Source organism: Agrobacterium sp. 16-172Ci, from assembly GCF_053522725.1.
Genome location: NZ_JBNWBW010000018.1, coordinates 1 through 114,285 on the forward strand (window position 1 = coordinate 1; position 114,285 = coordinate 114,285).

Annotated in this window: 103 protein-coding genes and 11 pseudogenes; 68 read left to right on the top strand and 46 right to left on the bottom strand. The window is 58.2% G+C overall.

Annotated features, from left to right (window positions below; genetic code table 11):
* The 5 genes and pseudogenes from istA to ACQZ40_RS16310 form a co-directional block, all read right to left on the bottom strand.
* Positions 1–1,237: pseudogene (istA, locus tag ACQZ40_RS16290) on the bottom strand (IS21 family transposase); the annotation flags it as partial.
* A 466-nt stretch (positions 1,238–1,703) separates the two neighbouring features.
* The gene (locus ACQZ40_RS16295; RefSeq protein WP_142914335.1) at positions 1,704–1,988 is read right to left on the bottom strand and encodes a MurR/RpiR family transcriptional regulator; all 285 of its coding nucleotides are present in this window, start codon (positions 1,986–1,988) and stop codon (positions 1,704–1,706) included.
* 97 nt (positions 1,989–2,085) lie between these two features.
* The gene (locus ACQZ40_RS16300; RefSeq protein ID WP_448748289.1) at positions 2,086–3,105 is read right to left on the bottom strand and encodes a Gfo/Idh/MocA family oxidoreductase; all 1,020 of its coding nucleotides are present in this window, start codon (positions 3,103–3,105) and stop codon (positions 2,086–2,088) included.
* Positions 3,106–3,128: 23 nt separating this feature from the next.
* Positions 3,129–3,923 (bottom strand): TIM barrel protein, encoded by a 795-nt coding sequence (locus tag ACQZ40_RS16305; protein WP_448748290.1) that lies wholly within the window; start codon positions 3,921–3,923, stop codon positions 3,129–3,131.
* Between the two features lie 84 nt (positions 3,924–4,007).
* The gene (locus ACQZ40_RS16310) at positions 4,008–4,736 is read right to left on the bottom strand and encodes an ATP-binding cassette domain-containing protein (RefSeq protein ID WP_142913994.1); all 729 of its coding nucleotides are present in this window, start codon (positions 4,734–4,736) and stop codon (positions 4,008–4,010) included.
* Positions 4,737–4,745: 9 nt separating this feature from the next.
* On the opposite strand from ACQZ40_RS16310, the pseudogene ACQZ40_RS16315 reads away from it, so the two are divergent.
* Positions 4,746–4,880, top strand: a pseudogene (locus tag ACQZ40_RS16315) (ABC transporter permease); the annotation flags it as partial.
* A 574-nt stretch (positions 4,881–5,454) separates the two neighbouring features.
* On the opposite strand, the pseudogene ACQZ40_RS16320 reads toward ACQZ40_RS16315, so the two are convergent.
* From ACQZ40_RS16320 to ACQZ40_RS16335, 4 genes and pseudogenes are all read right to left on the bottom strand, one after another.
* Positions 5,455–6,348, bottom strand: a pseudogene (locus tag ACQZ40_RS16320) (IS3 family transposase); the annotation flags it as partial.
* Positions 6,349–7,710 carry an IS110 family RNA-guided transposase gene (locus ACQZ40_RS16325; protein ID WP_142913995.1) on the bottom strand — a complete coding sequence of 454 codons (1,362 nt, stop codon included), beginning with the start codon at positions 7,708–7,710 and terminating at the stop codon, positions 6,349–6,351.
* 230 nt (positions 7,711–7,940) lie between these two features.
* Positions 7,941–8,174 (bottom strand): annotated as a pseudogene (locus tag ACQZ40_RS16330) (transposase); the annotation flags it as partial.
* Positions 8,175–8,345: 171 nt separating this feature from the next.
* Positions 8,346–9,254, bottom strand: a complete 909-nt coding sequence (locus ACQZ40_RS16335; protein ID WP_142913996.1) for a LysR substrate-binding domain-containing protein — start codon at positions 9,252–9,254, stop codon at positions 8,346–8,348.
* A 204-nt stretch (positions 9,255–9,458) separates the two neighbouring features.
* Here ACQZ40_RS16335 and ACQZ40_RS16340 point away from each other — a divergent pair, with 204 nt between their 5' ends.
* From ACQZ40_RS16340 to ACQZ40_RS16365, 6 genes are all read left to right on the top strand, one after another.
* Positions 9,459–10,304 carry a transporter substrate-binding domain-containing protein gene (locus tag ACQZ40_RS16340; protein WP_080794731.1) on the top strand — a complete coding sequence of 282 codons (846 nt, stop codon included), beginning with the start codon at positions 9,459–9,461 and terminating at the stop codon, positions 10,302–10,304.
* A gap of 100 nt (positions 10,305–10,404) precedes the next feature.
* A complete protein-coding gene (locus ACQZ40_RS16345) occupies positions 10,405–11,091 on the top strand; it encodes an aspartate/glutamate racemase family protein (protein WP_142914081.1) in 687 nt (228 codons plus the stop codon).
* Between the two features lie 68 nt (positions 11,092–11,159).
* On the top strand, positions 11,160–11,819 hold the full coding sequence (locus ACQZ40_RS16350; RefSeq protein ID WP_142913997.1) for an amino acid ABC transporter permease: 660 nt from the start codon (positions 11,160–11,162) through the stop codon (positions 11,817–11,819).
* Positions 11,820–11,838: 19 nt separating this feature from the next.
* A complete protein-coding gene (locus ACQZ40_RS16355; protein ID WP_142913998.1) occupies positions 11,839–12,615 on the top strand; it encodes an amino acid ABC transporter ATP-binding protein in 777 nt (258 codons plus the stop codon).
* 194 nt (positions 12,616–12,809) lie between these two features.
* A complete protein-coding gene (locus ACQZ40_RS16360; RefSeq protein WP_142913999.1) occupies positions 12,810–14,063 on the top strand; it encodes an NAD(P)/FAD-dependent oxidoreductase in 1,254 nt (417 codons plus the stop codon).
* 128 nt (positions 14,064–14,191) lie between these two features.
* The gene (locus ACQZ40_RS16365; protein WP_142914000.1) at positions 14,192–15,946 is read left to right on the top strand and encodes a thiamine pyrophosphate-binding protein; all 1,755 of its coding nucleotides are present in this window, start codon (positions 14,192–14,194) and stop codon (positions 15,944–15,946) included.
* A 126-nt stretch (positions 15,947–16,072) separates the two neighbouring features.
* Here ACQZ40_RS16365 and ydiJ read toward each other — a convergent pair.
* Positions 16,073–18,970, bottom strand: a pseudogene (ydiJ, locus tag ACQZ40_RS16370) (D-2-hydroxyglutarate dehydrogenase YdiJ); the annotation flags it as partial.
* Positions 18,971–19,049: 79 nt separating this feature from the next.
* On the opposite strand from ydiJ, the gene ACQZ40_RS16375 reads away from it, so the two are divergent.
* The 7 genes and pseudogenes from ACQZ40_RS16375 (at position 19,050) to ACQZ40_RS16405 (ending at position 28,843) form a co-directional block, all read left to right on the top strand.
* Positions 19,050–19,337 carry a DUF7673 family protein gene (locus ACQZ40_RS16375; RefSeq protein WP_142914002.1) on the top strand — a complete coding sequence of 96 codons (288 nt, stop codon included), beginning with the start codon at positions 19,050–19,052 and terminating at the stop codon, positions 19,335–19,337.
* A complete protein-coding gene (locus ACQZ40_RS16380; RefSeq protein ID WP_142914003.1) occupies positions 19,337–20,491 on the top strand; it encodes a site-specific integrase in 1,155 nt (384 codons plus the stop codon). Before ACQZ40_RS16375 ends, ACQZ40_RS16380 begins: the two co-directional genes overlap by 1 nt.
* Positions 20,492–20,673: 182 nt before the next feature.
* On the top strand, positions 20,674–21,774 hold the full coding sequence (locus ACQZ40_RS16385; protein ID WP_142914004.1) for a Fic family protein: 1,101 nt from the start codon (positions 20,674–20,676) through the stop codon (positions 21,772–21,774).
* A gap of 1,920 nt (positions 21,775–23,694) precedes the next feature.
* Entirely contained in the window at positions 23,695–24,909 is a 1,215-nt protein-coding gene (gene repA, locus ACQZ40_RS16390; RefSeq protein ID WP_142914006.1) for a plasmid partitioning protein RepA, read from the top strand.
* Complete coding sequence (repB, locus tag ACQZ40_RS16395) at positions 24,906–25,898, top strand: plasmid partitioning protein RepB (RefSeq protein WP_142914007.1); 993 nt, start codon at positions 24,906–24,908, stop codon at positions 25,896–25,898. Before repA ends, repB begins: the two co-directional genes overlap by 4 nt.
* A 196-nt stretch (positions 25,899–26,094) precedes the next feature.
* Positions 26,095–27,375, top strand: a complete 1,281-nt coding sequence (repC, locus tag ACQZ40_RS16400) for a plasmid replication protein RepC (RefSeq protein ID WP_142914008.1) — start codon at positions 26,095–26,097, stop codon at positions 27,373–27,375.
* Positions 27,376–27,893: 518 nt separating this feature from the next.
* Positions 27,894–28,843 (top strand): annotated as a pseudogene (locus ACQZ40_RS16405) (phytanoyl-CoA dioxygenase family protein).
* 267 nt (positions 28,844–29,110) lie between these two features.
* Here ACQZ40_RS16405 and ACQZ40_RS16410 read toward each other — a convergent pair.
* The 3 genes from ACQZ40_RS16410 to ACQZ40_RS16420 all read right to left on the bottom strand — a co-directional run bounded on the left by ACQZ40_RS16410 (position 29,111) and on the right by ACQZ40_RS16420 (position 31,448).
* A complete protein-coding gene (locus ACQZ40_RS16410) occupies positions 29,111–29,740 on the bottom strand; it encodes an RES family NAD+ phosphorylase (protein WP_142914009.1) in 630 nt (209 codons plus the stop codon).
* Complete coding sequence (locus ACQZ40_RS16415) at positions 29,737–30,522, bottom strand: hypothetical protein (protein WP_142914010.1); 786 nt, start codon at positions 30,520–30,522, stop codon at positions 29,737–29,739. The genes ACQZ40_RS16410 and ACQZ40_RS16415 overlap by 4 nt, the downstream gene beginning before the upstream one ends.
* Before the next feature lie 575 nt (positions 30,523–31,097).
* The gene (locus ACQZ40_RS16420) at positions 31,098–31,448 is read right to left on the bottom strand and encodes a MarR family transcriptional regulator (RefSeq protein WP_080855390.1); all 351 of its coding nucleotides are present in this window, start codon (positions 31,446–31,448) and stop codon (positions 31,098–31,100) included.
* A 98-nt stretch (positions 31,449–31,546) separates the two neighbouring features.
* Here ACQZ40_RS16420 and ACQZ40_RS16425 point away from each other — a divergent pair, with 98 nt between their 5' ends.
* Genes ACQZ40_RS16425 through virB11 form a run of 13 tightly spaced genes read left to right on the top strand, consistent with a single transcriptional unit; the run spans position 31,547 to position 41,680 of the window.
* Entirely contained in the window at positions 31,547–32,086 is a 540-nt protein-coding gene (locus ACQZ40_RS16425) for a hypothetical protein (RefSeq protein WP_142914011.1), read from the top strand.
* A 2-nt stretch (positions 32,087–32,088) separates the two neighbouring features.
* A complete protein-coding gene (locus ACQZ40_RS16430; RefSeq protein ID WP_142914012.1) occupies positions 32,089–32,754 on the top strand; it encodes a lytic transglycosylase domain-containing protein in 666 nt (221 codons plus the stop codon).
* Positions 32,751–33,050, top strand: coding sequence for a TrbC/VirB2 family protein (locus ACQZ40_RS16435; protein WP_142914013.1), 300 nt, complete (start codon positions 32,751–32,753; stop codon positions 33,048–33,050). The genes ACQZ40_RS16430 and ACQZ40_RS16435 overlap by 4 nt, the downstream gene beginning before the upstream one ends.
* Positions 33,051–33,055: 5 nt before the next feature.
* A complete protein-coding gene (locus ACQZ40_RS16440) occupies positions 33,056–33,394 on the top strand; it encodes a VirB3 family type IV secretion system protein (RefSeq protein WP_142914014.1) in 339 nt (112 codons plus the stop codon).
* Positions 33,387–35,753, top strand: coding sequence for a VirB4 family type IV secretion/conjugal transfer ATPase (locus ACQZ40_RS16445; RefSeq protein ID WP_142914015.1), 2,367 nt, complete (start codon positions 33,387–33,389; stop codon positions 35,751–35,753). The genes ACQZ40_RS16440 and ACQZ40_RS16445 overlap by 8 nt, the downstream gene beginning before the upstream one ends.
* On the top strand, positions 35,750–36,451 hold the full coding sequence (gene virB5 / locus ACQZ40_RS16450) for a P-type DNA transfer protein VirB5 (protein WP_142914016.1): 702 nt from the start codon (positions 35,750–35,752) through the stop codon (positions 36,449–36,451). The genes ACQZ40_RS16445 and virB5 overlap by 4 nt, the downstream gene beginning before the upstream one ends.
* Positions 36,448–36,681: an EexN family lipoprotein gene (locus tag ACQZ40_RS16455; RefSeq protein ID WP_142914017.1), complete on the top strand. Its 234-nt coding sequence runs from the start codon at positions 36,448–36,450 to the stop codon at positions 36,679–36,681. The genes virB5 and ACQZ40_RS16455 overlap by 4 nt, the downstream gene beginning before the upstream one ends.
* Before the next feature lie 3 nt (positions 36,682–36,684).
* The gene (locus ACQZ40_RS16460; RefSeq protein WP_142914018.1) at positions 36,685–37,617 is read left to right on the top strand and encodes a TrbL/VirB6 family protein; all 933 of its coding nucleotides are present in this window, start codon (positions 36,685–36,687) and stop codon (positions 37,615–37,617) included.
* A 39-nt stretch (positions 37,618–37,656) separates the two neighbouring features.
* Positions 37,657–37,938 carry a hypothetical protein gene (locus ACQZ40_RS16465; protein WP_142914019.1) on the top strand — a complete coding sequence of 94 codons (282 nt, stop codon included), beginning with the start codon at positions 37,657–37,659 and terminating at the stop codon, positions 37,936–37,938.
* Between the two features lies 1 nt (position 37,939).
* Positions 37,940–38,611, top strand: coding sequence for a VirB8 family type IV secretion system protein (locus ACQZ40_RS16470; protein WP_142914020.1), 672 nt, complete (start codon positions 37,940–37,942; stop codon positions 38,609–38,611).
* A complete protein-coding gene (gene virB9 / locus ACQZ40_RS16475; RefSeq protein ID WP_142914021.1) occupies positions 38,608–39,465 on the top strand; it encodes a P-type conjugative transfer protein VirB9 in 858 nt (285 codons plus the stop codon). The genes ACQZ40_RS16470 and virB9 overlap by 4 nt, the downstream gene beginning before the upstream one ends.
* A gap of 8 nt (positions 39,466–39,473) precedes the next feature.
* Positions 39,474–40,649 carry a type IV secretion system protein VirB10 gene (virB10, locus tag ACQZ40_RS16480; protein WP_142914022.1) on the top strand — a complete coding sequence of 392 codons (1,176 nt, stop codon included), beginning with the start codon at positions 39,474–39,476 and terminating at the stop codon, positions 40,647–40,649.
* A gap of 8 nt (positions 40,650–40,657) precedes the next feature.
* A complete protein-coding gene (gene virB11 / locus ACQZ40_RS16485) occupies positions 40,658–41,680 on the top strand; it encodes a P-type DNA transfer ATPase VirB11 (protein ID WP_142914023.1) in 1,023 nt (340 codons plus the stop codon).
* A gap of 40 nt (positions 41,681–41,720) precedes the next feature.
* Here virB11 and ACQZ40_RS16490 read toward each other — a convergent pair whose 3' ends face one another.
* The gene (locus tag ACQZ40_RS16490) at positions 41,721–42,656 is read right to left on the bottom strand and encodes a DUF6602 domain-containing protein (RefSeq protein WP_448748291.1); all 936 of its coding nucleotides are present in this window, start codon (positions 42,654–42,656) and stop codon (positions 41,721–41,723) included.
* A gap of 140 nt (positions 42,657–42,796) precedes the next feature.
* Here ACQZ40_RS16490 and ACQZ40_RS16495 point away from each other — a divergent pair, with 140 nt between their 5' ends.
* Positions 42,797–43,141 (top strand): hypothetical protein, encoded by a 345-nt coding sequence (locus tag ACQZ40_RS16495; protein WP_142914026.1) that lies wholly within the window; start codon positions 42,797–42,799, stop codon positions 43,139–43,141.
* A 98-nt stretch (positions 43,142–43,239) separates the two neighbouring features.
* The gene (locus ACQZ40_RS16500; protein WP_161596392.1) at positions 43,240–43,410 is read left to right on the top strand and encodes a hypothetical protein; all 171 of its coding nucleotides are present in this window, start codon (positions 43,240–43,242) and stop codon (positions 43,408–43,410) included.
* A gap of 87 nt (positions 43,411–43,497) precedes the next feature.
* Here the strand turns inward: ACQZ40_RS16500 and ACQZ40_RS16505 are convergent, their stop codons facing one another.
* The gene (locus tag ACQZ40_RS16505; protein WP_142914027.1) at positions 43,498–44,103 is read right to left on the bottom strand and encodes a DUF6985 domain-containing protein; all 606 of its coding nucleotides are present in this window, start codon (positions 44,101–44,103) and stop codon (positions 43,498–43,500) included.
* Between the two features lie 465 nt (positions 44,104–44,568).
* On the opposite strand from ACQZ40_RS16505, the gene ACQZ40_RS16510 reads away from it, so the two are divergent.
* From ACQZ40_RS16510 to ACQZ40_RS16525, 4 genes are all read left to right on the top strand, one after another.
* A complete protein-coding gene (locus ACQZ40_RS16510; protein ID WP_142914028.1) occupies positions 44,569–46,707 on the top strand; it encodes a ParB/RepB/Spo0J family partition protein in 2,139 nt (712 codons plus the stop codon).
* Between the two features lie 69 nt (positions 46,708–46,776).
* Positions 46,777–47,433 carry a hypothetical protein gene (locus ACQZ40_RS16515; RefSeq protein WP_142914029.1) on the top strand — a complete coding sequence of 219 codons (657 nt, stop codon included), beginning with the start codon at positions 46,777–46,779 and terminating at the stop codon, positions 47,431–47,433.
* A gap of 136 nt (positions 47,434–47,569) precedes the next feature.
* A complete protein-coding gene (locus ACQZ40_RS16520; protein ID WP_142914030.1) occupies positions 47,570–47,992 on the top strand; it encodes an antirestriction protein in 423 nt (140 codons plus the stop codon).
* 113 nt (positions 47,993–48,105) lie between these two features.
* A complete protein-coding gene (locus ACQZ40_RS16525; protein ID WP_142914031.1) occupies positions 48,106–48,399 on the top strand; it encodes a DUF5983 family protein in 294 nt (97 codons plus the stop codon).
* Between the two features lie 21 nt (positions 48,400–48,420).
* On the opposite strand, the gene ACQZ40_RS16530 is transcribed toward ACQZ40_RS16525, so the two are convergent.
* Together ACQZ40_RS16530 and ACQZ40_RS16535 are read right to left on the bottom strand one after the other, a co-directional pair.
* Complete coding sequence (locus ACQZ40_RS16530; protein WP_142914032.1) at positions 48,421–48,726, bottom strand: type II toxin-antitoxin system RelE/ParE family toxin; 306 nt, start codon at positions 48,724–48,726, stop codon at positions 48,421–48,423.
* A pseudogene (locus ACQZ40_RS16535) lies at positions 48,726–49,005 on the bottom strand (type II toxin-antitoxin system Phd/YefM family antitoxin). The gene ACQZ40_RS16530 and the pseudogene ACQZ40_RS16535 overlap by 1 nt, the downstream one beginning before the upstream one ends.
* Before the next feature lie 250 nt (positions 49,006–49,255).
* Between ACQZ40_RS16535 and ACQZ40_RS16540 the strand changes: the two are divergent.
* The 3 genes from ACQZ40_RS16540 to ACQZ40_RS16550 all read left to right on the top strand — a co-directional run bounded on the left by ACQZ40_RS16540 (position 49,256) and on the right by ACQZ40_RS16550 (position 53,326).
* Positions 49,256–50,458, top strand: coding sequence for a DUF932 domain-containing protein (locus tag ACQZ40_RS16540; RefSeq protein WP_142914033.1), 1,203 nt, complete (start codon positions 49,256–49,258; stop codon positions 50,456–50,458).
* An 82-nt stretch (positions 50,459–50,540) separates the two neighbouring features.
* A complete protein-coding gene (locus ACQZ40_RS16545; RefSeq protein ID WP_448748292.1) occupies positions 50,541–52,217 on the top strand; it encodes a hypothetical protein in 1,677 nt (558 codons plus the stop codon).
* Between the two features lie 86 nt (positions 52,218–52,303).
* Entirely contained in the window at positions 52,304–53,326 is a 1,023-nt protein-coding gene (locus tag ACQZ40_RS16550) for a hypothetical protein (RefSeq protein WP_142914035.1), read from the top strand.
* 115 nt (positions 53,327–53,441) lie between these two features.
* Here the strand turns inward: ACQZ40_RS16550 and ACQZ40_RS16555 are convergent, their stop codons facing one another.
* A complete protein-coding gene (locus ACQZ40_RS16555; RefSeq protein ID WP_142914036.1) occupies positions 53,442–53,651 on the bottom strand; it encodes a hypothetical protein in 210 nt (69 codons plus the stop codon).
* 92 nt (positions 53,652–53,743) lie between these two features.
* Positions 53,744–54,934, bottom strand: a complete 1,191-nt coding sequence (locus ACQZ40_RS16560) for a DUF1173 domain-containing protein (protein ID WP_142914037.1) — start codon at positions 54,932–54,934, stop codon at positions 53,744–53,746.
* Between the two features lie 369 nt (positions 54,935–55,303).
* Between ACQZ40_RS16560 and ACQZ40_RS16565 the strand changes: the two genes are divergently transcribed.
* The 12 genes from ACQZ40_RS16565 (at position 55,304) to ACQZ40_RS16620 (ending at position 67,063) form a co-directional block, all read left to right on the top strand.
* Positions 55,304–55,618, top strand: coding sequence for a DUF6117 family protein (locus ACQZ40_RS16565; protein WP_244614289.1), 315 nt, complete (start codon positions 55,304–55,306; stop codon positions 55,616–55,618).
* Entirely contained in the window at positions 55,602–56,009 is a 408-nt protein-coding gene (locus tag ACQZ40_RS16570) for a hypothetical protein (RefSeq protein WP_142914038.1), read from the top strand. The genes ACQZ40_RS16565 and ACQZ40_RS16570 overlap by 17 nt, the downstream gene beginning before the upstream one ends.
* A 100-nt stretch (positions 56,010–56,109) precedes the next feature.
* Positions 56,110–56,421: a hypothetical protein gene (locus ACQZ40_RS16575; protein WP_142914039.1), complete on the top strand. Its 312-nt coding sequence runs from the start codon at positions 56,110–56,112 to the stop codon at positions 56,419–56,421.
* A gap of 121 nt (positions 56,422–56,542) precedes the next feature.
* Positions 56,543–61,006 carry a strawberry notch-like NTP hydrolase domain-containing protein gene (locus ACQZ40_RS16580; RefSeq protein ID WP_269834378.1) on the top strand — a complete coding sequence of 1,488 codons (4,464 nt, stop codon included), beginning with the start codon at positions 56,543–56,545 and terminating at the stop codon, positions 61,004–61,006.
* The gene (locus ACQZ40_RS16585) at positions 61,003–62,064 is read left to right on the top strand and encodes a DUF7146 domain-containing protein (RefSeq protein WP_162520605.1); all 1,062 of its coding nucleotides are present in this window, start codon (positions 61,003–61,005) and stop codon (positions 62,062–62,064) included. Before ACQZ40_RS16580 ends, ACQZ40_RS16585 begins: the two co-directional genes overlap by 4 nt.
* Before the next feature lie 384 nt (positions 62,065–62,448).
* A complete protein-coding gene (locus ACQZ40_RS16590) occupies positions 62,449–63,390 on the top strand; it encodes a DUF2493 domain-containing protein (protein WP_142914042.1) in 942 nt (313 codons plus the stop codon).
* Positions 63,391–63,587: 197 nt separating this feature from the next.
* On the top strand, positions 63,588–64,292 hold the full coding sequence (locus ACQZ40_RS16595) for a hypothetical protein (protein ID WP_142914043.1): 705 nt from the start codon (positions 63,588–63,590) through the stop codon (positions 64,290–64,292).
* Positions 64,293–64,511: 219 nt separating this feature from the next.
* Positions 64,512–64,778: a type II toxin-antitoxin system ParD family antitoxin gene (locus tag ACQZ40_RS16600; RefSeq protein ID WP_142914044.1), complete on the top strand. Its 267-nt coding sequence runs from the start codon at positions 64,512–64,514 to the stop codon at positions 64,776–64,778.
* Between the two features lie 168 nt (positions 64,779–64,946).
* The gene (locus ACQZ40_RS16605; protein WP_080855055.1) at positions 64,947–65,213 is read left to right on the top strand and encodes a type II toxin-antitoxin system Phd/YefM family antitoxin; all 267 of its coding nucleotides are present in this window, start codon (positions 64,947–64,949) and stop codon (positions 65,211–65,213) included.
* Positions 65,210–65,608, top strand: coding sequence for a type II toxin-antitoxin system VapC family toxin (locus ACQZ40_RS16610; RefSeq protein WP_142914045.1), 399 nt, complete (start codon positions 65,210–65,212; stop codon positions 65,606–65,608). Before ACQZ40_RS16605 ends, ACQZ40_RS16610 begins: the two co-directional genes overlap by 4 nt.
* A gap of 619 nt (positions 65,609–66,227) precedes the next feature.
* Positions 66,228–66,551, top strand: a complete 324-nt coding sequence (locus tag ACQZ40_RS16615; RefSeq protein WP_080855056.1) for a DUF736 domain-containing protein — start codon at positions 66,228–66,230, stop codon at positions 66,549–66,551.
* Positions 66,552–66,898: 347 nt separating this feature from the next.
* Positions 66,899–67,063: a hypothetical protein gene (locus ACQZ40_RS16620; protein WP_162854308.1), complete on the top strand. Its 165-nt coding sequence runs from the start codon at positions 66,899–66,901 to the stop codon at positions 67,061–67,063.
* A 32-nt stretch (positions 67,064–67,095) separates the two neighbouring features.
* Here ACQZ40_RS16620 and ACQZ40_RS16625 read toward each other — a convergent pair whose 3' ends face one another.
* The gene (locus ACQZ40_RS16625; protein WP_142781645.1) at positions 67,096–67,374 is read right to left on the bottom strand and encodes an HU family DNA-binding protein; all 279 of its coding nucleotides are present in this window, start codon (positions 67,372–67,374) and stop codon (positions 67,096–67,098) included.
* A gap of 130 nt (positions 67,375–67,504) precedes the next feature.
* Positions 67,505–67,759, bottom strand: coding sequence for a WGR domain-containing protein (locus ACQZ40_RS16630; protein ID WP_142914046.1), 255 nt, complete (start codon positions 67,757–67,759; stop codon positions 67,505–67,507).
* 525 nt (positions 67,760–68,284) lie between these two features.
* On the opposite strand from ACQZ40_RS16630, the gene ACQZ40_RS16635 reads away from it, so the two are divergent.
* Entirely contained in the window at positions 68,285–68,680 is a 396-nt protein-coding gene (locus tag ACQZ40_RS16635; protein WP_244614290.1) for a hypothetical protein, read from the top strand.
* Between the two features lie 12 nt (positions 68,681–68,692).
* Here ACQZ40_RS16635 and ACQZ40_RS16640 read toward each other — a convergent pair whose 3' ends face one another.
* The 4 genes from ACQZ40_RS16640 to ACQZ40_RS16655 all read right to left on the bottom strand — a co-directional run bounded on the left by ACQZ40_RS16640 (position 68,693) and on the right by ACQZ40_RS16655 (position 71,556).
* Positions 68,693–68,935, bottom strand: a complete 243-nt coding sequence (locus ACQZ40_RS16640; protein ID WP_142914047.1) for a hypothetical protein — start codon at positions 68,933–68,935, stop codon at positions 68,693–68,695.
* A 194-nt stretch (positions 68,936–69,129) separates the two neighbouring features.
* Positions 69,130–71,049, bottom strand: coding sequence for a Ti-type conjugative transfer system protein TraG (gene traG / locus ACQZ40_RS16645; RefSeq protein WP_142914048.1), 1,920 nt, complete (start codon positions 71,047–71,049; stop codon positions 69,130–69,132).
* Entirely contained in the window at positions 71,040–71,279 is a 240-nt protein-coding gene (locus ACQZ40_RS16650) for a conjugal transfer protein TraD (protein WP_142914049.1), read from the bottom strand. The genes traG and ACQZ40_RS16650 overlap by 10 nt, the downstream gene beginning before the upstream one ends.
* Positions 71,269–71,556, bottom strand: a complete 288-nt coding sequence (locus tag ACQZ40_RS16655; protein WP_142914050.1) for a TraC family protein — start codon at positions 71,554–71,556, stop codon at positions 71,269–71,271. Before ACQZ40_RS16655 ends, ACQZ40_RS16650 begins: the two co-directional genes overlap by 11 nt.
* Before the next feature lie 222 nt (positions 71,557–71,778).
* Here ACQZ40_RS16655 and traA point away from each other — a divergent pair, with 222 nt between their 5' ends.
* The 3 genes from traA to ACQZ40_RS16670 are packed head-to-tail and all read left to right on the top strand — an operon-like array spanning position 71,779 to position 79,186.
* The gene (gene traA / locus ACQZ40_RS16660; protein ID WP_142914051.1) at positions 71,779–76,416 is read left to right on the top strand and encodes a Ti-type conjugative transfer relaxase TraA; all 4,638 of its coding nucleotides are present in this window, start codon (positions 71,779–71,781) and stop codon (positions 76,414–76,416) included.
* Positions 76,417–76,445: 29 nt separating this feature from the next.
* On the top strand, positions 76,446–76,715 hold the full coding sequence (locus ACQZ40_RS16665) for a hypothetical protein (RefSeq protein ID WP_142914052.1): 270 nt from the start codon (positions 76,446–76,448) through the stop codon (positions 76,713–76,715).
* Between the two features lie 2 nt (positions 76,716–76,717).
* The gene (locus ACQZ40_RS16670) at positions 76,718–79,186 is read left to right on the top strand and encodes a zeta toxin family protein (RefSeq protein ID WP_142914053.1); all 2,469 of its coding nucleotides are present in this window, start codon (positions 76,718–76,720) and stop codon (positions 79,184–79,186) included.
* Positions 79,187–79,218: 32 nt separating this feature from the next.
* Here ACQZ40_RS16670 and rctB read toward each other — a convergent pair whose 3' ends face one another.
* The 4 genes from rctB to ACQZ40_RS16690 form a co-directional block, all read right to left on the bottom strand.
* Positions 79,219–79,581 carry an SMa0974 family conjugal transfer regulator gene (rctB, locus tag ACQZ40_RS16675; RefSeq protein ID WP_142914054.1) on the bottom strand — a complete coding sequence of 121 codons (363 nt, stop codon included), beginning with the start codon at positions 79,579–79,581 and terminating at the stop codon, positions 79,219–79,221.
* 74 nt (positions 79,582–79,655) lie between these two features.
* Positions 79,656–80,321 (bottom strand): acyl-homoserine-lactone synthase, encoded by a 666-nt coding sequence (locus tag ACQZ40_RS16680; RefSeq protein ID WP_142914055.1) that lies wholly within the window; start codon positions 80,319–80,321, stop codon positions 79,656–79,658.
* 66 nt (positions 80,322–80,387) lie between these two features.
* The gene (locus ACQZ40_RS16685; protein WP_142914056.1) at positions 80,388–81,137 is read right to left on the bottom strand and encodes a LuxR family transcriptional regulator; all 750 of its coding nucleotides are present in this window, start codon (positions 81,135–81,137) and stop codon (positions 80,388–80,390) included.
* Positions 81,138–81,374: 237 nt separating this feature from the next.
* Positions 81,375–82,427: a Gfo/Idh/MocA family protein gene (locus tag ACQZ40_RS16690; protein WP_142914057.1), complete on the bottom strand. Its 1,053-nt coding sequence runs from the start codon at positions 82,425–82,427 to the stop codon at positions 81,375–81,377.
* Positions 82,428–82,657: 230 nt separating this feature from the next.
* On the opposite strand from ACQZ40_RS16690, the gene ACQZ40_RS16695 reads away from it, so the two are divergent.
* The 5 genes from ACQZ40_RS16695 to ACQZ40_RS16715 all read left to right on the top strand — a co-directional run bounded on the left by ACQZ40_RS16695 (position 82,658) and on the right by ACQZ40_RS16715 (position 87,884).
* Complete coding sequence (locus tag ACQZ40_RS16695; protein ID WP_142914058.1) at positions 82,658–83,488, top strand: IclR family transcriptional regulator; 831 nt, start codon at positions 82,658–82,660, stop codon at positions 83,486–83,488.
* A 140-nt stretch (positions 83,489–83,628) separates the two neighbouring features.
* Positions 83,629–84,687: an ABC transporter ATP-binding protein gene (locus tag ACQZ40_RS16700; protein ID WP_142914059.1), complete on the top strand. Its 1,059-nt coding sequence runs from the start codon at positions 83,629–83,631 to the stop codon at positions 84,685–84,687.
* 62 nt (positions 84,688–84,749) lie between these two features.
* Positions 84,750–85,688, top strand: a complete 939-nt coding sequence (locus ACQZ40_RS16705) for a carbohydrate ABC transporter permease (protein WP_065658870.1) — start codon at positions 84,750–84,752, stop codon at positions 85,686–85,688.
* 13 nt (positions 85,689–85,701) lie between these two features.
* Positions 85,702–86,550, top strand: coding sequence for a carbohydrate ABC transporter permease (locus tag ACQZ40_RS16710; RefSeq protein ID WP_065658869.1), 849 nt, complete (start codon positions 85,702–85,704; stop codon positions 86,548–86,550).
* 35 nt (positions 86,551–86,585) lie between these two features.
* Positions 86,586–87,884, top strand: coding sequence for an ABC transporter substrate-binding protein (locus ACQZ40_RS16715; protein ID WP_142914060.1), 1,299 nt, complete (start codon positions 86,586–86,588; stop codon positions 87,882–87,884).
* Positions 87,885–88,096: 212 nt separating this feature from the next.
* Here the strand turns inward: ACQZ40_RS16715 and ACQZ40_RS16720 are convergent, their stop codons facing one another.
* Both ACQZ40_RS16720 and ACQZ40_RS16725 read right to left on the bottom strand, forming a co-directional pair.
* Positions 88,097–89,170: a Gfo/Idh/MocA family protein gene (locus ACQZ40_RS16720; RefSeq protein WP_161596394.1), complete on the bottom strand. Its 1,074-nt coding sequence runs from the start codon at positions 89,168–89,170 to the stop codon at positions 88,097–88,099.
* Positions 89,163–89,969: an SDR family NAD(P)-dependent oxidoreductase gene (locus ACQZ40_RS16725; RefSeq protein ID WP_142914062.1), complete on the bottom strand. Its 807-nt coding sequence runs from the start codon at positions 89,967–89,969 to the stop codon at positions 89,163–89,165. The genes ACQZ40_RS16720 and ACQZ40_RS16725 overlap by 8 nt, the downstream gene beginning before the upstream one ends.
* A gap of 407 nt (positions 89,970–90,376) precedes the next feature.
* Here ACQZ40_RS16725 and ACQZ40_RS16730 point away from each other — a divergent pair, with 407 nt between their 5' ends.
* Entirely contained in the window at positions 90,377–91,684 is a 1,308-nt protein-coding gene (locus ACQZ40_RS16730) for an extracellular solute-binding protein (RefSeq protein WP_142914063.1), read from the top strand.
* Positions 91,685–91,822: 138 nt separating this feature from the next.
* Positions 91,823–92,899, top strand: coding sequence for an aldo/keto reductase (locus tag ACQZ40_RS16735; RefSeq protein WP_142914064.1), 1,077 nt, complete (start codon positions 91,823–91,825; stop codon positions 92,897–92,899).
* Positions 92,900–93,001: 102 nt separating this feature from the next.
* Here ACQZ40_RS16735 and ACQZ40_RS16740 read toward each other — a convergent pair whose 3' ends face one another.
* The 5 genes from ACQZ40_RS16740 to ACQZ40_RS16760 all read right to left on the bottom strand — a co-directional run bounded on the left by ACQZ40_RS16740 (position 93,002) and on the right by ACQZ40_RS16760 (position 96,480).
* Entirely contained in the window at positions 93,002–93,778 is a 777-nt protein-coding gene (locus ACQZ40_RS16740) for a fumarylacetoacetate hydrolase family protein (protein ID WP_142914065.1), read from the bottom strand.
* Positions 93,779–93,859: 81 nt separating this feature from the next.
* Entirely contained in the window at positions 93,860–94,216 is a 357-nt protein-coding gene (locus tag ACQZ40_RS16745) for a hypothetical protein (RefSeq protein WP_204814869.1), read from the bottom strand.
* Positions 94,213–94,434: a hypothetical protein gene (locus ACQZ40_RS16750; RefSeq protein ID WP_204814871.1), complete on the bottom strand. Its 222-nt coding sequence runs from the start codon at positions 94,432–94,434 to the stop codon at positions 94,213–94,215. The genes ACQZ40_RS16745 and ACQZ40_RS16750 overlap by 4 nt, the downstream gene beginning before the upstream one ends.
* A 76-nt stretch (positions 94,435–94,510) precedes the next feature.
* Positions 94,511–95,398: a ribokinase gene (locus tag ACQZ40_RS16755; protein WP_142914066.1), complete on the bottom strand. Its 888-nt coding sequence runs from the start codon at positions 95,396–95,398 to the stop codon at positions 94,511–94,513.
* A 128-nt stretch (positions 95,399–95,526) separates the two neighbouring features.
* Positions 95,527–96,480 carry a dihydrodipicolinate synthase family protein gene (locus tag ACQZ40_RS16760; RefSeq protein WP_244614291.1) on the bottom strand — a complete coding sequence of 318 codons (954 nt, stop codon included), beginning with the start codon at positions 96,478–96,480 and terminating at the stop codon, positions 95,527–95,529.
* A 71-nt stretch (positions 96,481–96,551) separates the two neighbouring features.
* On the opposite strand from ACQZ40_RS16760, the gene ACQZ40_RS16765 reads away from it, so the two are divergent.
* Both ACQZ40_RS16765 and ACQZ40_RS16770 read left to right on the top strand, forming a co-directional pair.
* Positions 96,552–98,525, top strand: a complete 1,974-nt coding sequence (locus tag ACQZ40_RS16765) for an FG-GAP repeat domain-containing protein (RefSeq protein ID WP_142914067.1) — start codon at positions 96,552–96,554, stop codon at positions 98,523–98,525.
* On the top strand, positions 98,495–99,328 hold the full coding sequence (locus ACQZ40_RS16770; RefSeq protein ID WP_244614292.1) for a shikimate dehydrogenase family protein: 834 nt from the start codon (positions 98,495–98,497) through the stop codon (positions 99,326–99,328). The genes ACQZ40_RS16765 and ACQZ40_RS16770 overlap by 31 nt, the downstream gene beginning before the upstream one ends.
* 52 nt (positions 99,329–99,380) lie before the next feature.
* On the opposite strand, the gene ACQZ40_RS16775 is transcribed toward ACQZ40_RS16770, so the two are convergent.
* Together ACQZ40_RS16775 and ACQZ40_RS16780 are read right to left on the bottom strand one after the other, a co-directional pair.
* Complete coding sequence (locus tag ACQZ40_RS16775; protein WP_142914068.1) at positions 99,381–100,208, bottom strand: shikimate dehydrogenase family protein; 828 nt, start codon at positions 100,206–100,208, stop codon at positions 99,381–99,383.
* Positions 100,205–101,017, bottom strand: a complete 813-nt coding sequence (locus tag ACQZ40_RS16780) for a sugar phosphate isomerase/epimerase family protein (protein WP_142914069.1) — start codon at positions 101,015–101,017, stop codon at positions 100,205–100,207. Before ACQZ40_RS16780 ends, ACQZ40_RS16775 begins: the two co-directional genes overlap by 4 nt.
* Before the next feature lie 648 nt (positions 101,018–101,665).
* Between ACQZ40_RS16780 and ACQZ40_RS16785 the strand changes: the two are divergent.
* Positions 101,666–101,927, top strand: a pseudogene (locus ACQZ40_RS16785) (transposase family protein); the annotation flags it as partial.
* Positions 101,928–102,118: 191 nt separating this feature from the next.
* Here ACQZ40_RS16785 and ACQZ40_RS16790 read toward each other — a convergent pair.
* Complete coding sequence (locus ACQZ40_RS16790; RefSeq protein WP_142914070.1) at positions 102,119–103,042, bottom strand: AraC family transcriptional regulator; 924 nt, start codon at positions 103,040–103,042, stop codon at positions 102,119–102,121.
* A gap of 223 nt (positions 103,043–103,265) precedes the next feature.
* On the opposite strand from ACQZ40_RS16790, the gene ACQZ40_RS16795 reads away from it, so the two are divergent.
* From ACQZ40_RS16795 to ACQZ40_RS16805, 3 genes are all read left to right on the top strand, one after another.
* Positions 103,266–103,778 carry a nuclear transport factor 2 family protein gene (locus ACQZ40_RS16795; protein ID WP_244614293.1) on the top strand — a complete coding sequence of 171 codons (513 nt, stop codon included), beginning with the start codon at positions 103,266–103,268 and terminating at the stop codon, positions 103,776–103,778.
* 189 nt (positions 103,779–103,967) lie between these two features.
* Positions 103,968–105,140, top strand: a complete 1,173-nt coding sequence (locus ACQZ40_RS16800; protein WP_142914072.1) for an aldo/keto reductase — start codon at positions 103,968–103,970, stop codon at positions 105,138–105,140.
* A gap of 45 nt (positions 105,141–105,185) precedes the next feature.
* Complete coding sequence (locus tag ACQZ40_RS16805) at positions 105,186–105,635, top strand: hypothetical protein (protein ID WP_162520604.1); 450 nt, start codon at positions 105,186–105,188, stop codon at positions 105,633–105,635.
* On the opposite strand, the gene ACQZ40_RS16810 is transcribed toward ACQZ40_RS16805, so the two are convergent.
* The 6 genes and pseudogenes from ACQZ40_RS16810 to ACQZ40_RS16835 form a co-directional block, all read right to left on the bottom strand.
* Entirely contained in the window at positions 105,562–105,861 is a 300-nt protein-coding gene (locus tag ACQZ40_RS16810; RefSeq protein ID WP_142914073.1) for a MurR/RpiR family transcriptional regulator, read from the bottom strand. The two genes, ACQZ40_RS16805 and ACQZ40_RS16810, sit on opposite strands and share 74 nt — an antisense overlap.
* 337 nt (positions 105,862–106,198) lie before the next feature.
* Positions 106,199–107,221, bottom strand: coding sequence for an inositol 2-dehydrogenase (gene iolG / locus ACQZ40_RS16815; protein ID WP_142914085.1), 1,023 nt, complete (start codon positions 107,219–107,221; stop codon positions 106,199–106,201).
* A 38-nt stretch (positions 107,222–107,259) separates the two neighbouring features.
* Entirely contained in the window at positions 107,260–108,033 is a 774-nt protein-coding gene (locus ACQZ40_RS16820) for a TIM barrel protein (protein ID WP_142914074.1), read from the bottom strand.
* Position 108,034: 1 nt separating this feature from the next.
* Positions 108,035–108,994: pseudogene (locus ACQZ40_RS16825) on the bottom strand (sugar phosphate isomerase/epimerase family protein).
* The gene (locus tag ACQZ40_RS16830) at positions 108,991–109,992 is read right to left on the bottom strand and encodes a Gfo/Idh/MocA family oxidoreductase (protein ID WP_204814873.1); all 1,002 of its coding nucleotides are present in this window, start codon (positions 109,990–109,992) and stop codon (positions 108,991–108,993) included. Before ACQZ40_RS16830 ends, ACQZ40_RS16825 begins: the two are co-directional and overlap by 4 nt.
* Positions 109,993–110,069: 77 nt before the next feature.
* Positions 110,070–110,288 (bottom strand): annotated as a pseudogene (locus ACQZ40_RS16835) (sugar ABC transporter ATP-binding protein); the annotation flags it as partial.
* 1 nt (position 110,289) lies between these two features.
* Here ACQZ40_RS16835 and ACQZ40_RS16840 point away from each other — a divergent pair.
* Positions 110,290–110,571 (top strand): annotated as a pseudogene (locus ACQZ40_RS16840) (DDE-type integrase/transposase/recombinase); the annotation flags it as partial.
* Positions 110,572–110,660: 89 nt separating this feature from the next.
* Here the strand turns inward: ACQZ40_RS16840 and ACQZ40_RS16845 are convergent.
* Positions 110,661–111,587, bottom strand: a complete 927-nt coding sequence (locus ACQZ40_RS16845) for a LysR family transcriptional regulator (protein ID WP_142914075.1) — start codon at positions 111,585–111,587, stop codon at positions 110,661–110,663.
* A gap of 282 nt (positions 111,588–111,869) precedes the next feature.
* Here ACQZ40_RS16845 and ACQZ40_RS16850 point away from each other — a divergent pair, with 282 nt between their 5' ends.
* Together ACQZ40_RS16850 and ACQZ40_RS16855 are read left to right on the top strand one after the other, a co-directional pair.
* Positions 111,870–113,150 carry an ABC transporter substrate-binding protein gene (locus ACQZ40_RS16850; protein WP_448748293.1) on the top strand — a complete coding sequence of 427 codons (1,281 nt, stop codon included), beginning with the start codon at positions 111,870–111,872 and terminating at the stop codon, positions 113,148–113,150.
* A gap of 60 nt (positions 113,151–113,210) precedes the next feature.
* Positions 113,211–114,281, top strand: coding sequence for an ABC transporter ATP-binding protein (locus ACQZ40_RS16855; protein WP_142914077.1), 1,071 nt, complete (start codon positions 113,211–113,213; stop codon positions 114,279–114,281).
* The last annotated feature ends 4 nt before the right edge of the window (positions 114,282–114,285 follow it).

Genomic DNA, 114,285 nt, shown 5'->3' on the forward strand with positions numbered 1-114,285 from the left:
CGGCAATTCCAGGAAAGGCGCACCATTGCGCAGGGCTCCGGGTTTGCGCTGGATGACCGCAAGGTAATGCCGCCAGTCATAAATCGTCCTCGGCGGTTTGTCGTGGCTGCGCTCTATGATCCGCGGATGTTCGCAGAGGACATTGCCCTCGACCGCAATGACCAGTCTCTCGGGATAAATCCGTAGGCTCACGGGGCAGATTCGCAAATGATGCTGGCACACTGTAACGATTACGCTCGAAGGTGATCAGGCATGTTGGCGAGACCCGCTTACTCTGCTCGACAAAGCCGTCAAACATGGCGGGCAATGCCATCAAAGCAGGCTGCTCATCAGCCCAAACATCCGCGATCGTGCCTGACAAAGTGCCATGCGCGGTGTCCCGCCACAGGTCCTGGCAATGCTGTTCCAGCCAGAGGTTCAACGTTGCCAAATCCGGGAAGTCCGGCATTTGTTGCCACAGGCGTGGTCGGGCATCCTGAACGTTCTTCTCGACCTGCCCTTTCTCCCAGCCTGCGGCGGAATTGCAGAACTCTGGCGCAAAAACGTAGTGGTTCGTCATCGCAAGGAACCGGATGTTGACCTGTCGCTCCTTGCCGCGGCCAACGCGATCGACCGCCGTCTTCATGTTATCGTAGATGCCGCGAGCAGGCACGCCGCCGAACACACGGAAGCCATGCCAATGGGCGTCGAAGAGCATCTCGTGCGTTTGCAGCAGGTATGCCCTGACCAGAAAAGCCCGACTGTGCTATAGCTTGATATGTGCGACCTGCAACTTCGTGCGCTCGCCGCCGATCACGGCATAGTCCTCACTCCAATCGAACTGGAATGCTTCGCCCGGGCGGAAAGACAGCGGGACGAATATGCCGCGGCCCGTCGTCTGCAGCTCACGTTGCCGGTCAGCCCGCCAATCACGGGCGAAGGCGGCAACCCGAGCATAGGAGCGGGTAAAGCCGAGAACCACCAGATCGGCATGAAGCTGCTTTAGAGTTCGACGCTGTTTGCGTGACCTCCCGGCCTCGGTCTTCAGCCAGGCCGCCAGCTTATCGGCAAAAGGATCAAGCTTGCTCGGTCGTTCCGGTATCGTGAACGTCGGCTCGATCGTACCGGCGTTCAGATACTTCGCGATCGTGTTGCGCGACAGCCCGGTGCGCCGGCTGATCTCCCGGATCGACTGCTTCTCACGCAGCGCCATCCGACGGATGATGTTTAGTTGATATCCGACATTACCTGGCAGCATATCCCGACGACGCGAAGCAGGCCGTTTCAGCCTCTTTGAGCAAGTTGAACTGCGTCGTCTGTCCGGTCCCCTCGTCACGCCGTTCCGTTTCGAGCAAGCTAAAGATGCTCTTGAAGAGACGGGGAAACGTCACAGACTGGGCAAACTTGTTGTGCTGATGTGAGCCGCGAATACGCGGAACAAGCAACTCATAAATAGGGGCCAAAACAGGAGTAGTCCGAAATCGACGGACGTGGGCATGTCCTCAGCGTCGTTGCCTGGCTCGCTGAAGGCATCGATACTGAGATTTACAGTTCAATCGAAGAGACTTTGGCTGATGCGAAGAGGCCATACGCCAATACTTTGGCCAACGATATTGTCCGGTGAGAATGTGTGCTCCTATCCGAGCGGCGAGATACGGGCCAACAAATCTGGCAACAGCAGCTTTCTCTGACTGTAGGCGCGACGAGAATCAAAAATCAATAACCTAACGGTAGGTTGCGTTGACTTTCACGTGCTGCCGAAAAACGCGCCTGAATTCGCGATAACTCTCAAACCCAAGAGAGATTGCCAGCCGAACCACCGTCGACTGGGTGACTGAACAACGAACAGCAAGGGAATTTGCTGTACCGAAGGCGACGATTTCCGGATAGGCGACCGCAAATCGCGCTACTCGCTCTTGACGGAAAGATAACGTCACACCTTGGACCGCAAGCATGCTTTCCAGATCAAGAACTGTTTTTGGCTTCTGAACTTCTGCTTTCGCTTCCATGATGATCCTCTTAGCCTCACCAACAGGCTTCTGGTCACGAACTTTTCCAACATATATGTGCTGACAGAGGCCGACAGCGCCCCTGTCAGCTAGGCCTTCAACTCACAGGAACCGGCTGTTTTCTCGACACGGATTCAATGGCAGCAAGGGCGATCGCCAGAGCGTTGCGAGCATCAGCTCCCGTGGGTGCATTCTGAACAACACCGCGACGAGCCGCCTCAACGAAAGAAGCAAGCTGCGCCGTGTAGGCTTGGACGAAGTGGTCCGTGTCGCGCCGCCATGTGTCGTTGGATACGCCAGTCGCGTCGAACAGCGTCATGCTCGAACGTCGTACGTCGCCCATCGTGACCATTCCGCCGGAGCCGAATACTTCGCCGCGAATATCGTAGCCGTACATTGCAGAGAAGTTTGCTTCCGCAACCGCAATAGACCCGTTGTCAAAGCGGATATTGACGACCGCCGTGTCCAGGAAGCCCTTGTCGCGTGCATCCGGGCGAACCAATGCATCTGCCATTGCAAACACTTCGACAGGCTTTGCGCCGGGGTTCAACCAAAGCAATGTGTCGAAGTCGTGTATAAGGGTTTCATAGAAGATCGTCCACAACGGAATACTGTCAGGATCACCGCCGAACGGACCCGGATCGCGTGTCAGCGACCGGATGAGTTGAACCGCACCGATCTTTCCAGCGTCGATCGCTGCGCGGCCTTCAAAAAATGCCTGGTCCCAACGGCGATTAAAACCGACCTGCAGGGGAACACCCGCGGCCTTGGCGGCCGCAATGCCGCGATCCGCATCTTCAAGCGTGAGTGCCATCGGTTTTTCGCAGAAGATCGCTTTACCGGCCTCCGCCGCCTGCACAAGGATATTGGTGTGAAAGCGTGCAGGTGTGGCAATAATGACCGCATCCAGACCGGGGTGAGAAAGCATTTCTGCGACGTCGGTATAAGAAGCGTCGGCGCCCAGCGCGTCTGCAAGTTTTGCGGCGGCCCCGGGAGCGGGATCAGCGACGGCCACAAGCTCCGCGTCTACGAGCCTTCTTGCGACACTCTCCCCATGGAATGAACCGATGCGCCCTGCCCCGATAAGTCCGACGTTGACTGTTTTGACCTTGGTCATAATTTTTAGTCCTGTTTTTGAAATCAGAGAGTGAAGGCTTCGCGGAAGGCAGCGAGCGCTGCGTCGGCATCTCCGGATGCCCAAGCTTCCATCCCGATCGGGCCGGAGTAGCCCATATCGCTCAGGGCTTTTGCGATCCCCTTCCAATTCACCTCGCCGGTGCCCGGCTCAAATCGGCCGGGTACGTCAGCCACCTGAATCTCACCGATCCACGACAGGCTCCTGCGGCAAAGTTCGATCAGGTTCCCCTCACCGATCTGCGCGTGGTAGAGGTCAAGGTTCAAACGCAGACGCGGGTGATCGATGCTGGATACAAGCGCCAACGTGTCTTCGGCGCGCCCGAACGGCACGCCGGGGTGATCGACGGGAAGGTTCAGGTTCTCCAGTGTGAAAACCACATTTTCTTCTTCCGCGAGGTCAACGATACGGCATAGCGTCTCCTGAGCCTTCAGCCACATGGTTCCCGTGACGACCTCGACAGGCTGAACCGGCAGTCCACGATCCCCGAGGCCTGTGCCGTGAAGGTTGAGGCGCTGAACGCCAAGACGTTTGCCGATCTGAGCCGTTTCGCGCGCGGTTCTCAAAAGTTCGGTTGCGCCCTCATCATCGGTGAGGCGGCCTGTCAGGTAACCGTTCATAATTGTGAAGGTCGCACCGGTGGCTTCGAGCTTGTTGATGTCGTGTTCTGGCCAATTCCAGAGGCCGACGCCAAATCCCTGCTCCTTCAATCGGGAGGCGCGCCATTCGATTGGTTTGTCCCGCCATAACATCTCCGCGCAGGCGGCTAACGGAAACGGGGTGTTATTTGTACTGCTCATTTGGGGTGGTTCCCTGGATTTTGGATATGGCTGTCCCAAGGCCCCGCGAATTCGCCGGGCCAAAATTCATGTTTCCAAGTGTCTTCAGATGGTGCCGCCCAGCTCCGCGGAGATCGACTGTAGTTCCTTGCCACCGGCCATCAGATTCTGCAGGCCATCGAGGTCGATTTCGTGTTTGGCAAATGTGCCAAGCGTCTTTCCCCTGTTCAGAGCTGTGAAACGATTGCCGACGGCATAAGCATGTCTGACGTTGTGGGTAATGAAAATCACGCCCAGACCTTTGCTGCGAACCTGATCGATGTACTTCAGGACCATGGAGGTCTGCGCAACACCGAGTGCAGATGTCGGCTCATCGAGAATGAGGACTTTTGCCCCGAAGTACACAGCGCGTGCAATCGCCACGCATTGACGTTCGCCACCGGAGAGCGTGCCGACGGCCTGCCCGGGTTCGCGCACATCGATGCCGATTCTCTTCATTTCTTCGCTGGTGACGCGATCCGCGAATTCCATGTCCATGTATTTGAACGGACCGAAGCCCTTCAACGGCTCGCGCCCCATAAAGAAGTTTCTTGTGACAGACATCAGTGGGATCATCGCCAGATCCTGGTAGACGGTCGCGATCCCCGCATCGAGCGCATCTCTTGGCCCCGAAAAGAGATGTTGTTTGCCCTCGACCAGGAAGTCGCCGGATGTCGGCCTGTGAACGCCAGAAAGAGTATTGATCAGGGTTGATTTGCCGGCTCCGTTATCTCCGAGAAGGCACAGAACCTCTCCTTCGTGGACACTCAGCGAAACGCCGTTGAGTGCGATAATCGAGCCGAAGTTCTTCGCGGCTTAACGCTCGTCGGCCTGAAGTGGGCGAGCGGCGGTTCAACCCAGCTTCGCGGGATGAGAGAGGCTGTTGCGGACAGTCCCCTTGCGCCGCTGTTTTCAGGCGATGCCTTCCCGGGTCTCTGGCGGTCCAAGGTTTGGGATCAGAGCAAAAAACTCAAGACCCTCCCGAAAACTGGAGGGAAGTCGGGTCTCAGGTCACAGGTTCGAAACTCTGCTCAATGATCGTCAGCTTTTGCTCGGTTGTCCACCGCCTACGGCGGACATCGCCCGTCAGCAATTCAACGTGTCGATACTCGTTAGACATAAGCCTATACCCAAGCTTGTACTTGAACCTTTCTGCTTATGCCGACTGTCCGGTCGAAATGGGGGGCAGTTCATAAGAAAACAAGAGGATTCTGACATGATAGAGAGAACGACAAGCAGCGAAATCACTTTCGTGCATCAATTCGTACTAAGTAGCCTCATGGCACATTTGGAAACTGGCACCTAACGTCTCGTCGTCGATGAAGAGTTCGTTGAGGGCCTTAGTTTTACGGCCTACAGGCGAATGGCAAACCACCTTGAGATACCTGCACTTTCCGCAAAAAACAGTCAAACGTCAGTTCTTGCAGGTGTCTGCGGCGGAGATTGAGGATATGCTCCGAAAAGACGCCGAATTGGGGAGTGAATAGCCCCGAGTTTCGTAGACACCCTCGGGTTAGATTTTCTGCTGCTTCTCGAACTCGACGGGCGACAGCATCCCGTTCCTGACGTGTTTGCGTTTCGGGTTGTAGAACATTTCGATGTAGTCGAACACGTCCTGGCGTGCTTCATCGCGTGAACGGTAGACTTTGCGCCGTATCCGCTCTCGCTTCAGAAGATTGAAGAAGCTCTCGGCCACCGCATTGTCATGGCAGTTGCCGCGTCGGCTCATCGAGTGAACCAGATTGTGGTGCCTGAGGAACGAGGCCCAGTCCATGCTGGTAAACTGCGAGCCCTGATCCGAGTGGATCAGCACCTTGTCTTTCGGTTTGCGTCGCCACACCGCCATGAGCAGAGCCTGCAATACGACGTCCGTGGTCTGTCGGCTCTGCATCGCCCAGCCGATGACCCGGCGAGAATAGAGGTCGATGACAACCGCAAGGTAAGCGAAACCTTCGCAGGTTCGAATGTAAGTGATGTCCGTGACCCAGGCCTTGTCCGGAGCTGCTACGTCGAATTGCCGGTCGAGCTTATTATCGACGACGACAGACGGTCTGCCGCCATAGATGCCGGGACGGCGTTTGTAGCCGATCTGCGCCTTTATCCCGGCGAGACGCGTCAGGCGCGCGACCCGGTTCGGGCAGCACATCTCTCCCTGATCGAGAAGGTCGTCGTGCAGCTTGCGATAACCGTAGACCTTGCCGCTCTCTTCCCATGCCTTCAGGAGGAGATCGGTCTGTCGCTTGTCCTCATTGGCTCGCCTGCTCAGCGGGTTCTTCAGCCAGGTGTAAAATCCACTCGGGTGAACCCGCAGAAGGCGGCACATCGTCCGCACCGAAAACTGCAAGCGATGCAAAGCAATGAACGCGTACTTCACTTTGCATCCCTGGCGAAATACGCGGCCGCTTTCCTAAGAAACACTATCCGCATCGGGGATGGGATCAAGTTGATATCCCAAAGAGCGAGCACGGCGCTGCAGGTTTGCCAAGACTCGACCGCGATGGCGCTCGTCATATGCCGCCGCACCAGGATCACGATAAGCCATGCCGAACCGAAGGGCATTGAAGAAGAGAACCGCGATCTTACGTGCCGTCGCCGTCACGGCTTTCTGCTTTCCGATGCGCCCTGCCAAACGTCGGTAAAATGCACCCAGTGCCGTGTCGCTTCGGCCAATCGTGGTGGCTGCCAACCGCAAGAGTGCGGCTGCCCGGCTCGATGATCGGCGCGTTTTCGACGAGAGAAGTCTTCCGCCAGATATTTTGTTGCCGGGAGCTAGGCAGAGCCATGATGTGAAGTGCTTGGCGGTGGGCCATGCTCGCAGATCCGTTCCGCATTCGCCGATGAGCTTGAGGGCGAGCGAGGAGCCAAGTCCATGGATTTGCGTCAAGTCTGTGCCCGTAAGGCCGTATAGAGCGGCCCGGACATCGAAGGATGGCGCATTCGTCTGCTTGGTCTTAGTCCGGATTTTTGGCAGCGGCGCGCGCGGCTGTTCGACTTCTGCAGTCATCATGGCAATCGCCGTTTCCAGCTTGCGGTCGCATTCGAGCATCTTCAATTGATAGAAGTCGTAGAGCGCCAGTGACTGGGAAAGCGCAAACACGTGTTCATCACGATCGTTACCGATCAGGGATGCTCGGATTGTTTCGACAGAAGAGTGGCAGCGAACATCACGCAATGATGCCAAGGCCTCGGGATCGCGCTCGCCGGAAACGATTGCCCGGATAATCTTCATACCGGTCACGCCGGTGATGTCGGAGACAACATGATGGAGTTGCAGGTTCATCTCCATCAGAGCCTTCTGCATGTGCTGGACATGAGCTGCCGCATACTCGACCAGCCGTTCTCGCTGGCGCAGATAAGCACGCAATGTTGCGACCTGTGCGGTTGGCCGAAAGCTTCCGCGTAACAGACCATAGGAATGCAATTGGCGAAGCCATGCCGCATCGTTGACGTCGGTCTTCCGGCCGGGGACGTTCTTCGCATAACGCGCATTGACCAGGATCACTTCAAATCCGTGCTGCTCCAGAATCTCGAATGCCGGTATCCAGTAGACGCCGGTCGACTCCATCGCTACGCTCGTGACGCCACAAGAACGGAACCACGCGGCAAGGTCATGCAGGTCATGAGTGAAGGTGCCGAAAGCGCGGATCGGCATGTCGTCACTGTCCGGATTGACCGCCGCCATATGCATAGTGGACCCGATGTCGATGGCGGCTGCGCCCGGATTCACACGGGTGAGGTTCTGCGGGGCTGATGATCTTGTCTTGGGCATGGCTTCTCCTCCTTTGTTTGGGGAAGGGGTGGGCCGCGCAAGTTCGTCATTTTCCTAACCGGGATCGCGGCTGAAGCCGCGTCACCACTCTCAAGTTCGCAACAGCCCATGTGCCACGTTTTTTAACGGGGTCGAACGCCTCCAATAAGCAGTCGGCAACTCCCCTCCGGCAGCGATCGTAGCATGACCTGTTTCTACCGCGCACAGGCGGACCAAAGCCCGTGATCGTTTTTTAGGATATCGCGTTCCTCAGTGACGCGAGCCAGTTCCTTCTTCAGCCGCCTGATCTCCTCGGCCTCGTCGTTACCCTTGGAGTCCGACCCAGCAAACTTCTTCTTCCATTCATACAGCGAATGCTGGCTGACGCCGAGACGCTGCGAAACCTCAGCAACCGGATAGCCCCGCTCCGTGATCTGCCGCACCGCGTCACGCTTAAACTCTTCGCTGAAATTCGATTTGCTCATGATGCTCTTCTTGCCTCAAAATTAGGAAAGAAGGTGTCTACAAATCTAGGGGCTATTCAGAGAGCCACCGCAACGAACTAAGGAGAGCTGCCAGCGTTGCGGCGTCGAAAGACAATCTTCATTACGTCCCATAGGCTTGATCAGAGTGCACGCCATGGCGAAAACTGGAGCTTAGGTAACCCTGTTGTTCCCGTGTCTACGGGATTGCCTGATCAACCAATCCCTGAACAACACGATATTCGGATTGTTCGCCTTCCTCTCAGGGTAAACGACATAATAGGAATCGTCGGAATGTGTAGCGTCTCCGAACGGCATATGTAGTTGCCCGTTTGCAATTTCGTGTTCGATGTAAAACGTCGGCACGACTGCTATACCAAGTCCGCTGACTGCGGCATTTATGATCGTCTCATAGTGACTAAATCGTATTCCCTGAATACGACCGCTATAAGATAATCCGGCAAAACGCAGCCAGTTCAGCCAGAGGCTCGGCCTGCCGGCATTTTGTATCATAGGGAAATTCGCAAAATCGAGTGGATCGAGTTTCTCGCCCAATGGAATGAGGTTGGGTGCTGCAACGACAGCAAGTTTCTCAGGGAAAAGTTCAATCGCGCGGGCATGAAGCCACGTGCCAGCCCCCCTCAATACCGTTATGTCCAGACGTGTCGTTTCAAAATCTGTCGCAGGGGTCGCGAGTGTGAATTCAAGAGGTATGTCGGGAAATGCCGAGATGAACGTGGACAGCCTTTGCGGCAACCAGCGGGCCGCAAAAGTTGGATGCGTTCCCACCATCAGGGAGGAATCCACACTACGGCCCCGAACCGCATCGATCGAGATTTCCTCAAGCCGGTCCAGCGTGAACGCAAGGTCGCGATAATAGTTGGCCCCCACTTCCGTCAGCACCAAACGTGGGCCTGAACGGTGAAAAAGGGTAGTCCCCAGAAAATCCTCCAGATTACGGATTTGCCGGCTGATACCACTCTGCGTGAGACCGAGATCATCAGCGGCGCGCGTGAAGTTCATATATCGGGCAGCAGCTTCGAAGGCATGCAGCGCCGAAAGTGATGGAAGATACCGCCTCAATGCTCAACCCCTTCATCATGACTAAAACTCATGCAAAGTGGATTATTCGATGTTTTGTTTTAAATGCAAGATCGTCAAGACTGACTCATCCGGCGAACGTGCCTGTAACCCGAAGGGAAAAGGTAACTGCCGAGACTGCGACGCGGATAACTGGGAACCCGCCGAAGCAGGAGTACCATCAAATAATGTAAAAAAGGGGATGACATGAACAGACGTGATTTTGGAAGCCTCCTTGGACTTGCCGGTGCGGGCGCGGTTGCAACCGCTCTTGCTACACCTGCAGTCGCACAGGCACCCGCCGCAGGCTCCACATTTGAACGCATACGCAGCAGCAAGAAACTGCGCGTTGCCGGGATTGTTGGAACCGAACCATATTATCACAAGGATATCGCGACCGGTGAGTGGTCTGGCTTTTGTATGAGCATGGCCCGCGATCTGGCAAAGTCGCTCGAGGCTGAAGTCGAAATCAGCGAAACCACCTGGGGCAACGCGGTTCTCGATCTTCAGGCCAACAAGATCGATATCATGTTCGGCCTCAGCCCCACACCGTCACGCGCACTGGTGGTCGAATTCACCCGTCCGATCATGCAGAATACCTTCACTATCATCGCCAAGCCCGGCCTTGAGCCGAAGACCTGGGAAGAGCTGAACAAGCCGGAAATCCGCATCGCGGTCGATATCGGATCGACACATGATCTTTTCGCCCGTCGCGTTCTGCCAAAAGCAACACTTGTCGCGCTGAAGACCCCTGACGAAGCAACACTCTCGGTTCAAACCGGTCGCGCTGACGCTGTCATCCAGGTCGCAATGTTGTCATTGGTAACTGTCAAGAAGAACGCGAATGTCGGCAAAATCGTTGTCCCCGGTCCAATCGTGCGTCAGCCGACCTGTGCCGGCGTTCGTGCAGAGGACAGTTCACGATTCCGGACATTTGTAGACAACTGGCTTGAGTTCAATCGCTCTTCCGGCGTGGTGACGAGCTGGATCACTTCAAGTCTCGATCTGGTCGGCGTTCAGAAAGAAGATATTCCGGCCGATATTCAGTTCTGATGATCGGGTGTGGACAGGGTCACGCGTGATCCTGTCCCTGTTTCCAACAGGAGCTGCCGTCGCGTCAGGCACGGCGTCCATTGTATTTTCCGGTGAAATCATGGCCAACTCGCTTGGTATCATGATGCTCGACACGACGTTCGAGCGTCCTTTGGGTGATGTGGGCAACGCGGGAAGCTGGCCGTTCCCCGTCGTCTACAAAACGGTCAAGGGGGCAAGCGCCAGAACGATCGTCAATGGCGAAGACGATGCGGTTTTGCTCGATGCCTTTGTGGCTGCCGGTGAAGAGCTGGCGAGAGAAGGCGCCTGTGCATTGACGACATCATGCGGTTTTCTGGTGCTGCGGCAAAGCGCGCTCGCAAGCCGCCTCACGCTCCCTGTTGCAACCTCCAGCCTGCTGCAAATTCCGCAGATCACCGCCTTTCTTCCGGCTGGAAAGAAAGTCGGAGTGATTACATATGATTTCAACTCTCTGACGGATCGTCATTTCCGGGAAGCAGGCGTCAAGGATATTCCTCCGGTTACCGGACTGCCCAAAGGCGGCGCGTTTCACCAGTTGATCGAGGGTGGCAAGCCCTATGACCGCGAGGCCCTCAGCAACGAGTTATTGCAGACCGTTCAGGATCTCGTTGACAAGCAGCCTTCCATCGGCGCGCTCCTATTTGAATGCACGAACTTGCCGCCTTTTTCAGCGGAGATATCGAAGCGTTTTGGCCTTCCGGTGTTCGATATCCTCACACTTGGCCGGTGGCTTCATGCAGGAGCCTCGATTGGTGAAGCGCGCTAGAGCATTTCCAGGAAAAGTGGACGCCGGTTTTCCGTCCGGAAATGCGTAAAACAAAAAGTGGGAACGATATGCAATATCAATGGGACTTCGGTTTTCTCATACAGTACCAGAGCCTGATCTGGACGGGTGTACTTTATACAATCGGGTTTACGATTGGCACTGCGGTTTCAGGCTTGATCGTCGGTTGTCTGGTCGCACTGGCTCGCCTTTCCAACGTAAAAATCCTCGGCGGGCTTATCACGGGCTTCATCGAGATATTCCGTTGCACGCCGGTCCTGGTCCAGCTTGTGTGGTGCTATTATGCGCTGCCGATTCTGACCGGAATAGAGTTGTCGCCGGGTGCGGCTGCCTTCATCACGTTGACGCTTTATGGCGCATCATTTTTCGGCGAAATCATCCGCGGAGGCATCATTTCGGTTGATCTTGGCCAATGGGACGCGGGACGCGCGCTTGGCATGAGGCGACATCAGCTCATGGCGCGCGTGGTTTTACCCCAGGCATTTCGCCGCATGATCCCGCCCTTGATGAACCAGACAGTTCTACAGCTGAAAAACACGTCGCTTCTGTCGGTTTTGGCCGTTCCGGATCTGCTTTACCAGGGCCAGTTGATCACGTCCGCAAGTTATCGGCCGCTGGAAACCTACACGATGATCGCAGTCATCTATTTCATCCTCCTTTTCCCGCTGACACGCTTCGCTCACAGGCTTGAAGCGCGTGCAGGCCGCTGATCACGAAAGGCTTATCATCATGTCAGAACACAATATGATCGAGCTTTCCGGCGTCAAAAAATCCTTCGGCGACTTCGAAGTCCTGAAGGATATCACGCTGAACGTGAAGAAAGGAAACGTCGTCGCGCTCATTGGCCCCAGCGGCTCAGGAAAATCGACGTTACTGCGAAGCGTCAATCTGCTGACGGTTCCGGAGCAGGGCTTCATTCGCGTGGGTGACCAGGCAATTGACTTTTCCAGCACGCGGAAGCTGCCCGGTGACAAGGCGCTTGCCGCCTTCCGCGCAAGGACAGGGATGGTTTTCCAGAGCTTCAATCTTTTCCCGCACATGAACGTCGAGCAAAATGTGATGGAAGGGCCGATCACGGTGCTGCGAAAATCCAAGGCCGAGGCGCGGGAGATCGCCCGCGGACTGCTGGAAAAGGTAGGGCTCGCCCATAAGTCAACGGCTCCCCCCGACAGTTTGTCCGGTGGACAGAAGCAACGCGTCGCAATCGCTCGGGCATTGGCGATGAAGCCTGAAGTCATGCTGTTCGATGAAGCGACCTCGGCGCTCGATCCCGAGTTGGTGGGAGAGGTTCTATCCGTCATCCGCTCTCTTGCCGCCGAAGGCATGACGATGCTGCTGGTCACGCATGAAATGGCATTTGCCCGCGACGTGGCGGATCGTGTCATCTTCATGCGTGATGGATGTGTCGTTGAGGAAGGCGAAGCGCGCCAGGTGATCGACAATCCCGTTCAACCGGCGACGCGATCCTTCCTGAGCCATTTCCATAATGGTCTTGGTCCGAACTGATTGTACCGACCGCCCCTTCTGCCGGGTCGTGGTTGGCACGTAAATTGAAAAACAGGTCATCCCGGTTCTGCCCCGGGGTCCATTAAAGTGATCGAAAAGCGTTGAACCCAACTTCCGCGTCACAGCAGGAGACGGATTTTTGCGCCCATCGATCAGCGATCGTCTAACCGCTGTAATGCTCGGGAATGATAGACATGCACGTAATCGTAATTGGCGCAGGCATAGTGGGTGCAAGTGCGGCGTTGGAATTAATCCGGGACGGCCATCAGGTTACAATTCTTGAAGCCGGTGAGCCGGGTGGGCGCCAGAGCGCCAGCTATGGACACGGCTGCTGGATCAGCCCTGCATCGGTCGTACCCATGTCGATGCCGGGTCTCTGGAAGCAGATTCCGAGTTATCTGCTCAATCCAAAAGGTCCGCTCGTCATCAGTTGGCGCCATATTATCAAGCTCCTGCCTTGGCTGGTGAGGTTTCTCATTGCCGGCTCGACGGTCGCCAGGGTCGAGAAAACCGCGCGTGCGCTGGCAACCCTTCTCGGAGACAGCCCGCAACGCCACCTCAAACTGGCTGAAGAACTCGGCCTCAGCCATCTCATTCGCCAGGAAGGTCTGCTCTACGCTTATCCGGGCAGACAGGATTTCGAGGCGGAGAAATTATCATGGCACCTGCGCTCCATGACAGGCTTGCGCTGGAAAGAACTGGATGCCGGGCAACTGCATGCACGGGAACCGCACCTTTCCAATCGGTACAACTTCGGGGTTCTGGCGCAAGATGGCGCCCATTGTGTCGATCCCGGCGCTTACGTTGCAGCGATCGTCTCCGCGGCAATCGCCCGTGGCGCAACTCTTGTAAAAGCGCGAGCGAACGGTTTCGTTTTCGATGATAACAGCCTGATCGCCGTCGAGACGGATAACGGTCGCCTCGAATGCGACAGGGCCGTGATCGCATCCGGTGTCTGGTCCAAAGCACTCGCACGCAAGGCTGGCGACCGGATTCCGCTCGAAGCCGAGAGGGGCTATCACGGCGTTCTCGTTTCCGAAGAAAACGGGCCTTCGTATCCAGTCATGCCAAGCGATGGCAAGATGGCGAATACACCCACTTCAAAAGGTCTACGTCTTTCGGGACAGGTCGAGCTGGCTTCGGTGGAGACGCCACCAAACTGGAAACGTGTCGATATTTTGATCGAGCACGCCCTTGCCACATACGATCACTTGACGCCACGCGCGGCGATGAAGCTCGACCGTTGGATGGGCCACCGCCCGTCCACACCGGACGGTTTGCCGGTCATTGGCACCTCCTCCCGCTCGAACAACGTTTTCTACGCCTTTGGACACGGGCATGTCGGGTTTGCATCCGGTCCGATCACTGGCCGGATTGTCGCAGACATGGTGAGCGGCAAGGCGCCCACCTCCGGTATCGAGCCGTTCTCGCCAAGGCGTTTCGCCTGAGCGAGACCGGCTCATGAAAATTGGGAAAACATCCCGTCACGCTTCCCACAGCATGAGTCGGTGACCGTGATCGTCCTCAAAACCACGCAGGTTGTGACTGAATTTTAAAGTAGCGAAAGGAGACCGTCGTGCGCGGCGCAGATATTCTAGTGGACATGCTGATCGGATATGGGGTCGAAGTGATATTCGGCGTACCGGGGGACACCAACGTTCCTTTTTACGAGGCATTGCAGGAGCGAGAAGACAAGATTCGTCACGTTATGGCACGCGACGAACGCTCTGCCGGTTACATGGCCGACGCCTATGGACGCTTCACCAGCAAGCCCGGCGTCTTCGAGTGCCCATCAGGCGCAGGCGCCATGTATTCGCTGCCACCTGTCGCCGAATCCAATTCATCCTCTGTTCCCGTCATTCTGCTGACGATCGACATACCCCTCCCCGGTGAAGGCCGTGGCGTCTTGACCGAACTGGATTGTGCTCGCCTGTTCGACCCGATCACAAAAATGTCGGTGCAGGTAAAATCAGCGGAGAAACTGCCGGAAATCATTCGTCGCGCATTCCGCGTTGCATGCTCTGGCAAACCGGGTGCAGTCCATTTGCAGATTCCGGAAGACATGCTGCTGGCCGAGGTAGACCCGGCGCGGGTATCGCTTCACGTCGAGACGGAATGCAAACAGTTTCCCGCATATCCAACGCTTCCGCCACAGGACAAGCTGGATGCGGTGATGTCGATGCTGACAAGCAGCAAGAAGCCCCTGATCGTCTCGGGCGGCGGTGTCAACCGCTCCTGTGCCGGCCCGGAGGTGACGGAGCTTGCCGAACGCCTGAATATTCCAGTCTGCACCACAATGACCGGCCAGGGCACCATGCCTGACGATCACCGGCTGGCTGTGGGTGTCATTGGCGACAACGGATTTCATCCGCATGCCAACTGGTCTCTGGAACACGCCGATTTTGTCCTATTCGTCGGATCAAGAATGGGTTCGGTCGTAACCATCGGCTGGACCTTCCCGAAGATCACGCTCAACAAGCGTGTCGCCCAGATCGATATCGATCCTGAGATCATGGCCAACAACTACGAAAATGTCGTATCGGTACAGGGTGATGCACGCCTTGTGCTCCAACGCCTCATCGACATGGCCCCTATTGATCATGATGCGGCAAGGACGCAGGAATGGGTCGATGAACTGAACGGGTTGCGTGCCAACTTCTGGGAGAATGCCGAAGCGCTCTTGAACTCCGAAGCCGCTCCGCTGCGCCCCGAACGGGCCGTGCGCTGCTTTAACGAAGCATTGGAGGCCTACGGGAAACCGGCCCATATTTACTCTGACGCGGGCACGCCAACCCCGCACATGACCCGCTTCCTGAAACTGAAAGACCGCAGGACCCGATTTGCCATACCGCGCGCGTTCGGCGGCCTGGGGTCTGCGCTGCCAGCCACAGTTGGAGCGTGGTTTGCGAACAAGGACCGGCGGCCGATCGGCATGTTCGGTGATGGCTCGTTCGGCATGACGGTAGGCGAGCTTGAAACCTTGGTACGCCTTCAGGTTCCCGCCATTCTCCTGCTGTTCAACAACGGCACCTTCGGCTGGATCAAGGGGCTGCACCGCCTGAAGGGACACAACCAGTGCTTCGGCGTGGATTTCATGCCGCCGCGCGGGCAGGCAATTGCGGAAGCATTTGACGTCAAGGCCTGGACCGCGACCAATTCGAAAGAACTCGACAAGGCGCTGGCCGAAGCGTTTGCATATACATCCGGCCCATGCTTGATCGACATTCACGTTGAATCGATCGCAGATCGCGTTCCGCCTGTCTATTCGTGGCTGACCAAGCGCGGCAAGGACCCGCTAAGCATCGAAGCCGAGGAAGTCCGCTACTTCTGAGCGGAGCACAAAACCAGAGCGCCGGTGCAGTTCACCGGCGCTTTTGTAGCGGGATTGGCGTCGAGGAATCGCCCGCATTGGTCGGCTCCCGGCCCTCTGCTTATATTTTTTTTCAAATGGGTCTTTTTAGCCGATAAGCCGATCTATCACCTGCAAGGGGTGCGGCAACGATTTCCCGTCGATCACCTTCACCTGCGAGCGGCAGGAATAGCCCGTGGCCATGACCACATTATTCCCGTTTGCATTTGACACCGGCGTCGACCAGCTCATGCCGTAAAGCTTTTTAGATATCGCGCGGTTGCGCACCTCATGGCCGAAGGTTCCCGCCATGCCGCAACAGCCGACATCGATGATATCGAGGCTTATTCCCAGCCCTTCGAAAATCCGTTTCCACTGGCCTGCCGAGGCGGGAATATTGCTGCGTTCGGTACAGTGCAGTAACAGTCCGAAGCTGGCGCCTTCTTCCCGCGGCAGGTTTGCCGAAAGCCGCCCGGTTTGTGCAGCCAGCCACTCCTGCGGCAAAAGAACCGTGGACTTCAATCCGGCGCCGGGCAAAGATCTGTATTCGCTGCGAAACGCCAGCGTCATCGACGGATCAAGCCCGACAAGCGGCACCTCGAGATCGGCAATCGACTGGAGATAACGCGCCGTTCGCGCCGCCGCATGCTCGAAACGCTCCAGATAACCATGCACATGCAGCGCCTTGCCATTGATCTGCGGCTCGGCAAGAAAAGGCAAAAGACCCATCTTGCGGGCAATCCTCACGGCCGCAAGCACCACATCCGGATCGAACGACGCGGTAAACGCATCTGGCACGAACACCACCGCCCTCTCCCGCTCGGCCTGGGTGAGGTTTTCAATCCGCTCGCGGGTGGCGGTCGCGACGCCGAGGCGACGTGCCTGGTCGGCAAGCGGCATTGCCGGCAGCAATGGCAGCGCCATCAGTCCAGCCATACGCAGCAACCAGCGGCCCGGCCCGGTTCCGGCCACGAGGTTATAGAGCGGCCTAGTCCGCATCATAATTGGCAAGGTGGTTTCGATGGCGGCAACCAGCGGGTCTTTCAACGGGCGCAGATAACGGCTGTAATAGAGTTCCAGAAACCTGGCGCGAAACGCAGGCACACTAACCTTTACGGGACATTGGCCTGCACAGGCCTTGCAGGCCAGGCAACTGTCCATGGCCTCACGCACTTCATGGGAGAAATCGCTTTTGTTGGCCGGATTGAGCGTGTTTGCCGCCCGGCGAATAAATGCCGGCAAGGCCGCAATTCCGACGCGCAGCGCCGCAGCCTCCTTTCGCGGATCGGTTCCCTTTTCGGCAAGCAATCGCAGCCATTCCCGCATCAGCATCGCCCGACCCTTCGGCGACTGGCGTCTATCGCCCGTTGCTTTGTAGGACGGGCACATCGGGCTGGTCTCATCGAAGTCGAAACAGGCACCGTTGCCATTGCAATAGGCGGCATTATCGAAAGCGGATCGGATTTCGTTGCCGATAACCCGATCAACGCCTCCTCTCAGCGGCACTTCGTCGATTTTCAACAGGGCTTGTGAAGCTGGCGCGGCGATCTTGCCGGGGTTAAGACGATTATCGGGATCGAACGCCTGCTTGATGCGCTGCAAATCAGGGTAAAGGTCCTGAAAGAACTGCGGCACATATTCCGAACGCACGCCCTTGCCGTGCTCACCCCACAACACGCCGCCATATTTGCGGGTCAGCGCCACCACGGCATCGCTGATATGGCGCACCATCGGCATATGATCATCGCGGGTCAGGTCGAGCGCCGGACGTACATGCAGAACGCCCGCATCCACATGGCCGAACATGCCGTAGGACACGCCGGCATCATCGAGCAGCGCCCGAAACTCCCGGATATAGGCCGCAAGGTTCTGCGGCGGCACGGCCGTATCTTCCACAAAGGCCACCGGCCTCACCGGTCCGTCGACACTGCCCAGCAGACCGACGGCGCGCTTGCGCATCGCCCAGATCGCTTCGGCATCATCATGACCACGGGCAATGGTATATCCCCGGTGGCTGGCGTCAGTGTCGAGCGCTGCAATGACCTGCGCCAGATGCCGCTCCAGCTCGTCCTCATCATCGGCCAGCAGTTCGACAATATTGATACCGTTGGCTGGGCATTGGATATCGTCAGGAAAGAAACGGGCGATACCGTTCCAGACGATATCGCCCTTCGCGAGGCCGAGAACCTTCTCGTCGACCGTCTCGACCGAAGCCACCATGAGGGCAGTCAATTCGCGTGCGTGTTCCAGCGCCGTGTTGAAATCGCCATAGCGGATATTCACCAGCGCCACATGCGCGGGGATCGGCAGCAGATTGAGTTCGGCCTCGCCGATCATCGCCAACGTGCCTTCCGAGCCACATAGAATGGCGTTGAGATCGAAATCACCATTGTCGCGCCGCACATGGGCAAGGTCGTAACCCGTCATGTAGCGGTTAAGATCGGGGAAAATCTCGCGGATACGGGCGGCCTTTTCGCGCGTAATCTGCTCGACAGTGCGATAAATTTCACCTGTCCGGTCATCACGGGCCATCGTTTCAGCCAATGCGGCGCTATCCAGCGGGCGTGACCACAGGTCCGAGCCATCCATGAGCACCACGCGCAGGCCGCGCACATGGCCGGAGGTCTTGCCATAGAGGCAAGATCCCTGGCCGCAGGCATCGGTGGAAATCATGCCGCCTATGGTTGCGCGGTTCGAAGTCGAGAGTTCCGGTGCAAAGAACAGGCCATAGGGTCTGAGTGCCCGGTTAAGCTGGTCCTTGACCACACCCGCCTCGACACGAGCCACCCGCGTCACAGGATCGATCTCAAGGATCCGACGCATGTGGCGGGAACAATCCACCACGACGCCTGATGTCAGCGACTGACCGTTGGTGCCGGTGCCACCGCCGCGCGGCGCGATGACCACGCTGCGAAAGGCAGGCTCTGAAAGAACCTTGGCAACAATTTTCAGGTCACCGGTATCTTCGGGAAAAAGCACCCCGGCAGGCTCCATCTGGTAGGTATCGCTTATCGCTGGTAGATTGACAGAGGCCCCGAATCCGTCGAATCTGGGCTAAATCACGCTCAGCAAAGGCTCCGAAAACATGGAAGATCGCGTCCGCTTCGCCCTCGAAAAGCTGCTCAACGTCGCCCACGGCGATACCGGACAGAGCTGCCGCGTGGCCAATTTCATCCTTGCCTGGTGGAACGCCAACGTGCATGGCGGCTTCGACCTGACAGACCTCGCCGATCTCGATCCTGAAATCTGCGACGACATGGTCACCGTCTTTACCTGGATGGCGCGCGAAGAAACGCTCTCCTATCCGGACGCCTACAAGCCGGAGATCATCCAGATCATCCGCCGCTGGCGACCGCACGTCGAGATCGACTGATGGCGTCCCCAAAGAAATCCGCCGCCCTATCCAGCGTCGAGCGCCGTGCCGTTGAGCTCGACACGATCGCCTCGGTGCTGCCGATCGAGCGCCGGGACGAACTGGCCGAGCTTCTGAGCGACCACGATGTCGAAACGTTAAAACACCTCGTCAACCAGGGCATGGGCGACAATACGCTACGGGCACTGACCTCCGATCTCACCTATCTTGAGGCTTGGGGCCTGGCCGCCACCGGACAGTCCCTGCCCTGGCCAGCACCTGAAGCACTATTGCTCAAATTCGTCGCCCATCATCTATGGGATCCGGAAAAGCGTGCTACCGATCCGGAGCACGGCATGCCATCCGAGGTCGACGAAAATCTCAGGCGTCAAGGCTTCCTGAAATCCATCGGCCCGCATGCACCTGATACGGTACGACGGCGGCTGGCGAGTTGGTCGACTTTGACCAAATGGCGTGGTTTTTCCGGTGCCTTCGCCTCCCCTGCCCTCAAACAGGCGATCCGGTTGGCGGTCCGTGCCGTTCCCCGGACGCGCCGTCGTAAGAGCGCCAAGGCAGTCACCGGCGACGTGCTGGCAAAACTGCTGGCGACCTGCGCCGCCGGCAGCCTGCGCGATCTGCGCGACCGGGCGATCCTGATGGTCGCCTTCGCCTCCGGCGGCCGTCGCCGTAGTGAGATCGCCGGGCTTCGTATCGAACAGTTGAGCCCTGAAGCGCCCATCGAGATGCCGGAAGGTTCTCCCCTCCCCTCCTTGGCGATTCACCTCGGCCGGACCAAGACGACCAATGGCGAGCAGGATGAGCTCGTCTATCTCACCGGCGGGCCGGTCGAGGCGCTGAATGCCTGGCTGGCGACTGCCAAGATCGACAAGGGGAGCGTGTTTCGGGCGATCGGGCGTTGGGGGACGGTTTCGAAGCGAGCGCTCGATCCGCAGTCGGTCAATGCCATGATCAAGCAGCGGGCGACCATGGCCGGGCTGGAGCCCGGAGAGTTCTCAGCGCATGGCCTGCGATCGGGGTATCTGACAGAGGCCGCCAACCGCGGCATTCCTCTCCCTGAGGCCATGGAACAATCGCGTCACCGATCAGTTCAGCAGGCCTCCAGTTACTACAACAGCGCCACCAGACGAAGTGGACGGGCAGCGCGTATGCTTTGATGACGCATCATTCGAAATGAATGAGTAGATTCTGCTTTTAAAATCAGACCCGCAAGTCTGCCTCACGAGTGACAACCCGTTGTGAGTTCTCGATTTGCGGACCCACCCCGTGATGAATAGAGAGCATTGCTATCGATCATATAATTGGGATATATGATCGATAGAAAGGGTGCTTATCGATCATGAAATGGAACTGGACACAGCAAGGTTGGCCAAAATTCACCTACGATATGGCTCTGCTTGAACCTTTCGAGAGCTGTTTTCAGCGCGCGTCGGGAGAAGTTATTGGCGCCATCCGTCATTTCGACAGCAAGGACCGTGATCTCCTCCGCATCGAGCTTCTCAGCGAAGAGGCTGTTAAGACCTCGGAGATCGAAGGCGAAATGCTCGATCGCTTGAGCGTACAGTCCTCTTTGCGCCGTCAGCTTGGTCTGGATGCCGACGCTCGGCCGGTCAAGCCGCAAGAACGCGGCGTCGCCGAAATGATGGTCGACGTTTATAGGACTTGGTCAGCACCTCTTGAAGACAAGACCTTGTTTCGCTGGCACAGCATGCTGATGTCAGGCAACCGCCATATTGGGACAATCGGCGGATATCGGACGCATGATGATGCGATGCAAATCGTATCCGGTCGGCATGACAAGCCTACCATACACTACGAGGCGCCCCCCTCGCGCCAAGTTCCAGCGGAAATGACCGCCTATCTGGATTGGTTCAACAGGTCAGCCCCTGACGGCCAGACTCCCACTCCAGCCCTGACGCGCGCCGGGATAGGTCATCTTTATTTTGAGAGCATCCATCCGTTTGAAGACGGAAACGGCCGACTTGGCCGCGCTCTTGCGGAAAAGTCATTTGCACAGAATCTCGGACAACCAAGCCTGATTGCGCTTGCCTATACCATAGAGCGGGGTCGCAAGACCTATTACGATCAGTTGGAACTCAATCAGCGGAAGCTCGATATCACCGACTGGCTCATCTACTTCGCGGAGACAATTCTCAAGGCGCAGCAAACCACTCTCGAACGAGTTGCCTTCTACATCGCCAAAGCACGCTTCTACGACCGGTTCCGTGATCAGTTTAATATACGGCAGGAAAAGGCTATCGCTCGCATATTCCGCGAAGGGCCTTCGGGCTTCAAAGGTGGTTTGAGCGCTGAAAATTATGTCTCAATCACTCAGGCCTCTCCTGCGACTGCGACACGCGATCTACGTGATCTGGTATTGAAAGGTGCGCTGACGCGTACAGGTGAGCGCAGGCATACGCGCTACGCGCTAAATCTATAGCATACGCTCCCGCCTTATTCGGCGCTTGATTCCTGCACAGTGGTCAGTTCTCGAAAAATGGCGGCCCCATCGACATGACTTGGCGATGTACCTCTACCAACGACATATTCGGCCCATACGCTTCTACCGGCCTGCTGTCGGTCACATGTTCAGCCAGAAAGCAAAGTTGGCCGAAGGCGAACCACTACACCTTGTCATGCTGGGATTGACCTTGCCCCCAAGTTTTATCCAGTTTTGAGTTCACTCCAGCGGTTTTGGATCCTACGACCTACTTCATTAACGACACTTGTATGGAGATCGACTCCAACCTCACCGGGTGATCCGTCAGGCCAACTGCTCTAAATCGCAAGAACGCATTATTTGCGCTCAGACCCGCAGCCGAACAGCGAGTGAATTATTGCTTCGCTCACCGAGACCACCAGGCTCAAAGTTAATTTGCTTGGCCATCTCGACAGTGTGCGTACCAAGATCGTAAACGCCCACCCCAAAGTCGGATTGATGAGTTATTGCCCTAGCCATATAGAGCCGATAAAATGTTCGCGACGTAGGAACAGGCGTGCACCGTGACAGAGCAGAGCATCTTATGGGAACAGGACGGGATAGACTCTGGCTGGCTCTTTGCCAAGAACATCGGCTCAGTGAGAAGCAGCTCCAGTTATCGCCCCGGGGGCTGGTGGTTTCTGCCGAAGTGGCTGCCCGACTCGCAAGAAAACGACATCGGCCCCTTCAAAACCAGAACTGCCGCAGTGGCAGAAGCAGAGAGACTAGCCACTCACCGACTTACAAAATAAGCATCCATTTCTGTCCGCCGTGACCTTAAAAGCGGCCTACCCTATATCCGATTCGCCTTGATGCGTTTCCAGGCAAGACGATCTATCCATTTGCCGATCATGATGGTCGTCGAACGAGCAGGGTAGTGGACCTGCTCTACCCCGCCTTGGTGACAGACAGCATTCGGGCGGCGGAATTCTCTACAGGTTAGGGACTAAGGATTCATGAGGCAGACAATTGGTCACCGACCCAGATCGGAAACTTGAGGGTCGTAGGGTTCGTAAAACTGCGGGCTCCGTTGATCTATCTCAAATCTCTCACCCAGTTGGCCTGCTGTAAGAGGTCAAATCCGAGCACGAAATCTGTAAATCAATCCAGCGCGGCTCGCTTCTTAAGGACTGATCCCCAAAGTCCTAACGACGATGCGCCTAAAAACAAATAACGACTCGGTCGCTTAACCCCGCGTCTCCACGAACAAGCAAGCGACAGAAGCTCAAGAAAGTTGCGGTGAGATCCACCCTGCTCAAATGATCGCCGCACATATTAATCCGGCGCCACGATGCCGGCCAAAGCTCTCTGACTACGCGATCGACAACCGGCACGCTGGAGCCGCCACAGGGGAGGGGACTTTAGCAGCAGCACCCATCAGGCCTGCGTGCACATGAACGGATATTGCCATTTTTCTAAGTGCATATTCTGCCGAAGAATTTCGCAAAAAAGCTTCGCTTGCGATGATGACGCTCGCTGGCGGGCAGCGTTGCTTCGGGCTTCGCCATCCCCATAAGAGCAAAAAACTCGGCGCTAGCGCCTTACTCGCTAACCGATCAACCCCAGCTCCAGTTTGGTTCCACTTCATAATACTCAGATCAATCATGCCGATGCCTTCACACACCAGCGGGAAGGCATCCCCAGCGGCTAAACGCGACAGCCAGCTTTGCGTCATCGGTACCCAGCAGATCATCGGACTTTACAATTGTAAACTTCGTGGACCGCCCATAGGGACTTTACAACTGTAAAGTTTTCGAATGGCCAAAGGCGGTTTCGGCGTTAACTTTCGATTAACTAAAAACGCCTTGTGGAATCGGATGCTCTCTGGCATCGTTGACGGAAATAACGTTTTAAAGAGCAAATAACCGTCAAGAGGAATTGATGCCACAAGCCGCAGCCCATAACGTCAGGGACACCGCGTCAAAGATCGAAGCCTACACAACGAGGCTTTCGGCTGAGCTCCGTGACATGCGCGAAGCGGCTTATCCACCAGAGGCCCGCAAATCATTCTCTAAAACATTTTCCACAGTAGACCTAGCACGCTTGTTGAATGTGCCAGAGAGCACCCTAAGACAATTGACGATCGAAGGGAAAGGCCCCCAACCTGATCGCGCCGACAACAATCGTCGAACTTACACGGTTAGTCAGGTGAGGGAGCTACGCACATTCCTCGGGGCTCTTCGCCCAGACGAAGCCGCGCAGTTGTTGCCGTCACGTCGAAACGGTGAAAAACTGCAGGTTATTGCTACCGTCAACTTCAAGGGCGGAAGCTCAAAAACCACAACATCCATACATCTCGCGCACTTCCTCGGTCTGCAAGGTTACCGCATTCTCTGCATCGATCTGGACCCACAAGCGTCGATGACAGCGATGTTCGGAATTCAACCCGAGTTCGATCTCGGTCCAAATGAAACGGCATATGCAGCGATCCGATACGACAACGAGCGCCGTCCGTTCGCTGATATCATTCGCTCGACTTATTTTCCCGGTGTCGATCTCATTCCTGGGAATCTGGAACTAATGGATTTCGAGTTCGATACGCCAACTTATCTTACCTCAAAGACCAGGGATGAGCTTGGGCTGTTTTTCGAGCGCTTGAGCGCCGCCCTGAGGAGTGTTGACGACCAGTATGATTTCGTCATTCTCGATACGCCACCTTCATTGGGATACTCAACGCTCGCAGCCCTCTACGCCGCGACGGCACTCGTCGTCACTGTACACCCTGCAATGCTGGATGTGGCATCTTGTAACCAGTTCCTGATCATGATTTCCGACCTTTCAGAGGTGCTTGAGCAATTCGGTGCTCAATTTGAGCATGATTTCTTTCGTTTCTTACTTACCCGCGTGAATCCCAATGATGGCCCTCAAAAGTATATGGCCGGCGTAATGCGACGACTGTTTGGTGATGACGTCCTGGTCGCCGAGGCTTTAGAATCAACCGCTATCGCCGGTGCGGCAGTGGCCAAGAAAACACTCTACGAGCTGGAGACAGGCGAGGTAGGCAGAGAGGCGCTTAAACGAGCCCTTGAAAGTGCCGATCGGGTCAACTTCGAGATTCTTAGTCTGGCTCACAAAGTATGGGGGCGTGATATATGAAAAAGAACATTCTCAAGCGCATGGCCGAAGAAGCATCAAGCCGTGTAGATGTACCGGAGGATGGAGCTCAGGAAAAGCCACTGCTTTCTCGTCGCAGTTCTTCTCCCGTCATCTCCAACGTCGGGAGAGCATTGAGCCATTTGTCTGAGGATAGTATCCTTTCGCTAGATCCGGCCAAAGTTGACCGTTCTCCCTATCACGACCGCTTTGAAAACGATCCCGATGCCGAGGTCGAACTTGACATTTTGAAGGTCTCGATTGCGGCGGAAGGACAGAAAATCCCTGTTCTTGTCCGACCGCACCCGTTAAAGCCCGACCACTATCAACTTGCATATGGGCATCGCCGCCTTCTCGCGATTAAAGCAATGATGGCTGAGGCGGATCGGCCAGAAATCATCAAAATTAGGGCCTACGTCCGCGATTTAACCGATCGGCAGCTCATTGAGGAACAAGCGCTGGAGAATGGAGTGAGGGAGAACCTCACTTGGATCGAACTTGCGATGTGGGCCGTTCAACTCAAGGAAGCAGGTCTATCTCATCGGGCAATTTGCCCGGTGCTTGGCCTGTCAGAGGCCAGCGTCTCTCATCTCTTTCGCGTGACTTCTGTTATCCCGAGCGACATCATTTATGCAATCGGCCGTGCCAAACACGTAGGACGCCCGAAATGGACGGCGTTTGCGGAATTGCTGAAAGGCTCGGGTAAGATTGATGCCGTCCGTACAGTCCTCGGAACGGAAGAGTTTCTCAAAGCTGACGGCGCTGGGCGCATAGCCATAGCAACCAGAGCCGGCAATGAGGCCTCTAAACCCAATCCTGGGGAAGAGCCTACGACGGTCGATTTTGCCTTGGGCAAACGTCTCTTTGGCCGCATGAAATCATCATCATCAGGGACGGTCGTTACGATCCCGAGAAAAGAGGATCATTTCGCACAATGGTTGGCTGATCGCATGCCGGACTTGATGCGTGAGTATGAAAACCACGCTGACTGATCGCACGATCAGCTAAGCTAACTCGCAACTTATAAGGAGCAGCAGCACAAAGAAAAAGGCCCCCAAAACGTTTCCGTCGTGGAAGCCTCTCTATTCCTTAGCAAGATTGAGAATCGCATTTTCACGAATCCTAGTCAAGAGTCTTGGCACCGTTTTGGTGAGCTGATTTCTTTTGCCTGAAGAAAGGTGAAGGAAAATGCAGAATAGTACGGTGACGACGCCTTTTGGGCGGCGACCGATGACGCTTGCCTTGCTTGTAAAGCACAAACAAGTCGATCAGCCAGTCCCGGAAACAAAACGCAACAAATGGAAGCTCTTTCGGACCATTTGCGAAGCTCGCCGGGCGCTTGATATTAGTGACCGATCCCTAACCGTTCTCGACGCTCTACTGTCGTTTTACCCGTCGGAAGAACTCTGCTCTTCCAACAATCTAATCGTGTTTCCGTCGAATGCCCAGTTGTCTATTCGAGCTCGCGGGATGACTGCGGCCACGCTCAGGCGACATCTTGCGGCCCTTGTTGAAGCCGGTCTCATCTTGCGCAGAGATAGCCCAAACGGGAAACGTTTTGCCCGTCGTAGCAGGGCAGGGGAAATCAATCAGGCCTTTGGCTTTAGCTTGGCTCCACTCGTATCCCGTGCCAAGGAGCTCGAAGATACCGCTGGTCGAGTGATGGCCGACCGTGAACTCGTTCAGGCACGGCGTGAGCAGATCAGTGTCTACCGCCGCGAGATTACCAAACTTATTCAAGCGGCATTGGACGAAGAAGTTGAGGGCGAGTGGAATAGTCTCCACAACCTCTTCAGGTCTCTTCTATCATCGTTTCCGCGCCGTCCTTCCATCGATGATATGGAAGCGCTGTTAAACCATTTGACGAAGCTTCGCTCAAAGATCATCAAGCTATTGGAAGATCATTATAAATCGCAAAATATGAGCGCCAATGAGTCCCAAAATGAGCGCCACATACAGGATTCAAAAACACAATCCTTTTATGAATCTGAAAACGAGACCATCACGCATAAACCTTCGGCTACAAACGTCGTAGTAAATGTGAAGACATCAAGCCATGAACAACAAACAGCTAAAATTGAAAATCACCCCCTAGAGAGAGCAAAGCCAAACGTCCCTCTCGACACCGTCCTGCGCGCCTGTGAGGAAATTCACCCCTATGGACCTGGAGGATCCGTCAAAACCTGGCGAGACCTGCTGACCGCAACTGCAGTCCTGCGATCAATGCTCCAGATAAGTCCCTCGGCCTTCCGTGAAGCCTGCCTAGTGATGGGACCGGAAAATGCCGGAATTGCAATTGCGTGTATCTTCGAAAGGGGAGGGCAGATCAATTCCGCAGGTGCGTATCTTCGCGACCTCTGCAGACGCGCCGCCCAACAACAATTTTCGGTAAAACCGATGGTCGCAGCCCTACTGAGGTCCAAAGCAAGCCCGTCACGAAGCTTTTGTGCCAATGTTGCGGCTGGATAATGGGAACCGCCCTCGTCTATCTGATTTGGTCACGCGAAAGAAGTGATTGGGCTAGGCCTTGGCCGATCAATCGAGAAACGTGACCGAGTCCATTTACACTATGGCGGAGAGCCGGCGGCAAGCGATGAAGACATACAGGCAGGGGGACTCCAATCATCTCCCCAAGGAAAAACGACTTGGCACAGATCATCCAGAAAATCACGCTCAATGCCGGCTCCGATATTGCGTCGACCCTTCAAGGCTATGTGGACGGTTTTCTAGCTTGAGCGACATCGTCTTCGCTCAAAAGGCTCCCGACTAGTCACTGTCAGAACCCTGGGGCGCTGTATAATGGCTGGCCATGGATTGGATGATCCTTATTACCAGTCGTAACCGCGAAAAAGGAGCCGACTTGCGGTCCCATCGACGATAGCTATCTGTTGTCATCCGTTATTTCTGCTGCTTTGCAGCATTACATATGTGTGACTAATTTGATGTCGCTTGGGGGGTAATTGCATCAATAATTACGAGGATTTTCGATGCCGACCTCTCCCGATCTGGAAGCCGTTGCCCGCCGTGGCGGCAAATTTCAGCGTATGGCAGCGCGCATACCGACCTATCTAACGGATTTCCGGGAGAACCCGGCCTGGTTACCCATGTTCATGCTGGCCCGGACGATGCCATTTCGCAAGGCCCACTGGCTCACAGCCCGTGCTGTACGTGGCTCCACGGAAACGACTTCCTCGATGTTCGGGAACCTGAGACCGGAAATCATCGCCGACGAATTGCGTCGAACGGGAATTTTTAACGGCTTGTCCCTGCCACCCGATGTCCAACGAGAGCTGTCCAGTTTTGGCCGTGAAACGCCTTGCTTCGGAAATTTTGAACGGAAACTTGAATTCCTTCCTGCTGAACATGCAGAGGCTGAACGGCGCTTTGGACGTACGATCCTGAGCGGGCATCATTTCGAAAAAGTGATGGGATGCGATGCCGCATTGGCTGTCCAGGAGGATCCATTGCTCATCGCGATCGCCAGACACTATTTGGCGGAGAAGCGAGACTGATTACCACACGGACCTGGTGGAGCTTTCCAACGAAATCAGCATCCGAGGCAGATCTGAGCCGTGCGTCCTTCAAATATCATTTCGATCTTGATGACTGGCGTATGCTGAAGTTCTTTTTTTATCTGTCGGACGTGGACAAGGACAGCAGCCCTCACGTCTATGTTCGTGGTAGCCATAATCGTCGCCGTTTGAAGCATCAGCTTACGCTTCTTGTGGGGCATCCTGCAGAGGAAGTGCTGGAGTATTATGGCTCGGAAAATGTTGTCGAGTTGACAGGTAAAGCCGGGACCGGCTTCGTTGAAGATCCGTTCGGATTTCATATGGGCACTCCGGCAAAGACAACCCCGCGCCTGATGATGGAGGTGGGCTTCGGCGTTTCGAAACCGTCAAAGCGGCGGTATCATGGTGAACCCATCGTCCGGTAGTTCATCAACGAGAAACCGGCGCATGTGGCGTAGCCGGGTATAAAAGAAGAGGTCTCATACTCGGGGCCTCTACGCCGGTCGGTTTGCAAATCTCGTTCCGACCCCAACTTCGGTAAAAAGACGGCCAGCTTCTGCGGGAAAGGTCAGCGACGATGGATTTCGCACGGCGAAAACCCATTTCAATTCGTAACAACGCGACGGCAAGGGACAAGAACTATTGTCGAACGAGTGAAACGACATTTTTCCGGGCACCGGCAGACAAGGAAATTATAGCACGAGGGTAATATCAACGCGGGTGGCAAACGCGGCGACCTGCCGCATTTCTCCAACATCCGAATAGATCGGGACATTGCTGATCTCGAGCATATCGGTCTCTGCGACGCGATCTCCGAACAGGAGCACTGCTTGCTGTGGATCACACCGTTTAGACGTCCAGATCAGGCCATGCGCGGCCGGCCTGCTTTGATGAATAGCCAATGCCCACTGAGCAGTGATGTGATAGTCAGTGGCCGTCGTATCGATGAGGTCTGCCCTGCGGATGCCCCATTTGGCGAGATCAGGTGCGAACAGAGGTATCAGAGCAAGATCACGCTTCAGCTCGACGACGGAATGGGCAAGCGGCTTGATATTGTCGACACCAACAGTTTTGTTCGGCTCGTCGATCGGCACATCATGAAAGATCGTCTCGTGAACCGCGCATTCGTAATCGGTCGCGAGATATTGCGTTGGGATAGGATCGCTGCCCAGGAATAGCGGCGCAAAGCGGCTGGGGCGACCCTTTCCAGGATTGAAAGAGCAGCTTCCGAAACGCTGATCATGAACCCTGTGGAACCTCGTCCCCGCCTTGATCTCGTGTGAGTTCGAGGCGGGGAAGGGGGAGGGAGGCGAGGAAATCATCCGGCGATATTTTCCGCCTCACGGGCTGCCGCCGACACCACCACATCGCCGTCTTTCAGGGCGTCGACCGGGCGCTTGCCGGCAAGCCATCCATTCGGGGAGGTAAACCAGAATGCCAATTGCCAGCCGGACTTTTTCTCACCAAGCAGGGCGAGCGCTCTGGCAACGGTTTCAATCGGCTGCCCTTCCTCGAACTGGAAGGCCGGAAAATACTCGACGCCGCCATGCCTGATCGAGAAGACCTTGCCCTTCATCTTCCATCGCGAGGCGGTCATGCTCTTGTTCTTGGAACCATGTCCGGCCACTTCCGCCAGATGCTTGCTGGTAAAGCTGGGCCACTCCCCAAAAAAACGCGCTCTCGCTTTCGCATTGCTGTCATACAGCAGCCTCTCGACGTCGGCATTGGGAGGCGTGCGCATATAGACCGAAACCAGCGCGTCGATCGCGTCATCGGTCAGCTTGCTTTGCCGGGCTTCGACGATGGCCGGGACATGCTCGACGATATCACGGATGGTTTCCCGAACCGCCTGGTTTGGGGTGTCGACCAGCACGACCATCATGTCATCCACATCGGTTTCCGGCGTCGAGTGCATCGCAGTCGCCATTGCCCTGCGCAGTTTCGCGCCGATGGAAGACGCACGCTGTTTTCCTGTCAGCTTACGCTTCAGCAGGGGGCCACCGGCGTCAGATGTTTTCCCGCCGGAAGCAGAATCCATCTCGACCTGTAGCGCGTGGGCGAATTCAGCGCCATCATAGACGCGAAGACCATTGGTGGCAGCCATCTCGATGCTCCAAGATATTTCGGTTACCTGTCGTATTATAACCTATATCACCGAAGGCTTGTTTTCAAGTGCGACCCCATTTGAGTCGGCAGGGGGGCGAACGCCACAGCAAAAAAATAGGGCCACTGGTTAACCAGGGCCCTGTAAGATGTGAAGGTCAATAACCTCCAGAGGGGAACAGCTGATACGATGGCACTGGGAGAGGCCATCAAGTGCATCAACTGTGTTCTAAATGCCTGTTATGTGTGCAGTGCGCAATCATTTATTGTGCATTGCAGCTATGCGATAGACAAAACGTGCACTTGCGCCTCTTGAGAAAGCCTTCCACCGATTGCGTCGTGACCGCGGCAGGGAAACTCAGGCTTTTTCATCGATTTCCTTCTGAGAGAGCGCTATCATCCTTCAGCGTAGATCGCGAAGTTTGCTCCTCATCGACTTCGCCGAAGCCTGATTTGTACGAGAGGCCCCTTTTCCCCCGAGAATAGCTGCCCTGTGTGCCGGTACTTCGGAGAGATTTGATTCGCGTCAATATCGGATTGTGTCGCAAAAAAGTCAGTTTATCCGCGAGGTCACGATCAGCTTTCGAAGGTGCTCAGCTTTTTCAGAAGGTCTTCGGATATCTCGAACTGACGCGCGGTTCCCCGCCCCATCGAATTCGTCCCCATGGTTTCATTCAGCATGCCTCGCTTGACGAGAAGATCGACAGTCTCCTTCGCACCGCTCCGCGTGAGCGCAGTAATTTCAACGATATTGGAAAGAGTTAGCTTCTGATGGGCCTGGCTCATCGTGTAGAGGATCGTCATCATGCCGATCTCTTTCAGCCGCGCCTGCGGTGTTTCGTCTTCCAATGGATGATCGAGGATCTCGTGGAGGATCAGCCCCGAGAAGGCAAGGTTGTGCAATTGTGTCTTGAGCGCCCTTGTCATGTTATTTAACTGTGTTATATACGTTAGTAAAATTGCGTTGCGCTCCTGCCGGACATTGTTGCCGTAGCGCGCTGTCGTTGTTCCGGAGGGGCAAGTCCATGAAAAACCTTCTGCTGAATAGTCTGCTGTCTGTTTCCTTCATGCTGCCATCCTATCTGATTTCCGGCAGCAATGCGCGTGCCGATGACTGGGGATGTCAAGTTATTCTGTGCCTTTCCAATCCCGGCGGGCCAACCCAGTATGCGGAATGCCAGCCACCGATCCAGAAACTCTGGCGCGCACTTGCCAAGGGGCATTCGTTTCCGACCTGCAGCGGTGTCGGGTTTCGTAGTTCCCAGCCCGGCTACGAGCCATATTATTGCAATGAAGGTGATCGGCTTTCGGGCAGTTACGGACCTCGCGGTCAACAGGCGACCTGTGTTTCGACCACGCTCCAGCGCGTGAGCCCTTCGCTTTGCTCTTCCGGTCGCGACAACTCAGGCGACGATTCCGGCTCTGTCTTGTCGGCACGATGGCAGCGCCAGGGCGGCCGGCTCCAGTGCATGGGTTATCCGATCACGCGCCCCAACCTGCGATCGCAGCCGCACTATATCGACGTGACCATCGATGGCGTCGGCAGGCAGCGCGTCTGGTACTGAGCATGGGCGCCACGTTCGTCGATATCGCGCAGAATTGCGCGCCAATGGTCCAGGTGGAAACGCTGGCCGCAGTCGTTAGCCTGGAAAGCAGGTTCCTTCCCTTCAATATTCGCGTCAATAGCGGTATGCCGCTTCCCGCGCAGCCCGCCAGCAAGGCGGAGGCGATCGAAATGGCGACGTCCCTGATAGCGGATCACCAGGATATCCAGATCGGGCTTGGCGGTATCGGCGTCGAGGAGCTTCGCAAACTCAACCTCTCCGTTTCCGACGCCTTTGATCCGTGCTTGAACCTCAAGGCGACCGCAACGCTTCTCGATGGCTATTACCGTCTCGCCTTGCGTTTTGGTGCTGATCCCGCCCGGGCCGAAACGGTGATGCTCCAGTCCTGGTACGGGCGGGATGACCCTTCGGTCGGAGAAATGGTCCGGTATGACGAGCAGGTGCGGAGGGAGGCAAAACGGCTTTCTCCGAAGCTCGCGTCGCTCGCGATTGGCGGGCCGCTTGATCGCGCGGATACCGCGGAGGAACAGGCTCAAGATCAATTGGCCCTGCCAGTCCCCAAACAAGCCGCCCAAACCGAAGAAACCGCATCATGGGACGTGTTCAGTTCCAGACGGCACTCTTCAGTTCTCGTTTTCCAGAATGAACGATCGGAGCAGAGTGAATGATCTCCAGAACCAGCCTTCGTCCTCTTGTCGCCTCCATGCTCATGGCCATCGCCATTGTCGCCTGCCTCGTCGAACCGGCCTTTGCCCAGTCCGCCGGCATCGAGACCGTGCTGCAGAACATCGTCACCATGCTCACCGGCAATATCGCCCGCCTGCTGGCGATCATCGCCGTAATCATCATCTGCATTGCCTGGATGTTCGGCTACATGGATCTGAGAAAGGCCGGCTTTTGGATCATCGGTATCGGCGGCATTTTCGGGGCGACCGAGCTGGTCAACACCATCGTCGGTAGTTGATGTCCATGACGAGCATTCCCGCCCTTGAAGAAGACACGCTGTTCCTGGCCTGCACTCGACCGGCCATGATCGCCGGCGTGACCATGGAAGCGATGGGCATCAACATCATGCTGACCACCATCCTCTATATCACCGCGGGATCGATTGCCTATGCGCTTGTTGGCATCATCTTCCACCTTGTGTTTCGGGCGCTCGTCAAGCACGACCACAATATGTTCCGCATCCTGCTTGCCTGGATCGAGACCCGCGGCCGCTCGCGCAACGCTGCCTATTGGGGTGGTGCAACACTCTCGCCGTTGAAGCTTGTCCGCCGCTACGACGAAAGGGATCTGAGCCTTGCCTAGCCTTGTGACGCTCCGGTCCCGAGAGCTCGGACCGGAGACCTTCATCCCCTATGTGCGTCATGTCGACGAGACCACCATTGCGCTCGAGTCGCGCGCGCTGATGACCGTGCTCGTTCTCGAAGGTGTCTCCTTCGAAACCGCCGATATTCTGGATCTCAACGGCCTGCATCGCAGCCTCAACACGCTCTACCGCAATATCGCCGACGAGCGGTTGGCGCTCTGGACGCATGTCATCCGCCGTCGCGATAACGACTATCCCGAAGGACACTTCGCCAATCGTTTTTCCGATGGTCTCAATGCCAGATACCGCGAGCGGATGGTGCGCGAGGACCTTTTCCGCAACGATCTTTACCTCACCCTTATCTGGTCTCCGAGCCGCGATCCCGCCGAAAAGGCAGCCAATCTCCTTTCCCGTCTGCGCAAAGCGCGCCGATCCGGCATGGAGCTGGACGAAGCGGCGCTCAAGCACCTGCAGGACAAGGTGATCGACGTCGCTGCCGGGCTGAAGCGCTTCGCCCCTCGTGTTCTGTCTCTCCATGAGTACGACGGTATCCTGTTCTCAGGGCCAAGCGAGTTTCTTCACCAGCTTGTCGGCGGGCGGCGTGAACCCGTGCCCCTGACGGAGGGGCGGATTTCATCGGCGATCTATTCGGACCGGGTGATCTTTGGTCGCGAGACGGTGGAAATTCGACATGAGGCGGAAACCCGCTATGCCGGTATGTTCGGCTTCAAGGAATATCCGGCAACGACGCGCAGTGGCATGCTCGACGGTATCCTGACCGCTCCGTTCGAGCTCGTCCTGTCACAGTCCTTCGCCTTCACCTCGAAGGCGGACGCCCGCACGATCATGGGCCGCAAGCAGAACCAGATGGTCAGCGCCGGTGACAAGGCTGCCTCCCAGATCGAAGAGCTCGGCGAGGCGATGGACGATCTCGAATCCAACCGCTTCGTGATGGGCGAGCATCATCTCGGCCTTGCGGTCTTCGCGCCGACCGTGAAGGAACTGACCGACCATATGGCGAAGGCGCGCGCGCATCTCACCGGCGGCGGCGCTGTTGTCGCCCGCGAGGATCTGGGGCTTGAGGCAGCCTGGTGGGCGCAACTGCCGGGTAATCTTCGCTATCGTGCGCGCTCGGGTGCAATCACGTCCCGCAACTTTGCGGCATTTTCTCCCTATCATTCCTACCCGACCGGCCAGAAGGATGGCAATGAATGGGGGCCGGCGGTCGCCATGCTGAAAACCGCTTCCGGTTCGCCGTTTTATTTCAATTTCCATCACAGCGATCTCGGCAACACCTTTGTCTGCGGCCCGTCGGGCGCCGGCAAGACGGTGCTCCTCAACTTCATGCTCTCACAACTCGAAAAGCATGATCCGCATATGGTGTTCTTCGACAAGGACCGGGGTGCAGACCTTTTCGTTCGTGCAGCCGGCGGCACCTATCTGCCGCTCAGGAACGGCGTGCCGACCGGCTGCGCGCCGCTGAAGGCGCTTGATCTGACGCCAGAGAACAGGATATTTCTCGCTCGCTGGATCGGCAAGCTGGCGGGAGCGGCGACACGGGAATTGAATGTCAGCGAGCTGCGCGATATCGCCTCAGCCGTTGACGGTCTGGCGGACCTTCCCGTCGAGCGCCGCTCCATCGGCGCCCTGCGCACCTTCCTCAACAACACCGATCCCGAAGGCATTGCCTCGCGGCTCCGGCGATGGGAGAAGGGAGGGCCGCTCGGCTGGGTCTTCGACAACGATCTGGACGACATCGGGATCGGCGCCAGGTTCATCGGCTACGACATGACCGACTTCCTCGACAATGAGGAGATCCGCGCGCCGCTGATGGGCTATTTGTTCTATCGTGTCGAGCAATTGATCGATGGCCGCCGGATCATCATCGTCATCGACGAGTCTTGGCGCGTGCTGGAGGAGGAAGAATTCCTCGCTCTTGCCCAGAACAAGCTGAAAACCTTTCGCAAGCAAAACGGGCTGATGGTGTTCTCCACTCAAAGCCCGCGTGACGCGATCAGATCACCGATCGCTCATACGATCATCGAACAGTGCCCGACGCAAATCTTCCTGCCCAACCCGCGCGGCGACCGCGCCGACTATGTCGACGGCTTCAAGCTGACCGAGCGCGAATTCGAGCTGATCTCACGCGAGCTCTCGCCCGAAAGCCGGCGCTTCATCGTCAAGCAGGGCCACAACAGTGTGGTTGCCGAGCTGAACCTCAACGGTTTCGACGACGAGCTGGCGATCCTGTCGGGCCGGACAGTGAATGTGGAACTGGCGGATGCCATCCGCGCCGAACTCGGCGAGGGACACCAGGACTGGTTGACCGTGTTCCAGCAAAGAAGGAGGACATCATGATCCGTAACGGCAGGACAGGGCTCTTCCTGGCAACCGTCACGCTGCTGGCGTCGGTCGGTTTCGCGAATGCTCAGGGCATTCCCGTTACCGACCAGGCGGCGATCGCCAAACAGATCGAGAGTATCGCCCAGCTCAAGTCCCAGCTTGATGCGCTGAACCAGCAGCTCCAGCAGGCGCAGCAGCTCTACGGCTCGCTGAACAAAATCACCAACATGGCCGATGTCGCCAGCCTGCTGAACGATTCCTCGATCCGCAAGGCACTGCCGCAGGACTTCAATGCCATCGAAAGCCTGTTCAAGGGATCCGGGAGCGGCGTGTTCGGTGACTCCGCTTCTAAATTCCTCGAAGGCAATTCCATCTACCGCACCGATGCCAACGACTTTTACGCGCAGGAACTCTCACGCGTCCAGAACAAGAACGCCGGACAATTAAGTCTCGGCCAGCAGATCTATGACGCCGCCACCAAGCGCATCGACGGCATCGATGAACTTCGTCAGAAGATTTCCAGTGCTGCCGATGCCAAGGATATCGCCGATCTGCAGGCCCGTCTGCAGGCTGAAACCGCCTTCCTGCAAACCGATATCCTTCGCATGCAGGGCTTGCAGATGGTCCAGCAGGCGCAGGTGCAGGTCGACGAGCAACGCAAGGCCGAAGACTGGCGCCAGCGCATGGATACCATGGGAGCGGCGCTCAAATGAGATGGTTCGTGTTTGGTGCGGTGCTTCTTCTTCTGACCGCCTGCTCCCCCGAGAATAAGAAGGTCTACACGGTCGATGAACTTGTCGCCGACGAGGCCTTGCTGACCAAAATCATCGGTGAATGCCGCAACAATCCGGGCGAACTCCACGACACGCCCAATTGCCGCAATGCCGAAGCCGCCGATGGCAGGCTCCGCCTTGAACGCATGCGCAAGTCGCTCGGAGGCTGAGCCATGTATGAGGTGTTCAGTTTCGTCGACGGCCAGTTCAAGACGCCGCTCGAAAATTTTATCTCCACTGGAACCTCGAACATCGCCAACTGGGTGAGCGGCCCGCTGACGGCGGCGCTGACGCTTTACGTCGTGCTCTATGGTTATCTGGTGCTGCGCGGCTCGGTGCAGGAGCCCATCCTGGAATTCGCCTTCCGGGCGATAAAACTCGCCATCATTGTCATGCTGGTGCGCAACGCCAGCGACTACCAGACCTACGTCACCAATATCTTTTTCGACATCCTGCCGAAGGAGATCGCCGAGGCGCTGAACTCCGGGACAGCGCTGAGCGCCTCCACCTTCGACAGCCTGCTGGATAAGGGCCAGAAGTGCGCCTACGAAATATGGTCCCGAGCCTCCTGGCCGGTCGATATCGTCACCGGCGTCGGCGGCATGCTGGTGATCGGCGCGAGCTTCCTCGTCGCGGCGATCGGCTATATCGTATCGCTTTATGCCCGTCTGGCGCTCGCCATCATTCTGGCGATCGGGCCGATCTTCATCGCGCTTGCCATGTTCCAATCGACGCGGCGGTTCACCGAATCCTGGATCGGCCAGCTTGCGAACTTTGTCATCCTGCAGGTGCTGGTCGTGGCCATCGGCTCTCTGCTGATCACCTGCATCGACACGACCTTTACCGCAATCGAGGGTTATAGCGACGTGCTGATGCGGCCGATCGCGCTCTGCGCCATCTGCATCGCCGCTCTCTATGTCTTCTACCAGTTGCCCGGCATTGCCTCGGCGCTCGCCGCCGGCGGCGCATCGCTGACCTACGGCTATGGCGCGGCGCGGGACGCGCATGAAAGCACGCTCGCCTGGGCAGCCTCGCACACGGTCAGGGCGGCCGGCCGCGGAACACGCGCCGTTGGCCGCCGGTTGACTGCGAACCGGGCGGAATGACCGCCTCGATATCAAGGACATTGGACAGGTTACTTTTAGATGATCCGCATCCTCTTGCCACTTTTGCTGAGCGCCAGTCTTTCCGGTTGTGCCTCGATTTCCTACCCGCTGCCCAAATGTGACGGCTATTCCAGGCGTCCGCTGAACCGCTCAATGTGGCAGTGGGAGGACAAGGAAAAGCTGCAGAAGCCTGCCAGCGAGAACGCTCAGAACCCGGTAAGCCTTGGGGTGCCTTACGCCGAAGAACCGGCTTCCGTGACGCCGGCAGCGTTTGCACATTTCGATGTCGCAGACTCCTACCGGCCATGCGAGGGCAACTGAGATGGTGAACACCGACAGCCTCAAGAGCTATTTCGACAAGGCGCGCCGCTTCGATCAGGATCGGCTGATCCAGGTCGAGCGTTCTGCCCGTATCGCCTGGTTCGTCGCCATCGCGGCCAGCGTGGTCGCTGTCGTCTCCGTCTTCGCGATCGCCGGCCTCACGCCTTTGAAAACGGTGGAGCCGTTCGTCGTGCGGGTCGACAATTCCACGGGGATCGTCGACGTGGTGTCGGCGCTGACCTCCACCGCCGGCACCTATGACGAAGCCGTCACGAAATATTTCGCGGCCAGATATGTGCGCGCCCGCGAAGGCTATGTCTGGAGCGAGAGGGAGGAGAACTTTCGGACGGTAGCGCTTTTGTCGACCCAGCCGGAACAGACCCGCTTTGCGGCGGCCTACCGTGGCAGCAATCCGGACTCGCCGCAGAACACCTATGGCCGGAGCGCGACCTCGCGGATCAACATCGTTTCGATCTCGCTGATCAACGCCAATGTGGCCTCCGTCCGATACATGCGCACCGTCACGCGCGGCGATGACGTTCGCACCACGCATTGGGTGGCGACGCTCACCTTTTCCTATGTCAACGCTCCGATGTCCTCCACCGACCGGCTGGTCAATCCCCTGGGCTTCGTCGTCAGCGAATATCGCGCCGATCCGGAGGCCATCAATTGAAACAGAGATTTTTGCCCGTTCTTTTCCTGATCGCTGGCTTTTCCTCGCCGGCATCAGCTCTGGAGATCCCGCGCGGGGCGTCCCAGGACAGTCGGGTTCGGTTTATCGACTATCAGCCCTACAACATCACCCGCGTGGTCGGCACGCTGCGTTCGTCGGTGCAGGTGGAGTTCGCAGCCGATGAGGAGATCGCCCATGTCGCACTCGGCAACAGCGTCGCGTGGGAGGTGGCGCCGGCCGGCAACATCCTTTTTCTTAAACCCCGGGAAAACCAGCCGGTGACCAACATCTCCGTCGTAACGACCAGACGGGACGGTTCGACGCGCAGCTACCAGATGGAGTTGACGGTCCGGGATGGCAGCGTCGAAGCCGGACAGAACACCTATTTCTATGTGAAATACCGCTATCCGGCCGATGAAGCGGAGCGCCGGAGAGAAGTCGCGGCCGCTCGCGCCCTGGCGGCGCAGGCCGGCGAAGCCGATCGGGTTCTGTCCCTTCACGAGGCCTACGGACCCCGTAACTGGCGGTATTCCGCTCGAGGTTCGCAAGCGCTCGAACCGCAGGCCGTCTATGACAATGGCAAGGTCACGACCTTCGCCTTTGTCGGCAATCAGGAAATGCCGGCGATCTACATGGAGAATTCGGACGGAACGGAAAGCCTCGTTCCAAAATCTGTCGACGGCAATCTGGTGCTGGTCCACGCGATCAGCCGCAAGTTCATCCTGCGCCGCGGCGGCGATGTCCTATGCATCTTCAACGAGGCCTACGATCGCGTCGGCATCAATCCCGAGACCAATACGACGTCACCGTCGGTCGAGCGTGTTGTCAAGGCCGCCCCCGGCACGGCGCAATAGGAGTTGTCATGGCCGACGAAGAAACCACCCGGATCCCGGGCGAACGTGCCGAAACCTCGACTGCCCGGCGGATCGACAATAACCCGATCCTCAAACGCGGCGCGGTTGCCGCCGCAATCGTGGCCTTTGTCGCCTTCGCCCTCTGGTCGATGCGCGGGCAGAACAAGCCGACGGATGGTGCTCAGCCGGAACGGGTGGTCATCCGCCAGACATCGGATTTCGAGCCGGCCAAGGAACCGGTTCAACCCCTGACGATGCCGGCCGAAGCCCAGCTTCCGACACCCGTGATCACCGAGAGCGCGGCCACCGACGACGACAAGCTGCTCGACGCTGCGCGGCGCGCGCCGGTGATGGCCTATGGTGCGGAAAAGACGCCGACCGCCAGGCGCCAGCAGGATGATGCCAACACCGATGCCGCCTCGAACTATGTTCCGCTCGCAAACACCCCGGGCAGCTTTACGGGGCAGGGAGAGAACGAGGATCAGCGCTTCAACCGTATGCTGACCCCGACGCAATTGCAGGGCTCGCGCGCCGGCACACTCGGCAACCGCGATTTCATCGTCGCCATGGGAACCTCCATCCCTTGCGTACTCGAGACGGCGCTTTCTTCCGATCAGCCGGGATTCACCAGTTGCGTCATCAATCGGGATGTCCTGTCGGACAACGGCCGTGTCGTGCTGATGGAGAAGGGAACGCAGGTTGTTGGCGAATATCGTGGCGGACTGCGCCGCGGCCAGAAACGCCTGTTTGTCCTCTGGAACCGCGCGAAGACGCCGAAAGGCGTGATCATTACGCTCGCATCGCCGGCGACAGACGCTTTGGGTCGTGCCGGCATGGACGGTTACGTCGACACGCACTGGTGGGAACGGTTCGGTAGCGCCATCCTGCTGTCGATCGTGGGCGACGTGACATCCTATGCCAACAGGCAATTGCGCGACAGCGACGTTGATGCCCAGAACACCACGAGCGCAGGACAGCAGGCCGCGGCGATTGCCGTCGAACAATCGATCAACATTCCACCGACGCTTATGAAACATCAGGGAGGGCTGGTCTCGATCTTCGTGGCGCGCGATCTCGATTTTTCCAGCGTCTACCGGCTGCGCGTGACCGAACCGCGCAACCGCGTCTATGACCGCGCCGTTCTCGGCGATTTTGCCCCGGACTCGAAGCTGGTAACGAAGTAGGTGTTGCGATGACTGAAGCTGCAGATTCCGGTGTCGTGCGAGAGCTTCTCCTGCCGCTGTCGCCGTTCCTTCGCGACAAGGCGCTCTATGAGGTCATTGTCAACAGGCCCGGCAAGGTCGTAACTGAAGGAGCGAATGGATGGCAGGTCCACGATATGCCGGAACTTGCCTATGACCGGCTGATGCGCCTTGCTCGGGCGGTGGCGAGCTACTCCAATCAATCGATCGACGAAACCCGGCCGATCCTGTCGGCGACCCTGCCCGACGACGAGCGAATCCAGATCGTGATCCCGCCTGCGACGACGAGGGGAACCGTCAGCGTCACCATCCGCAAACCGTCCTCGGTGTCGCTCGGCCTTGACGATCTTGACCAGGGTGGACTGTTCGCCGGGGTGGTCCGCACACAAGAGAATAGCGGGCAACCGGACCAACGATTGTTGGAACTCCATCGCGCCGGCGCTCACAGGCAGTTCCTTCGGGAAGCGGTGCTGGCGCGGAAAAACATCATCATTTCCGGAGCGACGGGATCGGGCAAGACGACGCTATCCAAGGCGTTGATCCAGTACATCCCGGATACTGAACGCATCATTTCCATCGAAGATACCCCGGAACTCGTCATCCCGCAGCCCAACCACGTCCGTCTCTTCTATTCGAAGGGTAGCCAGGGGACTGCGAAGATCGGCGCCAGGGATCTTCTCGAATCCTGCCTGCGCATGCGGCCGGACCGAATATTGTTGCAGGAGCTCAGAGATGGCGCGGCCTTTTACTACATCCGCAATGTGAATTCCGGACATCCCGGTTCAATCACGACGGTACATGCCGACTCTGCGCGCCTTGCCTTCGAGCAACTAACCTTGTTGGTGAAGGAGTCGGAAGGTGGTGGCGACCTCGAACGGCACGACATACGCGAAATGCTGACGATCGCGATCGATATCATTGTCCAATGCAAACGGATCGACGGACGGTTTCGGGTGACGGAGATCTATTTTCGCGACGCGCTTGCGTCTGGCACTGGAGAGCGCCGAAAATAGTGCCACCGATGTTGAACTGCACTCACCGGGCGGCTAATCGTTATGGTTGCTGCCGTTTAGTGTACTTTTCTCGGAGTTTTTCCAGGTTGAAGCGCCAAATGCCTTTCTCTTGAATCTCGCACATTAGCTGGTCGGCTGGGGTGAAGGATTCAAGCAGGGTGACATCCTGCATAGACGAATTGATCATGTCTTGCAGGTAGAGGCCGATAGGCTGCTGATCCTCAAAGAAACTGGCCCGGAACAGGGAAAGCCACCCCATTAAGAAGGCTAGCGGCGTTTTTGTACTGTAAGGCTTGATGAACCCTGTCGCTGGTTGGGCACCGATCTTGTGCGGGAATGGCAGGCCGATCTGCTGAGTGAACGGCGCATTCAAGTGCGGTGATAGGATCAAAGCAATTTTCTGGTCCAAGAGGAAGACGCCGTCGAGAGGCAGGACTTGCTCACTCTCGATGTATTCCATGACCTCCAGCAGGATAGATTGCCACGAAGACGACGTTTCGGTGGCAACGAGGAAATATGGGCGATAGAAAACATAATAGGTTGCCCAAACGTCCGGAGCGTCAATGCGCACCAAACGCGACATGTTTTGTGCCCTGAGTGCGCGAAACCTGCGAGCTTTTCGGAGTTCGTCGGGCATGACGGAGCGCGCTAGATTTGTCTTCACCTCACCGGCAGCGAATACGCCTTCGACGAAGAACAGGGTTGGATTGTCCCGAGCGGACGGAAAAGGTTGCGATGCATTAGAGAACACGAGATCTATCTGGCCTGAGCGCGTCTCCGTGCTATCGCTTTCCGACGCGATGACCTCACCAGTGCCCACAGTCACTGATCGCGGTAAATTCCTTTCGAAGAAATCGCGCGTGGCGATCTCAAGTGCATTGCCACGAAGTCCACGATGCTCGAAACGCTGCCGTGCTATGGCCAGTTCGAGTTCAAGGATTTTTTGTTGTTGAACGAATAGGTCTTTGAAGTCCATCGCAATGCTCCTTAGCTTAACCACGGTCCGGTTACTAGGCCACCATGATCTCAAAGGCTCCGATCTCCAGCTCAGGCAATGGCCGCCGTGTGAATGTTGCAGATCTGAGGACGTAATATTATAGCGTCCAGAATAGCTGCTTGAAGGATAACGAAATGAAGGTGCAAGCTTTGCTATTGGCATGGACGCTGGGACTCACTTCCACTTCAGCATCCGCCGCCGATATCGATGTCGATGTGCTACAAATCGTATTAAGGTACGGGATGGTGCAGGCTGACTTGAAAATCACGAATAATCTGCCAACCCGCGTCGGGCCAATCTATATCAACTGCGCGTTTTTGGACGCCAATAGGCGCTTTATCGACATCGGAAGGGGCTTGGTTACAGCGGTGGCCCCCGGTTCCGCAGCCTATACCAAAACAGCTATTGTAACGGACGAGCAGATTCAATCTGCCAAGTGCATGATCAGCAATCCACAGAGGTAGGCTTGATCTTCTTTTGGAAAAGCCATTTTGAGCCCTAGCTAAACTGAGCGTAATAGTCGCCAAGGTTGGTTAAGTTGGGGGTCAACAGGAGATGATGCATGCTAAAGCTCTTCCTCTCACTGGGCTCCAGTTCGATGTGGTATGCCGTGGTCGCGCTTGTGTTCTCAGCCAACAAGCCGCGCGTCGTTTACCTCCATTCCGAAACATGGATTGACTGGAGCGCGTTCGATCACAAAAATCCTGAAATCTGTAGGGAATGGCGGCTTTGAAGGCACTTTTGCGTCATGAAGCCCAACGGCCCAAAATTGCCGCTCATTCATTCAATCCGGATTCCCGCTATTACCCAGAAACAAAGGTCAAGCCTCGTTCTTGGCATGGCGGGCGGCGACCCAGGAAAGATTGGGAATGTCGCCTCCACCAGTCTTCACGACTTCCGTTCCGTGGAACATAATACCGTATCCGTGCTCGCCTTCCCAGGTGCAGGCAAGCTCAACCCCGAAATAGGGAAGCTGGCCCCTGACATCATGAATGACAATATAGAGGAGGCGTATTAGCGGGCGTATTGTTGGCTCGTCCCATCGTTCAGGGAGAAGCCGGCCATCGCCGCGCGTGACCTGGCTCTCAATACGCGGCAGTCCAGGCAGGTCGGCAAGAATGGTCTTGATGATCGCACGCTCAACCACTTCGTCATTCGCAATCAGCCAGCGTGCTGTTTCAAGCATGACGGAGTTGGGCGCATCACCTGAGCCGTCGTCATTCTCCAGCGCAACGGGTACTTCCCCAGGTTCAGCGAAATCGGGATACCCTCGGCGTGGATGGGGTAGAGCCACAAGCGAATGCCAGAGCGTCGAGGTTAGCGGCATTGGTAGCGCGGTTTGCCAGTATCCGTCTCCTCCGTAAAGAGCGGGAAGCCCCTCAGCGTCAAACACTGTCTTGCCGGGCGCGATCTTATCCAGAAGCATATTTCACCTCTTACCAGTAGGACGCGGTTTCGAGACAGGAGAATTTCCCGTCCGAGTGGGCATATAACGAGCAGTGCAATTTTTACGCAACTCAAAATAGCGCGACACAGTGTAGTCTAAGGAACGTTTCAGCTTCCGACTTCTCGAAACTTTCGAGGGTAATGCGGCGTCGGATTGGAGACCATCCGCAATGGCCGCTAGTGTCGCAGACTCTACATGTGGGCCAGGAAGCGGGAGCGATTTCCGTTTCCCAGCCGGTTATCCGGCGAAATTTGCAAGTCTCTCTGGTTTCAGTTCCTCGCAACAGATTCTGAACGGATTTTTCTCTGTAGCCAGCAACGAGAAGAATGCTGGGGGAAGCGGTGAGGGTGGCGGCCGGCAAAGAGGGAGAGGGGGGAAGGGGAGTTCGTGGCGGATTGTGGCGGTCGGAGAGAGGCTCCGGCCGATCCGCCACGGAGAAACGACATGGCACAGGCCATCCAGAAAATCACGCTCAATGCCGGGCGCGACATCCCGTTCAACAAGCTCGTTTTGAGCCAGCAGAACGTTCGCAAGATCAAGGCGGGCGTCTCGATCGAGGAGCTTGCCGAAGACATCGCTCATCGCGGACTGCTGACCAGCCTCAACGTTCGCGCCGAGACCGATGCCGACGGCAACGAAACCGGACTTTACCGCATCCCGGCCGGCGGCCGCCGTTATCGCGCGCTGGAACTGCTGGTCAGCCAGAAGAAGCTGTCGAAGACGGCTGCTGTTCCATGCATCGTCAGTAAAGGCGAAACGCCCGAAGTCGAGGACTCGCTTGCCGAAAACATCAAGCGCGTTGACCTTCATCCGCTAGACGAGTTCCGGGCGATCATGACGCTTCGCGAACAGGGGCTCGATGAGGAGGAGATCGCCGCACGCCTCCACGTCTCGGTTGCAACGGTGAAGCAGCGTTTGCGGCTGGCGTCGGTCTCGCCGCGGCTTCTGGAACTCTACGCGAATGACGAGATGAAGCTCGGCCAGGTCATGGCGTTTTCGATCACCAATGACCACACTCGGCAGGAGCAGGTTTGGGATACGGTCTCAAGGTCGTATAGTCAGGATGCCAATTACATCCGTCGCATGTTGACGGAAACTGCGGTCCGGGCCTCCGATCGCCGCGCCACCTATGTCGGCATCGACGTCTACGAGTCTGCCGGTGGCGTGGTCATGCGCGACCTGTTTGAACCGGACAATGGTGGATGGTTGCAGGATCCGGCGCTACTCGAGCAACTCGTGATCGAAAGGCTGACCGCAGACGCGGAAGCGCTCAGGGCCGAAGAAGGCTGGAAGTGGGTCGAAGCGGCGTTCGACTTCTCTTACGGTCACGCCTCCGGCCTTCGCCGTTTTTATGGCAGGCAGGCGGAATATACGGAGGAAGAACTCGCCCGTCATGATGCCCTGAAGACGGAATACGACAAGCTTGACGCCGAATATGCCGAGACGGAAGACTATTCCGAAGAAACCGAGGCCCGACTTGAGGAACTTGGCAATGAACTGGATGCGTGGAACGACCGGCCCTATGTCTTCGATCCGGACGACGTCGTGCGCGGCGGCGCCTTCATCTCGCTCGCTGTCAACGGCGAATTGAAGATCGAACGCGGTTTCGTCCGGCCCGAGGATGAGCCGGTTGTCGAGGCGGATGGCGGTGACGGCGATAGCCTCGGCGGACACGATACCATTTCGGGGTCTGCGATTGGCGGCGTCTCGATCAACGGCAAGTCTGCCGCTGTCGAGGAGCCGGAAGACGATGACGGTAGGCTTCGCCCGCTTTCCGATCGCGTTATCGAAGATCTTACAGCCGCTCGCACTGTTGCCCTTCGCAATGCGCTGGCGAACGACCCGGTGATGGCCTTCATAGCCGCTCTCCATGTCGCGGTCCTCAAGATCTTCTACAGATACGGGGCAGACTCGTGCCTGGAGATCACGCTGCAGCATACCACATTTGGCCAGACTCAGGGGCTTGTGGATACGGTGTGGGCGAAGGAGATCGAACAGCGACAGGAATCCTGGGGCCATGATCTCCCCGCGAACGCCGACGAGGTCTGGGACTATCTGATCACGCTCGATGAAACCAGCCGCATGGCGCTGTTTGCCCATTGCGTTTCACTGTCGGTGAACACCACGGTTCAGGCGTGGAACCGGCGGACCAAGGAAAACGTCCATGCACGACAGCTTGCCGGCTCGCTCGACTTCGGTATGGTGGAAGCGGGTTGGACGCCGACCGTCGACAACTACCTCGGGCGTGTGACCAAGGCGCATATCCTGCAGGCAGTCCGCGAAGCGAAGGGCGAGCAGTCAGTGCAGCTCATCGATCACCTGAAGAAGCCGGACATGGCGCGCGAGGCTGCCAGGCTGCTGGAGGGCAGCGGATGGCTCCCTGAAGTGCTGCGGCTTCCGGTCACCGAACCCATGGCGGTTGCCGAGGTCGATGTGACGGCAACGGATGACGTTGGCGAAGCCGGTGCCGTCGAAAATACTGACGTCGATCTGCCGGCCTTCCTGACCGAAGGCGAAGATGCGGAGGAAGTGTCCACCGATCCGGTCAGTGACGACGACGAGCATCTGGAAGCCGCCGAGTAACCACGTCAAAGCCAACCCTCACGGAAGCCCGGCCTCAAGCCGGGCTTTTCTTTTTTCAGGAGTGGAATGATGCCTGTTTATACGATCGAAACGACCTATACCCTGCCGATATTTCGGCACCGCACTTACATCGCCGACACGCCGGAGGCAGCCTGCAAGGCCGCGCTCGTTGACGACAATTGGGAGTCCTTGCAGAAGGATTATGATGCCTCCGGCGAGGTTCACGTCACCGGGATATGGGAGGGTGAAAAGGCTCATCACACCGGATCATCGTTCCCCGTACCGTCACAGTTCGACGAGGCGCTCCAGCGCCGCGCCGCCCACTTCGAGATCCTGCTCGGGCTGCTCAAGATGATGGTCCACGATACCGGTGCGATGCGAGCTTCGTCGTCGGGCTGGCTGGCCAAGGCGGCCTGGGCGGTCGCGCGAGGCGAGGCAATTCTCGCCTATGCCCCCGATCCCCAAGAGCCGGTCGGTACTCCGAAGCCAAGTCACATTCTCGCACGTTTGCACGAAGAGCGGGTCATCAACGCGATAGCCGCCGTACTTGATGTTGATGACAGCTTCGGATCACTTTCCCCGGATTCGGTGACAGATGAAGAGATCCGGTCGGCTTGCGAGACCACCATCTCAATGGTGGATCTCTCCGATGCCGTGAGCAACGCCGAATTTCAGGCGGCAATGACAGCGCTCCGGGTGGCGCACCGTCGTCTCTATCCAGATTGACGCAGATGAACCGCTGTTGGTACGGGTTGCGGTTTCGGTCAGCAGGGAAGGGAAGAGTGGGGTCGGGAGAGGGCGAACCGGGCGGTTGAGAGAGGGCTGCCCGGCCTGATCCCACCGCCTCTCTGGAGAACGATCGATGTCAAAATTCGAAACCAGCCCCCAAACCGCCACCATCGTCCCTGACGAGCGCCGCCTGGAATTCCTCCCCATCCTGTTCGGGCGCTCGCTGCTGATCATAGGGGAGAACGCTGTTTACAGTCTCATGGAACGCCTCAGCCCCCTCGATTATCGCGGCGGGTTCTGGGACTTCTATGAGCATGAGGGCAAGCCGCTGTTCCTGGCGCCGCGATCCAGATCGCGTTTTCGGATCACGGGCGAGATTACCGGGTTTCAGGGGGAGGCTTCTGCGGAAGCGGCGGGGATTATCGCCACGCTTTTTGCTTTCTCGCATCTCTCCTTCCGGCACCCGTCGGACCATCTCTCGGAAGGTTATGGCCGCCTCTACGCCTATTCGGCCGAGCATCCCGAAGCCTCCGAGATTTTTCAGGCGATCGACTGATGTGCGATGTCTGCCCGCCTCGGTTGACGCGGCTATCCAGCAATCTGAGTGGATCGGTCCGGACGGTGTGCCGCCCGGACGAGCCATCCCGCAATCTGAAAGGGTCGAAGCCGATGACGACACTGGAAAGCCACACATTCGTGACCATCTCGACAGGTCATGTGAGCGCCGTAACCGCGAGGATGCTCGACAACACACCCTGCGCGGAATGGCCTTGCGTTGGAGGGAGTTACGCCGACTATGGCTGGTTCTTCTACGCCCATGACGAAAACGCCGGCGAAGGGGACGAGCAGATTCCCGACGATCTCTTTGCCGTCATGACATGGGCGCGTCAAAAGGGGTTCAGCCATGTCCTGCTCGACCGCGATGCTGAACAGGTCGATGACCTGCCTTGGCACGATTGGTGAGACCGGTGTGTCGGCCCCGGGCTATTCAGCGCAACAGCCGCATTCTAAAAAGGACTGCGTGTCGCGCCGACCATCGGCGACGCAATCGCCGATCACATCCTCTCCGATGGTGCGATAGATCATCCGCCAGGGCTTGTGATGCCGAGACCGGTCAATTCCTTCGGAACATTCCCCCCGGGTGGGCAAATCTTCCAGCCCCAGACAGGCTTCCTCAGTTTCGACGAGAATCCGTTCAGCGGTCTGGATGCCACCGCGGCTGGCAGGCAAGCGGTAGCTATCGTCGAGATCCTGTTCCGCGTCATCAATAAACAGCTCCTGATACGGCATCAGGCATCGGGCTTCGCCAGGCGCGCACGAACGCGCGCGAACGTTTCTTTCGCGGGGCGCCTTCCCGTCCTCGACCTGCTTGTTCGTCAATGCCAGCACCTTCAAAAGCGCCAGCGCTTCCTGCGTTTCTTCATATTGCGTGATGTGCTGAAGTACCGCTTTCGCTTCGCCGTGCACTGTGGTCACCACTGGCTGCCGATCATCAACGAGCTGGCGAATAACTTCCGGTGCATGCGCCTTGAGGTAGCCGATGGGCTTTACCTGTTCCGACAGTTTCATCGATCCGATCTCCTTTTGACCAGAATATATAGACCGTCAAATGCCCGCCCGGAAGCGATGATTGCCAAGTCGCAAGAGGGGGAGGCGGGCCGTTTGCCGGGTGGCGGTTGCCGGAGGGCCAGAGAGAGGGCTTTCGCAATCGCTTGCATCGCGGTGCCAGCCCGATGGTGATGTCACCCATTCTTCCTCCACCAGCCCGGTTGGCCGCGAGAACGGCCAGCCGGGCTCTTTCGTTTCAGGAGACTTCAGCATGAACACCATGATTTCCAGCCCCCCTCGGACCCAACGACCGGCGTTGTCCGGTTTCAAGGTCGACATTTCCCGCGGCGAGCGCATTGGGCGGGTGTCGTCAGAATGGTTCTCGCGTCCGGACGACGAGCGCTATCTGTCGCTTTCCGATCTTCATCGCGTGGTCAGCGCCAGAACCGAGCAAGCGCGTGTTCGCACCGTCGAGACCGCCGAAATCCGTGTCGATGCGACCCGCGGCAATGCCGAGCGCTTGTCCCTGATCGTCCCCGGCGGGCGTGAACCGCTGGCACCGACACATTGGAGCTACGGGCAGCTTTGCAGCCTGGTCGGTGCGCCTGCGAGCTACATGCGCCAGCTCCCCGCGCCGCTCGCCGCGATCAATCTTCAGCATGGGCTCCTGAGCCACAATGCCGAAATGATGAAAACCCTGGAGATGGACGACGGCCGCCTCGAACTGCGAGCGGTCACCGGTCCCGAATACGGCCGGATCTGGGACAAGGATCTGATCGCCGCGATCATGAACATTGCCGGCAATGGGACGGGTGACACCATCTGGAAAGTCCCGGGCTTGCTCGACTGGTCGACCATGACCCATAATCCCTTCGTCGATATCACGAAGGACACGACCACACTTTATGCCAGCGATCGCGACGTCTTCGTCTTTCTGTGCGACGACGCCCACCCGATCGAAGCGGGCCGTCTGCCGAACGGCGAACCCGATCTCTATTTCCGCGGCTTCTATGCCTGGAACTCCGAGGTGGGCAGCAAAACCCTTGGAATTGCAAGCTTTTACTTGAGAGCAGTGTGTGCCAACAGGAATTTGTGGGGCACCGAAAATTTCGAGGAAATCACCATTCGCCACTCGAAATTTGCCGCACAGCGCTTCGCCCATGAGGCCGCTCCGGCGCTGACAAACTTCGCAAACTCTTCGCCGGCACCTTTCATCGCCGGCATTCGGGCCGCCCGTGAACGTATCGTTGCCCGCAATGATGAGGATAGGCAGACGTTCTTGCGCCGCCGGGGTTTCTCCAAGGCCGAAACGGGCAAGATCATCGAGACGGTTTTGTCCGAGGAGGGCAGGCCCCCTGAGAGCATTTTCGACTTTGTGCAGGGCATCACCGCGCTGGCGCGGGGAAAATCACATCAGGACACCCGGCTCGAACTCGAAGGCAAGGCGAAGAAACTGCTCGAAAGCGCCGCCTGATCACAGGGGCTCACCGCAAATCCTCATCCATCCCTTCCATCGCCCGGCCGTCGCGCCGGGCTTTCTGTTCTGGAGAACCGAAATGACAGATTTCTCATTCCACGCAGAGGTTGCGGCAGAAGCCATCGAAAAGGTCGGCCGGCTGTTCAACGCCACGATCGACGATATTCTGGGCGAGTTGCTACAAAACGCACGTCGCGCCGGCGCGACAGAGGTGGTGATCGACCAGATTAACGATCCGCATCTCGGCAAAGCGGTGCGTATCACGGACAATGGCGCCGGTCTCGAAGACCCTCGGTCACTCTTTTCCCTGGGACACAGCGGCTGGTCCGAAACCCTGTCCCGGTCAGAAGACGCAGCGGGCATGGGGTTCTTTGTTCTTGCCAATCGAGGCGCCACGATCGTCGCCCGGCGGAAGGGATCCTCGGGCTCGTGGCTCGTCCAGGCGACTGCAGACGCCTTTCATGGCAAGCAACCCGTCAACGTCGGGTCTGGGCCACAAGATCATCAGGGTGTAACCATCATCTTTCCCGAAAAAGGAAACGAGAACGTCGCCGGAGCCGTTCAGCATGCGGCCCGCTTTTATCCCATCCCGGTGGAATTCAATGGCGCGATCATGCCGTCGTCGGATTTCCTTGGCGATGCCGAGCATATCGAGGAATGGCATGGCATCCGGATCGGCGTATTCAGTGACAACCCCGGTCGATACAATTTCGACAACGCCAATTTTCACGGTGTGACGCTCGGGACGCCGCTGCCCGAGCTTCGTCAGTCATGGCACCGATCCTTCTTCGCAGGGGTCGATGTCATCGATTGTGCCCATCTCAAGCTTGTGCTGCCGGCGCGCAAGGAGGTGGTGCGCAACGAAATGTTCGATGCCCTGCTGGAGGAGATCGACCGCATCTATTTCCGCCTGATTGCTGCTTCCGGCCCGCATAGCCTGTCGTTCAAGGATTATCAGCGGGGACGCACTCTTGGCATCGCCCTCGATGAGGCTGCACCTGCCTTGAGACCATTTTCCCCGGTCTTCGCGGAATCCGACCGCAATGAACTCTTGCCCGCAAAGCCAGTCGGCCCGAACGCTCACATCTACGAGGGCAGCGGTCCCCTTGAAGAGCAGAATGTCGCGCGTGCGTTTGCCGCTTGGGGCGATGCTCCGCCGATTTTCGAACCGAACCACGCCTTTGCTGGCCATCTCTGGTACGACCGGCTAAGCAGGATCGTCCTCAAGAGCTACAGGATGGTCATTGGCGATGCCGGTGAGGAGATCGATCCAGTCGGCTCGTTCGAGACCGAGGGTCGGCCTGACCGGCTGGAGATCGTTCTTGAGATGGGAGATGCCAAGGCGGTGGATATCCGGCATCTCGAAACCGATCTGATCGTCGCAGGTCCCGAATACGGTTCGCTCCACGAGGCGGACATTCAGGTGACGCGACAATCGACGATCACACCGGTGGCATTGCGCATGTTCCTGATCGATGCATTGTTTTGCCCATCCGACGATACAGACGACGCGTCCTATGATCAGCAACTGGAATGGTTTTCTGACGAAGCGGAAGACCTGAGCGTCAACCTGCTGCAATCAGCGGCCGAGGCTGACATCAATGCCATTATCCGCGCCGTCGAGCGTGAGGTGGCGTGGCGTGTCCCGAAGAAGGGATCGATCGTGATCCGGATCGATGACCGCAAGGTTTCCGTCGAAGGGATGCCGTGCGCTGAAGATACCGCCCCGGGATCTGACTCTGACCTCGCCGGTTAGCAGCGACCGTCGCATCGGCATTCAGCATTTTCTCAAAAGGACCCGGCCATCGCGCCGGGTTTTGACGTTCATGGAAAGGAACCGTCATGACCACCCTCGAAACCAGAATTTACACCTATCCACCTATCCCGCTCGCCGACATCAGTCCGCTCGAAATGCTGATCCTCACCAATATGCTCGAATGCAGCGAGACAGACGCGGGCCTGGTGCTCTTCACCGATTTCGGGCCGACCAATCCGATCCGCGTCGCGCGCAGCGAACTGATCGACGCATTTCGCGCCTCGGCACAATTTGCCAAGGAGCCGGTCAATGTCTTCATCGCCAGCCGTGTCCTCGCCCTTCTGCCGGCCGGCGGTAACGCGGTTGAGGAGGACGCGATGATCAACGTCGATCTCAGCGAGTTCCCATGGCAGTTCATCGTCCAGGGTATCGTTGCGCGATCAGCGGATCTGCGCGAGGTCACGGTGATCCAATGGACGAACCATCCCTCGCAACGCCCCGAGTCATACGGCGCCGGCGTTTCGCTGATCACCGCCAGGGCCATCCATCATGCGAGCAGCGAAGATCTTCTCGCCCGCTTCAGGCTCCAGGACCAGGCGCTGCCATCCGTGGCATCGCCTGCGGCCCCTTCGGACACCGGCGGCACCTTGTCCTTATCCGGTATTGCTGCAATCGATCCGTTCACGGTGAAAGAGCTTGAGACGGCGCTCTGCATCTGGGAGGCCATGCTGTATTTTCGCGGGCTTCATCAGGATGGCCGGCCGGTCCCCGACACGATCGTCCGTATGTCGGAAATCTGGGATGCGGTAGGATGGAGGGCTATGCGGCTCCATGTTCGCGCGCTCGTGCCCTTTGCACTCGACGTCTATGACGGCCTGTTCGAGGACCTTGAGGAAGAAGGGTTCACCTTCGATTTCGACTTTGCGCCGGCCTTCGTCGAGGCACTGCACTGGTCCGACGAAGGAGCCTACCGCGAGGGCGAACGGCAAGAGTTTCTCGAAGACGTGATGGTGGCCGTGAGGCGCCATCGGCAAGATGTCGTCGCGCAAACGCATCCGGCTTCAATCCGGACCTTGGCCGGGCTGGCTTGTGAGGACGAACGAACATAGCCCTGTTCAAGGCAACCATCGAGATTCTTGTCGATGTTGATCATGAGGCCGAAGCCTGAGACTGCGTCGCCGAGACTTTACGCGAGCTGCTTGCCGAAACTGGTCTATGACGTCGTCAGGCGCCGAGATCGCGGTTGTTCATGGGCGCGCCGCCGTTTGACGGCTGCTCGGCCGTGTTTGCGTTAATAACCTCAGCCATTTCATTGGCAGCGACCTGGTTGCTTGCCGCCTTCAGGTCGATTGCGCCCCAGATCGAGTTTGGTTGCGTGGATTGGCGACGCCGGTTCTTGAACTCGACGACAAACGGCTTCTTCTCTGGCTTCATGGTGCTCCGGCTGATTGTAGCAGATGGATTTCTCCGTAGCAGGTGCTCTTATTCGCTGTGTCCTGTCAACGGTCAGTGGCGCGGAACCCGGATCAAGGGAGCGAGGGTATTTCGCCGTCCGCCACACGCCAGACCCACGGGGTGATCTCCAGTCGCGTTTCGATCATGTCGGCGAGCGCACGTTCATAGTCGTCACCGGCGCCTGGAGGGACGATGAACATTGCGACGGGTGCCGGCTTCTGCTCGGGCATGATCACCGACACGATCGGCGCATCGCGTGGCAGATTGAAACGCAGCCCTTTGACGGTTTTCCGCTTCAGGTGACCGAGCTTCTCCATCAGCCTGAGTTCGTGAATGTCCTCGAACGGCAGCCAGTGATCGTTGACCACCATCAGTGCGACCTCTTCGACGGATGCGATGCCGGCGGCGGAAATGCCGAAGGTGGCGATGACGATCAGATGGAACGTCTCGCTCGATCGCCACAGTTCGAGTTCGGTCTCATAACGCGCCGCCAGCCGCCGCCATGCGCCGTCCTCGATCATCAGGGGGAACGGTGTGTGTCGCACGACGATTTTCTGGCCTTCGCGCGCCGGGGAAAATTCCTTCACTTCGGCTACGATTATCATCAACTTCCGCGGCCCGGACTTCGTCGCCTGCACGCCCTTGAGCGCCGCCGCGCGTCGGGCCGCGATGCCATCCTTGTCCTCCGGCTGGAATACTTCCGGCACGTAGAGCATGTCGATAAGAGGGCCGCCTCTCGCCGACATCTGTGAGGCGGCATTTATGAGACTGGAGCGAACCCGGCCCCAGCCGCGCCTGCCTTTCCAGGTTGAACGCCATTCCGTCAATTCGCCCGCCTCCCAGAGATAATGAAGCATCGCCCTGAGCGACAGCTTTCGAGCCTCGCTGCGGATGCCGGCCTCTGATGATTCTGCCGGTGCACCTAACGCAGCACGCGGTCCCCGTTTCGTCAGCGGAAAATCCAGTTTCAGGTCGGTCTTGCCGCTGGCGTCGACCTGGATCGCATTGCCGATCAGCGGGCCAAGGCCGGAAAGCTCGTAGGGCGGCTCAAAGGAGGGGCATGCAGGATCATGGTCTCGCCCCGATAGCGGCATCCGCTTGATGAGATACTGGTCCTCGACGCGGGCGATATACATTGGCACGGACGGATTTTTGCACATGCACATTGGTCGCAAACGTTGCTCGTAGGCTTGCGCGAGAAACACCTGCCATTCAGGCTCGGTTTCCTCGATGACATGATCTCCGATTGCGAATTTCCGCATCACTGCTCTCCCTGTCTGCTGTCAAATCTATGCGGCCATCGTGCATTTTACTACCGCAAATTAGTCAGTAAGGCATGGGATGCTGCTGCACCCTGAGCAACAGGGTGTAACGCCGCGAGCGCCACAGTCACGAAGGGAAGCCGATCAGCGAAGAGGAGAGGGGAGTTCGACCGGCAAAGGTATGGTCCGGCCGAGACTGGAGAGAGCATGTTTCGGTCCGGGGTTATCGGCAATGCCCCCACGGACCACCTGCCTATCGACGCCTGCGCGTCCGGCACGATCCCGCTTTCTGCCTCTGAGCAGCCGACCGCGCACATCCACAACCCGTCTGCCCGGTAAAACCGGGCTTTTCTGTTTCAGGAGAAAAGAATGGCAATACCCAATTATGTCAGAGCAAACTTCCGGACCCTGCTGCGCGCGGCGGCGGACGACAATCTTGCGCTTATGGAATGCGTCGATTCCGGCACGCGGGAGCCTCGTTACGTGCTGTGTGCTGTTGGAAGTGACGGAACGAGCCACGTGTTCACGCCTTTTGGGCACCTGGCCGACGGAAACCCTTACGAAACCTATTTCCCTCCCGATCCTGACAATCCTGAAGGCTTTCTGACTGGGCAACAGGTCCGATCCGGCGATCGGTTGCCGAGCGACGACGACGGTGGAGGCGGGAATGCAGATCCGGCGTAAACCCCGACCGGATGAGATGCCACATCATCTCGCCCATTCGCTCTATTCAGCGCGACTTGGGGCGCATGATCAGGGTTGCTATCGTTCGACGCCTCCGGGTGCGCCGGATGTCGCCGCGCTCGTTCGTCCCGGCATGATGGTCGGCACGTCCTATGGCACGGGCGGAATCGTCATCATGATCGAAGGTTCCCATGTCCATGTCACGACGGACGGAAGGGAATATCCGCATTTCACGATCGTCTATGTGCCGGCCCACCGGTTCGGCAGGCACACGAAGGTCGATCACAACTGGATCAATGAATGCGTCGCCGTCGACGGCCGCATCCTGATGTTGTTCGAGGCCAACACCGACGAAGTCTTTTTCGAAGCTGTGCCCATCGGCCAGCCCTGAACGGCAGCACCTGTCGCTCGATCGACCTCAGCTTCCCCCTTCCAGCCAGACCCGACGCTCCACATGGAGCGTCGGGCCTTCCCGTTTTCAGGAGAGCATCATGACCATTCCTGCAATCGAATATCACCGGCCGGCAGCAGCGCCGGCCTTCCTGAAATTCCGTTTCGAGGTCGTGCGGCCCGTTTGTTTTGCGATCGTCTATTGGGACGGTCCGGGCGACACACTCTACGCCTTCGAGGATCGGACCGCGTTCGAGCGCCAACGCGCCACGGCGGAGCGTCATGTCGTGCATGTTCATGAACTGTCGGCTGAGGCTGCGGATTGGATCGCTGACGGTGGCAAAGCCGTCCTGCATGAAGTGTCGGCAGGCGGCGTCGCGGCGTTCGGCAACCTCAAGCTCGCGCCCCGCTAAAGGCCGGGTGCCCGCCGCCTTTGTCGCCCCGGAGGGAGAGAGGGGCCGGAAAGGGGAGCCTGCCGGGGCTTGGAGAGCGTCCGGGTGGGCTTGTCCTTTCCCGCTCTCGACAGGATCTCCCATGAACGTGATCTCGACCCCTGCCGCAAACGCGGTCGCCACTTCGCTCGTTTCTGCCGGCCGTGCGGACAGTATTCTCAACGCCAGCCATGAGCTTCTTCCGTTTCTCGAACGCGGCCATGCCATCGGCGCAGCCGATCTCCGGACCATCCTGACGAAGGCCTTCGGCGGCTCGGACGCTGCGGGCTTCTGGTCCTGGAAGGACGCCTATGAGGCGATGGAAGTCATGCAGGTCCTGTTTCTGCGCAAGTTCGGTTCGGCGATTGCCGCCCGCGCGAACGCGCCGCAGACAGCGCTCACCATGTTGACCAAGGTCGCAGGCCTGGTCCCGACCCACACCCGGCGCTCCGAGGAAAGCCAGCAACTCCAGCAGTTTTCCACGCCGATGCCGCTCGCCTATGTCGCGGCCCGCGCCGCCGGCATCATGCCCGGCGATATGGTGCTCGAACCATCGGCGGGAACCGGGCTGATGGCGATCTTTGCCGAACTCGCTCGCTCGCGCCTCGCGCTCAACGAATATGCGCCGCTCCGCTGCGGTCTTCTGGAACGCCTCTTTCCGGGTTCGCAGGTCACGCAGCACGATGCCGCCCACATCGACGACTATCTCGATCGCGCGGTTCGACCGACCGTCGTTTTGATGAACCCGCCGTTTTCCGCCGGCGTTCATGTCGAAGGTCGTATGACTGAGGCCGCATGGCGTCATCTCGCCTCCGCCTTCGCGCGGCTTGCCCCCGGAGGCCGTCTGGTGGCGATCACCGGCTCCAGCCTTTCTCCCGACAATCCCAAATGGCGCGACGCCTTCGTCCGGCTTCAGGGCCGCGGCGCGGTTCTGTTCAGCGCTGCGATCGACGGTTCCGTCTATGCCCGCCACGGGACGAAGATGGAAACCCGCCTGACGGTGATCGACAAGATCGCCGCCGCCGATCCGGCAAAGCTCGCTGCATCGCAGGGTGTCGCCCCCGATCTGGAAATATTGCTCGCCTGGATCTCCGGCCTTCCGCCTCGCTCACCCTCCACCGCGCCGAATTCCATCGGCGCGCTGAGCAATGAAATCCTGAGCGCCTGCGCGGCGAAGATGGCCACCCGCAAAGCCGCCGGCACCATGCGTCCCGCGGCGGTGATGGTCCCGGCAAGCCGCCCTTCAGCCGTTCATGCGCCGCGGCCTGTCGCCTCAGCCGCATCCCGGATCGACGATGAAATCGTCGTGCTCTCCTACGAATTGCGCAACGGAACGATAAACGGCCGCGCCGATGTCGCCGATGGCATCTACGAACCCTACCGGTTACAGGCGATCCGCATTCCGGACGCAAAACCGCACCCGGACAAGCTGGTCGAATCCGTCGCCATGGCCTCGGTCGCGCCGCCCAAACCGAGCTATCGCCCGCATCTGCCGAAGAGCATCGTCATTGGCGGGGATCTTTCCGACGCCCAGCTTGAAAGCGTGATCTATGCCGGCGAGGCGCATTCCGGCTATCTTGCGGGTCACTGGTCCGTCGATGCCACCTACGACAATCTGAAGGCCGTCACCCCGCAGACGGAAGGCGGCGTCCGCTTTCGCCGTGGCTGGTTCCTCGGCGACGGGACGGGAGCCGGCAAAGGGCGACAGGCGGCGGGTATCATTCTCGACAATTGGATCAAGGGTCGTCGCCGTCATTTGTGGATTTCGAAGTCCGAAACCCTGATCGAGGATGCGCAGCGCGATTGGGCCGCACTCGGCCAGGAAAAGCTGCTGATCACGCCGCTGTCACGCTTCCGCCAGGGCAAGCCGATCAAGCTCGACGAGGGCATCCTGTTCGTCACCTTCGCCACGTTGCGCACCGACGAGCGCGAGGGCAAGCAATCGCGCGTTCAGCAGATCGTTGACTGGCTGGGTCAAGGGCCAAGGAGCGGCGAAGCCGCGACAGGGAACGCAAAAGGCTTCGATGGCGTCATCGTCTTCGATGAAGGCCATGCCATGGCCAACGCTGCCGGCGGCAAGTCCGAACGCGGCGAGAAGTCTGCCTCGCAACAGGGCCGCGCCGGTCTTCGTCTCCAGCGCGCCCTCCCAGATGCCCGCGTCGTCTACGTCTCCGCGACCGGCGCATCCGAAGTGGAGTCGCTCGCTTATGCCGAACGCCTCGGTCTATGGGGCGGCGCGGACTTTCCTTTCTCGACCCGGTCGGAGTTCATCGCGGCAATCGAGGACGGCGGCGTGGCGACGATGGAAGTGCTCGCGCGTGACCTGAAGGCCATGGGGCTATACGCCTCCAGGTCTCTGTCCTTCGAAGGTGTCGAATACGACATCCTCGAACACGAACTGACCGAGGAGCAGGTCCGCATCTACGACTCCTATGCCGAAGCGTACCAGGTCATTCACAAGCATCTCGATCAGGCGCTGGAGGCTTCCGGCATCACGTCCAGCGGCGGCACCCTCAACAAAAATGCGAAAGCGGCCGCGCGCTCCGCCTTCGAAAGTACCAAGCAGCGCTTCTTCAACCATCTCCTGACATCGATGAAGACGCCGGCGCTGATGAGCGCGATCAAGGCGGATGTGGCAGAAGGCCATGCTGCAATTGTCCAAATCATTTCCACCGGCCAGTCCCTGATCGAGCGCCGCCTCGCCGAAATCCCGACCGAGGAATGGCATGACATTCAGGTGGATGTCACGCCGCGTGAGATCGTCGCCGAATACCTCAATCATTCCTTCCCGACCCAGTTGTTCGAGGAATATTCCGACGCCGAAGGCAATCTCCTTTCGCGCCCGGTCTATGATGCCGACGGCAATCCGGTCTTGTGCCGCGAAGCTGTCGTCCGCCGTGACGATCTGCTCGAACGGCTCGGCAGCCTGCCGGCGATCCCGACCGCGCTCGACCAGATCGTCCAGCAATTCGGTACGGAAGATGTGGCCGAGATTACAGGCCGAACGCGCCGCATCGTTCGCCGCCAAGATGGCGGCATGATCGACCGCTTTGCCGTCGAAAGCCGGCCGGGCAGCGCCAATCTCGACGAGACCCGCGCCTTCATGGACGACGAGAAGCCGATCCTGATCTTCTCCGAAGCCGGCGGCACGGGGCGCTCCTACCATGCCGATCTCGGTGCGAAGAACCAGCGCCTGCGTCTGCACAATCTCCTCGAAGCCGGCTGGCGCGCGGACGTTGCCATTCAGGGGCTTGGTCGCAGCCATCGCACCAATCAGGCGCAGCCTCCGAAATTTCGCATGGTCGCCACCAATGTGAAGGCCGAACGTAGGTTTTTGTCGACGATCGCCCGGCGTCTGGACACGCTCGGGGCGATCACCCGTGGGCAACGCCAGACCGGCGGGCAGGGGATGTTCCGTTCTGAAGACAATCTCGAATCGCAATATGCCCGCGATGCGCTGCGGCAGTTCTACAAGCTCGTCCATGCCGGCGGCATCGAAGGCTGCTCGCTGGAAAAATTCGAGGCGATCACCGGCCTGTCGCTGACGGCGGAAGAGGGCGGCCTGAAGGATGAGCTGCCGCCGATCCACACCTTTCTGAACCGTATGCTCGCGCTCACCATCGCCATGCAGAACCTGCTGTTCGATGCGTTCGAACAATTGCTGGCCGCGCGCATCGAGGGCGCGATCGCCGCCGGTGTCTATGACAAGGGACTGGAGACGCTGACGGCGGACCGTATGACGGTGAAGAACCGGCGGCTGGTCTACACCCATCCGGTCACCGGGGCGCAGTCTCATCTTCTGACCATCGAACGTATGGATCGCAACAGGCCGATGCTGCTTGCCGATGCTTTGAAGCTTGCCGCGCGCGATCCGCACGCTGTTCTGATGATCAACGGCAAGTCCGCCCGCCCGGCGGTGCAAGTTCCGACCCGATCGGTCATGCTCGACGACGGTTCCATCCAGCCGCGTGTCGCGCTTATCCGGCCGATGGACGAGATCCGCTTCGAAATGCGCCAGCTCGAAGAAACGAACTGGGAAGAGGCGGACGAACAGAACTTCTCGGCCGCATGGGAGGAGGAAGTCGCCAGTCTCGCCGAATTCTCCATATCGACCATGCATGTGGTCTCGGGTCTCCTGCTGCCGATCTGGAAACTGCTGCCGCAGGATTATTGCCGGGTCTATCGCCTCCAAACTGATGAGGGCGAGCGTATCGTCGGACGTCTGGTCTCCTCGGAGGGGCTGACGCGGCTTTGCCGGAATTTTGGGCTCGACCAGACCGAGGTCGTCAGCGCCGCTGAAATATGGCAGTCGCTGCTCGGTGGCTCTGCGGTGGTCGCCCTTGCCGGCAACATGACGCTCAGGCGTGTCCGCGTGATGAACGACTATCGTGTAGAGCTCACTGGTTTCACCGACGGCATGCGCGAAAGACTACGATCCATGGGCCTGTTCTCCGAGATGATCGCCTGGAAGGTCCGGTTCTTCATCCCGACGTCGGAGGAGGGACCGGGGATCCTCTCCCGCCTCATCGAACGTCATCGCATCGTCGACGTCGCCGGCCGGGGATGATCGCCATGTTGTCCGCGTCCGAACTGGCGGACCGTCTCTCGCAGAACGCTGAGGCGGTCTGCCGTCACTATCTCTCCGCCGGTCGAAGGGCCGGCAATTACTGGGTCGTTGGCGATGTCGCCAACAGCAAGGGCAAGTCGCTCTATGTCCATCTCTCCGGCTCTCGCAAGGGAAAGTGGGCCGATGCGGCGACGGCTCAATATGGCGATCTGCTCGATCTTGTGCGGGAAACCTGCGGGCTGGTGGATTTCCGCGATGTGGTCGACGAGGCGCGGCGTTTCCTCAGTCTTCCCCAACCCGCCCCGGCGTCGTCCCGCGGGGGCGACGCCCGCGCCGATCCTCCGGTCGACAGACCGGCAACCGAACGCGCGCAGCGCCTGTTCCGAATGACGCAGCCGCTTGCTGGCACGCTGGCCGACGGCTATCTGCGCCAGCGCGGCATCCTGCGGGCGGCTCTGCATCCCGCGCTCCGGTTTCATCCATCGTGCTACTATCGCGATCTTGTGACGGGAAGGACCAGCAGTTACCCGGCACTGATCGCAGCCGTCGTCGATCGCTTCGGAACGATCACCGGCGTGCACCGCACCTATCTCGATCGCTCCGGGCTCGATCCGGGCAGCATTGGCAAAGCGCAGGTGGACACGCCCCGGCGCGCGCTCGGCGGTCTGCTTGGGAATGCCGTGCACTTCCGCTTTCCGTTTCATGTTCCCGTTCCGGTCATGGCCGCCGGCGAAGGCCTCGAAAGCATTCTTTCGCTCATCGCTGTGATGCCCGCCATGCCGATGGTCTCGGCATTGACCGCCAATCACCTTGCCGCCTTCCGGCCGCCGGACGGGTGCGAGCGCCTCTACATTGCCGCCGACGCGGATGCCGCCGGCCGGCACGGCATCGAGGGATTGAGCCGCCGGGCGCAGGCGCTCGGCATCCTGCCGCTCGTGCTCACCCCGCAACTCGGCGACTTCAACGAGGATCTGCGCCAACTCGGACCGGACCGCCTGATCGCCAATCTGCGGGCGCAACTCGCCCCTGAGGATGCTCAGGCTTTCCTGTCCGCGTGATCGGGCCGTGATGGGGAGGTAAGGCGGGATTGCTGCGGCGCGGGTGGGAAGGTCGGTGCCCTGCCGGTCCCCGCCCGGATGGGCGCGCGCCTGCGGGCCTGCCGGGAGGCGACCCTTACCATGCGGCGGGCGGGCCGCCAGCCACCGCCGGAAAGGTTTTTTCCCCGCACCGGCTCTTCTCGCGCATCGGCCGCTCCGAAACCCGGTTCCCGGTGTTCGGGCCGATGCGGGGCCGGTGCTCCTCGCGGGACAAAAAACCTCCCCGGCGGGGCCCACTGCTTTGCGTGGCCGCCGCGCGGGGCGCTGCGGTTCTGGCCCGCCGCCGCATGGACAGGGATCGCCGTCAGGCCGCGAGAGGCGCGGCCCAAACCGACGGAGACTATCATGACCCTCATGCTTCCTAACGACGACGCCTTCGAGCCGCATCACGCATCCTCTCCAACCGACCGCTTCATCTACGAGATGCAACTCTACGGCCATCGCCCCTTTCAGGATGAGCCGGACCCGCGCCCACTTCCCGAGGAGCCGGTCGTCCAGTCGGCGCTGACCGCGATCTTCGACGCTCTCTACGAGATGCTCGGCGACACGCGGCTGGAACCCGATCTCGAAGACTTGCTCTGGTCGGTTCCCAATCTCTTCCACCGTGCCGGCGAGCGTATCCAGCGCGAGCTTCAGCGCAACGAAGATGCGCAGCGTACCGGCCAACGCGAACAGGATGGATCGGAAGTCAAGAGCGTCGAACTCGAACGCCATATCGCCGAAGGCATCACCCTTCTGGAGCGCCGCAACGCCTTCGAGTTCATGCGCGATGTTGCAGCCGATCTGTTCGAGGCGCAGACCGGATCGACCTGGCGCCCACGCACCGGCTCCAAGGTCAGCCACGCCAACATGACCGCGGCGATGATCGACTCCAGGGATTTTCTCTCCGCCCGCCGGCGCACCGAGACCGCTGTGCTGATCCCGACCGGCACTAAGATCGCTGTTGGCGGCGGCATGGATTACAACGACCATGAGCGGATATGGGCCGCACTCGACAAGGCCCATGCCAAGTATCCCGATCTGGTCTTGATGCATGGCGGTTCGCCGAAAGGAGCCGAGCGCATCGCCGCTTGCTGGGCCGAGGCCCGCAAGGTGACGCAGATCGCCTTCAAGCCTGACTGGACGAAACACGCCAAGGCGGCCCCGTTCCGCCGCAACGATGCCATGCTCTCGGTCATGCCGGCGGGTGTGATCGTCTTTCCCGGTTCCGGGATTACCGACAATCTTGCCGACAAGGCCCGCGGGTTCGGCATCCCGGTCTGGCGTTTCGGCGGAGACAGTGCGTAAACGGTCCCTTCGGAGGCCGCGCGGCCCATTCGCAGCCGGCCTCTGAAATATTCCCGGGCCATCGTGTGGCCCGGTGCTGTCGGCTTATCGCGCGCAAGGAAGGTCGACGTTGCCCCTGAAGGTACCAAGTATGGTTGATGTAGCATCTGCGGATGCTATAGTTCGATCAGGATATCGTATGACTGACGAGGGGTGCCATGCCGAACTCTGTTTCATCGTTTGAACAGCGACGCTCATCTCTTCGTCAAGCGGAGATATTCGTCATGTTTCCATTCCGCACAGCCGTCGTGCTCGGCGCTCTTGGGTTTGTGAATTTCGCGCTTGTGTTCAGGCAACAGGAGAGCCCATCGTGGCTGGCGACTGCAGCAACGGTCGGCATGTGGGTCCTTGTATTGGCGAGTATTCTTCGCTCAGTGATCGCACTGACGACCTCGCCGGACGGTCGCTATAACCGTGGTGCGAGCATAGCTGCGGCGTTGATCGGCAAGTTCATATCGGCTCTGCTCGAACTCAAGCGCAGGTATCTTGAGACTCGGTTCGAGAATCCGGCATCATCAATACGCTTCCGTTTTCCGTGGCAGATGAGGCATAGCGCTGTCTCGCCGTCGCTGCGGTGTATCGAGGTGCTGCTACTGTTGGTGGGAGCAATGCCTTCCGCGCTGATCCTTCTCGCCTTCGGATTGATTGTCGGCAATGCCGATCTATGGGGATCGGCACTCGGACAGCCTGCTTTTGCGATTACTATCGCTGTCGCTCTCGGATGGATGACCGTTATTCTGAGCGCTATCGCGGTCTTGCTTGTTTTGATCGACGCAATGTTTCTGCTCTTTGCCGAGGGCATCAAGGCGGATTTCGCGAACAGAGCGCACAGAATAGGGAGCTGGTTAACAACGCTCCGTTGACTTCAGTCGACCAGTCTTCAACGCGCAATCTGCCTACACAACTGAACTTGCCGAGATTGGTGATGACGAGCACCAGGCCTCATAGCTTGGTGTGACGTGCAGGGCATGACAAATTCCAATACAGGTTGGGCACACCTGCATGTGACGTAAAAAGCGGCGAGTATTGATACCAGTTTGATAAGTCGTCTATCTTTTGCGAGCAATAATGGAGATTTCGACATGATCAGTGCCGATTTGGGCAAACAGCTCGAAAGCTATATCCAACACCTTGTCGATACGGGTCGCTATGGCTCCAAGAGCGAAGTGTTACGCGAGGGCGTGCGGCTTGTGCAGGACAGAGAAACGAAACTGGCCGCACTCGATGCGTCGATTATGCGCGGGCTGGCCGATGCTGACGCTGGCCGCACGAAGCCAGCCAGTGAGGTGTTTGACCGCCTGGAGGCCAAATATCGTGCGATGGCTGCACAGGATGAACAGTCCACATGATCGTTGAATTTTCCGGCGAAACGAAATGCGATTTTGAACAAATCGCGGATTGCATCGCTAAAGAGAATCCACACCGGATGCCGACAGGGTGCCTGCACAATAATAAAACTCAAGCCTTGCATTTCTGACGATTTGTGTACACATTTTCCATTCAAACGGAGCTTCGCTATGCCTCAATCCCGGCAACAGACATCTTCCCCCCGCCGTGTCGGTGTACGCGAATTTCGCGGCAACCTGACGTCCTTCCTGAAACAGGTCGAGGATGGTCAGCGGTTTGTTCTCACCTCCCATCATAAGGTCGTCGCGGAAATAGGGCCGCCATCAAAGGATATTGTCGTTCGCAAGCCCGGCGCGTTGCGCGGGAAGATTAAAGTTGCCGAAGACTTCGACACCCTGCCAGCGGATGTTCTGGCCTCAATGGAAGACGAGGCGTGAGGCTACTTCTCGATACGCATGCCTTGTTGTGGTGGCTGAACGACGATGAGAAGCTGGGGAACCATGCGCGTAGCCTTATCGGCGATCCTGAGAACGACGTCCTCGTCAGCTCTGTCTCCCTTTGGGAAATCACCGTGAAGCTGCGGATCGGCAAGCTCGATGCCGATATAGAAGAGATTCTTGCGATCTTGCCGATTCAGGGTTTCTATCGGTTGGATATCACAGACGCACATCTTATCGCTCTTGCTGCTCTCCCGCTTCATCACCGTGATCCCTTCGATCATCTCCTCATGGCCCAGGCCGTGGCAGAGGAGGCGCATTTCGTTTCGCAGGATCAGAATGTTCCGCTTTACGGCATTCCGTTAGTGACTTGCTCGGATCCTGTCGCTTTGTGATCTCCGACGGGCCTGGGCACCGTCGATGAAGCCGCTCCAGTTCGCTCGGTACTGCTGGCTTGCCGGTAGGCAGCGTGCCAGAGGGTTCACTGTCCGGATGAACGAGCGATAACCGGGCAAGCTGGCAAAGATCGCGCATCGGATATCGGGCGCGCGCAGCGCCACCAGATGTTGCCGCACGGTCGGCAAGGGGCAAGACGGTCGCGGTGCCGATCGTTCCGCCCCCGAAGGCATGGCGAGGTGGGAGCCTCATCGCATGTCTTTTGAATCGGGAGCAGTCGCCAGGAGGTGGCGTTGAAGCGGATAGTGGCGAAGGCGCGCACGCGAGGGGTGCGGCGGTATCGCACAGCGCCGGACCGGGCAGCCATGATGGTTTCTTGCCCTTCGATTGCCCCGAACCATTCCCGTTGTATGTCGCTCGTATAGACGGCCGCCTGCTTTTGCGGCCAACCCCTGAAGGGGTAAGACTCGCCCGAAATTTTTGCAAAATTCTATTTCGGTTTCTTGTCTTGGCAGAAAATACAATTTTGCAAAATTTTCTGGCGAGCTGACCGCAGCAGGCGGCCGTCTCTTCGTGCGCCATCGGGAATGGTCCCGAGCAACCGAAGGAGACAATACCATGGCCACCACGATCGCAACCCTGACACAGAAGACCGACGGCAGCCTCGAAGGCGTTTTCGCCACTATCCGGGTCAACGCACCGATCGCCATCGTCCCGAACGCCCAGAAGGCAAGCGAGGAAGCGCCCGACTTCCGCGTCATCCACCGCCGGACCGGCTTCGAGATCGGCGCAGGCTGGAACCGCATCGCCCGCCAGACCGGTGAGGAATACCTCTCGGTGAAGCTGGAGGCGCCCGAGATCGGGGTGATCTTCGGCAATCTCGCACAGGCCCCCGGTGGCGATCCGGCGAAGAAGGTGATCCTCTGGAACAACCCGAACTGAGCGGCAAGTAGCCGGCCCCGAGCGATCGGGGCCGGCTTCGGCATTTTGGCGCTGACCGATCCCCGTGGTCATTGGAGCGGAAGCGGGCATCGAGCCCGCTTCCGCTCCTCTTCGGTGCCAAACGAAACCAAACTCTGTCTGCTCAGTCCGTCCGAGGGTGCCATGGCGGGCCGAATGCCTCAAGGACGAGCGGTTCCCCCAATTTTCAGCCACAGCCCCTGCGGGACCGCGTCAGAAAATCGGCTCCCCCACTCGCCGCCTCCGGCGGTCGCGTTCCGCGCTCCTTGACCCCTCCGGCCCGCCATGACCGCGAGCGGCGTCTTTCACAAACATCAAGGAGATGACTAATGTCGATCGATCAGCACATCGAGGAACTGCGCGCCGAACTGCGGAACGCCGTCCATCGCAACGAGCGCCGCTGGATCGAGAAGGAACTGGCAAAGGCACTGGCCGAGCGCGAGATGCTCTGGGCCGCGCAGGCAGCCTTCCTCAAGAACGAGCCGCCCTTCTAGGGCGGCATCACGCTTCTGGCGCGCTCGGCGGCTTAGCCGTTGAGCGCGTCCTTCACGGCCTTTGCCGGCGTGAAGGTTAGCTTCTTCGACGCTGCGATCTTGATCGTCGCTCCCGTCGCCGGATTGCGGCCTTCGCGCGCCGGCGTCTCTTTCACCTTGAATTTGCCGAAACCCGGCACGTTCGTCTCCGCGCCGCTCTTTGCCGCTTCGCCGATCTGCCGGAACACGCTGTCGACGATAGCTTTCGCCTGTGCTTTGGTCAGGTTCTGTTCGCCAGCGATCTTGTCCGCGATCTCGGTTGCTGTCGTCATGGAAGAAATCTCCTTGCCAGGTTGATGATCCCTTCCTGTATCGCAATCGGCCAGCGGCGATGGTAGGACAAAGAATACGGTACCGCCCTGAATCCACTGGAAATCGACGTTTTCGTCGTGTCACCTGCCTTCAGGTCGTACCATCATCGCGATATCCCCTTCGGCGTTTTGCCTTTTGAAGCCGCATCGCGGCAGTTGCGGCATCGTAGTCGCTGTCGAAGGTTTCGATCTTCGACTGGCCGCTCGTGCCGATCCGGCCCCAATTGCGGATGACCGATGCGCCGCCGAAGAGCGTCGGCTGGATCGCGAGCACATAGAAACGCCGCATGTTCTGTGACGGATCGATGCGGCGAAGATGAACTGTTCCTGTATCCTCATTTTCCATGACCGGAGTCTCGCTTCCTTTGGGAGACCCGTCCAACGACTTCTTTGAATCGATCCGCCCCGACCGATTCATTGCGGTGATGATTGGTGGGTTCGAACCGGTACCTTCGGTCAAGAAGGGTTGGGCGAGACCCCTTGCGGGGCGCGGCTCTACTCACGCCCGAAGGGGCGCTCCCGGAGCCCGCACGCGGTCTCCGCGCATCCGCGTAACGATCCTCTCGCGATGTGGCACGACCAGTAGGCAACTGGACCGTTTGCAGCTCCGTCGCCCCCCAAAAAAAAAGAAAAAGGGCGGCGCCAGAAAATCGGCTCCGCGCTCGCCGCCGGTCAATTAGTGGTCCCTGCCCCCTCTGGGCCAAAATATGATTGCTCTCTGTCTCTCGTCATGCGGACAAAACGTGTCGGGTACGCACCAATCCTTGTGCTGCGTTTATGTCGAAGTTAGACTCGCGCAAACAAGCAAGTAAATCTTACCGTCACGTTCCGCCGGGCGCTTGCCGGGCAGCTTGCAACAGGAGGCGCATCGATGACCGCTGAACCTTGCTCATCCCACCCAGTTGCTGAAGAAACTCACCCAAGTCCCCTTGGGCGTATCGTACGGTTCACGGTGAGGCTGCCCTTTGTCACTTTTGGCGTCATCGTTCGAGGGCTGCTCTACAGCGCATGGTATTTGGCCTTTTATGTGCTCTGTATGTTTCGCCCCTTCACTGGAATGATGGTGCTGGCAGCGATCGTCATGCTGCCAATGTCGATCGTCGTCTTCGCGCATCCCGAGGCTGCCCGTGGAATGCCGTTCTGGGCATTTGGCCTGATGGGGCTTGGCTTTGTCGCGTTTGCGCTCGGTTACACGCTCTTTGTCGACTGGATCACCCCGCCTGGGGCCGAGGATCCCTTCGAACGCTATCGCCGGCGCCCGAGGTGACCGTCTTGTGGATCACTTTTTCGGCGAGGATAAAATACCAGTGATTGTCGCTACGACGATAAGCGCACCGGCTTGAATCAGCACCCAAAAATCCGGCCCGTAGATCATGCACCAAAGGGCGGTAATCAAGCAAACCAGCACGCTGAAGACCAGGCATTTCACCTGCCAGCGAAGATGCTTTCCCCGCTGCGACAGGAGCAGATAAAGCGTGATCGCAATTGCCAGCAGACCGGCAAAGGTAAAGACGAGTTCCATCAAAATCCTTTCTTGTTCAAATTCTTTAAAGGCAAGCCTCACCGTTGGTATGGCATGCCACCATCGACCGCGCGGCCAAGCAGTATCGCCCTGGAATATGTCTTCCTCAGTTCCTTCGAATGGCTGAACTCACGGAAATAAGACAGTCTGTCCCGAAACTCTCCGAGCGTCCACCGCCGAGCAGGTCTGGGCATTTACGGGCCCAGTTTGACGAAACGATTTACTCTTGCCGCTGCATCCATATCCTTGCGCCGGAAGTAAATCGCGCGCCCACAGCGGATCGGGCTGTGCCCTTGCACGATGATGATCTGCTCGTCCTTGCGCATGGACTGCGTGATCTCATGCGGCATGATCAACGGCCGCCTTTGGAAATTGACGTTCTCCGATTTGCGCGACGCGCTGTTTTTCGTATCCCAGCCGATATTGCGCGAGCTTCCCTTTACCTCAACCGTCATCTCGCCGCATTGCGCCGAGACGTTGCGCGCCGTGTCGAGCGCCTTGATCGCCGCATAGGAGGCGAAAGCGCAGCCATCGATCCACGACGTCGCGCCATCCTTCCCGAAATGCCGCTCAAGCTGGCCGACGGACTGGTACATCAGCATCATCGAGATTCCATACTTTCGGCCGCGATCGCGCGCCTCTTCCAAGACGCGCATGTAACCGAGCAGGTCCACCTCATCGAGCATGAACAGCGCCCGCCGCTTGAAGGCTCCATCAGCCTGCGTCATCGCATTGATCAGCGTGCCGATGATGACACGACCGATGCCCGGATAGGAGCGAAGGATCGACGCCGGGATATTCAGGAACACGTCCTTCTTCCCGGCAACGATATCGCTCGATTTGAAGGCGTTACCACAGACGAGCGCCGCATAGCTGTCGAGCGACAGCCATTGCGTATCCTTCGACGCGGTCGAATAGACGCCGGAGAAGGTTTGCTCGGTCATGTTGGTGAACACGCCCAAGGTTTCGCGGATGAAGGTCGAGCCGGAGTTCTCCTGAATGTCGCGCAGCATGGCGAGCACCGACGGCTCGGGCTCGGATACGATCTGGCGCAGGCTGCGCAGGTTTCGCCTTCCGGCGTATTCCGGCGACAGCATGACGTGGGCGAGCAATCCCGTCAGCAGATTGTGCGCCTGGCTCTGGAAGTAGGAGCCGGTCGAGCTTTCGAAGCGAACGCTTTCCGACAGCAGCATATGGGCGACGCCGACGATATCCTCTTCCTTTTGTCTGGATGTCTCGATGCCGTCGAGCACGTTGAAGCCCATGATCGGATTCGTCGGGTCGAGTACCATGACCTCACGGCCGAGGGCGTGGGTGCGGTGTTCGACGACCATTGGTGCAACTTCGGTCGACGGATCGAGGCATATCAGCGGCCCGGTATAGCGCAGCGCCGTCGGCACGACATTGCTGGTGGTCTTGTATCCGCCCGATCCGGCGAAGAAGAGCATATGGGTGGAATCGAAATCTTGATTGTAGGTGAGGAGCGCGGCTTTGCCGCCTTGTCCCCATGTTGAGCGATCGTTCGGATCGAAAGGCAGCTCATGGACGATTTCCTTGTCGACACGGTAGCGCTCGCCGACGACGATCTCACCGTCCGACGGAAAAAGTTTTCCGGCGGCCGACATCGAAAGCCAGTCCGCATCGCCGAAGGTCGCTCGCCGCGCGCGCTTGACCTGTTCGGGAACGACGGTGGAGATGCGGGCCGAGGCCGCAACCGCCATGAAGCCGCAAAGGGCTCCCACCACGGCAACCATGTCGAGATAGGAAAGCGCATGGTCCCATCTGACGAGACCGCGCTCGACGGACGGCGCAAGACGCCCGTATTCCCGCAAGGCATAGAAGCCGACGACGCCGAGAAAGCACAGGAGGCTCACCATGGCGATCGGTCGCCGGCGGTGCATGGGCGAGGCCCATACCGTCAACAGGCCGGCGAGCGGCCCAAACAGAAGCGCCGACAACGGAGCGGCACGCAGAAACCAATATTCGGTCTTCCCAGACATGCCGGTCGCCAATCCCGCCCACCGCCAGCCAACGATATAGCCGGTAATCGCCGTGACGACGATCGGCACGAGCGTGAGCAACAGGCTCGGATGCAGTTTTCCCTTCAACGCCATTCCAGCATCTCCCCGGCGCGCGTGATCTCTCCCTTGAGTGCCGGGGCCGTGAACGCCTCTTCGCCGATATTGCGCAGTCGCCGGTGTTCGGGAGAGCCCGTTGTCACGCGCGCGAGCTCAAGCAGGCCACCGAGCAGGAACGCCCGGTCGGCTTTCGACAGGCCCGCCTTGACGACAATGCCGCCAAGCAGGAATTTTTCGCGGGCCTCCTGTTTGCGGTCAGCCGTCATTTGAAACCGCCTCCGGCGTTCCAGCCCCACTATCTGCCGGTCGACGCGCCGGAGCAGTTGCGCCACCAGAGCCTTTCTTTTCCGCTTTCCGAAATCGCGCGGCGATCTCCTCAAAAATGCGATCGACCTCCTCGTCGGTAATCTCCATCTCCGCCAGCCCCGACTTCGTGGCGGCCCTGGCGAAGCGCTCAGCGGATTTAACTATCAGAGAACGCCTGCGCTCACGCAGCTTCTCGATCTGGGAATCAATATCCAGAATGGATGTTTTTGCGGCCATCTACCTATCCCTTTCCGTCGCGACAATCTTTCGATTTATCGATTATACTAACTAGAATACGATAGTAAAATAAGCTACCTTGCGCAAGTCCCCAAAACGTCGATGCCGGAATTCCGGCCTGGGCCGTCTTCCGGAAAAGCGGCATCGGACCTGCGGTCCGATCGGTTTGAGGGCGCAATATACGTCGCTCGCGCGACGTGCTTGGAAGGTCTGGAGACGACGATGGCGATCATGTTCGTCAGAGCGCAGGTGATCGGAAGGGGAGCGGGACGCAGCATCGTCTCGGCCGCCGCCTATCGTCATCGTGCCCGGATGATGGACGAACAGGTCGGCACGTCGTTCAGCTACAGGGGCGGGGCAGCCGAACTGGTGCATGAAGAGCTGGCGCTGCCGGACCAGATCCCGACCTGGCTGAAGAACGCGATCGACGGGAAATCCGTGGCTGGCGCCAGCGAGGCGCTGTGGAATGCCGTCGATGCCTTCGAAACGCGAGCCGACGCACAGCTTGCCCGGGAACTCATCATTGCCTTGCCGGAGGAACTGACGCGGGCCGAGAACATCGGCCTGGTCCGCGAGTTCGTGGCGGACAATTTTACATCGAAAGGCATGGTCGCCGATTGGGTGTTCCACGACAAGGATGGCAACCCGCATATCCATCTGATGACGGCATTGAGACCCTTGACGGAAGAGGGATTCGGGCCGAAGAAGGTGCCGATCCTCGGCGAGGATGGCGAGCCTCTGCGGGTCGTCACGCCCTACCGCCCGAACGGCAAGATCGTCTACAAGCTCTGGGCCGGCGATAAGGAAACCATGAAGGCATGGAAGATTGCCTGGGCGGACACGGCCAACCGACATCTGGCGTTTGCCGGCCACGAGATCCGTCTCGACGGGCGTTCTTATGCCGAGCAGGGCCTCGACGGCATCGCGCAAAAGCATCTCGGACCGGAAAAGGCAGCGCTCGCCCGCAAGGGGATCGAGATGTATTTCGCGCCCGGCGATCTTGCGCGCCGGCAGGAGATGGCCGACCGGCTGCTGGCTGAACCGGAGCTTCTGTTGCAGCAGCTCGCCAACGAGCGCTCTACTTTCGACGAGAAGGATATCGCCAGAGCGCTGCACCGTTATGTCGACGATCCCATCGATTTCGCCAATATCCGGGCGCGGTTGATGGCTTCGAACGATCTCGTGTTGCTGAAGCCGCAGCAGGTCGATGCGGAAACCGGCAAGGCAACGGAACCCGCCGTTTTCACCACGCGTGAGATTCTGCGCATCGAATACGACATGGCGCAGTCCGCGCGCGCTCTTGCCGATCGCAACGGATTCGCCGTCTCCGCCGCACGAGTGGCCGAAGCGATAAGAACCATTGAGACCAAGGATGCTGAACGGCCGTTCCAGCTCGATCCAGAGCAGGTCGATGCTATCAGGCATATCACCGGCGACAATGGCATTGCCGCGGTTGTCGGCCTGGCCGGCGCAGGCAAGTCGACACTGCTTGCCGCAGCGCGCGTCGCCTGGGAAGGCGACGGTCGCTGGGTCGTCGGTGCGGCGCTTGCGGGCAAGGCGGCCGAAGGGCTGGAGGACAGTTCCGGTATCAAGTCCCGAACGCTTGCGGCGCTTGAACTGGCATGGGCCAGCGGCCGGGACCTGCTCGAACGCGGCAACGTGCTTGTGATCGACGAAGCCGGAATGATCTCTTCGCAACAGATGGGGCGGGTGCTGAAGGTTGCCGAAGATGCTGGCGCCAAGGTCGTTCTGGTCGGCGACGCCATGCAGTTGCAGCCGATCCAGGCGGGAGCGGCGTTTCGGGCGATCAGTGACCGCATCGGTTTTGCCGAACTCGCCGGTGTGCGCCGCCAGCGGCAGGAGTGGGCGCGCGAGGCCTCCCGTCTCTTCGCGCGCGGCAATGTCAGGGATGGTCTCGACGCCTATGCGCAGCAGGGCCGCATTGCGGAGACCGAGACCCGCACAGAAATCGTCGAACGCATTGTCGCGGACTGGACCGATGCTCGCCGCGAGCTTCTTCAGAAGACCACAGAGGGAGGAGACGCACCGCAGCTTCGTGGTGACGAACTGCTGGTTCTGGCGCACACCAATGATGACGTGAAGCATCTCAATGAATCCCTACGCAAGGTGATGATGGAGGAGGGGGCGCTGACCGGCGCCCGCGAATTCCAGACGGCGCGTGGGGTTCGCGAATTTGCCGCCGGCGATCGGATCATCTTCTTAGAAAACGCCCGTTTCCTCGAGCCGCGTGCGCGCCATCTCGGTCCGGAATATGTCAAGAACGGCATGCTCGGCACGGTCGTTTCGACTGGCGACAAACGTGGCGGGGCATTGCTAAGCGTTCGTCTCGACAATGGCCGTGATGTGGTGATCAGCGAGGACAGCTATCGCAATATCGATCACGGCTATGCCGCGACCATTCACAAATCCCAGGGCGCGACCGTCGATCGGACCTTCGTGCTTGCTACTGGCATGATGGACCAGCATCTGACCTATGTGTCGATGACGCGTCACCGGGACCGCGCCGATCTCTATGCGGCGCGCGAGGATTTTGAACCGAGGCTGGAATGGGGACGAAAGCCGCGTGCCGATCATGCCGCCGGCGTCACCGGCGAACTGGTCGAAACCGGCCAGGCGAAGTTCCGACCGCAGGACGAGGATGCCAAGGAAAGCCCTTATGCCGATGTGAAAACCGACGACGGTGTTGTCCATCGCCTCTGGGGTGTCAGCCTGCCGAAGGCGCTGGAGGAGGGCGGTGTCGCTGAAGGCGATACCGTCACGCTGCGCAAGGATGGCGTCGAAAAGGTCAAGGTAGAGGTCACCGTCATCGATGAGCAGACTGGAAAGACGCGAACCGAGGAGCGGGAGGTCGAGCGAAACATCTGGACCGCGGAACTGAAGGAAACCGCCGAAGCCCGCGAGCAGCGCATCGAGCGGGAGAGCCACCGGCCGGAACTGTTCAATCAGCTTGTCGACCGTCTCGGCCGGTCCGGCGCCAAGACCACAACGCTCGATTTCGAAAGCGAGGAAGGTTATCGCGCGTATGCTGAGGATTTCGCACGGCGGCGCAGCATCGATACGCTCGCCGGGATCGCGGCCGGGATGGAGGAGGGCGTTTCGGGGCGGCTGGCGTGGATTGCGGAAAAGCGGGCGCGGGTGGTGAAGCTTTGGGAGCGGGCGAGCGTGGCGCTCGGTTTCGTGATCGAGCGGGAGCGGCGTCTCTCGTGCAGTGAGGACCGCACCGAAACCCTGGCAGCGGAGATTCGGGTAATCGGCAAATATCTGATCCCACCCACTACCAGGTTTGCCCTCAGCGTCGATGAGGATGCGCGACGAGCGCAACTCGCTTCGCAGCGATGGAGGGAGCGGGATGCGATCCTGCGACCAGTGCTCGAAAAGATCTACCGCGATCCCGAAGAGGCACTTCTCCGTCTGAACGCGCTGGCATCGAACGGAAAGACCGAGCCGCGCGCGCTTGCTGACAATCTCGCTGCAGCACCTGATAGGCTTGGCCGCATTCGCGGCTCCGATCTTATGGTCGATGGCCGCGCCGCCCGCGACGAGCGCAATGCCGCCACGGCTGCACTTTTGGAATTGGTGCCGTTGGCTCGGGCCCATGCGACGGAATTCCGTAGGCAGGCCGAGCGCTTCGGTATTCGCGAGGAGCAGCGGCGCGCGCATATGTCCCTGTCGATCCCGATGCTGTCGAAGCCGGCAATGGCGCGCCTCGTTGAAATCGAGAAGATCAGAGAACGGGGCGGAGGCGATGCCTACAAGACTGCTTTCGCCTACGCCGTCGAAGACCACCAACTGGTCCAGGAGATCAAGGCCGTCAACGAGGCCCTGACCGCACGCTTCGGCTGGAGCGCCTTCACCACGAAGGCCGATGCGGTTGCCGAGCGCAACATGACCGAGCGCATGCCGGAGGATATCGCACCCGAGCGCCGGGAAAAACTCCTCCGCCTGTTCGCCGTCGTCAGGCGTTTTTCCGAGGAACAGCATTTGGCCGAAAAACAGGACCGTTCGAAGATCGTTGCCGGCGCAAGTGTCGAAGTTGGCAAGGAGACTGTGCCCATGCTGCCGATGCTCGCCGCCGTAACCGAGTTCAAGGCGCCGGTGGAAGACGAAGCGCGCAACCGTGCCGGCGCAGTCGCGCACTATCGTCACCATCGCGCCGCCCTCACCGAGACCGCGGCGCTCATCTGGCGCGACCCCGCGGGTGCAGTGGGAAAGATCGAGGAGCTTGTCGGAAAAGGCTTTGCCGGTGAGCGGATCGCAGCGGCGGTCAGCAATGATCCTTCTGCCTATGGTGCGTTGCGTGGCTCCGACCGCATCATGGACAGGATGCTCGCCGCCGGTCGCGAACGGAAGGAAGCCCTCCAGGCTGTGCCGGAAGCGGCAAGCCGCGTGCGTTCGCTCGGTACGTCGTGGGCCGCTGCCTTGGATACGGAGACTCGAGCCGTCATCGAGGAGCGCCGGCGCATGGCGGTCGCCATTCCCGGTCTGTCGCAAGCGGCCGAGGACGCGCTCCGGACATTGGTGGCGGATGCAAGAAAGCAAAAGAAGGACAAGGACAAGAACGCCAGGCGCGATATCGCCGCGGGTTCGCTCGACCCGCGCATCATCAGGGAGTTCGCCGCTGTCAGCCGGGCGCTCGACGAGCGTTTCGGCAGGAACGCCATCCTGCGTGGCGAGAAGGATGCCGCCAATCGTGTTCCACCCGCACAACGCCGTGCCTTCGACGCGATGCGGGAGCGCCTGCAGGTTCTGCAGCAGGCGGTACGAACAGAAAGCAGCCAGGAGATTATTGCTGAACGCCAGCGGCGGGCTATCGATCGCGCGCGTGGCGTCACCCGATAGGCATTTTGGAGAACGAAAGGAAGTCCAACATGGCAGACCAGGAAACCTCTTACGACGCGATCATCCGTGCGGAAATTGCGATCGAGATCCTCAACCAGTCGCGCGCCATCGTCACCGCCCGCGTCTATCAGCTTGAGGACACGGATCCCGCTGCGGCCGAGACGCTGCGCCGGCGCCGGCGCGATCTCATCGAATTGCAACAGAGTATCCGCGTCGCGGACCCCGCCACGGTTGAGGACCTCATCACCGTGTGGGGACCGCGCGTGCAGGACGAGACCCGCTTCTGGGCGGAGTTCTGATCATGGCGGAGGAGGTTTCCGGGCCGCTTTCGCCCGAGAGGAATGAAAGCATTTTCCGCAACGACATTGTTCCGGATTGTCTGCCGGATGCGATGCGCGCAGTTGGCCGGCCACGGCTTATCCTGCTCGGCGGTCAGCCGGGCGCGGGCAAGACGGCGGTTCTGATCGCGAGCCATGCCGAGTTCGAACAATCCGGGTCGACCGTCCGCATTGTCGGTGATGATCTCAGATCCTATCATCCGCAATTCCTCGCCTTTCAGCGTCAGGACCCGGAAACCGCCTCGCAGTTCACGCAAGCGGATGCCGGCCGCTGGTCGGAAAAGCTGCTGATCGCCGCGGCCGAGCGTCAGGTCAACATCGTCTTCGAGACAACGATGCGTACCCCGGAAAATGTCGCCCGTGTGATCGGGATGGCGCGTAGGGCCGGATACGAGGTCGAGGCCCGCGCCGTCGCTGTCAATCCGCGCCTGAGCTGGCAGGGCAACCACTATCGCTTCGAGGAGATGCTGCGGCTTGGCGATGCCGCGCGCATTCCGCCAGAGCATATCCACGATGCCGCGGTCGATGGCTTGCGGGTCAGCCTGGAAAAGGTCGAGGCCGAACGGCTGGCGGACCGGGTACAATTGCGCACACGTGGCGGCACGGTGCTCTATGACAATGAGACCCGCAATGGCGAGTGGCAAGAACCTCCCCGCGCGCGGCAGGCGCTGGAGGCGGAGCACACCCGGCCGATGACCCGTGGCGAGCTGCAGCGCTTTGCCGACGACTGGAGCTATGTTCTCAGCCGGATGGAAGAACGCAACGCTCCGGATGAACGCATTGGCGCAGTGAGGAGGCGCGCCGCCGAGGATGTAAGCTTCCTGCTCGCCCAACGGCGTGAAGCCGATGGTGAGGAGCATTCGCGCCGAGGGAGGGCGATTTTCCAGCGACAGGCCGATACGCTTAACCTGTTCGTCGAACTCTACGACAATACCATCCGCGATGCAGAGCGCCGGCCGGTCGGCAATATCGAGGCCCACGCCTTCGGCCGCCTGACCCAGACCTATATGGCTCTCAAGCTGATCGAGGCGGCTCGGGATCTCGGCCTCTTGCCGGAAGACGGCAAGATCGTTGGGACGCGCGCCATGGTTCAGGACAAGCGTGGATCGCAAGAGTTCCCGTCGGCGCACCGCTTGCCGGCGGATCTCGCCGTAGAAACGCCGGACGGATCGCGCCGGCGGCTCACGGACTATCTTGAAGTCGCACTGAACCGTGTTGTGGTCGATCGTGACGTATTCAGCCGGACCGACCGATTGTCACGCATGGCCAATGTCGTGGACTCGTGGCTCGAAGCCGGTGGGATGAGAAAAACCCTTGCACGTGCCGCCAACGCCGTCGCCACGGGTAGTCAGTCGGCCGATAGTGCGATGGCTGAGATGGTCGAGCCGGGTTATGCCGCGGCGATCGTGCATGCGCGTCATCGCCTGGATCGGAATATGGCAATCGCCGAGCGGGCTGCTATTGCCACTGCGATCGTGGATACGAGCGGAGAGCCGTTTCGCGCAATGCGGGACGATCTTCGACTGCGCACCGCCGATCTCGAAAATCGCGCTCGGGCAAAAGCCATGATGGACGCGGTGCTGGTCGAGACGGCGCGTCATCGGCACCTTGATCCGGAGCATCGCAGAGCAGCCGAAGAGTTCATTCGCGGGATTGGCGACAACGAGCGCAATCTTGGTACGAGACGCTCGCCGGATCGGAGCAAAGGGCCGTCCGATCCACTGGTACCGGCGCGAAACCTGCCTGATCTCACCGAGCCTGAGATCAGCGACCGCCTGTATGGTGCCTCGCGGTTGGCTGGCAAACGCTCCGAGATCGAGAACCTGTCACGGCTGGTATATGGCAACAGTCAAACTGTCTCGGCATCCCTCGACAGCATCACCGATGCGCGCAGTGGTGCAACGGCTGCTGACGATGTTCGTACCGGCCGCCTTGGCGACCTGGCCGGGCAGGGGCGAACATGGTTGCGCGGGCCGAGCCCTGAGCGGCAAACGGCAGAAGCCAATGCGCCGCGGCTTGCGACGGCCCTTGCCGACTATGGCCTGGCGGTGGATTTCGAGCGGTACCAGATCGTCACACAACATCGCGAGGAGCAGGCGAGGCAGCGTGTGGAGATCCCGCGTCCGTCGTCGGGCCTCTCCGAGGTCTTGCGGGCCGACAGCCAGGAGCAGCGTCGCCGATTGGCCAGCGACCCTCCGCTGCGCCGTGAGCTCGAATCTTTGACGCTAGCAATCACTAAACGGCTCTCACCTGTGGAAAAGATCGACCTGAAGGATGGCAACACAGCCAGATTGGCTTCGTTCCTAGGGATATCGCCGGAGCAGGCAACAGCGTTGCGTGGTGTCTACGAGCGCGCGAGGGTGGTGCAGGAAAGGGCGATGCGGCAAAACCACGACCTTTCCCGCACAAATCAGCTCGATATCCAACGTTAGCGCTTGGGCACTCACCCATAGGCCCTGTTGGCCTATAGGCATTTCGCGCTACCGGCTCCGTCGTCGGCCACCTGCCGGCAGATTGCCCGAAACGGCGCTCTGTCCGCAGGGAGCCATTCGATTGCTTGCTCGCTGCACGGCAGGTATTTTAGAAGGCTGCCTTCAAGCAGCGTCCGAATTCCATAGAAAATGACGAGATGCCTGGCTGAAACATGAAGGAACAGACCTTTGTCCACCGGCCGGATGATCACCCGTCCGTCACCGAAGTCCAGCAACCTGTCGGGACCTGCGGACACGATGGACCGGCAGAAATCCTGGACCCTCGCGCAAACCTTTTCGGCTACGCATTGTGCATGCGCGACAGCGACGAAGGCCTCGGCAATATGTTTGTACATTTGATCTCCAATTTAGCCCCAACGGCCCGGCCTGCTGTGCGTCGGCAACCCACCGTGGTGGAAAACGCTTCAGTTCACGCCAATATCGCTGCGAACATTCCGGCTTCAGTTCTCGTGAAGCGCGGGCGTCTGTAGAGCGGTTCGACGACATGGATCTTGCTGCGCATCTGCTCGAGAACGCGCGGTGACACCTCGAAGGCGCCGCAGCATACCGGAAATCTGCCAAACCCTTCGGCGCGGCCGAGTTCGTCGAATTCGGCGCCTGCCCGCTGATAGATCCGCTTCATGTGCGGTTCGTAGTTAGAGATCAACATATCGATACCATTGTCCAGAGCGACTTCGCAGAGGGCGAGCAACAGCAGCGAAAAGGCTCGTTCCGGCCGCATGTCGGGAAACGCGTGCCCGACAGCCCCATCATCGATGCACATCCGCGTGCCTTCCCATATCCCGGGCGCGATGAGATCGCAGGCGTCGGGGAATGTATCGCGGAAAACGTCGTAGAGCAGCGTCGGACCCGTCGTTGGCATCAGCCGGACCGAACCGTATAGCCGTTCCCGTTCTTCGTCGCACCAGAGCAGATACGCGGGATGAAGATCGTCGTATCGGTCGCGCTCGCGTGGACCGGACACGGGGACAGCCCAGCCGAGTTGGTCGACGAAAACTTTTTTCCTCAGCCGGAACGACTGGTCGAGCAGGCTCCGATATTTGTGAAATTCATGCGCTTGAACAAGGAGATACATGTTGGCCTCCATCTGATGACGGAAGCAAGCATGCGGCTCCTTGCGTCCCCGAGAAATACTCGAAAATCAGCTCCCCGAATCCTGAGTATTGCCATACGGGTTTATTAGGCGAAGCTGAATCGCAAGAGCAGTCGCAGAGGTGGTCGATGCGGCCCCTAGCTTGGTCCGGGCGGTCGTCAGGTATCGTTGTGTGGTATGTTCGGACAGTCCCAGGATTTCGGCGATCTGCTCGTTGGTCTTGCCGAGCGCGCTCCAATGGAGGCACTCTTTTTCGCGTGGCCCGAGCCGTGGAACTGGATCATTCTTACCGTGCAGCTCGAAAACAGCCTTCTTGTGGATCAGGAAAGCGAGTTCCAGCCACTCGCTTCGATGCAGACTAATGCTCGCGCTCCATTCCGCCGGCCGCTTGTGAGAATTAAAAGACAGCAGGGCGCGACGCGACTTGTCGACGATGGGAATGGAGTAACCGCTTGCACCAACGCCGTGTTCCGCAGCATCGGCTAGAAATTCGTGGGCTGTTGCCGGGATTTCGACCTCGCGCCAGTCAAAAGGCATTTGCCGCATGACGCCGTCCCGGAGGATGGGATCGACTTTGGCGTATCCTCTGAGAAGATAGCGTGAAACCCAGAGAGTGGGATACGTGGTCCTTACAAAGGGTGTGTCAACGACATCGGCGATTGCCTGGGCTAGATGATAGGTGGAAAAGTCGATTCTATAGGCGTCACTGAGGGCGTGGAGAGCGCTCTCGACATCCGGCGCTGCGTTGATCTCGCGAAACGCGATTTGGAAAGGCGCTGATTGAGGGTCCGAATCCATTTTAAACTCCTTCAGGGGAAGGCAGGTGTTCGGCGCGCCTCCTGGTCCAATCGCTCACATGGAGGGTGGCCGCCGAACCTCCCATCGACAGAGATGCCGTGGGACGGAGATGGATAGTGTCATGTTATTGTATAACATATCGCATAATCTATCTTATGGAACTTTTGGTGGTCCAGTTGCAATTTGATCAGGCGGAGAAACCGAAGGATTAACTCCGCAGGTTCCATGTTGATCGGGTCACAGAACGGGTCCAAGACCACGCATGAGCACGCCGCTATCAATTTTTCTGGTGCTCTGCACTTCCTCAGGAGTGCCGCCATTCGCCGCCGAGCGGTATCCCGCCTCAACAACCGCGAATGCATGCTCGGCATCTCGCAAAGCTGCGATGGGAGGTCGACCGGCCCGAAGATCTGCCCAGCATTGCCTTAGAAAGGTCGAGTAGTAGGCGTCCGTATTGTATTCCACCGTTTCGGAGCGCCCCTGCTGCTGATCGCGCGATTTCCTGTAGAACTGGTCCGAAAATCCTCGGACATACGAATTTCCGTGCGAGATTGAAAACGAGAAGTCGCGCTGATCCTCTGCCGTCGATGGATATAGATACCCCGTCTCAATTACGCCGATCTGACCCGCGGCGGTGCGGCATGTGAAAATCGCCTGCTCCTCAACCGTCACATCAGGTCGATAGGTCTGCATTTGAGCAGAAACCTGTGTGATGGGGCTGTTTGTCAATGATGAAATCAGGTCGATGAAGTGAACCCCAACATTCAGCGTGGATCCACCACCGGCAAACTGTTTGTCGAGCATCCAACTGCACCCTCCCCGCTCATATCGAGCGACAGGCCCAACAATGAATCGAAATGAGAGATGCTGATAATCGTCGTGGGAAAAACCTTCTGACACTGACAGGCGGCTCGCGAGGTCGCTCACTCGCAGGATGAACGGGACACTGACATAGACGCCACGCTCTTCCGATAGATGGCGTATTCGGCTGACTTCCTGAAGATTAACACCGCACGGCTTTTCAATAAGGAACGGTATGCTGCGCAAGATCAATCGCTCGGCCAACTCCGCCATATCTGAGTGTCGGCTAAAGACCAAAGCAAAGTCGAAATCCTCTTTGAGAAGATCTTCGTTCGACGCAAATAACTTCGTGTTCAGCTGACTGGAGAATTTTTGTCCTGCATACGATGCGGTGTCGGATATACCAATCACCTCTATTCCCGAATCCTGCAGCGCGGACAAATATAAAGGAAAGTGCCAATGGCTGACGTCGAATATCGCAATTCTCATACTTTCCTCCGCAGTTTGATTCGTTAACCAGAATCATTTCTCAGCCGTTGATGCGGTGCCCGCTAAAGATCGTTGCGCTTTGCACTTCGTAACAATTTAAGAAGTGCGTGGGCAGTATTCACGTCCCTAGCCGGCTGGTCAGATCCACAGACCGCGGGGACTGAAAAGTTGCGGCCGCACCGCTGATGTGTTAATAGAATTGTATTCCGGCAAACAACTATCGTGGTATCATGCGACTTGTCAAATCCCTCATCGACCGCTGCTTTGATCTCATCACACTTCTCAGTGAAAACGCCAGCGGGTTGTCGCTTGGGGAGATCAGTCGGCGATTAGACGTTCCAAAAAGCGCGGCTCATCGCCTGCTTACAAATTTGTGCGAGCTGGGTTGGGCTGAACAGGTTCCTGATAGTGGTTACTATCGCCTGTCACTGAGACTGGCGGTTGTTGGCCAACGTCTCCTTGCAGGCACAAAGATCCCCGATATCTGTCAGCCAATCCTTGATCGCTTGGCAGACACGACGAAGGGCCTAGGCAGAATTGCTATTATTGATCCGGACGGCCTAACGTGGATTGCCCATTCGCAAGGGGTTCGCTCAGGTTTGATATATCAGCCTGAACTGGTGGCAAAGGTGCCGCTTCACACGACAGCAAACGGCAAGGCGTGGCTGGCGACACTTGACCGTGACGAGGCTTTGGCTCGCGCTGTGGCCAGCGGTCTCGGGCGTACAGACATCGGAGGCCCCCGGGCCATCACGACCAAGCAGACATTCTCGGCAGCCCTTGATGAAACGCAAGAACAGGGCTGGGCAAGTGCCATTGAGGAAGCCGAGCCAGGCGTTGCCGCTATTGCGGCTGTTATAAAGGTCAGCGGGCAGGTTGTCGGTACCGTCAGTGTTGCTGGTCCAATTCACCGGTTTTCGCCGGTCGTGGTCCCAGAAGTCGCAGAGCAGGTAAAGGCAGCGGCGCAGGAGCTTTCCGAACTGTGGCCTTATCGGGTGACACTTCCTGGTCATCAGGCACCGATAGCTACCGTGGCAAAAGGTATGAAAAAAACCGTTTAAGCCAACAACGTAACTTCGAGTTTCTCTAACGGCGAAGGCGCAGCTTGACACCCGCAAACGTTAATGGAATAACGTTCCGATAAGAGCGACTAGCAATCGCGGTCCAGGAGGGGCCGTCTTTACGGCCATGGGAGGTTCGAGTGGCAAATGTTGAGCTTAAATCAGTGCGCAAGGCGTATGGCGCGGTAAAGGTGCTTCACGGCGTCTCCGTCAACATCGACGAAGGTGAATTCGTCACACTAGTAGGGCCGTCGGGCTGCGGAAAATCGACCCTTCTGCGCATGATAGCTGGACTGGAGGGTATTACCGGCGGCGAGATTCAGATTGGTGGACGCACGGTCAACAATATTCCGCCGAAAGAGCGCGACATAGCCATGGTTTTTCAGAACTACGCGCTCTATCCTCATATGAGCGTCGCTGAAAACATGGGCTTTTCCCTGAAGCTAAAGAAGGCCTCCAAAGAAGAGCGTGAAACGCGCGTCAAGCGCGCTGCAGAAATTCTCAGCCTTACCAAACTTCTCGACCGATATCCTCGCGAACTTTCGGGCGGTCAGCGGCAGCGTGTGGCCATGGGCCGTGCAATTGTCAGAAACCCGCAGGTTTTCCTCTTCGATGAACCGCTTTCAAACCTGGATGCCAAGCTTCGGGTTCAGATGCGTGCAGAGATCAAGGAACTCCATCAGCGTCTGAAGACCACGACCGTCTATGTGACGCACGATCAGGTGGAAGCGATGACGATGGCCGACAAGATCGTTGTCATGCATGACGGATACGTCGAACAGGTCGGCGCGCCTCTTGATCTCTATGACAAGCCCGACAACATGTTCGTTGCCGGCTTTATCGGTTCGCCCGCGATGAACTTCCTCAAAGGCCGGGTCGAGCAAAGTCGCTTCGTCCTGGAAGACGGGTCTTCGCTGCCTCTGCCCGATGGCTTCGACCAATCGCCCGAAGAGAGCGTCATATACGGCGTGCGACCGGAACATCTCACCTTGAGCGACAGTGATGGCTTGGCCGTCACGGTCGCCGTTGTGGAGCCGACAGGCTCGGAAACGCAGATTATCGCCCGCCACGGCTCCCAGAGCATCGTGTGCATTTTCCGGGATCGAACTCTTCCGAAGGCGGGTGAAACCATCCGGGTGATTCCGGAACTCTCCCGCATCCATCTTTTTAGGGAAAGCGACGGGAAACGCATTTCCTGACCAACTGATAACGACAGCTGGAGCAGGACGTATCCGCACATCGTCGCTAGGAACGGAAGAAAATGTCGACACCACCCATTCAAGCCGCTGCCAACCCGGTTGCAGCAAAGATCACGAGCCAGGAACCCGAGGCCAACGAAGAGGCGCGCTTGACGTGGGCGCCATATCTCTGGTTTGCGCCCGCCGTTCTGATCCTTTTTCTCGTTACCCTCTATCCGACGGCCTTCGTTGCTTGGCTGAGCTTTCAAAAAACGAAGTACTACGAGTTGGCAGGCTTTGTCGGACTGGCAAATTACCAGGAGGTGCTGACGTCGCCCGAATTCTGGGACACAACGCTGATCTCGCTGATCTACGTTTTCGGCTCACTTGCAGGCGCCGTGATCCTCGGCATGGCAGCGGCCCTTTTACTCAACAATGCCGGCGTTACCGGTTCGGCCCTGCGTGTCTTCATTCTGTTCCCATGGACACTTTCCATGTCGGTGGTGGGGAGCATCTGGCTATGGCTTCTCAACCCATCTTTCGGCCCTATTCCCTACCTCATCCAAGCAACGGGATTCGATCCCGGCCTCATGCTGGGCGACCCGGGGCTGGCATTGCCGCTGATTACACTTGTCACGGCCTGGTGGTCATTTCCCTATGTCATGGTCATGGCCACAGCCGCGATGCAGTCGATCCCCAAGGAACTGTACGAGGCCGTGGAAATTGATGGTGGCGGTGCATTGGTCAAATTCCGTTATGTCACGCTGACACATATCATGCCGACCCTTGGTAGTGCGGCGCTGACCCTTTCGATCATCTACCTCACCCTTATGACGTTGATTATCGTGATGACGGGCGGCGGCCCTCTGGGATCGACCACCACGCTGAGTTTCGAGGCGTTCCGTGGCACGATCCAGGCTGTGAACATTGGCCCGACAGCTGTCGTTTCGATTGTCGTTCTTTTCTTAAATGTAGCGCTGGGTGCGCTTTACACACGCCTCACTGGCCGTGTCACCGGATAGGAGATCCCGAAGTATGAGTACCGCTCTAACCTCAGATCGTCCAGCCGGACGGGTTGCCGCGATAATAGGATCCCTGTTCATTGCACTCATCGTTCTTGGCCCGATTTTGTGGGCCTTGGCAACATCATTCAAGACGGAAGTCGAGGCCGTGGCCGTTCCGCCGACGCTGTTGCCAAATTCGGCGACGCTCGAGAACTACATCAAGGTCTTCCAGGATCAGTCATTTCTCCAGGATCTATGGAATTCTGTCGCGTATGCGGTTGGCGCCGTCGTCATCGCCCTTCTTGTCGGAATACCCGCCGGCTACGCTGCCGCGCGTTTCAATTTCGCCGGAAAACGAGCGCTGATGCTCGTCATTCTTGCAACCTCAATGGTGCCGGGCGTCGCCTTGCTGGTTCCGACCTATTATCTTCTCGACTCGGTCGGTCTCCTCAATAGCGGAATCGTCGTGACAATTATTCTCTCCGCGAGGATCATCCCGCAGACGGTGTGGTTCATTGCCAATTTCGTCGAGGCTGTTCCGGTCGAGATCGAAGAATCGGCTATCATGGATGGAGCCAACCGGTTCGATATCATCTGGAACCTCATCCTTCCGTTGATACGACCAGGCATTGCCGCCGTCGCGACAATCGGAATTGTCACCACCTGGAACGATTACATCACAGTTGCGGTCTTTGCGCCTGATGTGGCCAAACGAACGCTTCAGGTCGCTCTTGTTAATCAGGTCTTTGATGCGATCGGCATCTCCTGGTCCTACATGATGGCCTTTGTGATGATCGCATCCATGCCAGTCATCATCATGTTCGGCTTTATGCAGAAGTGGTTTATCTCCGGCCTCACCGCTGGCGCTGTCAAAGGCTGACCAAAAATCCATCAATCACACCAGGGAGGAATATCATGAAGGCCAAATCAAGAAGAGCTTTGCTCGGGGCGGCAGCGATGCTGAGCCTCAGTGCAGGTGTCTCAACGCTTTTTACACATACGGCTTACGCTCAGAGTAGGGAGATCATCTACTCGACGTTTCTCGATCCCAACAACGACAAGGATCCTCGAGCGGCGGCCCAGACAAAGATGATCCAGGCCTTTGAGACGAAGAATCCGGACATCAAGATAAAGCTGCTTGTTGACCCGACAGGCCAGTCCGTATCTCGCTCGATCAAGTCCGGAAGCCAGACGCCTGATGTTGTGCGCATTGTCGGCTTTGCAATCGCTGAATTCGCGTCCACAGGCAATCTCGTGGATCTGGGCGAGCTTGTAAAGAAAGATGGGATTCCAGAAGACGATTGGCTTCTCCCGCTCTCCAGCGCCAAGGTTGGCGACACTTTGTTTAGCCTTCCGCAGGACTTCCGCATTCCTATCCTGTTTTATCGCAAAGGTGCCCTTCAAAAAGCTAGCGTCACCCCACCAAAAACCTGGGATGAAGTCTGTGCCGCCGGCCCTAAATTCACCGAGGCAAATACCATTCCGTTTGCGGTCCCGCTTGGAGCAACGGGCGGCCTCGGGGGAGCGCAAGGGCTTGGTGAATTCTATCTGAGCTCAATGCTTCCGGGAAATGAAGGTCAATATTTTGGACCGGATGGGAAGATTGCTTTCTCGAAGGAGTCCTTCGTCCTCGCCGCAAAGACCATCAAAGAATTCTTCACGACATGCAAGGTTACGCCGATGCGAAGCGCCCAGATGGGGATCAACGAGGTTCATGATGGCATTCGGTCTGGAACGGCGGCGATGACGGTCTTCGGCCTATATCGTTTCAAGACCGTTCAACAGCAGGGCGGTGGAGACGATCTGGGCTGGGCCCCCGCTCCTGCCTTCTCGGATACCGACAAGCAGACGGTTTACAGCTATCACATTGCCATGAACAAGAAGTCCGAAAAGCAGGATGCCGCGTGGACCTTCATCAAGTTCATGGTCTCGCCCGAGGCGCAGGCCATTGCGGCCGAAGGCGGTGAAGTCGTGTCACGGAAATCGGCATACAGCGCGCCGTACTTCCAGAATGCGGCAGCTCAGAATCAGGTGCAGTGGGCGGATCTCATCAGCAAGCGCGGTCGCACTGTGGCTTACACGCCGATTTTGTCGACGTTTCACACGATTGTCGGCGAGGCTTTCCAGAGAATGATCCTGCGCGATGGATCGGCTGAAGACGCCTATGACGAAGTCGTCGAGCGTTATGATGCAGCCCTAAGCAAGGCGCAGTGATCGCCTGATTGTAAAACAGGCGGGGCGGAACCGGGAGCATTCTCCGTTCCGCCCCGCTTTTTTAGTTCACGAGGTGAGGGTGTTTGGCGACAACATTCTGAAAATAGGCGTAGTGGGAATTTTCGAGGCGCTATCCTGGGGATCGCGCCTCATGTCTTTCCAGCTCAACCCGCCGGCACGTCAATGACGTCCGAGCAGCCTGACCGCGTCGGTTACTTCATCTTCGAGGGATCGATGGTTTTGCCCGTCGTGGCCGAGTCAAAAATGGCGGCGGTTGCCTGAAGACTTCGCATCCCGTCTTCGCCACTTACGAGCGGCTCTTCCTCGCCCGTGATAACGCGTGTGAAATGCTGCAGTTGCAGGCGGTAAGCGTCGGTGGCGGCTTGCACCACACGGCCTTCGCGACTGATCGGCTGCGTCCATCCGGCTTCACCATCGACGCGGTAACGCCACAGGTGCAGGTCCGGGAACTCAAGTGATCCCTCTGTACCGAAGAAGCGATAGGAGTTTTCCCGACTGACGGGAAACAAGGGGTTTTCGCCCGAGTTTAAATCCCACGACCATGGCGACGGGCTGGCATCGCTGCCAATCAGCGTACCCAGTGCGCCGTTCTCAAAAGCGAGCAGGACGGCAACCGTGTCCTCAACCTCATGGCTTCGAGCCGAGGCTGTGGTTTTTGCCGTAACGCTGCTGATCTCTCCGCAGAGGAAACGGAGAAGATCGATATCGTGCACAAGGTTGGTCAGGATCGGACCAGCGCCGATGCGGCGGCGCCAGTCCGGTTCAAAATAGCTGACGGGCTTTAACAGGGCCCAAATCACATTGACTGCCAGCAGACGACCAAGTTCATGCGTGACGATCTTGCGGGCGTGCTGAACAATAGGATTGTGCCGTCGGTGGTGGCCCACCAGGATTTTTGCCCCGCTCGACTGCGCCGCCGCAATTAGTTCGTCGGCTTCGCCCGGCAACACGGTAATCGGCTTTTCAATGAGCACAGAGACTCCGTGAGAGATCGCGATCACGGCTATGTTGCGGTGAAGCTGTGTGGGGGCAGCGATGATGACCCCGTCCACCTTCTGCCGTTCCAGTAATGTTTCGATGGTTCGATAGTGGTTGACGCCCACATCCGCAGCGAAGGTCGCGGCATTATCCGCAGGATCGACGATGCCGACAAGATCGACGGTTGGCTCGTCTGCGCAAAAGAGGGCGTGGCGGCGCCCGATGGCACCCGTGCCAACGACGGCAATTCTGACGGCGGGACGCGCAACGCTGATACGACTAGGCATTTTGTGCCCCTGATGAGACGGCATCAGCCTTGCGACGGGCGATGCCGGGAATCCGGTCAAGAACCGAGAGCGTAAGACCGCCGTCGACCATGATGTTTTCGCCGGTGATATAGCGATTGTTCGGGTCGATCAGAAAATCAACGAGACGCGCGACATCGACAGGCGCGCCAATCCGCTTCAGAGGGACAATGGCCTCTCGTTGGCGCGTGATGTCATCGTCGTCGTATATCGAGCGCGTCATGGGTGTCATTATCATTCCGGGAGAAACGCTATTGACCCGAATGCCGTGCTCTCCCCATTCGAGCGCCATCTGCTTGCACAACATGATGAGCGCCGCCTTCGCGGCACTGTAAGCTCCCGTCTGGCGATGCGGATGAACGCCGGATTGCGATGAGATCGCGACATAGGCACCCTGGCTTTTCTTCAGATGCGGGAAGCCTTCCTTCGCAAGAAGCCAGCTGGCGCGGCAGGTTAAAGCGAACATGTCTTCCCAAACGTCGAGCGACATGTCTTCCAACGATGTCGGATCGACAGCGCCCGCGTTGGAAACAATCGCGTCGAGACCTTTGAACGCGTCCGTTGCTGCGCCGACGAAGTAGTCGGGCACGGCAGGATCGCGAAGGTCGCCCTCGAGGATCAGGACTTCGCAACCCTGATGCCGCAGTTCGTCTGCAAGTCTCACCACGGATTCGCGGCTCTTTCGAACGCACATTGCTATCGCTGAATTTGGCCTGTTGGCGATTTCGCGGCAAATCGTGCCCCCTATCCCCTCGCTCACCCCCGTCACGAGAACGCGCATGTCTACCTCCCTATCTGTTTTTGAATGCACACTAGATGGGCGTCGTCTTTGTTGCCAGACGCTGTGAGTGAGCTCACTCCTGAACTCCCGCCCTCATCCCGCAGTTTGCAATCCGATGCCTATGCTATCGGAACGATATTCCATAATTTACAGCCGCACCTAATCTGTCAAGGCTCGAAAGATGGCCATTTCCTCTTCGGGGCAGCGTTTTTCGCCCGGTTGACAAGCTTAGTTTGCTAGATAGAATGATGTTCCGATAGTGTTTCGGTTGAGACTTTGGGAGGTTTGGCCGGTGCAGCCATGGGTGGGGCACGCAGGCTCAAGTGAGGTCTTGCCGCACTGACGACGTATCATCTGACGAGGCGCCCTGGCGCACGACAGCGAACAAGTGCAACAGGGAGGAAACCATGCACGAGAATTTCAAACTTTCACGCCGTTCACTTTTAGGCGGGATCGCTGCTGCATCCGTGGTCGCCGGGGTCGGAAGTCGCAAGGCATCGGCCCAGTCGGGCTCCACAACCGAGGTGAGTTACAACGGCTTTCTCGATCCGGCAAACGCCAAGGATCCACGCGCAGCCGCGCAAAACCGCATGATCGAAGCATTCGAGAAAGCAAACCCATCCATCAAGATCAAGGTCGTCGTGGATCCGTCGGGCGCAAATGGCATCCGCGCTGCGCGCGCGCGTGCCGGTGCGCCGGATGTCATACGCGTCACAAATTTTCAACAGCCCGAATATTCATCTACCGGCTCAATCTTGCCTATTGACGAACTCGTGGCGCGCGATGGGGTTGATACGAACGATTGGCTCATCCCGTTGGAGCAGACGAAGGTCAACGGACAATTATGGGGTTTGCAGCAGGATTTTCGCATTCCAATCCTCATCTACCGCAAGAGCCGGTTTGCAGAAGCTCAGATCTCTTCTACTCCGGGCACCTATGAGGAAGTCGGTGGCTTGGGAGCGAAACTTACAAAAGGAGCAACGATCGGGTACGCTGTCCCGCTTGGCATCACGGGCGGTATAGGCGGCGCACAGGCATTCAACGAGTTCATCACCAGCTCGATCCTTGCCGGTAATGACGGCCCCCTATTCGCTCCCGATGGACGAAACATCGCTTTTGCTGATGATCGGCTTCTGCTGGCGGCATCGACAGTGTCCGATCTCTTTGCAAAAAAGGCCTCCACGCCTGTCAGTTTGCAATACGGATACAATGAGTTGCAGGACGGTCTGCGGTCTGGAACGGTCGCCTCCGCATCGTTTGGGCTTTACCGATACAAGGGAATCGAAAAGGCGATCGCCGACAACGATCTCGCCTGGGCTCCGGCGCCCACTATTGCGCGAAACGACAAGCTTACCGCTTATGGCTTTCAGTTGAGCATCAATGCGAACTCGCCGAACAAGGAGGCTGCGTGGGAGTTCGTGAAATTCATGGCAAGTCCTGAAGCGCAAGCTCTCGCTGCGCGTGGCGGAGAGGTTGTCGCGCGGGCGAGTGTTTACAAAGACCCTTATTTCTCGACGCCTGAAGCCGCGGACCAACTGGGCTGGAAAAACCTCGTGCAGGAGCGCGGACGCCTGGTCACTTACTCTGTCATTCAATCTATCTTCAATCAGATTGCCGGCGAGGAATTCCAGCGCATGATCCTGCGCGGCAGCACGCCTGAAAGCGTCGTTTCGCAGGTCAAATCCCGCTACGCCGAGGCTCTTTCGAAATCTTGAGCGGTCAGGAGCCGCCTCTCGCAATTGGGATGCGGTGCAACCACAACCGCACTTAACGAAAACAGCAACGATCCCAAAGCAGCTTGCTTCGCGTTCATCAATGTCGATTGAACCGAGTTTGGCGCAGGAGACACAGCCATGAGGTATCGATATCTAGGCCGGACCGGGGTCCAGGTCAGCGAGTATATGCTCGGAACCATGAGTTACGGATCGGACGGCAACGCCGACGAAGGCGAATGCGTCGATATCGTGCATCGGGCCCTCGACCGGGGGATCAACTTCATCGATACTGCTGACACGTATTCCCACGGGGAAGCCGAGAGCATTGTCGGCAAGGCGATTTCAGGACGGCGTGACAAGGTCGTACTGGCGACGAAGTTCAGGCTTCCGGCGGGCGACGGCCCTAACGAACAAGGTGGATCGCGCTACTGGATAATGAAGCAGGTCGAAAACAGCCTGCGGCGGTTGAAGACAGACCACATTGATCTCTATCAGATGCACCGTCCGGATCTTCAAACCGATATCGAAGAGACGCTGGGCGCATTGAGTGATCTCGTGACCCAGGGCAAGGTTCGTTACATCGGATGTTCTACAGCACCCGCGTGGTATATTGCTGAAACCCAGGCTGTCAGTTGTCTGCAAAAGCTCTCCCGGTTTGTCAACGAGACATCTCCCTATTCGATTTTTCAGCGCGCTGTTGAGCGCGAGACATTGCCGGCCGCTCAACACTACCGGATGGGTTTTACGGCATGGAGCCCTCTGAACGGTGGGTGGCTGACGGGCAAATATTCTGCCGGCGCCATGCCGGCCGGTTCGCGCGCGGACCGCGTCCAAGGCCAATGGGGAAAGCACTACCCCATTTTGCAATCGCGCTTCGACATGCAGCGCGCCGGCAATCGCCGAAAGCTGGAATTACTTCCGGAGCTTGAGGCCATCGCCCGACAGGCAGGACTTTCCCTCATGCACATGGCTCAGGCGTTCCCACTTGCACACACCGCCGTCACTTCCGTCATTCTCGGACCCCGCACGATGGAGCAATTCGACGGAATGGAGGCGGGGTTCGAGGCGAAGCTGGACAATTTGACACTCGACCAGATCGACGCGCTCCTTCCACCCGGTGGGCTGATCGAAGAGGCAGATCGTGGCTATGTCTCGCCGTGGCTGGCTCCCGAGATTCGTCGGCATGCTGGCACGGGGTCCGGCAAGGCCGCCTAGCGTCCGAAGGGACCCCGTCCTTTGCTACCCTACAGCAAACAGGTTTCATCCTCTTTAAAGAGTGCGGCATACGCAGGACGCGAAATCACTTTCGGCCGAACTTTACGGTTCCGCCGAAAGCACAAAATCGAACGCTGTTTCCGGACCGAACGTGATAACGATTTCACCTGGTTTTTTAATTTCGATAGCCCCGCAAAGACTTCCCGTCGTGAAGACCGAACCTGCGAGCAGCGATGCTGAAGGCCTCGAGCGGTCATTAGCATAGCCAAGAAGCCATGTGAGAACGTCGCCGGCTGGATGTTGCGCAACGCCGTCATGAAGCGTTGCTCTGTCCAGCGACACCGCGAGTGGCATTCCCCCAAAAGGATCAAGCGTCGAGGCCGGAAGCCTTGGACCGATCACATAGCCCATGTTCCCAAGTCGATCAGCCAGAAACAGAGGATAGGATATCCTTGCGCCTTCTTCGACTGCAGACCAGACCAGTTCGGCACCGAGGTAAATCTCCGAGATTGCGTCTGCAAGGCCGCTTCGGGAATAGGCACCATTTGACAAAACTGGTAGATTTTTACCCAGCTTTACGGCGATTTCGACTTCGAGTTTTATGCCTTGTCGCCAGATAAGAGTTGGTTTCGGGCTACTGCGGACGAAGGGATGCAAGGGAGCGACCACGTGGTCATTGCTCGGCGAGCTCGCAACCTTCCAGGCACGACTGTCGATATTCTCCAGTTCAGAAACAACGCCTTGAATCTCCATCGCACTCTCACGATCGGCCGGGAGTGTCTGGAATTGCGTTGTTGGAAGTTGCTTTCCCTCGCTTCGAAGTCTGACGAGTGTTTGAGCTAGGTTATTTGTATCCATCATTTGATATGAATCGCTCATGGCGTTTCCTTGTTTCTGATGCCGTGAAAGAAGTTGAAGTAGAATTGCAATCCGTCAGCCTTGCGACGCTAAGATTATCACTCAGTGGGAAAAGGCTGCGAAAAACAGGGAACCAGATACGATAGCAAGCCATATGGATGCAGCACGCTGGACGATAGCAAAGCGAACATTTGTGCCAACTTGTGATCGGGTGAGCCTTCCAAGGGAGCACCAGACCACGGTCACGCCAGATGCGGCAGCGCAGAAAAACGCCAGTTTCAGTAGAAACTGGCCATCGGTCGGTGGTGGCAGAAGCACAAAAGCGACGATAAGCGCCTTTGGATTAAGCGCTGTCGTAGCGAAGACCCGCTTTGCGGACACCTCCATATCGCTGATGATGCCGGATCCTGACTTCCACAGACTGATCGCCAGATACATAACCCAGGCGGAAGCAGTCAATTCAGGACATTCGTGGCGGAAGGCAGGCTCTTGATTATCATTGCACCGAACCAGGCTGCCGGCAGGATCATCGTCAGATAGCCCAGGAGTTCCGCTGGCAAAAGAAACCGAAGGCTGCGATGACCGCTTTGCGCGCCGGCAAGTGCGACAAGGGTGTTGGTGGGGCCTGGCGCAAGAAGGAGCGCGACGACTGCAAAGAGAAAGACTGGATAAGTCATGCGGCCCTTCCGGCGAAATTTTGAAGCGATACACCAACTCTGACAAAAGCTCCGGGCGCAATGACACACAGACGTCTCATTGCAGCTTTTCGAGCCATGTGTCGGTTTCGTTGGCATGGGGGATACTGGATTGGCTACCGGCGCGGCTACAGGCAAGTCCTGCTGCCGTCGCTGCACGGGTCATGGCGTCCTTTAAGGAAAGCCCGCGATCGAGCGCCGACGCCAGGACGCCGACGAAACAATCTCCCGCCGCAGTCGTATCCTTCGCTTCGATCGACAAGGCCGGAATTTTGATAATCTCTCCGCCAACGCTTGCTTCAGCCCCGTCACCGCCGAGCGTCTTCAGGACGCCTGTTTCAAGCTTGAGCGACAGGTCCATTGCAGATGAACCGGTGTCCAGCCAGCCCGCAAGCGCTTCTGCCTCGTCCTCGTTCACCACAATAAGATCGCAAAGCGACAGGACCTCTTTTTCGAGATGAATGGCCGGAGCCAGATTGAGAATGGACATGGCATTTGTAACGCTCAGGCGTCGAATGAGCTTCTCGATCTCGGCGGGGTCGTTTTCCATCTGCATGAGGACAATGCGCGCTTCCTGAACGAGGGCGTCGTCCACCTCATCGGAGGAAGCAACGAGATTGGCACCGGAGGCGACCGCAATCATGTTCCGGCCATGGCTGTCGATCAGGATCGAAGCACAGCCCGTCGGTTCGGTCACACGGAGCACGCGGCTGAGATCCACGGTGTCCTTCAAATTCTTCAGCGCGACATCGGCAAGGGCATCATGGCCCACCGCTCCGACCATCACAACGTTTGCGCCATCGCGCGCCGCCGCAATGGCCTGGTTTGCCCCTTTGCCGCCCGCTTCTGTGCGAAATTGATCGGCCAGAAGCGTCTGGCCAGGCTGCGGCATCTCCCTGACCGAAAAAACCAGATCGGCATTGATGGAGCCAAACGTGACAATCACGAAAAATCCTTCCTGAGATGACGCTGATGCGGGTCGTGAATGCGTGCCCGGAAATAGAGAGAGGATACACAGGACCAGAATTTCGCCGCCATCTTACGGCAGGCAAAGTTCTGGTCCTGGCCGCCGAATTACTGTCCGGCGCGCTGAGCGATCGCCTTCCGGAAGCGAATCGTGCCCTCGTGAATATGGTTGAGCAAATCCAGAACGGCCCAGTGACGCTCGGTGATGTCGTAGTCGGTGACTCGGGAGTGAGCACTCCGGAACGTTCCAAGCTGCGTGTGGTAGGTCTTTGCTATTCCGGGATAACTCATCGATTCCGCCATGGCGGCAAGGGCTAGGAATATCTCCAGATCGCGCCGCAACGGGGAATCTTCGGTCGCGTGTTTGTAGAGCCATGCATAAAGATCCGGATGGATATTTGTGAACACTCCGGCAAACCCCTTCGACCCCTCGCGGATCGCCGCCGCAGCAATGGCAGCGTTGGCGTTAACGACGGCAAATCCGGAATCTGCCGACATCGCAACCCGTCGACGGACGGTGTCGAGATCGCATGAGACGTCCTTGAGTGTCACGAAACGACCGGTGTCGCGGCAGAATTTGAATTCATCGTCGCTCAGCAGGCGGCGATAGGGTGCGGGGCATTCGTATAGTCCCAGAGCAAGATCGCCCGGCACCCAGTTCAGGACCTTCTCAACGCCTGCGCGGAACGCCTCCGTTCCACTATCGCCGGTATCGAGCCGGTTGGTAACAAGCACCAGGGCATCGATGCCGGTATCGGCCATTGCCATCAGTTCGGTACGCTGGTCGTCTGCGCTATCGCTGATGTGACCGGACGCGATAACGGAAACGCGGCCCTGCGCCAACGAAACAACGCGCCGAGACAGAGAAACACGCTCGTCAAGGGACAACCTCTGCATCTCACTGGACTGGCACACGGCGAAAAGCGCATCGGCGCCATTGTCGACATACCACTCGACGAGCCGTTCAAGCCCGTCCCAGTCGATTTGATTGTCCGGTGTAAACGGAGTTAGCATGACCGGGACAATTCCATGCGCATTTTTGCTCATCAGTGCTTCTTTCATGTGGATTTACGGATCGATTTGATATTAGAATAGCATTCCAGTAACGAATTTGGAATAGGGAGAGTAGGCGCGTGAGTGTAAAAAGATGGGAGGACGATGCGACCGTCTGGCATGGTCCGGATTACGGCGCAGAGGTTCTGCATTATCACCGTGAGGTCAATTCGGCGGCGGTTGCCGGACGCATCATCACCTGCGTCGAAGTGGTCGACTGGACAGGAACGGGTAGCAGAGATCTTCTGATATCCGCTTGGGATCCCTGTTACGATGGCCGGGTTTTTCTGCGACGCCAGATCGGCATTTATGAAGATGGAACGCCTGTTTTGGGCGAAGAGGAACTGATCGAAGGTGTTCGCGGCTATGTCACGGCCGTAAAAGACGGCGACACTTTCCACCTGGTGTCAGCATCGCGCATGCGCAAGCAGATTTATATCTTTCCCAACATCGGTCCGAAGGGAGCGCCGGAATTCGGCGAACCCGTTCGGCTCGATCTGGATGCAGACTGGGTCAAGGGCAACGAATACTTCCATATGGCCCGCTTCCACGACATTGATGGCGACGGCGTGCCTGAATTGATCGTCGGCAGCGACTACTGGGACGACTACTGGCCAAACGGTCTCGAGTGGAACGACGAAGGGTATCGCGGTTATGACGATGCCGGGCGCTGGCTCGGTGGGCCGTTGCGCGGCTTTCTGTATGCCTTCAAAAATACCGGCACGCTTTCACACCCGGTACTGGAAAAGGGCAAAGCTCTTATTGCCGGTGAAACGGCGCTCGAGGTCTACGGGCAGCTTGCGCCTGCCTTCGGTCGATTCGGTGGGCAGAAGGATAGCCTTATCGCTGGCGAATTCTGGAATATCCTGCATATCGCGCGGCAACGCGAGGACGGGTCCTTCGAGCCGACCAGCCTTATAAGAACGCCAGACGATGAAGTTCTTGAACTCGATCAATGCATCCATCTACCTTGCGTCGTGGACTGGGATGGCGATGGCCGTGAAGATATTCTCGTTGGCGCCGAGGACGGTTACGTCACCTTTCTCAAGAATTGCGGCTATGGAGCGGATGGGCTCCCGAGGTTCGAAAAGCGCGGACGCGTTGAGACCACCAAGCCTCTGATCCACGCGGGCGTTTTGCCAAGCCCGGCCGCCCATGATTTCAGCGGTGACGGACATTTCGATCTCGTCGTCGGGAACAGTAGCGGGGAATTGCTGTTCTATCCCAGCCGGGAAGAGAATGGCTCGATCTATCTCGGCAAGGAAAGCATGCTGGAAGCTGGCGGCAAACCCATCAGGATCGCAGCCGGTCTGGACGGCTCGATTCAGGGGCCGTCTGAAAAGATGTTCGGCTATTCCTGCCCGACAATTGCCGATTGGACCGGCAGTGGACACATGGATATTCTTGTCAGCGATGTCACCGGTCGCCATCGACTGTTCCGCAATACCGGCGAGAAAACGATCCCGCCGCGTTTTGCCGAAGAGGAGTTTCTCACCTATAACGGCAAGCCGCTGAAAACTGTCTGGCGCGTCCGCCCGGCCGTCGTCGACTGGCAGGAGAGCGGCCACTTGCATTATCTCGCTTTGGACGAAGACGGCGTCCTCAGCGACTGGACGCGCGCTTCCGATACCGAACTCGTTGATAAACGGCATATCCGCTGGGAAAATGGCGATGCGATGCGGTTTACCGTCGATGTCGGTGGCGGTAGAGGCCGGGTGAAGCTCTGCATCTGCGACTGGGAGGGAACCGGCCGGAAAGACCTTATTTTCGGAACCCATGCCCGCGCTTGCGTTCCCCCGGATCCAAAAACCGGCGCTCCGCGCAACACCACGAAGCAGGCCGGCTTGTTCCTGTCCCGGAATGTCGGAACACCGGAAGAGCCTCGCTTTGCCTTCCCCCTCCCTATCAGCTTCAAAGGTGAGACTATTGCGATGGCCATGCACGTTGCCTCTCCCGAAGCGGTGGACTGGGCCGGTCGTGGTGCCCTCGACCTGATCGTCGGCGTCGAGGATGGAACCATCGTGTGGCTGAAGCGAGAGGAATTGTCGTGGTAGGGAGCTTCGAGATTCGTGGAACCACCCGGCTCATGGGTGTGATTGGCGATCCCATCACGCAAGCTAAAACGCCTGCGGCCATCAATCCCCTGTTTGCAGAACGCGGCGCCGACATCGCCTGCGTTCCTTTGCATGTCCCGGCAAGCGACCTGCACAATATCTGGGTTGGTCTCAAGGCTATGCCGAACCTGATCGGGTTCGGCATCACCCTTCCCCACAAGCAGACAGCAGTCGAACTCTGCGACAGTCTCGACCCGGTGGCCGCACGTGTCGGTGCGGTCAATGTCGTTCGGCGCGAAAGGGATGGCAGCTTCCGTGGTTACCAGTTCGACGGGAAAGGGTTCGTCAGTGGCCTTCTGGCAAAACATGTCGTGATCGAAGGCCGGGATGTGTTGTTGGTCGGGGCTGGCGGGGCTGCCGTTGCCATAGCATTCGCGCTCGTCGAAGCTGGTGCCAGAAGCATAACCGTTTCCAACCGGACAGTGGACAAAGCGGAGGCTCTGGCAGAAACGGTCAATGCCGGTTTCGGTCGAGGCGTTGCAAAGGCGGGAAGAGCGGAGCCTCAAGCGGGCGCGCTGGTTGTGAACGCCACGTCCCTTGGCCTCAAAGAAACAGATGCCCTGCCACTCGATGCCGGACTTCTGCAGCCCGGCATGACCCTTGCTGAGGTCATCGCCCAGCCTGAGACAACTCCACTGTTGGCGCTTGCAGCGAAGAACGGCGTGCAAGTTCATTCGGGAATTCACATGATTACCGGGCAGGTCGGATTGATTGCCGACCATCTTTGCGAACTCTGGGGATAGATAATTTTATGACACATAAACGCCGCGCGCGCTGCCGCGCGGCGTTTGATAATTATAACACCGTTCCCGCAGGAAGGCCTGCCGCGAAGCCTGCCATCAATCTTATCTGTGCGCCCAGCATATCTTTACCATCGGACGTCGTAGCACCGGCCGCGCGCGCGGCACGCAAAAGGGCCGTCTCGCCGGTAAGGCTCGCAATATCCGCAACCAGCATATCCGGCCGGATCGCTGCATCCGGCATGGGGAAAACGGCCGTTCCTTTGATGCCGATCGGTGAAGCGTTGATCACCACATCATACTCCCAGCCGCTTGATGCATCGACTGCGCGCGCGCATTCGCGCCCCGTCACCGCATTGATCATGTTGGCGGTGAACGCAATCGAGTCGGCTGACAGGTCCATCAGGCCAAGCTGCCCTACCCCTTCTTCAGCAAGCGAAAAGGCAATGGCGCGTCCCGCGCCTCCTGCACCGACGACCAGCACGCGGCTTCCGCGAATTCGGGCCTTCGCCTCTCCGAGACCTTCGACAAAACCGATACCGTCAAAAAGCGCTCCGTGCATACGCCCATCGGCGCCTCGCTGTACGCAGTTGACCGCGCCGACAGCCCTGGCAGTTGGCGTCAGAGTGTCGCAACGTTTCGCACCATTAACCTTATGCGGCACTGTCGTGCTGATTCCGCTGACATTGGACATAGCGGCAAACGCGTCCCATGCGTCTGCGAAGCGCTCTGCCGTGACATGAAACGGCACCGCATAGATGTTCTGGCCGGCGGCGGCGAAGATCGGATTGATGAGAGTTGGCGTTTGCACTTGGTAGATCGGATCGCCGAACACAGCGTAGATCCGCGAATGGCCATCAAGGTTCGGAATTGTTTCTTTCATGCCATCACCTCCTGGCCGAAAAGCTGCCGGCAGCGATCGATGGCGATGTCCATCACCTCGCCTGGATCTCGTGACCACCAGTCTGTTGAGAAAATTTCAACCTCTACCGGTCCATGGAAACCGGCACGACGGACCATGCCCTCGATGCCGGGCAGATCGATGATGCCGTCTCCCATCATACCCCGGTCTGTTAGGAGATGCCGGGTAGGCAGAAGCCAGTCGTTGACGTGAAAGCCGAGAAGCCGTCCCCCGCGGCCAGCACGGTCGATCTCCGCTCCAAGACGCTCATCCCACCAGACATGGTAAACATCGACGACCACACCAATTCCAGGTCCCAGTGCTTCCGCCAGAGCATTGGCATGGGACAGGCTCGCGATGACCGTGCGATCGCCAGCGAGCATGGGATGAAGCGGTTCGATCGCCAGCTTGATGCCGATCTTTCGGGCCATATCGAGCAACCGGCCGAATGTGTCTTCCACCCTCCGTCTTGCCGCTTCGAGATTTTTTTCGTTTTCTTGAAGGCCGCCTGTAAAGACGAAAACATGGTCTGCCCCAAAGCGCGCGGCACGCTCCAGTTCAGCCTCTGCGCAATCCAGATACTCAGGTACGAACGGGCCAATGCGGTTGTAGCCGGAGACAGTCATACCTAAGTCATCAAGGACCGACAGCGCGTCGGCCTCGCCAATTTTGGCGATTTCGTCACACCAGACCGACACGGTCTTCAGACCCCGGTCTGAAGAAAGACGTAGAAATTCAAGCATATTTGCTCTTTCGCGGACGGTAGCGTGGTTGAATACGATTTCTGTCATAAGACCTCTCAGAACTTGTAGATGCTGAGCCAATAAGATTGCCGAGACCCCGTTGAGCTATCCCCGTAGTCTGCGGACCCCCGACAGCGAGACAGTCCAACGCCCCCGGGGTGAAAGCACGGAGACGGGACTGGCGTTTCGCCTATGAGCAGGGCGTTTTCGGTCGAAATTGAAACTTGGCCGATTTCAGACCTCCCTCGCACGGCCTTGTAGCAGTGCAAGAACTCTATTATCGGAATGGCGTTCCATTTGCTACTTTTTTCTTTTGTGCGTTGGGGGATTAATTTCACTGAATTTCGCGAGTTTTCTCGAACGGGAAATTACAACTCGGCCAAAAAAGCGCCGGCGAGTAGTGAGATCGAGATTGTCGCTTGGAAGCTATGCCAAATGCTGAGAATGCGCTGACTGGCGGGCTACACAACGCTCGAACTCAAAGTGGCCTATCACCGCCCATTGAACGAGAAGACTGGTCCTGTGCGCGCCGAAGCTGATCGACTCGCAAGGCCGGCTCTGTACGTCCGCAACCTCGACCCTGCTTGTGTTCCCGATCGAGCCGTGACCTTCGTGATCTCGGGCCAACCGCATACAGAGACAAATCATCTCATCACGAATTCATACAGAGAAGTCTTTCGCGACGAGCCCGCGAGCCCCGTGTGCGGGACACGGAGCCGACGTTCAAAGCCGATATCACCGTCGACCCGCTGACCTACCCCTCAGCGGTCGGCGAGTAGAGTTGACGGTCGTGTCGCGTCGGTTCTGGTGCGATGCGGTTTTCTGCGGGCGGCGCATCTTCTGCGAACAGTTCGACAAAGATGGTCTGGCTCGCTATGGCCGCCGCACTCAACGGCTCGAGACGATCGTCCACCATCTTGGTTTGGCGCATGGCAGCATACCAGCTGCAGCTTTTGCCAATCTCGTCTGATGATGCCGGCGGCAATTTGGTAGGAGGTAGCGGGGCCAACCTTAATTGCAGACCCTTTGCTGCAAACGATTGCGGCCTTGCCCTGCAACGCGCTTAATGGAAATCATGTGTTTTCGTCAACCGTGAATGGGTAATAGGGTCTGCTGTTGCAGAAATAAAACGGCAACCTTCTACTTCGTTCATCGCTGCCTTGCTGTTTGAACGTCACGACGCGGAGGCGCGCCGAACATGCGAGAATACTCGCGGCTGAACTGGGGTACACTTTCGTATCCTACCCTGACCGCGGCGATATTTGCATCGACCCGCTCTGTCAGCATCAGATTTCGGGCGGCATAGAGACGCAGGCTCTTTTGGTATTGAAGCGGGCTCGTCCCGGTGAGACGTCGAAAATTATGGTGAAAGGTCGAGCTTGCCATTGCGGCTAGCGCAGCAAGCTCTTCTATCCGCAGCGGCTTCATGTAGTTGCCCTTCAACCACTCGAGAGCGCGAACGACACCCGTGGCTCTGTATCCTTCGCTCGCCATACGCGTTAGCCAGTTTCCAGCCTCGCTTTGAAGCAGGCGCACGTAGATCTCGGATTGGATTATGTCCGCCAGCAATGAAATACTGTCGGGCTTGAGGTTTAGATCGACCAGGCGCGAGAATGCATCCAGCAGTTCCTCGGACGCTCGGCCTCTTGCGATACCGACAGGGTCGACCGAAGCATCCGGCTCCAAAAGCCCCATCTTTTTTGCTACGTCGTGAAGCCTCTGCAGATCGATCCGCATGACCAGAGAAAGATAAGGCTTGGCTGCTGAAGCTTCGATCACATGCGCTGAGGTCGGAACATCGATGGAGGTGACAAAGAAGTCACCAGGCTGAAAAAGCATTTCATCCTGATCGAACATGACGCGCTTCGCACCGCTGAGAATGATCGCGATGCAAGGTTCGTAAAAACATCTGCTTGGTTCGTCCGGCTGTGAAAGCTTGAAAAACTTCAGCCCGGAAAGTTTGCTTGGATTTGCACCTTCACTGACGCAAAGGCGTTGTACCACCGAAGCCAATTCGAGGAACGGAGTCCGCAATGACGTCCAGCGTTCATCGACAGCTTGAAACTGATTCATTTCGGTACCTCTCGTTCCGCTCCGCAAAATGTGATCGCGAAGAGAGATCCGCCGATCAGGTATCGACAGGATTGTGCAAAAAATCAGTCGAATCAAGATCACGCCGGATGAAACCAGCGCCTATTCTTCTCTCCGGTGGTTTTGTTTTCGCATCTGAAAATTAACAGGCGGAAGCGTGCCTAGAAGTCGAACAACAGACGTTAAATTCGTCATGGAGAAGAGATTGAGAAACATTGTCCTCGCAGCGGCCCTGTCGTTGGCTGCCATAGCTCCATCCACAGTGCGCGCCCAGGAAGCCGTCGTCGTATCGGACAATCCGGAAGTGCTGTTTACCAGCCCTGACCCGAAGCTGAATGCCAACAAGCAGGTTGTCTACAAGATCATTCTTGAGCTTCTGGAAGCTGGCCATTGGGACAAGGCCAGCCAGTATATCGCTGACGATTATGTCCAGCACAACCCGAATGCTCAAAGTGGACTAAAGCCGGTCGTTCAGTACTTCACCGAAGTGCTCAAGGTGCAACCCAAGCCGATCCCCGCGGAAATTAGCATGAAGATTGCCGACGTGGTTGCCGAGGGCGATCTGGTGGTCGTGACATATGCGCGGACCGAAAAGGATCCGAAAGATCCGTCAAAGACCTACAGCACGACGTGGTTCGACATGTGGCGCATCAAGGATGGCAAGGCCACCGAGCATTGGGACCCAGCCTTGCTCAACGAAGCGCCCGACTTACGCTGATCCCGGCAGGTCCGAGACTTCGTGCCCGGCGCCACCATTTCCCGTTACCCAGGGGACCAGCTGGATCTGCATGTCCACGGCGCCGTCGTCGATCCAAGGAAACACCGCGCCCATTGATCGCTAACACAGCCTGTGCCGCCAGCCGCGCGGTGCAACGCTTTCCCTTTAGATAGTCACCAGGATACTTTCATGGAACGTCGGAAATTTCTCGCCCTCGCGGCTGGCAGCGCAGCTGCCACGATGGTTGCCCCCCATCTGGCAAGCGCGCAGACTCCATCATTTGAAGCGCAAACGGTCCAGGGTACCGTCATGGCGACCCGTGGGAACATCACGGGCACAACCCTTCCGCTGAATGGGCCTGCCGCCGATGGCATACGGTATCGCCCGCGGTTCCGCTTCGGAATGGGCGGAACCCAGATCGGCAACATATTCGCTCCCATCAGCGACGCTCAAGCGCAAGCAACCCTGCAGACAGCTTGGGACGGTGGCATACGCCATTTCGACACATCCCCATTCTATGGCCACGGCCTCTCGGAACATCGACTGGGCGCATTCCTGCGGGATAAGCCGCGCGATGCGTTTCTGGTTTCAACCAAAGTCGGCCGTATTTTCCACCCGAGCCGACAGCCACTCGCGCCAACTCTTTGGGCTGAGAAGCTGAACTTCTCCTATGAGTATGCCTACACGGCTGAGGGCGCTCGTCGGTCTGTGGAGGATAGTCTGCAGCGGCTCGGCCTCGCCAGCATCGACATCGTTTACATCCACGATCTGGGTCCAGAAAATACCGAACTGCCGCAACCATGGACACGCGCCTATGAGATCGCCCGTACCGGGGCGATGGTCGAACTGGAGCGCATCCGCAACGAGGGTTTGATCAAGGCATGGGGGTTCGGGATCAATCGCCCGGACGCTGCGATAAAGGCGGCAACCGATGACGCCCCAACGCCTGATATCGTCCTGCTTGCCTGCCATTACAGCATCATCGAACACGAAGAGGCCCTGGAGCATACCTTTCCGGCACTTGCCGAAAAGGGTATTACCGTAACCGTGGGCACACCGCCGAACGACGGGTTTCTTGGCGGACGAAATCGTTACCATTTCAGTGACAAGCTGCCGGCTGGCGCTGTCGAAAAAAGGGCTCGTCTGGCCGCGGTCGCCGATAGACACGGCATTGATATCCGCACCGCGGCACTTCAGTTCGCGGCTGCGCCTTCGATCGTTTCCGCGATAATCCCCGGCGCCCGCGTTTCTGGGCAGGTCGAGGCCAATATCGAGTCGATGAAGGTCGGCATACCGAAGGCTTTCTGGGACGAACTGCGCAACGAGCAAATCATTCTGCCTGAAGCACCCGTTCCGGTCTGACTTCCCTGGCCTGACCCCATGATGAACAGGTCGGAAGGCACGTCGATGGCGTCGACAGCGTTCAGCTTTCCCTCGACCTTGATGGCGATACATTCCCAGGTGAATCCATCGATCACGTTGAGCGTGCGGACTTTCCTGCCATCGCGTGCGGTCCTCGACGAAGTCGTAGGACCTGACGAGATTGGGGTATCGTCGCGGACGATCTTCATCCTTGCCTTGGCCGCGGCGGGAGAGAATGACCCCTTCATTCTGGTCACTCACTCGCTCGGTGACCCTACAGCATGGCCTAAGTTTGGCGATCAGGTAACGGGGCTGGTGTTCGTCGACGCGACTCATCCGGATCGGGTCGCTCGATTTTCAGAAGTGGGTCCAATGATTTATGGAACTCATGTCACTCGTGGCGGTGATTGCGGCTTTCCTGTCAGCATAGGGTGTCGGCGGCTCGAAGCGAAATCTTCCGGATGTGCTGACGGAATACCTGTTGGAACTCCCTAAAGTTATCAAATCCGAGAGCAGTGGCCACTCTGACCACGGTTGAGGGCGAGACTACGCATCGGTCCGCAAGCGTTTGCGCGGTGCCGAATGCTACGGTTTCCGGATGGGCGAGAGCCGTGCGTGCGACGCGCTCCTGTTGCTCTGGGAGTCTGAGCCTGGTAGCTACGATCATATCCTTTAGCTCCGCGATGGTCGTCGGCTTTCGAACGGTTTTTTCCGTGCTCATGATCGTGCTCCCGTTGCATGTTCGCTATGACTCATTGGGAAGGGTCGTTGGAAGTTGTCATCTAACTCCCTGAAGTTTGTCGGGATGGAACGACAGGACCGCGCCACGTATGCTCTCGGAGGCGCGATGGCGGGGCATGGAAACCGTTCCTCGGATGGCGACATCCCGTCTCCATCCTCGTTGAAGCTGTATCCTGGGACCGGTAACTGTAGTTGTAGAAGCACCTTGATTAAGTTCCTCGCATCGCACCATCCTCCGGTAAACCAGTACTATGCGGCTGCTCGATCCGAAGTTCGGGCCGCCGCTAGATCGAACACGAGGAGTTGTCCGACAGAGACTATTTTGCTTCTCCGAAAGCTCCGCCAAGAACCTCTGCCAATTTCACCGGCGATCCGTTCTTTGCAGACTGGGTTGCAGCTTCCGCCATGGCGAGCGCTGCAACACCATCATCAAGCGTGACCGGCAGTGCAGAGCCTGTCTTCACAGCGGTTACAAATGCTGCCCATTCCGCTGCATAGGCGGGCATGTAGCGTTCAAGAAAGAAATAAGTCGGCTTTGCGCTCGTCACGCCGGACGCGCTTGACTTGATTAACGTATTCTCCAGCACGTTCTGAGCCTGTAGCAGGCCTTCGGAGCCGAGGAGCTCTAGCCGCTGGTCATAACCGTAGACGGCTCGGCGGCTGTTCTTGATCACGGCAATGCGGCCATCCGCATAGGCAAGGGTCACGACGGCGGTATCGACATCGCCTGCCGCGCCAATTTCCGGATCGACAATCGATGTACCTACCGCCGAGACGGAGACCGGCGCTGCCCCCATGATGAAATTAGCCATGTCGAAATCATGGATCATCATGTCCCGGAACAACCCGCCCGAGACCTTGACATAGGCGACCGGCGGCGGAGCCGGGTCGAAAGAGGTGATCGAGAGTAGTTCCGTCTTGCCGATTTCACCACGGTCGGCTGCTGCCTTGAGAGCCACAAAGTTGGGATCGAAACGGCGGTTGAAGCCGATCATCACCGGCTTGCCGGTAGCGGCGGCCACCTTCTGGCAAGCCTGAGCCCTGGCAAGGCTGAGGTCGACAGGCTTTTCACAAAGCACGGCCTTACCCGCAGCCGTCGCCCGCTCGATCAAGTCGGAATGCGTATCGGTGGAGGTGGCAATCAGCACGGCATTGATGGCGGGATCATTGAGGATCGTATCGGTCGAGCGGGCTTCCGCGCCATATTGGGCGGCGATCTTCTCAGCAGCGGCGTGATTGATGTCGGAGACGGCCACAAGGCGGCTACCGGGATTGGTGGAGATGGCGGCGGCATGGACGCCTGCGATACGGCCTGCGCCCAAAAGGCCGACGTTCAGGATGGTGGATGACATGGGTGATCCTCTTCGGATGATAGCATTCAGATAGTGAAAGCAGTGCGGAAGGCTTCAAGTGCAGCTTCCGGATCACCGGAGGCAAAGGCTTCCATCCCGACCGGTCCCGCGTATCCCATGGATTTCAGGGCTTTTGCGACGCCGTGCCAGTTCACTTCGCCCGTGCCCGGCTCGCAACGGCCAGGATTATCAGCCACCTGAACTTCACCGATCCAGGGCAGGCAGGCTTCGCACCAGCGGATAAGATCACCTTCACCGATCTGAGTATGGTAGAGATCGAGGTTAATACGCAGTTGCGGGCGGTTGACGGCCGCAACGAGCCCAAGCACGTCTGCCGTCGAGCCGAAGGGGCAGCCGGGATGATCGATTGGGTTGAGGTTTTCCAGCGTGAAGACCTGACCTTCGGCTTCTACCAGATCGCAGATGCGGTTAAGTGTATCGCGCGCCCGCTGTTCCATGCCCGGCGCGAAGGCACCGATCCTGGGGATCGGAATGCCCATGTCGCCAAGCCCCGTGCCATGCAGATTGAGCCGGTGGACACCGAGCCGCTTGCCGACCTTCGCCGTTTCCTTGGCAGACGCTAGAAGCATGTCGCAGCCTTCTGCATCGGTGAGCCGACCTACGAGATAGCCATTCATGATAGTGAAAGTAGCACCGGTTTTTTCAAGCGCATCAAGGTTCCAGGCGGGCCAGTTCCACAGGCCGACTCCGAAGCCCATTTCCTTGAGGCGGCTTGCCCGCCATTCGATTGGTTTGTCGCGCCAGAGCATTTCGGCGCAAGCGGCAAGTTGGAAGCTCATCTTAGATTTCCTGAAGTTTGAAATCGGCCGGTGCAACGGGCATGACACCCTTGAGAAGGGCCACGGATTTCTCGAGGCCCTCAAGTGAGTTGAGAAGCACGTCCTCATGCTCAATTGAAAGCCAGCCGTCGTAGCCAGCCATCTTCAGGCGATAGCAAAACTGTCGCCACCACTCCTCGCCGTGGCCGAAGCCGAGCGTGATGTAGGACCAGGAACGGGTCGGAATATCAGTCAGGTTGCCGTTTTCGAGGAGGCTGGTCACTGCCTGCTTTGGCGCGTTCAGGAATGTGTCCTTGGCATGGACGTGATAGACGGCCTCACCCAATGCCTCGGCCGCTATCAGCGGATCGGCTCCCATCCAGAAGAGGTGCGAGGGATCGAGGTTCGCGCCAACGATAGGGCCGACTTCTTGACGGAGTTTCAGGAGCGACGGCACGTTGTAGACGCACTGGTTGCCATGCAGTTCGAGCGCAATCTTTTCCACGCCGCATTCATTTGCCAGCGCCACGATCTCGATCCAGAAGGGCAAGAGTTTTTCTTCCCACTGGTATTTGAGGATCACCTGCGTTTCCGGCGGCTAGGAAGAAACGACCCAGTTCGGCATAGTATCGGACGGATTGCCCGCAGGTAGGCCAGACATGGTGCAGACCGCCTTGATGCCCATCTCGCCTGCGACCCGGATGGTGTTCTTCAGACCTTCGCCCTGAGCCGGATCGGTGGGATGCAGGGGATTGCCGTTGGCATTCAGGCTGATCACATCAAGCCCACGATCTGAAAAGGCTTTGAGGAAGTCCTTCTGCGCGACCGTGTTGCCCAGCATGGATTTGAGATCGAAATGCGGTGCGGTCGACCAGCCGCAGGTGTTGACCTCTATACCGGAGACGCCCATGCGGGCAGCGTTGTCGAGAAGGTCTTCGAGAGGCATGCCGCCGAGGCTGTCAGATACAAAACCCAGTTTCATGCGTAGAACTCCGGCTTGGAAATCATGGCGACGCGGTGCTTTTGGCCGGAAGCGAGTGCCGTTACGCCTGCTTCGGCGGTAACGGCTGCGGCATAGCCATCCCAGCAGCTCGACGCGGTCTCGGGAAACACGTCTGTGTCGACGAAGCGTAGGAAGGCACGGTTCTGGCGTCGATAGGCATCGAAGTAGCGAGTCCGCCAATCGGCATCATAGCCGGTATGGACGCCAAGCGAGCGTTCGAGATGGGTATAGGCGACATAGTTCATGGAAATGCTCGCCTGCTCGCCCACGAGTTCGGCGCGAACGTCGTATCCGTACGCAGCGTTGTTGTTAATCTCGATGTTGACGAGCTGGCCATCGACTGTTTCTAGGACCATGAAGACGGGCGCGACACGTCGATCAGAGCGCTTCGGCTGGAAGGCAGAGATCCAGGCATATTCGGTGCCAAGCACATGGCGCACGACGTCGAACTCATGCGGGGCGGAATTGGTGATTGCCATGGCACCGGTGAAGTCGGAGGCTGGCGTTTCCACATTGCGATGGAAGTTGTGCATCATCAGGGCTCGGCCTAGCGTGCCAGTTTCAATTGCCTCTTTCATCTCGACATAAGACTGATCGTAGCGCCGCATGAACCCGAGCTGGACGAACTTTTGACCAACTTCCTGTTCGGCCTGCATGACCGAGAGGCACTCGGCCGAGGACGGCGATAGGGGCTTTTCGCATAGCACCTTCTTGCCCGCGTTAATGCAGGCGAGCGACAGCGGCGCATGGGTGAAGTCCGGGCTCGCGACGATCACCGCATCCACATCGGCACGGGCAATCACGGCTTCCGGATTGCTTGCAACGTCTGCTGCACCATGGGCATCGGCCACCTTGCGAGCGCGGACTTCATCCATGTCGCAAACCACCTGAAGGCTCGCGCCAGGCATTTCCTCCGCGACGATCTTGGCGTGGTCAGCGCCCATCAGTCCCGCACCAATGACTGCGATACGCACCATTGGACAAACTCCTTCCATTCGGCTGGCACACAGCCCAACCGCTTCCATTCAACACATTCGGTTACGTGGCGGCTATATCAGCTACATTCAGTGCGCGGCGGGGGCGGAACACCGTCATGTGTCTCCCTGTAGCCTTCGATGGAGGCTTCGAGCGTTGCCATGGATTCCCCACCGGCCATCAGATCGGCGATCTGCTCGCGTGTCTTTTCCCCCTTGCGGAAGTCGGCTGCGATCGCACCGCGAATGAGCACCGCGAAGTGATCGCCCACGGCCATGGCATGCATCACCTGATGGGTGCAGGTCAAATACCCGAACAATGTCGTTGAGGCCGATCACGGCAAGCTGAAACAGCTGATCAGGTCGGTCAGAGGGTTCAAGACGTTAAGGACAGCCTACGCGACGATCAAAGGTTTCGAGGTGATGCGGGCTCTACGCAAGGGCCAGGCTGCGATCTTCAACTTGACCGGCGATGCCCGTGGCGAAGCTCGCATCGTTGAACGAGCCTTCGGGGTTGGGCCCAGCGCCCTTACCGAAGTTGTGGCAATCTTCGCCCAGAACCTCGACACAAAAACCGCGTGACTGAGGTATAGCGCCCGCCTTCGCGGCCAATCAGAATTCTTGCAACAGAGCCCTCCTTCCTGTACCCTCTCAATGCCATGATGGCGCTATCAAGCGCAGCCATCAAGTATTTGAGCAGAAATTGCTTTGAGTGTCTCTCTGCGAATAATTTTGGCAAGCTCGCTGACAATATAGTTTATTGGCGAGCGTGGAAAAAGAGTGCAAGAATAAAGCGTGATCGTCGGTTGCGTGATCCGGCGAACCGAAAGACGTGGATCGTCCCGCACATCGTGCAGCAGCCCAAGAGGCAGTATGGTGGTGCCTCCCCCTTGATAGATAAGCTGCTTCACCGCCGCAAATTCGTCAATCTGAGCGATAACTTTGAGGTCGATTTCGTGTCGCTTGGCCGCGATATCAATCGCCCGCCTCAAAGCATGGTGCCGGCCGTGGAGAAGCAGCGAATGGGAAGCGGCTTCCCTGAACGAAATAGTTTGAAGCGTTGTGCTGCCGTCATCATCTGACTGCGCGCGGCAGACGTGGAACAATTCGGCGCTCATAAGGTGCTCCTGATGCGAGCCATGCGCCGGCCGCTCGGAATTCATGACGCCCAGATCGATCCGGCTATCATTTATCCATTCTTGAATCTGAGAGCTTGATCCGCCAAGTGTTTGAAGCTCGACATTAGGGAAATCTTCCTTGAAGCGGGTGATGATTTGGGCGCCTAAGGGCACACTGATTACCCCGGTCCATCCAAGTCTGACCACTCCATGCGGATCCGCGCCGTGCTCCACGATGTCCTTGCGTGCCCGGTCCAGACCCTCCAGATTCGGAACGATAGCTGTCAGGAATGTAGCCCCTTCAGTGGTCAGAACAACGCCACGGCCATGACGATGAAATAGCTTCGTCGCCAAGCCAAGCTCAAGAAGCCGTATATCCCGGCTAAGTGCAGGCTGCGCGACGTTCAGAAGTGCGGCGGCGCGGGTAAAGCTACCGGTTTCGGCAACTACCTGGAAATGCCGTAACTGCCTTAGTTCCATCCGGCTCTGCGTCCTTGTTCACATGGGTTCGGACAAATGCGTTCTGCTGATACCGATCAGAGGTATAACGGAAATCAATATCTGAAAAGCGCATACCGACGTATCTGGACACATTGTGATGGCATAACAACTTTCGAATTACAGAGGAGAAACTCGATACACCCACTGCGTCGTCTCAAGTCGCCAACGCGGGTCGGTGTACGAAAGGGAGGAAAAATGGATTCTCGTCACACTCGACGTACATTCTTGCAAGGCGCCGCAGTCGCGACAGCCGGAACGTTCTTGTATACACCGTATGTGCGGGCACAGGGGACGGGCGGCAAGCTGTCGGTCGCCCTGAACCAACACTGGGTTCCGGCAGTCGAAATCGTCCAGCGCAAGGCTGTCGAAGCTTGGGCGAAGAAGAACAATGTCGAGGTCTCCATTGACTTCATTGGGGGTGCCGCGACGCTGACAGTGCCGGCTGGCGAAAGCCGAGCTCGTGAAGGCCATGACCTGATCGAAATGAGCATGTGGCAGTTCGCTCAGTACCAGGACTCGCTGGAACCGCTGGACGACGCCATCAAGTCCCTTGCCGACCGGTATGGCCCTCCTGTCCCTGCCGCCGAGTATGGGCTCAAGCATTCCGGGGTCTGGCGCGGTGTTCCGGCCACGCAGACCCATACGAAATGTATGGAGTCTCGCATAGATCTCTGGAAGCAACACGTCGGTGTCGACCTCCAAGATCTGTTTCCGGCAGGAGTCCGAGATCAGGCGAGGATCGACCGGGAATGGACGAATGAGACCTTCCTCAAGGCAGCCAAGAAGCTTCATGCGGCAGGAGTTCCGTTCGCTCATCCTATCAGCAGCGCATCGAACGCCGACGCGAACGACTGGCTCAGCCCGCTGTTCCTGTCGTTCGGCGCCGAACTGGTGAATGCCGCCGGCGAGATCGTCATCGACTCGGATGCGGTCCGGGCTGCTCTCACCTACTTGCAGGAATTGACCCGCTATATGCCCGAGGACATCTATTCCTGGGACGACGCCGGCAACAATCGCTGGCTTGTATCGGGTAAGGGAGCAACGATCGTCAATCCGCCCAGTGTTTGGGCAGGAGCCCTTAAAGACGCGCCGGATATCGGCAAGCAGCTCTGGCACCACGATCTTCCATCGGGCCCCGCCGGGCGCTTCAGGGGGCTGCTCGTCCACGGCTATGGTGTCTGGAATTTTGCGAAGAACATCGGCGCTGCCAAGGAACTAGCGCAATGGCTCGCCGAGAAAGAGCAATTCGCGAGCTTCGTCGAAGCCTCCAACGGTTACGACATTCCACTATTCGACTCCTACACCGATATCCCCGTTTGGAAGAATGCAGGGCCGCCGACAGGCAGCATCTATAACTATCCCGTCCGGGGAAATGAAGTGCTCACAATCTGCGGATACCCGGCACCCGCAGACATTGCCAGCAAGATTTACTCCGAGAAGCTGCTGTCGAACATGATCGGGCGCGTCACACAGGCGGGCGAGACTATCGACTCTGCAATTAGCTGGGCCTCTTCGGAAATCGAAGGCTATTTGCGTGGATGACAACGGGAGCCGCTGCTTTTTGGGTGCCGCGGCTCAACTTGACAGTGGGAGGAGAGAAGAATGGCTAGTCTGCAACTCGATAGCGTCCGGAAAAGCTACGGAAGCGTCAATATTTTACATGGCATTGATCTTTCGATCGACGATGGCGAGTTCATTGTGCTCGTGGGGCCGTCCGGATGCGGAAAGTCCACGTTGCTGCGCATGATCGCCGGACTGGAAACCATAACCAGTGGGGACATCGTGATCGGTGAGCGGCGGGTGAACCAGCTACAGCCCAAGGAGCGGGACATCGCTATGGTATTCCAGAATTATGCGCTCTATCCGCATATGACCGTCAGGGACAATATGTCCTTCAGCATGCGACTGAAGGGGCTACAGAAGGCAGACATCGATGCAGCGGTTGTAAATGCGGCAGCCATTCTGGATCTCGGTGAGTACCTCGACAGATACCCTAAACAGCTCTCGGGCGGGCAGAGGCAACGCGTTGCGATGGGACGTGCCATCGTTCGTCAGCCAAGTGCGTTTTTGTTCGATGAACCGCTTTCCAACCTCGACGCAAAACTGCGTGTCCAGATGCGCACCGAAATCAAGGCGCTTCAGCAGCGGCTAAAAACGACATCTGTCTATGTGACACACGATCAAAGTGAAGCCATGACAATGGCCGACAGGATCGTGGTGATGAACCGCGGGCGGATCGAGCAGATAGGCCATCCCCTCGATGTCTATGATCACCCGAACAGCACATTCGTCGCGGCATTCATTGGTTCACCCGGCATTAATTTGCTGGAGGGTGTGGTCGAGGAGACCGGCCTCGGAAAATCGGTTTCGATAGGCGCTGTGGCAATGCCACTGCCGGATGGCGCGCCTGCTCAAGCGGGCGAGAAGGTTGTCTACGGGATTCGACCAGAGCATTTTGCTCTTTCCACGGACGGAGCAGGAATTCCGGCAACGGTGCACCTGATCGAACCGAACGGTCCCGACACGCTGATCATAGCCCACCTTGGCGACACAGAGATCCGTATCCTCACCAAGGAACGGCCGAGCCTTAAGGAGGGGCAGCCCATTTTCCTTCGCCCGTCTATCGAGTCCGTCCACCTGTTCGACACAAGCTCAGGACAACGCCTGAACTAGCCCG

Excerpts from the sequence above, each read along its gene's own strand:
- ACQZ40_RS16515 (WP_142914029.1), top strand. The coding sequence starts at position 46,777 with ATGCCTGTTTATACGATCGAAACGACCTATACCCTGCCGATATTTCGG.
- ACQZ40_RS16670 (WP_142914053.1), top strand. The coding sequence starts at position 76,718 with ATGGCGGAGGAGGTTTCCGGGCCGCTTTCGCCCGAGAGGAATGAAAGC.
- ACQZ40_RS16295 (WP_142914335.1), bottom strand. The coding sequence starts at position 1,988 with ATGGAAGCGAAAGCAGAAGTTCAGAAGCCAAAAACAGTTCTTGATCTG.
- ACQZ40_RS16585 (WP_162520605.1), top strand. The coding sequence starts at position 61,003 with ATGATCGCCATGTTGTCCGCGTCCGAACTGGCGGACCGTCTCTCGCAG.
- ACQZ40_RS16685 (WP_142914056.1), bottom strand. The coding sequence starts at position 81,137 with ATGGATTCGGACCCTCAATCAGCGCCTTTCCAAATCGCGTTTCGCGAG.
- ACQZ40_RS16625 (WP_142781645.1), bottom strand. The coding sequence starts at position 67,374 with ATGACGACAGCAACCGAGATCGCGGACAAGATCGCTGGCGAACAGAAC.
- ACQZ40_RS16680 (WP_142914055.1), bottom strand. The coding sequence starts at position 80,321 with ATGTATCTCCTTGTTCAAGCGCATGAATTTCACAAATATCGGAGCCTG.
- ACQZ40_RS16570 (WP_142914038.1), top strand. The coding sequence starts at position 55,602 with ATGCAGATCCGGCGTAAACCCCGACCGGATGAGATGCCACATCATCTC.
- ACQZ40_RS16525 (WP_142914031.1), top strand. The coding sequence starts at position 48,106 with ATGACGACACTGGAAAGCCACACATTCGTGACCATCTCGACAGGTCAT.
- ACQZ40_RS16300 (WP_448748289.1), bottom strand. The coding sequence starts at position 3,105 with ATGACCAAGGTCAAAACAGTCAACGTCGGACTTATCGGGGCAGGGCGC.
- ACQZ40_RS16580 (WP_269834378.1), top strand. The coding sequence starts at position 56,543 with ATGAACGTGATCTCGACCCCTGCCGCAAACGCGGTCGCCACTTCGCTC.
- ACQZ40_RS16505 (WP_142914027.1), bottom strand. The coding sequence starts at position 44,103 with ATGCTTCTGGATAAGATCGCGCCCGGCAAGACAGTGTTTGACGCTGAG.
- ACQZ40_RS16595 (WP_142914043.1), top strand. The coding sequence starts at position 63,588 with ATGCCGAACTCTGTTTCATCGTTTGAACAGCGACGCTCATCTCTTCGT.
- ACQZ40_RS16635 (WP_244614290.1), top strand. The coding sequence starts at position 68,285 with ATGACCGCTGAACCTTGCTCATCCCACCCAGTTGCTGAAGAAACTCAC.
- ACQZ40_RS16360 (WP_142913999.1), top strand. The coding sequence starts at position 12,810 with ATGCACGTAATCGTAATTGGCGCAGGCATAGTGGGTGCAAGTGCGGCG.
- ACQZ40_RS16690 (WP_142914057.1), bottom strand. The coding sequence starts at position 82,427 with ATGAGAATTGCGATATTCGACGTCAGCCATTGGCACTTTCCTTTATAT.
- ACQZ40_RS16740 (WP_142914065.1), bottom strand. The coding sequence starts at position 93,778 with ATGAGCGATTCATATCAAATGATGGATACAAATAACCTAGCTCAAACA.
- virB11 (WP_142914023.1), top strand. The coding sequence starts at position 40,658 with ATGACTGAAGCTGCAGATTCCGGTGTCGTGCGAGAGCTTCTCCTGCCG.
- ACQZ40_RS16640 (WP_142914047.1), bottom strand. The coding sequence starts at position 68,935 with ATGGAACTCGTCTTTACCTTTGCCGGTCTGCTGGCAATTGCGATCACG.
- ACQZ40_RS16845 (WP_142914075.1), bottom strand. The coding sequence starts at position 111,587 with ATGGAACTAAGGCAGTTACGGCATTTCCAGGTAGTTGCCGAAACCGGT.
- ACQZ40_RS16780 (WP_142914069.1), bottom strand. The coding sequence starts at position 101,017 with ATGACAGAAATCGTATTCAACCACGCTACCGTCCGCGAAAGAGCAAAT.
- ACQZ40_RS16620 (WP_162854308.1), top strand. The coding sequence starts at position 66,899 with ATGTCGATCGATCAGCACATCGAGGAACTGCGCGCCGAACTGCGGAAC.
- ACQZ40_RS16600 (WP_142914044.1), top strand. The coding sequence starts at position 64,512 with ATGATCAGTGCCGATTTGGGCAAACAGCTCGAAAGCTATATCCAACAC.
- ACQZ40_RS16375 (WP_142914002.1), top strand. The coding sequence starts at position 19,050 with ATGGAAGATCGCGTCCGCTTCGCCCTCGAAAAGCTGCTCAACGTCGCC.
- ACQZ40_RS16630 (WP_142914046.1), bottom strand. The coding sequence starts at position 67,759 with ATGGAAAATGAGGATACAGGAACAGTTCATCTTCGCCGCATCGATCCG.
- ACQZ40_RS16695 (WP_142914058.1), top strand. The coding sequence starts at position 82,658 with ATGCGACTTGTCAAATCCCTCATCGACCGCTGCTTTGATCTCATCACA.
- ACQZ40_RS16470 (WP_142914020.1), top strand. The coding sequence starts at position 37,940 with ATGGTGAACACCGACAGCCTCAAGAGCTATTTCGACAAGGCGCGCCGC.
- ACQZ40_RS16425 (WP_142914011.1), top strand. The coding sequence starts at position 31,547 with ATGAAAAACCTTCTGCTGAATAGTCTGCTGTCTGTTTCCTTCATGCTG.
- traA (WP_142914051.1), top strand. The coding sequence starts at position 71,779 with ATGGCGATCATGTTCGTCAGAGCGCAGGTGATCGGAAGGGGAGCGGGA.
- virB10 (WP_142914022.1), top strand. The coding sequence starts at position 39,474 with ATGGCCGACGAAGAAACCACCCGGATCCCGGGCGAACGTGCCGAAACC.
- ACQZ40_RS16350 (WP_142913997.1), top strand. The coding sequence starts at position 11,160 with ATGCAATATCAATGGGACTTCGGTTTTCTCATACAGTACCAGAGCCTG.
- ACQZ40_RS16705 (WP_065658870.1), top strand. The coding sequence starts at position 84,750 with ATGTCGACACCACCCATTCAAGCCGCTGCCAACCCGGTTGCAGCAAAG.
- ACQZ40_RS16655 (WP_142914050.1), bottom strand. The coding sequence starts at position 71,556 with ATGGCCGCAAAAACATCCATTCTGGATATTGATTCCCAGATCGAGAAG.
- virB5 (WP_142914016.1), top strand. The coding sequence starts at position 35,750 with ATGATCCGTAACGGCAGGACAGGGCTCTTCCTGGCAACCGTCACGCTG.
- ACQZ40_RS16830 (WP_204814873.1), bottom strand. The coding sequence starts at position 109,992 with ATGGTGCGTATCGCAGTCATTGGTGCGGGACTGATGGGCGCTGACCAC.
- ACQZ40_RS16730 (WP_142914063.1), top strand. The coding sequence starts at position 90,377 with ATGCACGAGAATTTCAAACTTTCACGCCGTTCACTTTTAGGCGGGATC.
- ACQZ40_RS16540 (WP_142914033.1), top strand. The coding sequence starts at position 49,256 with ATGAACACCATGATTTCCAGCCCCCCTCGGACCCAACGACCGGCGTTG.
- ACQZ40_RS16805 (WP_162520604.1), top strand. The coding sequence starts at position 105,186 with ATGGCGTCGACAGCGTTCAGCTTTCCCTCGACCTTGATGGCGATACAT.
- ACQZ40_RS16565 (WP_244614289.1), top strand. The coding sequence starts at position 55,304 with ATGGCAATACCCAATTATGTCAGAGCAAACTTCCGGACCCTGCTGCGC.
- ACQZ40_RS16810 (WP_142914073.1), bottom strand. The coding sequence starts at position 105,861 with ATGAGCACGGAAAAAACCGTTCGAAAGCCGACGACCATCGCGGAGCTA.
- ACQZ40_RS16530 (WP_142914032.1), bottom strand. The coding sequence starts at position 48,726 with ATGCCGTATCAGGAGCTGTTTATTGATGACGCGGAACAGGATCTCGAC.
- ACQZ40_RS16340 (WP_080794731.1), top strand. The coding sequence starts at position 9,459 with ATGAACAGACGTGATTTTGGAAGCCTCCTTGGACTTGCCGGTGCGGGC.
- ACQZ40_RS16500 (WP_161596392.1), top strand. The coding sequence starts at position 43,240 with ATGCTAAAGCTCTTCCTCTCACTGGGCTCCAGTTCGATGTGGTATGCC.
- ACQZ40_RS16545 (WP_448748292.1), top strand. The coding sequence starts at position 50,541 with ATGACAGATTTCTCATTCCACGCAGAGGTTGCGGCAGAAGCCATCGAA.
- ACQZ40_RS16725 (WP_142914062.1), bottom strand. The coding sequence starts at position 89,969 with ATGCGCGTTCTCGTGACGGGGGTGAGCGAGGGGATAGGGGGCACGATT.
- ACQZ40_RS16380 (WP_142914003.1), top strand. The coding sequence starts at position 19,337 with ATGGCGTCCCCAAAGAAATCCGCCGCCCTATCCAGCGTCGAGCGCCGT.
- ACQZ40_RS16520 (WP_142914030.1), top strand. The coding sequence starts at position 47,570 with ATGTCAAAATTCGAAACCAGCCCCCAAACCGCCACCATCGTCCCTGAC.
- ACQZ40_RS16440 (WP_142914014.1), top strand. The coding sequence starts at position 33,056 with ATGACGAGCATTCCCGCCCTTGAAGAAGACACGCTGTTCCTGGCCTGC.
- ACQZ40_RS16575 (WP_142914039.1), top strand. The coding sequence starts at position 56,110 with ATGACCATTCCTGCAATCGAATATCACCGGCCGGCAGCAGCGCCGGCC.
- ACQZ40_RS16615 (WP_080855056.1), top strand. The coding sequence starts at position 66,228 with ATGGCCACCACGATCGCAACCCTGACACAGAAGACCGACGGCAGCCTC.
- ACQZ40_RS16715 (WP_142914060.1), top strand. The coding sequence starts at position 86,586 with ATGAAGGCCAAATCAAGAAGAGCTTTGCTCGGGGCGGCAGCGATGCTG.
- repB (WP_142914007.1), top strand. The coding sequence starts at position 24,906 with ATGAAAAAGAACATTCTCAAGCGCATGGCCGAAGAAGCATCAAGCCGT.
- rctB (WP_142914054.1), bottom strand. The coding sequence starts at position 79,581 with ATGTACAAACATATTGCCGAGGCCTTCGTCGCTGTCGCGCATGCACAA.
- ACQZ40_RS16560 (WP_142914037.1), bottom strand. The coding sequence starts at position 54,934 with ATGCGGAAATTCGCAATCGGAGATCATGTCATCGAGGAAACCGAGCCT.
- ACQZ40_RS16720 (WP_161596394.1), bottom strand. The coding sequence starts at position 89,170 with ATGCCTAGTCGTATCAGCGTTGCGCGTCCCGCCGTCAGAATTGCCGTC.
- ACQZ40_RS16800 (WP_142914072.1), top strand. The coding sequence starts at position 103,968 with ATGGAACGTCGGAAATTTCTCGCCCTCGCGGCTGGCAGCGCAGCTGCC.
- ACQZ40_RS16490 (WP_448748291.1), bottom strand. The coding sequence starts at position 42,656 with ATGGACTTCAAAGACCTATTCGTTCAACAACAAAAAATCCTTGAACTC.
- repC (WP_142914008.1), top strand. The coding sequence starts at position 26,095 with ATGCAGAATAGTACGGTGACGACGCCTTTTGGGCGGCGACCGATGACG.
- ACQZ40_RS16750 (WP_204814871.1), bottom strand. The coding sequence starts at position 94,434 with ATGACTTATCCAGTCTTTCTCTTTGCAGTCGTCGCGCTCCTTCTTGCG.
- ACQZ40_RS16555 (WP_142914036.1), bottom strand. The coding sequence starts at position 53,651 with ATGAAGCCAGAGAAGAAGCCGTTTGTCGTCGAGTTCAAGAACCGGCGT.
- ACQZ40_RS16355 (WP_142913998.1), top strand. The coding sequence starts at position 11,839 with ATGTCAGAACACAATATGATCGAGCTTTCCGGCGTCAAAAAATCCTTC.
- ACQZ40_RS16345 (WP_142914081.1), top strand. The coding sequence starts at position 10,405 with ATGGCCAACTCGCTTGGTATCATGATGCTCGACACGACGTTCGAGCGT.
- ACQZ40_RS16305 (WP_448748290.1), bottom strand. The coding sequence starts at position 3,923 with ATGAGCAGTACAAATAACACCCCGTTTCCGTTAGCCGCCTGCGCGGAG.
- repA (WP_142914006.1), top strand. The coding sequence starts at position 23,695 with ATGCCACAAGCCGCAGCCCATAACGTCAGGGACACCGCGTCAAAGATC.
- ACQZ40_RS16790 (WP_142914070.1), bottom strand. The coding sequence starts at position 103,042 with ATGAATCAGTTTCAAGCTGTCGATGAACGCTGGACGTCATTGCGGACT.
- ACQZ40_RS16460 (WP_142914018.1), top strand. The coding sequence starts at position 36,685 with ATGTATGAGGTGTTCAGTTTCGTCGACGGCCAGTTCAAGACGCCGCTC.
- ACQZ40_RS16775 (WP_142914068.1), bottom strand. The coding sequence starts at position 100,208 with ATGAAAGAAACAATTCCGAACCTTGATGGCCATTCGCGGATCTACGCT.
- ACQZ40_RS16415 (WP_142914010.1), bottom strand. The coding sequence starts at position 30,522 with ATGGCTGCCACCAATGGTCTTCGCGTCTATGATGGCGCTGAATTCGCC.
- ACQZ40_RS16385 (WP_142914004.1), top strand. The coding sequence starts at position 20,674 with ATGAAATGGAACTGGACACAGCAAGGTTGGCCAAAATTCACCTACGAT.
- ACQZ40_RS16465 (WP_142914019.1), top strand. The coding sequence starts at position 37,657 with ATGATCCGCATCCTCTTGCCACTTTTGCTGAGCGCCAGTCTTTCCGGT.
- ACQZ40_RS16410 (WP_142914009.1), bottom strand. The coding sequence starts at position 29,740 with ATGATTTCCTCGCCTCCCTCCCCCTTCCCCGCCTCGAACTCACACGAG.
- ACQZ40_RS16590 (WP_142914042.1), top strand. The coding sequence starts at position 62,449 with ATGACCCTCATGCTTCCTAACGACGACGCCTTCGAGCCGCATCACGCA.
- ACQZ40_RS16510 (WP_142914028.1), top strand. The coding sequence starts at position 44,569 with ATGGCACAGGCCATCCAGAAAATCACGCTCAATGCCGGGCGCGACATC.
- ACQZ40_RS16665 (WP_142914052.1), top strand. The coding sequence starts at position 76,446 with ATGGCAGACCAGGAAACCTCTTACGACGCGATCATCCGTGCGGAAATT.
- ACQZ40_RS16820 (WP_142914074.1), bottom strand. The coding sequence starts at position 108,033 with ATGAGCTTCCAACTTGCCGCTTGCGCCGAAATGCTCTGGCGCGACAAA.
- ACQZ40_RS16735 (WP_142914064.1), top strand. The coding sequence starts at position 91,823 with ATGAGGTATCGATATCTAGGCCGGACCGGGGTCCAGGTCAGCGAGTAT.
- traG (WP_142914048.1), bottom strand. The coding sequence starts at position 71,049 with ATGGCGTTGAAGGGAAAACTGCATCCGAGCCTGTTGCTCACGCTCGTG.
- ACQZ40_RS16760 (WP_244614291.1), bottom strand. The coding sequence starts at position 96,480 with ATGAAAGAAGCACTGATGAGCAAAAATGCGCATGGAATTGTCCCGGTC.
- ACQZ40_RS16650 (WP_142914049.1), bottom strand. The coding sequence starts at position 71,279 with ATGACGGCTGACCGCAAACAGGAGGCCCGCGAAAAATTCCTGCTTGGC.
- ACQZ40_RS16435 (WP_142914013.1), top strand. The coding sequence starts at position 32,751 with ATGATCTCCAGAACCAGCCTTCGTCCTCTTGTCGCCTCCATGCTCATG.
- ACQZ40_RS16420 (WP_080855390.1), bottom strand. The coding sequence starts at position 31,448 with ATGACAAGGGCGCTCAAGACACAATTGCACAACCTTGCCTTCTCGGGG.
- ACQZ40_RS16325 (WP_142913995.1), bottom strand. The coding sequence starts at position 7,710 with ATGCCCAAGACAAGATCATCAGCCCCGCAGAACCTCACCCGTGTGAAT.
- ACQZ40_RS16710 (WP_065658869.1), top strand. The coding sequence starts at position 85,702 with ATGAGTACCGCTCTAACCTCAGATCGTCCAGCCGGACGGGTTGCCGCG.
- ACQZ40_RS16455 (WP_142914017.1), top strand. The coding sequence starts at position 36,448 with ATGAGATGGTTCGTGTTTGGTGCGGTGCTTCTTCTTCTGACCGCCTGC.
- ACQZ40_RS16605 (WP_080855055.1), top strand. The coding sequence starts at position 64,947 with ATGCCTCAATCCCGGCAACAGACATCTTCCCCCCGCCGTGTCGGTGTA.
- ACQZ40_RS16550 (WP_142914035.1), top strand. The coding sequence starts at position 52,304 with ATGACCACCCTCGAAACCAGAATTTACACCTATCCACCTATCCCGCTC.
- ACQZ40_RS16430 (WP_142914012.1), top strand. The coding sequence starts at position 32,089 with ATGGGCGCCACGTTCGTCGATATCGCGCAGAATTGCGCGCCAATGGTC.
- ACQZ40_RS16855 (WP_142914077.1), top strand. The coding sequence starts at position 113,211 with ATGGCTAGTCTGCAACTCGATAGCGTCCGGAAAAGCTACGGAAGCGTC.